This is a genomic window from Xenorhabdus stockiae, assembly GCF_002632825.1.
Classification (GTDB): domain Bacteria; phylum Pseudomonadota; class Gammaproteobacteria; order Enterobacterales; family Enterobacteriaceae; genus Xenorhabdus; species Xenorhabdus stockiae.
In genome coordinates, this window is record NZ_NJAJ01000005.1 from 1 (window position 1) to 115,343 (window position 115,343).

Consider the following 115,343-nt stretch of genomic DNA (forward strand, 5'->3'; position numbering starts at 1 on the left):
CAGTATTCCAAATTTGTAGCCTTCTTTTCGATCTGCTATCGGAGGACACATAATAATAGTTTCAGCTAATTCTTTTACAACATCTTCCTCCATATAACATCGGATAAACTCCCAGTAACCTGACAGTTCACGTCTGCTACCGTAATAACCTAAGCTAAATGTTTGTAATACAGTTTTTTTATCCTCTGCCAATATATGCCCATCAATACCCCACTATGGAAACGCTCCCTTTCCTTTAGCATAAGTAAAAAATAATTTATTCCAAGGGAATGATAATATATCACCGTTAACTTGGTAGACGTATATCACCTTTTTTTCCTATTAAAACGAATAGGATAGTGCGTCTTTTTGAACCATTCTTTTAATGTTAATTTCAGGAAAAATATAATACTGGAGAAAAAATTGCCGTGAGAATAATAACATCATATATTTTAGTAATATCCTCTTCTGAAAAAACATAACGTTCAAAAAAAATAAAATATCCATATAAAAGCAACCCTGAAATAGCCATAAAAATAATAAAAGTAACTAGGCTTGCATTGCCTTTATCAGCGTAATATCTATCCAACCGTTTCCAGATAGGTTGAATTCATTTTAATGACAGTATTCCCATCTCTGATAAATTTGCTCTCACAATGAGGTTTACCTTGATGAAACTGATCTATTTTTTCTTGTTGAGTTAACGGCCGATTAACTGAATAAGGAGTATATAATCCTGTTAAATGTGACATGATGATTTTACTAAATAACTCACTGACATTATTATGTACCAATTAGACATGTATTCAATACAGAAAATCCATCAAATACATGCCACGTGTTATTATTTTTATTGCTCCTTATGACGTCTTGCGACTTTTCTTCTTATCCGTTTTGAGGCTGTCATGCTCTGTTTATAATATTTAATACGATCTTTCATTTTTAAATTAGCGAATACATATCGCCATACATAGGGAATATTACCCTTATAACTTACATCTATAGGATCATCAGAATCAACCTGACACGCCATTTCAACCTCTTTCGGCCACTGTGGAATTCTGCTGGTCTGCATTCCAATATAACGCGAAAATGCTTCCACTAGATAATATGGAAAAAGCGGCAGAAGTAAAACCCAATCAATTTTGGTTCTCATTCGAATGCCATATTGAAGGCCAAATAGATAACCTTCTTTTCTTTCTGCTATTGGAGGACATAAGAAAATAGTTTTTGGTATCTCGTGTAAGACATCCTCTTCCATATAACAACGAATAAATTCCCAATAGTTTGGAAGGTTTGGTTTAGATTCTAAAATAGCCAAGTTGAATGTCTGTAAAACAGTTTGGTTATCATCGGCTAAAATATGTCCGTTAATTCCCCATTTATTTCCTCCATTGAGTGTAAAAAAAATATTGCCCCAAGGCGCAGATAAAACCGAACCATCAATTTGATAAACATATACCATTTGTTTTTTTCGGTTAAATCGAATTGGATAATGAGTTTTTCTGAACCATTCAATCAGGATGAGTTTCACGCAAATAAAAATAATAAGGCAAACTATACCATTAAGGAACAGTAAGGCATAAATAGCCTTAGAACTTAATGATTCATTTCTTAAACGATGAGCTTCGATAGTGCCTTGACATCCCCAAATCATAATGCAAAGAAATGTTATCGTAATACCAAAACATATCAAGCTAAGGAATCCTTTGTTATTATAACTTCTATCAACAGTTTCCAAGTAAGTAGAATTCATTTTGATAACAGTATCATGATCATTAATCAAAGGATTATCTGGGTGTGGCTGACCTTGATAAAGGCGCTCTCTTTTTTCTTGCTCAGTGAGTGTACGGCCACGTAGGTAGGACTTAGATATTCCCTGATGTTTTGATGACATTATTAGCTCCTAACTTGTCAATTGCATTAAATCTTTAAACCCTTTTTTTTCCTGCTCTGCTGTGGCCCATATCGGAGGAATACCTTCCTCTCCTTCTGGAATTTTTCTCCACATACAAGATAATAACCACTCCTTTACCTCCTGCCTTTTTTTGATACTGATATAAATTGCAGCACTGAAAAGGGCGACAGTATAAACCGCTATAGCAACTGGGCCTAACAGCATCCACGCGACAGAAGTAGCTACAAGTGTAGTAGTCGAAACACTTACAACCGCAGCAACTGTAAGTCCAAGAGTGGAAAGTCCGGAAACACCATATGCTATTATTAAACCCATATCCATATTTTCTTTCTGTGACTCTTCATATGCATGATAAATATCCCAAGCAGCACTAACAATCGCAGCGACAGCACAAACTCTTGCAGCAAATTTAAGCCCATTTGAAAAAACTTTTAATCTCCCTTCTCCTACTAATTTCACCACCAACCTCTGATTTTTTAATTGAGAAAGAAATCGATCAGTCCAGTCAGCTGCGGTTCCCACAGCCCCCACCAAATTAGCAAAAAATTTACTTCGATTTTCAAAATTTTTTGCTATCTCATCATATGTTGCAAACAAGGCATAAGTTTGAAAAGCTAATGAGGCAGAGCATCCTGTAAATTGCCAATTTTTTAATTTACTTTGGACACTTTCATTTTTATTATATTCCTGAATATCCTGAACCATTCCTCTATATTCCTCGTCTCTAGGTACTATTTGTTTTTTATATTGCTGTTCAAATAGCTCTTCTCTTATTTCTTTCTCTGATTTAAATACTTTGCTAAGTCGTTTCATTTTTTCGTCCATTGGCAATGGAGCCAGACTCTTAGCTATTTCTGGATCAAATAATGACAGTACTCTTATTTTACCAGTCTGCTCCATTTTTACATCGTCCAAATTCATCTTGCTAATTATTTTATCTGCATATGTATACAAGCGAGAACGATTACTTCTACTCTCCATGCCAAGATGCTTTGCAGATTGATTTACGAATGCGTGGACAAGATCTTTATATTTTCCCTTACATTCAAAAAAACCTACAGCTTGCCCACAACTTAATCCATAACCAATAACTGCTAGTTTTGGAACATCGTTGGCTCCTTTATTCAGTAACTTAGTAAAAGCTCCCACTATAGTATTTAGATAAACCTCTAAATTATCTATGGTGTCAAAATATTTACTTATAGTATCCGTTACTCCATCAAATATCTTATTCCACGGTAAACTGGCATAATCGAAAGCACCATTTACTGCTATATTTAATTTATTAATCACAACATCATCATTTCTAAATATGGCGCGAAGTATGAAATTATCTCTAGAAATTTTTTCTTTCTCCAGTTTATTTACAATATAGTCTATGGTTTCTTTTTTATCTGTCATACCATATACACAATCATTGACTGCCTGTACATATAGCAAAGAGCAAGCATTATTCTTCTTATCATAGTGATGAAGGAGTTTATTTCTTAGCACATCACTATCTAGCCATTTCAAATGCATATCTACCATAGGAGAAACAGTGTTTTCTATATATAATTTTAAATCATTATTATATTCATCAATAAATTCTTTTTCTTTTTTTCTGTCTATATATATTTCATACTCATCATTCCAAGCAGACTCAACCCTTTCATCCAAAGATTTAATATTTTCAGTCAATACTATTTTTTTCTGTTTTTTAAGAAAATCTTCTCGACCAGGGATATTAATTAATAACCTATTATTTCCAGCGTTATCAGTTATCATGTCTTCGAATGAACTATCTTTTTTTTCTATACGTTCCCTAATATCATTACATACATTTTTTTTTAACCCTGAAAGCATTGATGATAGTGCAAGGCCTCTGGCATATTTTTGATCACTTTTAAATTTATCGCCAACAAGATAATTACAAAGCAATGATATTTCTTTAACCATACCAACTGGGTCAGATAAAAATAGAATAATACCTTTTTTATTAAGCTCATTAGCCTCAACAATTATATTGCCTGCTTTTTCGTCTATTTTTGTTTTAAAATAAGCATAATCGCTATTTGGATTAGATGTCTCTTTAATAACTCTATCAAATGATTCCTGTGTTATAGGGCACTCCCTTTCAAGAATTGTTTTACTAAAATTATTATGATATTCCGCTACAGTATTTTTTAGTTCACTCAAAAAATCCACATTTTCATGTGTACCACTCGTTAACCATACATCAACATTAAAAGATTGCATGTTTTTAATACGATGTTCTTTATCTTCATGCTGTTTTTTCATCTCCTCTGACCAAGGTGCATCAGACCATGCAAACCAAACGATACCATTTTCTTTTTCTTCCGGCATAATATACAACGTAATAAAAGAAGCTCTGGCAATTTTACTTCCATTATTCATACAAACTGTTTTTTGCTCTGAGTTTAAACATTGTTGTGAACTACCTTCTTCAGGATGCAAATAATAGTGACCTTTAGAGCTAATAGTATAAGTTTCCCATTGGTTTGATTTTTCATAATAAACATACAAAAATCCCTCTCGTAGTATACGAGCTGTATAACGTGCTCCTCCTGCATCACCTACTGGAAAACTTGCATAATGACGGTAATGCAATCTAGGTAAACCATCTGATTTTTCCATAATAGCAGGCCTAGCTAAAAATACTGGCAACCCTTTATTACGCTGACAAAAACCACAACCAATTTCCGTATTCATAATTAACATTCCTTTTTATTTTAAAAAATAATTTTCATTTCAGTAAAAATTAACTTTTATGATAATACATTCACTTCAATAAGTTTTCTTTTACTTCTTTCAATTTAGGATCATTAACATTCAACATTACTCTGGAAAAATATTCTTCATACTCAGCGCTATCTATCAATAATGCTTTAAAATATTTATGTTCATAAAACGATAAACTCACCGTGACGCCATAAAATGCAAATGCAACCAAATCATTCCTATGAGTTAATTTAAATCTCTCGTTAGCCACCTGAAATAATTCTTCAATCTCTACACTGATTTTTTTACGTTCTTTAACATCAGAAATTGGTGGCATTTTTGCTAGAACCTGATTAATCATACCAATTCTATGAATTCGGCTAATCTGAATATGCGCAGGTAAAATTTGATAAGGTTCTTCCTGCGAAAATGAAAGTGTGTGCCATTTACCGGCCAAATAAAATGTCCAATGCTTAATAGCATCAACTGATAATTGTTGACGAAAGGTATTGATATCCCATATCCATGATAAATTAAATAAAACTCTGGGATCGTAATAGCGCAAGATAAATCCTTTTCTTGATTTATCCTGAATATATAACCCATGTACCAACCGTTTTTTCATTTCTTCCGGTGGTAATTCACTGTCAAAAAATAAGGAAACCATCGGTTGTCTCTGTTCTTCTATCGATTTATTGATAGCAGAAAATAGATTTACCCATTGCGTTGATGACAATTCATGCATAGAAATTAGCCATGGATATAATTCTGCCTGCGGAGCTAATAATGGAGAAACAACTTCGATAACCGGTAATTCATCATCAAGTTCAGGAAATAATGCCCTGTCAATCAGAGCATATCTGTGGTTTTCCAGAGGAAGGGATTCGGGTAGATAAGTCGCGTACATAGCGTAATACCTTAGCTTAAGGGAACAGTTGCATCACCACGGCCTGCTGCTTCTGAGGACAGGGTTTCACAGGCGGTAAAGTTAGGATGTGGCACACTGATTGTCGCTGGCCCTGCGTAGTCGAAGTTTGCACTCTGTACTTTGAAATCGCCTTCTGTACCACTTTCTATCTTGGTCGGGTCAATCGTGATATAAGAGCCACCGCACTCAAATGTGATTTTCTTTTTGGCTGAGATAACGATTTCATCATCGGTGCTCGTAATACTGATATTTTTTTTGGCTGTGATTTCCAGCGCATCAGTCTGAGCCTGAATCTGAAGTTTTCCTGCCACTGCGACTAATTTCATACCTAATTCATGGGCCAGAATAGAAACCGCTTTTTTTGCTGCTATTGCAATACGTTTCAGGGCAGAAATTTCGGTATTTCTGCCCGATGTCATCACAATGTTGTTGTTAGCACTGTGTTGAATGTGGTTAGGTGTTGATAATGCAATTCCCCCCGGCGCACTTGCGGCAATTACAGGCTCGTTAATGCCATCAATGTAACCTTCCAAAAAACGTTCCTGATTGCTGGTATCTAATGGCTCAATTTGCGCTGTTCGCATAATATTTGACAATGACTCAGCCATATCGAGAGCATCAGCTAACTGCTGTTTTATCTGGGTGAGATCCAGCTGTTCACCAAATGCGTGCTCCTGTTCGTCTGCACTGATAAACAATCCTTTCCCCGTCCGAATTGCGCCCCAGCTATCGGTACGTAGTTCGAAGCCTTCACCGCGTTTCTTCTCATTTGAGTCAACAAGATGCCCCAGATTAAGCTGGCTTTTACCGCCATACTCCGTACTCAGTTTGATATGCTCTTGCCCACGGCGGTCTTCCATTCGCAGTTTATTATTGGTCGGGGTACGAATGACGTTGCGTGTGCGGTTACGGGCGGTAATGTGATCCGGGTGGTAGGAATCATGCAGCGCATGAGCAATGTAAGGCCGATCAGGATCGCCTTCGTGGAAGGCTATTGCTACTTCCGTACCTTGAATCAACGGGAAGTGAAAACCGTATGTATCACCGCCATAAGGTTTCGCCAGCCGCACTGGCATACTTTCATAACCTTTCTTTTTCTCATCACCGTCTGCATCGAATTTAACCCAGTACAATCCATCCAGATTCTGGTGAGCATAGGGATCATTGGCTATAGGGCTGGTTACGCGAGCTGTCAATGTGCCACTGATAACAGGACGTGGTTTTAATGACGGACGCCAGCACAGGCCCTCGGTGTACGGTACTGCTGTTATTTTGACTAATAGCGCTTCTGCCCGGCTACCTGTGAAACGTAGTTGAGTCATTAAGATTTTGGATTGGAACGCTGCCGGCAAGGTAGATGGAAAGGTTCTGTCTTCAATTTCCAGAACTTGTCCCGCCATCAAAGTCGCATCAGTACTCTGCCCGTACAGCAGCGTCTGACGTGCCAGAAAACGCTCGTGGTCAAGCTGTGCCCAAAAATTAGCAGTTTCTGGTTCAGGTGAAAGTTTATCCCCTGTCGTCAGATGACGCAGTTTATAGTAACTGACATCACCATAAGTGATTTCTTCACCGTCACCACGGGTCATATCAGCCTGTGCCGAGTTCAGAATATGCTGTGCGGTACGAAAGTTATAATCTTTGGTCTGAACAGAATGTTCAACTACCTGATGACGCTGGGTCAGCCCCCAAATGGAAGCCTCACCGTTATCATTCATTCCTGACGGGCTGTTCAGCGGTAGTGTTTTACCGTATTCATAACACCGCTGTTTATCACCAAAATGCATAACTTCTGTTTGTGTATCCGGTTGTAAACGGAAGGTGTAGAAAATTCCCAGCTCCGATAGCAAACGTTCGATAAACTCCCGATCACTTTCATTGACCTGATTAATTTGCTCCCGTTTCGGATAGGTGTTTTTCAGGTTAAATTCAAACTCCCATCCCTTGAAATTGTGTTCCCGTAAAATTTCTTCGACAATTTCCGGTACGGATTTATTCAGGAAGAAACGGTAAGAACGTTTTTGATTGCGTAGCAGAGCAAATTTCGGCTCCAGAATAATCTGGTACTGTGCTTCATCACGGGAGCCTCCCAACCGTTTGAAGTCCGTTACAACACCATGCACTACACGCTGTGTCTGTGGTGGCGTGTTGATACCAAAAACAGTTTCGCCCAGTGTTCGCAGGGTGAATGTAGCACTGCGACGCAACATCTGTTGTGGTTGAATATCTTGCTCTGAGCTGGTGAAGGCTATACGGTAGCGATAGGTATCGCTCATGGCTTCACGTCCGGTAAAATCCTCCACATCCAGTACAGCATCACAGCCCTGAATCCCCAGAGTGTAACGGTTCAGGGTATTTGCCAGCACTGTTCCTACTTTTTTAGCGGTATCTAATAAATTCATGACCAATCCTCCCCTGATAAGATCTCTTTATCAAATGTCAGCGTGATACCTTCCTCGTCATAACCCAGCGTTAATGTATTAGCTGCCTGTTGAGTAGCCTGACGCATCAGCAGTTGTTGGCTCAGTACCGGCAGGATTTGCTGGTTCAGCAGGCTATCGATATTACGCGCGCCTGTATCTGGTAGCAGGCAGGCTTCCACCAGCGTGTTATACAGAGATTCTTCTACTACACAGTCCAGTCGGTAATGCAGTTTCAGACGTTTTGCTACCTGTGCCAGTTTCATTTCCACGATGGTACGCAGCGCTTGTGCTCCCAGCGGACGGTAAATTACAGTTTGAAAACGCGCCAATAATGCTGGCTGGAAGTGATCACGTAGTATCGGCCGCAACAATTCATGCAGTGTGCTATCCGTCGATTCTGGCTGTTCGTCCAGTAACTGCATCAAATGATCACTACCGAGATTAGAAGTCATGACGATAACGGTATTACGAAAATCAATTTCCCGACCTTCTCCGTCACGCATAAAACCGCGGTCAAACACTTGATAGAACAGGTTCATCACATCACGATGCGCTTTTTCTACTTCATCCAACAACACTACGCTGTAAGGTCGTTTGCGTACTGCCTCGGTCAGAATTCCTCCCTGACCATAACCCACATAACCCGGTGGTGAACCTTTAAGCTGGCTGACTGTATGCGGTTCCTGATATTCCGATAGGTTGATCGTTATCAGCGATTTTTCGCCACCGAACAGACTGTCTGCCAGCGCCAGTGCTGTCTCGGTTTTGCCAATTCCACTCGGCCCCACCAGCAAAAAGACACCCAACGGCCCGTTTTCCGATGCCAGCCCGGTTTTCGCAGCCCGCAAGCGTTGAGCCATACTTTCCAAGGCAGCAGATTGGCCAACAACCCGTTTTTCCAGATGCTGTTCCAGTGACAACAGATCGGCCTGTTCATCTTTCATCAGGCTGGATAATGGAACGCCCGTCCAGTCAGCAATAACAGTAGCAACCGTGCGCACATCTACATCCAGCCCCAGTAACGGTGCTCCGTTCTGAATTTCTGCCAGTTGTTGTTGCAGCTGGGCATTTTCTCCAGCGTTACTCCCTGACTGACGACAATCCAGTAACTGTTCAGTCAGCGCTTTTTCTTGCTGGTATTGTGCTTCAGTCAATTGAAGTTGGTTTTCAAGTGCTTCTCGTTGTTGGGTGATATCAATCAGACGACTGACTTCCACCGCATTACCGACAGAGTGATCTTCCTGCAATGCTTCCGCTTCTAAATCCAGTGCCGCCAGCGATGAGCGTAACCGCACCAGTTCATCTGGCTGGGTATCGAGGCTCATTCTGACTCTCGCACTAGCGGTATCCAACAAATCAACCGCTTTATCCGGTAACTGGCGACCGGTCAGGTAACGGCGGGATAAAGTCACTGCGGCTTTCACTGCATCATCGGTAATATGCACTCCATGATATTTGGCATAACGAGGTTTCAGGCCTCGCAGCATCAGGCTGGCTTTTTCATCATCCGGTTCATCTACTTTGACAATCTGGAATCGACGTTCCAGTGCGGCATCCCGCTCAAAGTACTGTTTATATTCCGACCATGTGGTTGCTGCGATAGTGCGTAGTTCACCGCGAGCTAAGGCTGGTTTCAGCAGGTTAGCAGCATCCGCCCCACCAGCTTGATTGCCTGCCCCGATAATAGTATGAGCTTCATCGATAAACAGCAGAATTGGCGTCGGGGATTGTTGAACAGCATCAATGATATTTTTCAGCCGTTGTTCAAATTCCCCTTTTACTCCCGCTCCTGCCTGTAATAATCCTAAATCCAGCGTACGTAGACTGACAGTTTTCAGGCTTTCCGGAACGTTTCCCTCAGTAATGCGCAAGGCTAACCCTTCCACCAGCGCTGTTTTACCGACTCCCGGCTCTCCCACCAGTATCGGGTTATTTTTACGGCGGCGGGATAGAATGTCGATCATCTGGCGGATTTCATCATCACGACCAAAAACGGGGTCAATATTACCGTCTTTAGCTTTCGCAGTTACATCTAAGGTGAATTTATCCAGTACAGCCAGTAGTGCATCGGATAACGGTTTGTCGGTCAGCGGAGTGGTTCTCGCGGGAGAAGTGGACGGGGAGTCCGGAGAGAATGTTGTGTTTTCATGGCCTAGCATTGCTTGTTGCTGTACTTCCGATCGCTCTTCAGACTGGGCATCCAGAACTGGACGCAGCCGTTGTAACTGAGAAGTTCCCACTGTCAGTAAAGGCCATGCACCTTCGCAACTCACTAATGAAGGCGTTTCCAGCAGAGCAGAAAGTAAATGGATGCTGCGGATATGCCCTTCTCCTTCTTCCAGTGAAGCAGATAACCAGGCATTTTTTATCAAAGTTAATAACGGAGAAGACAGTTGGGGACGGCTGTGAACTGTTCGGGGATAAGCATCGATATGATCTAACAGAGACTGCCACAACGCCCCCATATCCCACTCATAACGGCGAGCCAGCACTGTGATATCACTTTCACCCCGCTCAAGAATTTTGAGCAACCAGTGCTCGACGGTGATTTCAGCATGTGCCCGTGTCTGGCACAGGGAGGCTGCGGCTTCCAGTGCCTGTGCGCAGTATGGGTTTAACCGGCGCAATAACATTGCAGATGAATTTTCCATAGTTCTTTTCTCCTTGGCTTACTTGTCACGATGATTGGGCTTGTCGAATGCGCTTCCCGATATTCCGGCACGCTACCGCCATAACCGTTAACCGAGGCCCATAGGGTGACTAAGATTGATTGTTGCTCCCTTTGCCAAACCTCCGCGTCTGAAATTTTGCAAAAACAGAGGATTGGCAAAATAGCCGCTAAGAGAAACTGTGTTCTGATAAAAGTGTGATGATAAAAGTAAAAAAACAGGCGGTTTCCCGCCTGCTGAAGATGCCCCCGAAATTATTTCTCCATAATATGAGTAGATCCTTTATTCGCTTCCGGTGAAGGTACTGTTACTTCTGCCTGACTGGTATTCTCCGGCGGCACCAGACTGATTTCGACACGGCGGTTCGCTGCACGGCCAACTTCTGTTTCATTGGATGCAACAGGCTGATCTGCTCCATGCCCCTGCACCGCAAAACATGCAGCCGGAATATCACTATTTTGTAGCATCCAGTCACGTACAGCTTCAGCACGTTTAAGGGAGAGTTGTTGATTAAATTTAGGATTACCGGTGTTATCGGTATAACCTGAGATCACAATTTTCTGATTAGGTTTGCCCTTAATTTGTACAAGTGCATTTACCAATACTTTGGTGGCATCTGATTTCAGGGTGGATTTACCCACACCGAATAAGGCTAAGCTATCCAAACTGACGGTCTGAGCTTTAGGCATAACCGGTGGTGGTGTTAATTCGACAGGCCCTGACGGTATGGGTGGTGCCCAACTGGCAATTGCAGCTTGTACAATCAGGAATACTTTTTGTCCCTGATACAAACCAAGCGAATGAGAAAGAGGTTCTCCTCTGCGATGCCAGTCAGATAATAAAGTTGCATCTTCTTTCAGTTGATTCCAGACCTGCGTCTTCGGTTCAGAGGGTTCTTCCACCAAACGTTCAAATAACACCAGATCACCCTGTATCTGCGTCAATAGATTCCGGTTATTCCCATAACTTGCTAATAAAGCCAGAAGTAAGAAAACACCAGTCATTGCTCCCACAACACCGGTATAAATTTCCATATTCGTCAGGCGGCTATTTCGGGGTAATTGCGTCAGAAGTACATCCGGAAAAGGTAACTGAGTCGCAATATCTGCAACCTTAGGCACTGTTAAAGTCGTTGTATTTTTTAATTGTTGTAACCAGAGATTGTCAGCTACTACCTGTAATGGCGAAAAATTAAGTGCCATTGCACAAGGTGCCAAAACGGGTGTCCCCGTTTGAGGTAATTCCAACAAAGGTAAAAATTGTGTATTCAGCCATTGTACAAACTGGTCTAACCAAACCATTTGAGAACAATGCGTCAGATATTCACTCTGCTTAGGTACCGACCAAACTGACAAAGGCTGAGTTGTTTGGCTCGCACTTCTTACCTGAACCCCTGCCGTGGTGTCATGTAAGGTAAACCATGTTGCTTCTGCCTGAGATAACACTGCATCTGATGTGACTAACGGGTTAAGATAACCACATAACCAAAATGGCGGCAGATGACCAATCCACTCCCTGCTTTCATCCAGTGCTCGCCGCCATTCCAATACGGATTGCTGTAATTTATCCTGATTATTTAACTGCTCAGGAATAATACAAAACATAACGGAAAGGTTGGCTAAAAGCGCTGGAGAGTTTTCTGCAATATGTTGCACTGTATGAATAAATGATTTTGGATCTGGTGTCGCAAGATACCATCCCTGTAATGCTTCTCGATGGGTAGAGTCCTGACTGAACAGTCCCTGAGAATAGCCACATACCAGTACCAGTGAACCGCGAAAGTCCTCAGCAGGTAAAGAAAGATGATTAAAATCGCTACTCTGTTCCTGATACTGTTTCGCCTGATGACGCCAACGGAAGATTAAACAGCTCGCTACCGCTAATACCATTAACGATAAAAACAGACGTATACCGGTTCCTAATGACCAAAAACCCCAAATGAGCCAGAAAATCAGTAAGACAGCCAACAGACACAGCCCTTGTTTGAACAAGATTCGCATCGAGGGGTTATCCTTGGTTAAGCAATTGATGAACGAGTTGCTGTAATGATGCTGAGAGTCCCCACCATAATGCCCCTAACGCAATCACGCCTGTGAGCCACCCCATCCAATACATCCGCCGACGGCTGAAATAACGGGCTGGCTGGACAACTAGCGGTTGAGAAGCAACGAGAGCGTAAGGCGGAACTTGGCGTGTTAAGGCGGTCAAAACATCTTCCCTATGATCGTTTTCCGGCGTTTGATATTTACCGCTGAATCCCAGGGTCACTACACGGTGAAAACAAATCAAAACAGCCGGATCTGGGGCTGGCTCGTGTAATACCGTACGAATGCGATCCCAAAGTTTGTCCCCTGCTTCCAGCGTATTGAAATATTTGGTCTGAAGCGGTGATTGCAGCCACTGAGTATACCCTTCATCCTGCACACCACGATTCATTACGCTTTCATCCAATAGCGCACATTGTGCATACGACATATGCTCAACCGCTGATTTGGAATAACCAGCCTGCTCCAGAGATTCGCGTGTTTTATCTATTTGTTCACAGGCTCGGCGATAAAGTGCCTTACCGTTTTCAATCGATACCCCATTACGCAGTTGGCACACCATAAGCCAAGTATCAGCAAACAGAGTATCGATGGTTACAGCTATGTTCTGATTTTTGTCAGGTTGTATAAAGTTAGTCATGAGCGCAGCACAGCAAATAATTCAAGTTGAACATCACCCAAAGTTCCGGGTACGTAAAAAGCACAATGCCCCGAATCCAGCATGGATTTCGCGGAAATATTATTGAGTTCTAACGCGAAATACTGATTTTCAAGCCGCATCGGGATCGCTGCCGGAACGTGAGAAAGTGCCTTGAGTGGTACTCCGTTCAGGGCAACGTTAACCACATTTGCGACTTCATCCGGACTACCCACCTTACATAACAATGGAAACTGAGTTTGTAACAGGTGAGCTGACAGAGAAGAACGTACTGACAGATAAAAATCAGCCTCTTCACGCAGACGGCTATCATTGAGATCACCTTTCCAAAATTGACCATTTTTCGCCAATTCAATCGGAATAACCCGGGAAGGCAGACTCGCCTCTAACAGTTCATTTAGCAAAGCAAACAAAGGTGGGAAAACAGTTCCCGGAGAAAGATGCTGATAGGCAGGAATATCTTCAGGTTGATGCTCGAGTGAAAAAGTCAACAAACTACCCGCCAGACGAACCAGTTCACGATAAAGTAACTCTGGATGACGAGTCGGGCTTGCTAAGAGTTCAGCTAACACGGGTTCAGCACTATTCAGCGCATTCAGCAGCCAAAACAGTGAAACATCCGCCACGGCAAAATCAGCCATCCGTTCATTACTTTCCCGACGAATACTCATCAGACGACGACGTTTTGCTTTCAGGCGATGCATCAGGTCTGTCAGTGATCCCATAAGTCTTTGGCTGGCTGAGCACGCTAACATGGGTGGAATAAAATGACGGTCAAATGTCCACTGCCCTTGAGAATTACGAATAAGGCGAGCTACCGGACAGACCAGATAAGCCCCATTTTCCTCATGGGCATAACGCAAAGTGATGGCATGACGTTCAATCGCAATATCCGTCATTTCGTTACCAATTAAATCTTGTACAGGTACCCATTCCTGCTGGTAACGACGTGGCCGATCATGGTGCCCATCCTGAGCCAGATTACCGCCATTGGCCTGTAATAAAGGCAAGGCCAGTACGATATCAACGCTTTCTTTTCCTTCAATAGAAGAGAGATCAACCGCAGGAGGAAGATTATCGGCAATGGCGGTATCAATGACGGAACCATCAGGAAAACGAACGATCAATTTGATTGCATTCAAGCGAGAAATCGCCAATGCGCCTTCATCAAATTCTGCTTCCAATACGCCCCAGGGGTTAGCGATGGCTAATTGTGCAACAGTATCCGTCAGATACGATTCCCAACGAGCCTGCTGCTGAAATTGTTGTGGAGCTAAAAAGGCACCATCACTCCATAATGGGCGGTAAATTTTCATATTCGTTCCCGCTTACAATCATTTGTATATGGAAAATCACTCATTTTCACTTGCAGAACTTATTACACTTAAAACAATATAAGATAGTTAATTAAGTGATATTATCAATGAGATATTTAAAAAGGGCTGCTGTGGTGCTATATAACAAGGTAACAATAAACAACCTATCCAAAATCAATAGAAAATGATGTTCCTCCCTAACTATATTTAGTCAATCCATCTGATAAATTCACTTTTGGTAATTTCATGACCGTCCTGAATATACAAACAAGAGGGTATTAATGCAGATATTAAATACAGGTCACACATTCATTAATAGATTATTAAATTTGCAAAAACAGGCGATTTCCCGCCTGCTAAAATACAATTTAATTAGGCTGTAGTACGCTCATTCCATGCGTCGGAATGAATGATGTTACCATCTTTATAAGTCCAGGTGATTTTTTCATAACGCAACTCGATTTCTTCCAGATGGTTATGTTTTTCTTTCGCTGGATCTTTAATATCGTGCATCTTCGGTGCGACTTTCACGACTTTTACATTTTCCAGAGTAGTATTGAAGTATTCCACTTCCTGACCTGCATCATCAATGCGGTACCATTTGAATTCTGCGGTTTTCAGCGTCTGACCAGTGGTAACTGCTTTGTACAGATAAGGGCTGGAGGCATCTATTTCTTTAACAAAAATAAATGGGGTGTGGATACGAGTACCTGTCAGTTTGCCGGTATTATTGTCCGTTGGAATGTACAGATTATGATCCTGTGCAACAACTTCGATACTGCCTTCGCGGCTTTGCACATCAACAGAGCCTTTAATATCCGCGCCGCCATCATCTTTCAGCCATAGATAGACAGGAATTGCCATTTTTATTTCTCCATAATTTAAATAAATTCTTCACAAAGTTCCGGTGAAGATATTCATTTGTTATCTGACAGGACTAACCTGTAATAACAAATTAATTTTTAATACAGCAAGTTGATACAACAACTAACTTCCTGTCAGATGCCGTATCTTTAAATGCAACCGGACAACATCAAAACCATAATCCCGTATTGCAAAGTAAGTCAGTAAAGTTTCTACTGCTCTTTAATAATTTCAGCCAGTTCCATTCCTAAGAATGCAATGACTAAAATTATTGAGGCGCTCATCTATCCATGATAAGCATCCATTCTTCATAATATCCCTATCAGCTTTCAAACAGTGACTTTGCTAACCACACCTTGAAATCAACTGGGTACAATCTTTAATTACGCTTTGGCTTTTGGCATCTGAGAAACCAGTGACAAGTTAATGTCCATTCCCTCTACCTGGAAGTGAGGTACTGCATACAGTTTCACGCGGAAAAAACCCGGGTTATCGTCAATGTCCTCTACTACGACTTTCGCATCACGCAACGGATGCGATGCCTGCAAGTCATCACTCGGGTCAGTCATTTCTGTTACCAGTCCACGTACCCAATTATTCAGCTCCAACTCCAGCAGGCGTCGATCTTTTGTCGTGCCGATATTTTCACGCTGGATCAGTTTCAGGTAGTGCGCTATCCGTGATAACAGGAAGATATATGGCAGGCGCGAGTTAATGCGACTGTTGGCTGTTGCATCCGCCGTATCGTACAGTGCTGGTTTCTGGCTGGAGTTCGCAGAGAAGAAACATGCGTAATCGCGGTTTTTGTAATACGACAGCGGAATAAATCCCAGATTAGAAAATTCAAACTCGCGAGTTTCCGGGATCATCACTTCTGACGGAATTTTCACCTGACTGCCCGTACCTAAATCGTACAGATGGATTGGTAGATCTTTCACCGCTCCGCCCGCCTGTGGCCCACGAATTTGTACACACCAACCGTTATTGATAAAGCTTTTCACCATATTCGCTGCAAACGCAAATGTCGCGTTAGTCCACAAATATTTCTCGTGATCCGGCCCTTTTACTTGTTCAACATAGTTGAAATTGCGTACTGGAATTGTATCCGGCCCATATGGCAGACGGCCCAATACTCGTGGCATAGTCAGCCCGATATAACGTGCGTCGTCTGAATCCCGGAATGATTTCCATTTCAGATATTCTGCACGGTCAAAGTAGTTACCGATATCCTTGATGGCTGCCACTTCTTCCATCGTTTCCTTGCCAAAGAAGGCAGGCCCTACTGAGCCAATAAACGGCATATGCGCCGAAGCAGACACTTTGGCAATATTACGTAACAGAGCCACATCCTGCGGGCTACGATTAAACTCAAAGTCGGATATTATCGCTGCTATCGGTTCACCACCCGGAGTGTCATACTCCTGAATATAGGTGTGGTGATACAGGCCGCTTTGAATGATTTCAGGGCTATCTTCAAAGTCTTGACGCAGATCATCTTTCGCCACATCCAGCACTTCTATTTTCACGTTCTGACGAAAATCCGTCCGATCCACCAAAAATTTCAACCCGCGCCACGCTGATTCTACTTTCTGAAATTCCGGATGATGCATTACCACATCCAACTGGTGGCTAATTTGCTGATCCAGCTCCGCAATATGGTGATCCAGTAAAGTCTTATCCAGTCGTTCTACTTTCTGCCCCGCAGACTTCAAACGCTCCAGAAATACCTGCACCGCTGCCGTCACACGCTCATCCGCTGTCGCATCCGCCAGAGCTGCATTATCCTGATATACATTGATATCCCCCAGCGTTGAAACCGGGTTCAAGTTGATTTTCTCAAACAGCGCCGCATATACACCTTCCGGTACCGTTCCCTGAGCCAGCACCGTCTCTTGTGCCCCTTGCATAGTTTCAGTATTTACAGACATCAGCATAATCCTGTAGTCAAGGTATCCATTAAATTAGTCATGTTTCGGGGCCAGACCGGCCAATTCACTGCGTAATTCGTCACTCAGAGATGAGTCTTTCAAAATCGCTTCCAGTTCACGTCGGAATTCTACGTTATCCAGTAGATTGGATTTCAGATCTCGTAGCAGATTACGCATCGCTAACATAGCGCGCAGCTGTGGGATTTGACGGGCTACTTGTTCAGGCTCAAAATCCTTCATGTCCTTGAAGCTCAGGGCCACGTTTTCTTCGCTCCCATCTCCCGCCAGAGTGTTCTCAACAGTTAATTTAACGCCGGGCTGAAAGTCAGCAAGTACACTGTTAAAGTTGTTTTTGTTAATGTTGATTTTTTCACGCTCAGAAAGGGGGCGCTGTTCTTGGCCATTACTATAATCACCCATCACTAATAATTTCAGGGGTAATTCCACTTTCTTTTGTGCCCCGCCCGTGTGTAAATCGAGCTTAATATTGACGCGAGCCTTGGGAACTTCATTCTGGAAACTGTCTGACATGGTTTTTGTCCTTTAAAACACGTGGCTGTCCGCTGTCCAATAGCAATGACTTTCTTGTTCTCAATCATCTCCTGAACGCTCAGAAAACGTAGTTTTAAAACACAAGCAAGCCATAGCACCCTAAGTAACAGGAACCTTATGAGTCATCACTAATTTAAATATCAGAAAGAAATTAAAATCAATAATACATTAGTAAAATTTATTTTTTGAGAATTAAACTCATGAATAAACATGTTTAAATCGCACACATTATGACTTAACATAATACAAAATAATTATCTAAGTGATATTAACTCTTATTCCTTTATGGTATTACTCTCCGCCAATTCAGATAGAAACAGCCTGTAAATGAACACAATTTATAAAAAAAACGCAGTAATATAATACAACGAGTACATAACCTACTATCAGACCATGCTGATAAGGTTAAAATAATCTGTATTAGTTACCACACCTACAAAGATAATTCAGATCATCAAAACAGTTAAGATTAAAGCATATATTAAACATGTGTAATTAGTAGATTTAATTAAGTATATGCCTGTATTCTTTCCTATTGTTTTGTACAGAAACATGCGATAGGAATCATCATCAAACTCACTTAAATACAATAAGTAAGCAGATATTTTTTTAATTTAAAAGATGGCCTTCATTATCAAACCAACCCAAAATATTCATTTCTGATTCAGTGGATTTAGAAAGTACACAGATAATTAAAGAACCGCTCGCATGAATGCGAGCGGTATTATTTATCTATTTTTTGTGATCTTGGGTTCTAAAGCGGATCTACCTTCAAACAAGAAACGGCATGTTTAAAGCTACCTTCCAGCAATGGTCGGGTTTTCGCACATTCCGCATCAGCCATTGGGCATCGGGTACGGAATACACATCCAGATGGCGGATTGATTGGTGAAGGCAGTTCCCCTTCCAGTAATTCAATCTGTTTGTAACGCTCTTTATCAGGGTCAGGAATCGGTACTGCTGACATCAATGCTCGGGTATATGGGTGCAGAGGATTATGGTACACCTCGTCGTAAGTCCCTAGTTCGACTGCGTTCCCCAGATACATCACTAATACGCGATCTGAAATATGCTTCACTATCGAAAGATCGTGAGCGATAAAAATCAGGGAAAGCCCCATTTCTCGTTGCAAATCCTGCAACAAATTTACAACCTGAGCCTGAATAGAAACATCCAATGCGGAAACAGGTTCGTCACAGATAATCAGTTTAGGTTCCAATATCAGGGCGCGGGCAATTCCGATACGCTGGCACTGACCACCTGAAAATTCATGAGGATAACGGTTAATCAGGTTCGGTAATAACCCTACCTTCATCATCATTTTTTTGACTTTTTCTTTTATCTCCACATCTTTCATTTTGGGATAATAGGTTTTCAGTGGCTCGGCGATGATGTCACCGATAGTCATACGCGGATTAAGAGAAGCCAAAGGATCCTGAAAAATCATCTGGATATCATTGCGAATATCCCGCCACTGTTTGTCATTGAGATCAAATAGATTCTGGCCAAGCCAGGTCACTGAGCCACCAGAGGCTTTGACTAATCCAATAATTGCTCTGGCAAGTGTTGATTTACCACAACCTGATTCCCCTACTACGCCCAGTGTTTCCCCTTCGTATAATCGCAGGGTAACTCCATCTACGGCTTTCAACTCTTTAGAAGGCTGCCAAAACCACTGCTTACCATCTTTGATATCAAAGTAAACTTTCAGATCATCCACTTCCAGAAGGACTTTTTTTTCAGTAACTGTATTCATACTAATTCCTCCTGACGTCTGAAGCAGGCACGCAAGCGTCCGGGGTTAAATAGTTCCAGCGGGGGTTCTTCACTCACACAATGTTCAGTAGCAAACTGGCAACGAGGCTGAAATGGGCAACCTTTTGGTAAGCGCAGTAAGTTTGGTGGGTTACCCTGAATTGTAGCCAAGGACTCTTCATCGCCATCCAGCCGGGGAACTGCATTAAGCAAGCCAATCGAATAAGGGTGTGTCGGATGGTAAAATATGTCACGGGCAGTACCATATTCCATCGTCCTACCTGCGTACATAACCAACACTTTGTCACAAATACCCGCAACAACACCCAGATCATGAGTAATCATAATAATGGCTGTATTCAGTTCTTTTTTTAGTTCGTTCAGCAATGTCATGATCTGTGCCTGAACAGTAACGTCCAGTGCAGTCGTCGGCTCATCTGCAATCAATAGCTTAGGCTGGCACAATAATGCCATTGCTATCATGACACGCTGGCGCATTCCGCCAGAAAATTCATGCGGAAACATTTTCATCCGCTTACGCGCTTCAGGCATCTTAACAGCATCCAGCATTCGAACAGACTCTTCGAAAGCCTCACTTTTGCTCATATTTTTATGTAGCATCAGTACTTCGATAAGTTGCTCTCCTACACGCATATAAGGGTTAAGAGATGTCATCGGATCTTGGAAGATCATTGAGATTTCTTCCGCCCGCATTTTATTCAGCGCTTTTTCTTGTAGATTAAGAATTTCACGTCCGTTAAAAACAGCAGAACCACTGACAGTACCATTACTGGCCAGTAAACCCATCAAGGCAAAGGCTGTCTGAGATTTACCAGAACCGGATTCACCAACAATACCCAGAGTTTCCCCAGCCTGTAAGTCAAAATTTAGTTTATTTACTGCTGTTACGTTGCCATCAGGCGTACTGAATACCACATTTAAATCTTTCACCGTTAATAGTGATTCAGCGCTTTTAGCATGTTTTATCGTTTCTACGCTATTCATAGGCTCTCCTTAACGGTCTTTAGGGTCGAGGGCATCTCGCAGGCCGTCACCAATAAAGTTAAAACAGAACAGGGTTAACACCAGAAAGCCCGCAGGAAACAGGAGTAACCACGGAGCCACTTCCATTGAGTTGGCACCATCGCTTAATAATGCCCCCCAGCTACTGAGCGGCTCTTGTGTTCCCAAACCAAGAAAGCTCAGGAAAGATTCAAACAGGATCATACTTGGTACTAATAATGAAGCATAAACCACCACAACACCCAACACATTCGGCACAATATGACGCAGAACTATATTACGGCTGGATACACCACACACCAGTGCGGCTTCAATGAATTCCTTGCGTTTGAGGCTCAATGTCTGTCCCCGGACAATACGCGCCATGTCCAGCCATGACACCATGCCTATCGCAACAAAAATCAGCAGAATGTTTTGCCCAAAGAAAGTCACTAACAGGATGACGAAGAACATAAATGGGAAGGAGTTCAGAATTTCCAGCAGACGCATCATGACCATATCGACTTTGCCACCAAGATAGCCTGACATAGCACCATATAATGTGCCGAATATCACAGCAATCAAAGCCGCTGCTATCCCAACCATCAGTGAAATACGCCCACCAATAGCAACACGGACTAACAAATCACGGCCTGATGAATCTGTACCAAAATAGTGGTGTGATTCAAAATCAGGGGGCATGGTCATCATGTTCCAGTCAGTATCATCGTAAGTATACTGAGATAACATAGGCGCTAAAATGACAAACAATGTGATGACAAACAATATACACAAACTTGTAATTGCTGCTTTATTATGAATAAAACGACGACGTGCATCCTGCCACAAACTGCGGCCTTCAATTTCCAGCTGCTCAGAAAAATTTTCCAGAGCTTCGCTATTTTTCTTATTCAGTAACATTGCGTGCTCCAGTCTTAGTAACGGATTTTCGGATCGATGACGGCATACAACACATCAACGATAGCGTTAAACATAATGGTCAGCCCACCCACCAGAATCGTCAGGCTCAGCACCAGTGAGTAGTCACGGTTTAAAGCGCCATTAACAAACAATTGCCCCAGACCGGGCAAACCGAAGATAGTTTCAATAACCATCGAGCCAGTAATAATGCCGACAAAGGCGGGCCCCATATAGGAAATGACAGGTAGTAAGGCTGGTTTCAGTGCATGGCGGAAAATAATCTTGCGTAATGGCAGTCCCTTGGCTCTTGCTGTTCGGATAAAGTTGGAATGCAGAACTTCAATCATGGAGCCACGAGTGATACGGGAAATACTGGCAATATAAGAAAGGGATAACGCAACCATCGGCAAGAGCATATATTTAGGCGCCCCACCATTCCAGCCGCCTCCCGGCAACCATTTTAATGTAATTGCGAATATCAGAACCAATAAGGGAGCAACGACAAAACTGGGGATAACAACCCCTGTCATGGCAAACCCCATTACCGTGTAATCCCATTTTGTATTTTGATTCAGTGCCGCAATGACTCCCGCACTAACACCAAATATTACTGCCATAATAAAGGCAGCAGCACCTAATTTAGCAGAAACGGGCAACGCCTCTGCCACCAAATCATTTACACTGTAGTCCTTATATTTGAATGAAGGGCCAAAATCCCCTTTCGAAAGTTGAACCAAATAATTGAAATATTGTTTATAGATAGGGTCATTCAGATGATATTTCGCTTCGATATTCGCCATCACTTCAGGTGGGAGTTTTCTTTCTCCGGTAAATGGACTGCCCGGCGCAAGACGCATCATGAAAAACGAAATGGTAATAAGAATGAAAAGTGTCGGGATCGCCTCTAAACAACGGCGTAAAATAAATTTCAGCATTGCCCGTTCCTATTGTCTGACCAAACCGTGGTCATTAATTATCTGATACACAGGTGGTTTATGACTTAAACCACCTGCTGATTCCTAATGTTTGATAATATAAAGATTTTTGGTATGGAAGTTGTCCAGCGGATCTTTGCCGGTGTAACCACCTACGTAAGGTTTTAATAAACGCGAGTTCGTATAGTAGTAAATAGGTACAATTGCCGAATCTTTATCTAATTGCCCATTGGCTTTAGCATAAATTTCTGCTCGTTCTTCATCTGTCTTAGCTTGCAATGACTGCTTCATCAGCGCATCAAATTCTTTGCTCTTATAATGAGCAGTATTGTTGCTACTATTCGATAACATAGAATTCAGGAAGGTAGAGGCTTCGTTATAATCAGCACACCAGCCAGCACGAGCAACGTCATAGTTAGCCTGATGACGGGAGTCAAGGAAGGTTTTCCATTCCTGATTTACAAGAGAAACTTCAACCCCGATATTCTTTTTCCAGATGGAGGCGGCAGCAATCGCTAATTTTTTATGCAGATCGGAAGTATTATAAAGTAGCTTAACTTTTAACGGATTATCTTTGGTAAATCCGGCATCAGCCAGAAGTTTTTTCGCTTCTTCATTACGCTGTTGCTGATTTAGTTTGGTATACCAATCTGGTTTTACATCTTTAAAATCGGCAATATAAGGTGGTGTATAACCATAAGCAGTGACATCTCCCTGATTTTTCACCTTATGAGTTAACAGCTCACTGTCCATACCCAATTTCAGTGCTGTACGTACCCGAACATCATTAAATGGTGGCCTGTCATTATTAATTTCGTAGAAATAAGTACACAATTTCGGATTAACACGTAATTGTTCAGGGATCTCTTTTTTCAGTTTTTGAAACAATTCAACTGGCAAATTATCATAGGTCATATCAATTTCGCCAGCGCGATAACGATTGACATCAGTGATTTCAGAGGAAATAGGCAAAACAGTGACTTGATCAATGACGGTATTTTTATTATCCCAATACATCGGGTTACGTTCGAAAACAAGGCGCTCATTAATCACCCAGCTTTTCACTTTATACGCACCGTTGCCGACAAAATTTTGTGGTTGTGTCCATCTCTCTCCATATTTTTCAACAGTTGCACGATGGACAGGCGATGTTGATGTGTGAACCATTAATCGAACTAAATAAGGCACAGGCTCACTGAGTGTTAATTGGAATGTATGGTTATCTAACGCTTTCACACCCAGGGTTTCCGTTTTTTTCTTACCACGGATAATTTCATCGACATTCAGAATGTGTGCATACTGCATATAACTTGCATAAGGGGATGCCGTGTTTGGATCGACTGCGCGCTGCCAGCTATAAACAAAATCCTGTGCAGTGACAGGATCACCATTTGACCATTTTGCATCTTTACGGAAATGGAATGTCCACGTTTTAAAATCCGGGCTGTGTTCCCAGCTTTCCGCAACACCGGGAATAATGTTTCCATCAGGATCATTAATCACCAGTGTTTCAAACAAATCACGGGCAATATTTGATTCCGGCACGCCTTCTATTTTATGAGGGTCCAGTGATTGTGGTTCAGAGCCATTGTTTCGTACCAGCGTTTGTTTTTCTGCCAGCTGTACACCCGTAGGAACCTCTGCCGCAAATGCCTGTACTCCGATCATCATGCCCAATGCTACTGCAACGCCAGCAGCAATTTTCTTTCTTGTTATGTTTACCATCTTCTTATTACTCCTATTGATTCATCTGGCTTTCGTAAAAGCCATCCCATTCTCAGGGTTAATTATTTTCTGCATCCCAAAAGGAATCGTTTTATTTACAGCAATAGAATATTTGTAATAACAATTAGTTATCTAATTTCTTAATATATAAATTCTTAAGATCAACATAATCGAGAGGATCCTTTCCTGTCATACCACCGACAGTCGGACGAATCAGGCGTGTGGAAACCCGGTAATACACAGGAATTGTTCCTGAATCAGCATCAAGCTGAGCTTCCGCCTTTTGATAAAATTCTTTACGTGTTTTCTCATCTTTGGCTGTCAGAGCCTGATTGAGGTAGTTATCAAAGGCTTCACTGTTATAGAATGACGTATTATTACTGCTATCTGATAAGTAATAATTTAGGAAGGATGAAGGTTCATTATAATCGCCGCACCATGTTGCTCTTACTACGTCATAATTTCCCTGATGACGATTTTGCAATGAAGTTTTCCATTCCTGATTTTGTAACGTGACTTTTGCACCAATATTCTTCTGCCACATAGATGCGGCTGCAATAGCCTGCTGCTTGTTTTGTTCTGAAGTGTTATAAAGCAGGCTAAATTTGAGAGGGTTACTGGCATCAAAACCCGCTTCTTTTAATAATTCTCTTGCCCGTTGATTACGTTGCTCCTGTGTCCAGCTTGCCCACTCTGGATTAACAGTAAGGCCACCACCAATATAGGTAGGAGTGAAACCGTATGCCGGAATTTGTCCCTGCCCCATAATCTTTTCAGTGACAATATCTCTGTCAAGGCTAAGCTTAATGGCTTCACGCACTCGTTTATCTTTAAATAACGGATTTTTATGATTAATTTCGTAATAAAATGTACATAGATAAGGTACTGTTCGGAGTTGATCGGGAATATCTTGTTTCATTTTCTGGTAGAGTTCTGGCGGGATAGCATCATTAGTGATATCCACTTCCCCACTGCGATAACGGTTTACATCACTGACACCCGAAACAATAGGCAGTAAAATGCCTTTTTCTATAATGGATTCTTTATCATTCCAGTAGTGCGGGTTGCGTGTTAAAACCATTCGCTCATTAATAACCCACTCTTTTAATATATAAGATCCGTTGCCAATAAAATTTTCTGGGGAAGTCCATTTAATGCCAAATTTTTCTACAACATCCTGCCGCACAGGTTTCAGCGGAGTATGGCTTAACATGTTAATAAGATAAGGAACAGGGCGACTTAGTGTTACCTGAAAACGCTGATCATCCAGTGCCTTTACACCCAACTGTTCAGGCGATTTTGTTCCTTGTAAGATATTATCTGCGTTCAATATATAGGTATATTGTAAATAGCTGGCATAAGGGGAACCTACTTTTGGATCAGAAAGACGGCGCCAGCTATAGACAAAATCCTGTGCCGTGACTGGTTTGCCATCACTCCATTTAGCATCTTTACGTAGATAAAAAGTCCATACCTGATGGCCTTCATTTTCCCATTTTTCGGCTACTCCCGGCACAGTTTCGCCATTCAGATCAGTAGTCACCAACCCTTCAAATAAATTACGAATAACATTGGTTTCTGGACCACCTTCAACGACATGAGGGTCTAATGACACAACCTCAACACCATTATTAATGGTAACTTCCTGTTTTTCTGCCAACACTACCCCAGCGGGAACTTTCGCCGCCATCCCTTGTGCTATGGGAAACGATAATAAAACGATAGAAGAAATCAACTGACTCAACTTTGATGGTATTTTTCTCATTATTCTCTCCAAGTGATAAACAGCAAATTAATCGTTTTTTAATCTAACAATCCCGATAACCTATTTTATTAAATAAAGATAATTTATGTGTTTAAGATTCAACCCACACTAGGTTTGTTATACTATTTTTTATAATATGTTTATTAAATCATTAAAGTAATTGTTTGTTCTTAGATATAAGATGTAAACAGAGAAATCAATAACACTTTGATAAAAATAATTTTTCTCATTTTATTTTATCTATCGGATCACACTAAGATTCAAACAAAAAAAGAAAATAAACATTATTTTAACAAAATGCAATCATCACAGATTAAAAGACCATCTTCATCACAAAATATTGCAACAACATCCAGTAATAGACGGTTATGTCATGAATGTATGTGTCAAAAACAGTATTACTCAACTCGAAAAAACAAGCAGTTAAATAAATAATGGAAAGATTTTTAGTGAAAAATAGAAAAACTTTTATTAACTAACCATACTCTTTATTGGATGTCTGTTAATTATTTTTCACTTATTTTATCATAAAATATATTACCAAAATTTACTTAACAAATAATTTCGTAAAAGTTAAATAAATATTTAAAATATTCCCTAATACTTTTTTTGATAATCATTATCAAAAAACTAACAGCTGAATGGTATCAGCTTGCTGTTTTCATGATCTAAATCACTATTCAAAAATCCTCCGATGATAAGCTGTGTTCAAAAGCCATTCTCAGAAAAAACACATAAACCATTTTTAACAATATGAATTAATAAAGTTTTTTAAGGTAATTGGCACTATTTATGCAAGTATGTTAGTGACGAATTTCACGACATGACTTTCAGTCACAATAACCGAACAGCCAATTCCCTGAAAAAATTTAACTTTTATTAGGAGTAATCTTTATGGCTGTCACTCAGATTGCTGAACTGAACGAATTAGTTGCTCGCGTGAAAAAAGCTCAACGAGAATTCGCCAGCTTTTCACAGGAACAGGTTGACCAAATATTTCGTGCTGCTGCTTTTGCTGCTGCTGATGCTCGTATCCCGCTGGCGAAATTAGCTGTCTCTGAATCGGGAATGGGGGTTGTAGAAGATAAAGTAATCAAGAACCATTTTGCTTCTGAATACATTTATAACGCCTATAAAGATGATAAAACATGTGGAATTTTATCTGAGGATGATACTTTTGGTACAATCACTATAGCGGAACCTGTCGGTATTATTTGTGGTATTGTTCCGACAACCAACCCAACCTCAACCGCCATTTTCAAGGCGCTTATCAGCCTGAAAACCCGTAACGGTATTATTTTTTCTCCACACCCACGAGCTAAAAATGCCACAAATAAAGCAGCAGAAATCGTTTTACAAGCGGCTGTCGCTGCTGGTGCACCAAAAGACATTATCGGCTGGATAGACGAACCGTCTGTTGAGCTCTCAAATGCGTTGATGCATCACCCTGATATTAATCTCATTCTGGCAACTGGCGGCCCCGGAATGGTAAAAGCCGCCTACAGCTCAGGTAAACCCGCTATCGGCGTTGGGGCAGGTAATACCCCTGTTGTGATTGATGAATCAGCAGACATCAAGCGGGCTGTTGCATCGATTTTAATGTCCAAAACGTTCGATAACGGTGTGATATGTGCTTCTGAACAATCTGTTATTGTGGTTGATAGTGTTTATAAACAAGTCCGTGAACGCTTTTCCAGTCATGGAGGTTATATTCTACAGGGGAAAGAACTGAAGGCAGTTCAAACTATTATTTTGAAAAATGGCAGCCTGAATGCCGCAATTGTCGGTCAGCCAGCCATAAAAATAGCAGAAATGGCGGGTATCAGCGTTCCCGAAAATACAAAAATTCTTATTGGTGAAGTTACAATTGTGGATGAAAAAGAACCATTCGCCCATGAAAAATTATCACCTTTATTAGCCATGTATCGGGGGAAAGATTTTGGAGATGCCGTCGGAAAAGCAGAAAAATTAGTTGAAATGGGGGGAATTGGTCACACCTCTTCACTTTATATCGACCAAGACAATCAAGCTGCCCGTATTAAATATTTCGGCGATAAAATGAAAACGGCCCGTATCTTAATTAATACTCCTGCATCTCAGGGTGGTATTGGTGACCTTTACAACTTTAAACTCTCCCCTTCCCTGACGCTCGGATGCGGCTCTTGGGGCGGAAACTCTATTTCAGAGAACGTCGGGCCAAAACATTTGATCAATACCAAAACTGTCGCGAAAAGAGCTGAAAATATGCTGTGGCATAAAATCCCTAAATCTATCTATTTCCGTCGTGGCTCATTACCAATTGCTCTAGAAGAAGTGGCAACGGATGGTGCCAAACGAGCCTTTATCGTGACAGACGCTTTCCTATTTAATAATGGTTATGCCGATCAAGTCATCAGGGTCTTAAAATCTCATAATGTAGAAACAGAAGTATTTTTTGAAGTTGAAGCTGACCCTACTTTAAGTATTGTCCGAAAAGGTGCTGAACAGATGCGTTTGTTCAAACCAGATATCATTATTGCTCTCGGTGGTGGCTCACCTATGGATGCAGCTAAAATCATGTGGGTAATGTATGAGCATCCTGAAACTCATTTTGAAGAATTGGCATTACGCTTTATGGATATTCGGAAACGTATCTATAAATTCCCCAAAATGGGTATAAAAGCAAAAATGGTGGCTATTACAACCACCTCGGGTACTGGCTCAGAAGTCACACCTTTTGCTGTTGTTACTGATGATATCACTGGTCAGAAATATCCATTGGCAGATTATGCACTGACACCGGATATGGCTATCGTTGATGCTAATCTTGTCATGGATATACCCCAATCATTATGTGCTTTTGGTGGCTTAGATGCTGTCACCCATGCGTTGGAGGCTTATGTTTCTGTTTTAGCCAATGAATACTCTGATGGGCAGGCTTTACAGGCGTTAAAACTACTGAAAGATTTTCTCCCAGCCAGCTACCAGCAGGGAGCCCAGAACCCAGTGGCCCGTGAACGTGTCCATAATGCTGCAACTATCGCCGGGATCGCTTTTGCCAATGCCTTTTTAGGTGTCTGTCATTCTATGGCTCATAAACTTGGTTCTGAATTCCGTATTCCACACGGATTAGCAAACGCTTTGCTGATCTGTAATGTAATACGTTATAACGCCAATGATAATCCAACTAAACAAACTGCATTCAGTCAATATGACCGCCCTCAAGCAAGACGCCGTTACGCTGAAATTGCAGAACATTTAGGATTAAGTAAACCAGGTGACCGCACCGCTACTAAAATTGAAAAACTGCTGGCATGGTTAGAAGAATTAAAATCCCAACTTAATATTCCAGACTCAATCCGTGCGGCCGGAGTTCAGGAAAGTGATTTTCTGGCAAAAATTGATAAACTCGCAGAAGATTCTTTTGATGATCAATGTACCGGTGCGAACCCTCGTTACCCGCTAATTACTGAGTTAAAACAATTGTTGCTGGATTCTTTCTATGGACGTAAATTTATAGAATCGCCCATATCACAGGAAGGCGCTAAAATTGAAAAATAATAAGAAATAATAAACTAATGTAATCTAAAAGGCATCAGAGTATATCTGATGCCATTTTATTAATTCATTTTTCTAATTTAATCGTATTACCCATACAAACGGATTATATCTGTTCAGCTTTTTTGACTTTAGCTTCATGAATGACGTCATAATAGTGCCTACGGCACACTGAGACATATTTTTCGTTACCACCAATATCAACCTGTGCCCCATCATAAACAACATTCCCATCGCTGCCAAAACGCAGAACACGGCTTGCTTTTCTTCCACAATGACAGATTGTTTTCAGTTCAACTAATTTATCCGCCCAGGCAAGAAGATATTGGCTGCCTTTAAATAATTCGCCCTGAAAATCTGTTCTTAATCCATAACAGAGAACAGGAATATCATCGTAATCAACAATTTCACAAAGCTGCTCAACATGTTCTTTTGTTAAAAACTGACACTCATCAATCAAAATACAATGAATCTTTTCTGCACCATTTTCACGTCTGATAAGCTCAGCAATATTAATGTCTGGTGAAAACTGTAAGGCATCCGCAGATAGCCCAATACGGGAACTTACCTTCCCTTTTCCAAATCGTGTATCTATTTCTGCTGTAAAAATCAACGTCCTCATTCCTCTTTCGTTATAGTTATAGGAAGACTGTAATAATGAAGTTGATTTTCCTGCATTCATAGCAGAATAATAAAAATAAAGCTGAGCCATTGGCCCGTCCGTCCTCTTGTCAAATTTAATCAAGCAATATATGCCCGCAAGTTTACCACAAACTTAACTCAAGGTTATCCTTTGTTATTGACCCAATGGGATATGAAAGAAAAACGAAATGAAAGTAAAAGAAATATTTTTATGATAGTCATCACATTTGTGCATATAAAATCAGCACGATAAGCACTTACTGGATGACAAATGAACAAAATTAATATCAGAAGTAAATATCGATTTTATATTCCACAATTTGCATATTAATAATCAAAACGGTTTACTTTTACTCGACCCATATCGCTATAATCATAACCAGTGGATTACCCATAAAAAAAATTTCATCTCACACTTGAAAACCAATTTATTTTCAGATGAATAGTTAGCATATCTTACAGATTGACTATAAATTAGTTTTATATGTCTAAGTTAATCCTTGAGCAGCTTTGAGTAATCTACGTCTAACCGTTATCGAGAAATGATAAATCCAATAGTAGAATTAAAACACAATATATCGATTATCAAAAAAATTGCATTTTAAAAATGGATCTTTTAGCCTTAGAAAGTAAATTCACTATTGCAGAAAATAAAATAGCATTCTATTATTATCCATACATCAGCCATCATCATTATAATTTGAGACCAGGACAATGAGCGAAAATTTAAAATCCCTAAATAACATCCGTACTTTGCGCGCACAAGCAAGAGAATGTGAACTTGCTACTTTAGAAGAAATGCTGGAGAAACTGACGATTGTTGTTGAAGAACGTCGTGATGAAGAAAGCCAGGCTCGTGCTCAAATAGAAGAGCGCACACGTAAACTTCAAGAATACCGTGAAATGCTGGAAAAAGACGGTATCGAATTAAGCGATTTAGTAGACGCTTTAAGTGGTAAAGCTTCTGGTAAATCTAAGCGTGCTACTCGCCCAGCTAAATATTCATATATTGACGAAGGCGAAACTAAAACTTGGACCGGCCAAGGCCGTACTCCAGCAGTAATCAAAAAAGCAATTGAAGAAGAAGGCAAAAGTCTGGAAGATTTTCTGATCTAATCAGTTACTTTGTCATCTAATAACAAAAATACCCTATGAAGGGTATTTTTGTTTTATGGTTAATAAACCTGACTAAGTTAATTATGGGCTGATGTACGAACACAACCGATTATATGCTCCTTTGCATTCTCGGTGTGAAAAAAACAATTTAACATTAACTTAGTTTTTTATTAACATAGAATTAAAAAAGGAGCTAATAGCTCCTTTTCTTATTATTAAACTAATGTTAAGACATCTGATAAAAATTCAGATACCAATCAACAAATTGTTTCACACCCTCTCTTATTGGTGTATTAGGAGAAAAACCAATTTTCTCGTACAGCGCCCTAGAGTCCGCACAAGTAGACAGCACATCGCCATCCTGAATTTCCATAAAGTTTTTCGCTGCTTTTATCCCTAATGAAGCTTCAATAGCTTCAATAAAATCAACCAATTTTGTTGGCTGGCCATTACCAATATTATAAATACGATATGGCGCTGAGCTAGCAGAGACTTGACCAGTTTCAACTGACCAATCTTTATTAGGTTCGGGAATAATAGCCTGTAATCTGATTATAGACTCGACAATATCATCAATATATGTGAAATCCCTTACCATATCTCCATGGTTATAAACATCAATAGGCCGCTCCTCTAACATCGCTTTAGTAAACTTGAATAAAGCCATATCAGGGCGTCCCCACGGACCATATACCGTAAAGAAACGTAAACCTGTGGTTGGTAATTTATAAAGATGTGAATAACTGTGAGACATTAATTCATCAGCTTTTTTAGTCGCTGCGTATAAAGAGACCGGATGATCAACCGAATCATCAGTAGAAAATGGTTGTTTTTTATTTAACCCATATACTGAGCTTGAAGATGCATATAATAAATGTTCAATATTGTTGTGACGACACCCTTCAAGAATATTCATGTGACCAACAATATTGGCATCAATATATGCCATTGGGTTCTGTATTGAATAACGAACACCTGGTTGAGCCCCTAAATGGATAACTCTCTGAAATTGGTGCTTAGTAAACAATTCAGCGATCCCGACTCTATCAGCTAAATCTAGTTTTTCAAATTTAAAACCGGGATGAGGGAGTAATAAATTTAATCTTGCCTGCTTCAAATTAACATCATAATAATCATTGATGTTATCAATGCCGACAACGTCATATCCCATATTCAATAACCGCTGGCTTACATGAAAACCAATAAAACCAGCGGAACCTGTTACTAAAAATTTCATATCACAACTCAAATAACTGGATTGATAGAGTCACCACGGCCAATGCCATAATATGTGAACCCTCTGGCTTGCAAGCGCTCCGGATCATAAAGATTACGCCCATCAAAAATAACCGGAGTGTTAAGCGAGTCTTTTATAAGATCAAAATCAGGTGCTCTAAAGTTTTGCCACTCCGTGCAAATAATAAGAGCATCAGCACCTTTTAAGGCTGCTTCTTTTGTTCCCATCAGAGCAAGATCATCGCGCTGCCCATAAATACGCTGAGTTTCCTGCATTGCTTCCGGATCATAAGCCTGTATTTTAGCACCACTTTCCCATAAGGTTTCCATCAATACCCGGCTTGATGCTTCTCGCATATCATCGGTATTAGGTTTAAATGATAGTCCCCATATGGCAAATGTTTTACCAGATAAATCGGTCCCAAAATGATGTTTAACGAAAGAAGGAAGTTTTCTTTTTTGTTTTTCGTTAACCAACTCAACTGCCTGTAAAATCTTTGGTGTATAGCCAATCTGCTCCGAAGTACGAATTAGTGCCTGAACATCTTTTGGAAAACATGAACCACCGTATCCACAACCCGGATAAATAAAATGATATCCAATACGTGAATCAGAACCAATCCCCTGACGTACATGTTCAATATCAGCGCCCAGCATTTCTGCCAGATTAGCAATTTCATTCATAAAGCTAATTTTGGTAGCTAACATGCAATTAGCAGCATATTTTGTCAGCTCTGCACTGCGGATATCCATAACTATCATGCGGTCATGGTTACGATTGAACGGCTCATACAGCTCTCTCATAACTTCAACCACACCATCGTCATCACAGCCAATGATAATGCGCTCAGGACGCATGCAATCAGCAACTGCAGCCCCCTCTTTCAAAAACTCAGGATTGGATACGACATGATATGGAATACCCATCCCACGTTCAGCTAAAACTGCCTGCATCACAGCTTTGACTTTATCCGCAGTGCCTACAGGGACAGTAGATTTATCAACCACCACTTTATGACTATCCATATTTTCTGCGATGGTACGGGCTACGGCAGTGACATATTGCAGATCTGCCGAGCCATCTTCATCGGGAGGTGTTCCGACAGCGATAAACTGTAATTTGCCATGTGCTACACCAGCTTTGGCATCTGTCGTAAAACTCAGACGCCCTTGTGCATAGTTTTTCTTAACCAGAGGTTCCAACCCCGGCTCAAAAATAGGGATCTGCCCATTTTTCAGGTTTTCAACTTTTTTTGCATCAACATCAACACAAAGTACGTCGTGCCCTACCTCAGCAAACACAGTTGCCTGGACTAAGCCAACGTAGCCAATACCAAATACAGTTACTTTCATCTCACATCCTAAATTACCAATAGATTATTTTTCAATCTGATCCTGCAAAGTCATAATCCAGTCTTTAAATGATTCTCCCAATTGCTTATGCTTCATTCCATATTCAACAAACGCCTGCATATAACCCAGTTTATTACCACAATCATGGCTACGGCCTTTTAAGTGATATGCTTCAACCGGTTCTTTTTCCATCAACATAGCAATAGCATCAGTAAGCTGGATTTCATCCCCTGCACCCGGCGCAGTTTTTGCTAATAGCGGCCAGATTTTTTCAGATAGTACGTAACGACCTACAATAGAAAGATTCGATGGTGCCTCTTCAGGTTTAGGTTTTTCAACAACACGGGCAATCGGCTTACTGTCACCAGGTTGTAAATTTTCCCCAAAACAGTCAACAATACCATAGTCAGAAACGCTTTCATAAGGAACTGGCTCGACTAGTATCTGACTCGCACCATTCTCATTAAAACGTGACAACATTTCGCTCAGGTTGTATTTCGATAAATCTGTGCTGTACTCATCCAAAATAACATCAGGAAGAATAACGGCAAACGGTTCATCCCCAATCAGTGGCTTAGCGCATAACACTGCATGCCCCAACCCTTTTGCAATCCCCTGACGGGTTTGCATGATTGTCACGTGGTTTGGACAAATAGACTGAACTTCTTCTAATAACTGACGCTTAACCCTTCTTTCCAGAATCGCTTCCAATTCAAAACTGGTATCAAAATGATTTTCTATCGAATTTTTGGATGAGTGTGTAACCAGAATGATCTCGTTAATTCCTGCTTTAATACATTCATTAACAACATATTGAATCAGTGGCTTATCAACCAGAGGCAGCATTTCCTTAGGGATAGCTTTGGTAGCTGGTAACATCCTAGTCCCCAAGCCGGCAACAGGGATCACAGCTTTTTTTACTTTTTTATTTATGACTAACATTACATAATCTCCTGTGGCTACGTTATGACTGAAAAACTCCTTTTACAGCATAAACGATAGCCCAAACTCTTTAAAAAATCGTATGTGTGAAAAATTGAATATGTGAAAAGAATCACATACTAAAAAATGCGCGCAAGAGTATATCAGCTAACTTAACCAGATATACAGTTAATGGAAGTTTAATTATATTTTTTATATGGCAATACATAACATTACCGTAGCAAATATACATATAAGATACATATATCTAACAAGTGTCCGTTTTATTATAGCGAAAATGGGCATAAGAGATGCCTCGATAATATAGACAGCTATGGCTCGTTGCACTCTGGGCAAACATTGCGACCAAGCTCTGTATTCAGGTATTATCAGATAGATTATTACTAGTTATATTCCTACATACCCTTACAGTATTGTTCATGTAAACAACAAGTTTTTTAATTCACCGGAGTGATTTTGACAACAATATGCCCCTGCGGTAGCAGCTTATCTTTCGCACACTGCTGCAGCCCCTATCTTGATAACCATCGCCCTGCCCCAAATGCTGAATCTCTGATGCGTTCCAGATATAGCGCTTATGTAACAAAAAATATTGATTATCTTATTGCAACCTGGCATCCCGACTGTAAAGCCGAAACCTGGCGCTCAGAAATAGAACAAAGCTTTGTCGGTGTCGAGTGGATGGGGTTAAATGTGATCAGCGCAGATAAAGGTCTACATAATGACGAAGCCTATGTCGAATTTTCAGCTTGCTTTATTGAACAGGCAAAGCAAGATAGACAACTGATACATGAGCGCTCCCGTTTTTTGCGCATTGAACAACATTGGTTCTATATTGATGGTATTCGCCCTCAAACTGGACGCAATGACCCGTGCCCATGTGGTTCAGGAAAGAAATATAAAAAATGCTGTAGTTAAAAACTATAAATTTCAAACAAAATCATTCACACAGTAAAAAATTTGAGGTTACATTATTCATGCAAAACGCAATCATACAAAAAAAAATCTTGCGTACTATTTGTCCTGATTCCAAAGGATTAATCGCGAAAATCACCAATATTTGTTATAAGCATCAATTAAATATTGTTCAGAATAGTGAATTTGTTGACCACCTAACTGGCCGTTTTTTCATGCGTACAGAGCTGGAAGGTATCTTCAATGATGAAACATTTCTGACTGACCTAGATGATGCCCTTCCTGCCGGATCGAACCGTGAATTAAATACAGCAGGCCGACGCCGCATTGTTATCATGGTAACAAAAGAAGCTCACTGTATTGGTGATATATTAGTAAAAAGCGCTTACGAAGGTTTGGATGTGGAGATAGCCGCAGTTATCGGTAACCACACCACTCTGCAATCATTAGTTGAGCAGTTTGGTATTCCATTCCATCATATCAGTCATGAAGGTTTAAGCCGGGAACAACATGACGAAGCGCTAATGGCTCAGATTGATCAATATAATCCCGATTATGTTGTACTTGCTAAGTATATGCGCGTTTTAACACCTGCATTTGTTCAGCATTACCCGAATCAAATTATTAATATCCATCACTCATTCCTGCCTGCATTCATTGGAGCCCGTCCTTACCATCAAGCCTATGAACGTGGAGTTAAAATCATTGGCGCTACTGCACATTACGTCAATGATAATCTGGATGAAGGCCCTATCATCACTCAGGATGTAATTAATGTGGATCACGGTTATACGGCTGAGGACATGATGCGGGCAGGACGAGATGTTGAGAAAAATGTGCTGAGTAAAGCACTACACTCTGTTCTTTCTCAGCGAGTATTTGTCTATGGCAATCGCACTGTGATCTTATAATGGAATGAAATTTGTTCTCAGGGATTAAATAACCAGCACTTGATAGCTGATTTTTAAATATTTACTTTACAGCGGCGGTTCATTTGATATGATTCCGTCCGCTGACAACAACAGCGTACAATTCAAAATCTGGTGGGGTTCCCGAGCGGCCAAAGGGAGCAGACTGTAAATCTGCCGTCACAGACTTCGAAGGTTCGAATCCTTCCCCCACCACCATCTAATGATAGAATCTTAATTTACCAATAAATAGAAAGCCTAATTAATTCCCAGAGGGAAGGATGAGAATCTTCGACCAAGGTTCGAATTGAGCGTAGCGAAATAACAGCACTCAGCGCACTGATCCATAGAGTGAGGAAGCTCAGTCATAAATCATTCTTCCTCAACACCATCCAGATAATCCGTTTATTAGCTATCACATTACTCAAGTAAAATTGCTTCCTGCTTCAATAAAGAGCAATTTTCACGAGTTTCGTTAGGGAATATATTGAAATTATTTGGCTATATTCAGATAAGCGCAATGAAATCACGATATGTGCGACATTCTGAGCTGCGAGATAAAAAAATGTAAGGTGAGTATAAATCGTAGTAGCGCGTCATCCTTCCCCCACCATATTCAAAATTATATTCCATTATTTGCATTTACTGTCAAAGCTAACAGATATATTGCTTGGGGGAAGAACCATCTAATTTACTCAATGAGTAAATGAATATTGTAAAATTGGTGTGCTCACAGAACACCAATAGCGGAGCTCTGGAGGATCTGCAATTCGCTCCGCTTATGCAATCGGTTACTCCATATCACTAACAGAATCGATAAAACGATTCAACACGCTTGAGTGTGATTTAGATTTATAGACGTAACACTGATTAACTGCATCAGCTCGTGAAATTGGAATAAAACCCAAACTTTTTCCTTCCTCTAATGCACCAGAACGGGCATCTGTAATAAAAATATAATCTTTAGACTGAATAAAATTAAGACAACACTCCATATTGTCCATTTGTCTTATATTAGCCTTTTCTCCATTTTTCTGCATATCCTCTTCTAAATTCTTTATAAAATCACTTTTATAGAGAACTGGATCGCATAACCATGTTTTATTTTTCAATAGCTGAGTTAAATCACCATTGGATTCATCAATTAATTCCTGACGACAACAAACGCCTAAATTCTGGCCTTCAATTTTTCGCACCAGACTGAATCTATCACTGAGGATTTTTTCAGAACTTAGGATTATGGTATTTCCCTCATAATCAACTATTTCATCGATGTTATCATAACTGAATCGTAATATATTAACTTGAGCATTATTTCTATCTGCAGCTTTATACAGCGAAATCAGATGCCTATCTTTCCCCCAATCATAGTAGATATTAACACTATTACAAATAGTCCCACTAAAGTGTTTCTTTGTAATTTCTTTTTCTTTCAAATAAAGTTCTTTTAAGTCATTATATAGTTCCGCTCCGTCTTTAGTCAGTATCATCCCAAACTTCTCCCTTTTAAATAAGCGCTTTCCTAACGTCGCCTCAAAGTCTTTAATTGATTTAGCGACTGGGGGAGTCGTACGGTTCATCACTCTTGCCGCTTTGCTTAAAGAACCCATTTCCACCACCGCCATGAATGCTTCTAATTTACGAGAAAAAAACATAATTCACCGTTCCTATGTAACTTGTGGCTAAAATAATATCCTTGAAATGGCCTTCTCATCAGGTAACCGCTAAATCAAACTTGATATTGTGAAGGTATAATTTTGTACAATAAAAATAGCTATTTTTCAAATGGCATTTATATGAAATGCCAGCCCCTGATGCAAAAATGCGGTTCAGATGAACTATATTATTCACCTGTATCATGATGAATATTCCATCGTGAATGTAAACCATTAATAAATATAAACATGGCCTACAGGTTCAATTTTCTATCAGAGATTGATTAACTCTTCTACTTTTTCATTAATTATTTTTTGTAACGCGTGACATAGAATAAATTTCAAGAATAAAAAATCTCACCTAAAAACATAATATCGAATGTGAATATAACAGAGCATTACTAATTAAATAAGCATTTATTTATTAAATTTCCACTTATTAAGTATATGCTTTTCTATTATTTAACATGATTACATTCTTTGAATTTGAATAATAAGCGAATTATATTCAATATCACATTACATATATGAGTAAAATAGTGAAACATCTAGATAATCTGCCTAAAATTATTATTTAATAAATGGTTACATTCTTATTTATATCTGATAAGATTGAAAAGAAAAACATTATTTAGGTGATTATAACGATATGAAATTTGTATCATTCAATATTAATGGACTGCGGGCGCGTCCTCACCAACTTGCTGCGATTGTTGAACAACATCAACCTGATGTTATCGGATTACAGGAAACAAAAGTTCATGATGAAATGTTTCCTTTAGAAGAAGTCAGTCAACTTGGCTATCATATCTTCTATCACGGTCAAAAATCTCATTATGGAGTTGCCCTACTGACTCGCCAACAGCCGATAGCTGTCAGGAAAGGTTTTCCAACTGACGACGACGATGCTCAACGCCGCATTATCATGGCAGATATCGAAACTCCTTCCGGCTTACTGACTGTGATTAACGGTTATTTTCCACAAGGTGAAAGTCGTAATCATGAGATAAAATTCCCTGCAAAAGAGAAATTTTATCAGGATCTGCAAACCTATCTGGAAACAAATCAATCTCCGGGATCCAATATTCTCATTATGGGCGATATGAATATCAGCCCGACTGACCTAGATATTGGAATAGGAGAGAATAATCAGAAACGTTGGTTAAAAACCGGAAAATGTTCTTTCCTGCCTGAAGAAAGAGAATGGATGGAACGCCTAAAAAACTGGGGACTGGTTGATACATTCCGGGCTCATCATCCGGAAATCAGTAACCAATTCTCGTGGTTTGATTACCGCTCAAAAGGGTTTAACGATAACCGTGGACTTCGCATTGACTTGCTGCTTGCAAGCCAGCCATTAGCAGAAAAATGCCTCTCTGCTGGTATTGATTATGATATCCGTGCCATGGAAAAACCTTCCGATCACGCACCAGTCTGGGCTGAATTTAAGATTTAAAATAAAATACAGCATCGCACAATTTCGGTGCTGTATTTTTCTCTCTTTATTTCTTAAATTATTCAGCTTTATTTGTCTGCTTGGTTTTAGCTTGCTTACCTTTACCTTTTTTTCCTTTCACAGGAGCAGGAGGCAGATCCCTGAAAGCTTTCAAATTTCTATACTGCTTTGCCTGCCAAATCAACTGTTGCAATGTTTCATGAAGAGGCGACATAAAATCCTGATAACGGAATTGCTTCTCACTGATTTGAGTTAGTTTGGATTCCCAATGTGCGGTCATATCAGGCAAGACAGCCATATCAGGTAAAACATGAATTAACGCACGACCTGCTGGTGTTGCATGAATATATCGTCCCTTTTTATACAGAAATTCCCGCTTGAACAATAATTCAATAATTCCGGCTCTTGTTGCTTCCGTCCCCAAACCATCTGTTGCCCGTAAAACTTTTTTCAGCGCTTTATCCTGAACAAATCTGGCGATACCGGTCATAGCAGATAATAAAGTGGCATCAGTGAAATGGCGTGGTGGCTGAGTCTGCCTTTCCACGACTTCTCCTTTCTCACATAACAGTTCATCACCTTTAGCAACAATCGGCAGAGGTGTGCCCTCATTTTCCTCATCACGTTCTTTGTTGCCCAATAAAGTTCGCCAGCCGGCTTCTGCCAGAAAGCGAGCCTTGGCAATGAACTTTCCACCAGCAATATCCAGTTCAATTGTGCATTTCCGGAATATAGCATCCGGGAAAAACTGCATCAGATACTGTCTGGCTACCAATCCATAAATATGCTGCTCATTTTCTGTCAACTTAACCTGACTGCTTCGCGCTGTGGGAATAATTGCATGATGTGCATCAACTTTTTTATCATCCCAGCAACGATTCTTTTTTTCCGTATCAAGCGCATCCTGAGGCAACAAATGGCTGGCATGTACCGAAATAGCGTTTAAAACAGCCTGACGACCCGCAAAATGTTCTTCTGGTAGGTAACGACAATCTGAACGCGGGTATGTAATCAATTTATGGGTTTCATACAGCCGCTGACAAATATCCAGAACATCCTGAGCACTCAGTCCAAAACGTCTGGCTGCTTCGATCTGTAATGAAGAAAGAGAAAATGGCAAAGGCGCTGTTTCTGATTCCCGTTTGTCCTGATAGGCAGCAATATAGGCAGGCTGCCCGATAATGCGCATTACTACATGTTCTGCTAAAGGCCGGTGAATAACTCGCCCTTCTTCATCCTGAAAATCCACACAGGATTCACTGGGCTGCCATACCGCGGTGAACCGCTCTTCTTTCGGGGTAATAATATGAGCTTTAACCTCAAAGAAATCCTTTGGTACAAAATGTTCTATTTCTTCATCACGGCGAACAACCAAGCCCAGTACTGGAGTCTGCACTCGGCCAACTGATAGAACCCCTTGATAACCAGCATTCCGACCTAATAAGGTATAAGCTCGGGTCATATTGATCCCATAAAGCCAATCAGCCCTTGCTCTGGCTAAAGCTGAAACACACAGGGGAATAAATTCCCGGTTACTCCTCAGACGTTCGACAGCTTTAAGTACTGCCTGAGGATTTAAATCGTTGATCAGACAACGTTGGACATTCTGCTTTTTATTGTCTTCCAGTTGCAAAAAATCCAGCACTTCATCCACCAGCAACTGCCCTTCGCGATCCGGGTCTCCGGCATGAACAATTTCATCAGCCCTTGCCAGAAGAGATTTAATCGTATTGAGCTGTTTAGCAACCGCTTCTCGTGGTTTTAACTGCCATTTTTCAGGAATAATTGGCAAATCAGCCAAGACCCAGCGCGCATAACGGCTATCGTATACATCTGGCTCAGCTTGTTCTAACAAATGACCTACACACCAAGTAACAACCTGACTATCACCACACTCAATAAACCCATCTCCCCGACGATGAGGTTTCGGTAAAATATCGGCAATAGCACGTGCGAGGCTAGGTTTTTCAGCAATAAAAAGACGCATGGAATTTGTAACAACTTCAATCAATGCCCTGTCTGAGTGTGGTTAATTCAGTTCACCTAGGCAATAAATTAATGGGATAAGCTGATGTAGTGGTGTTTATCCTATCCACCACATCAGGTAATGATATATCTAGTAACTCTAACAGTAATTTTTAGAAATAACTGACAAAATCAGTTAAATCTGGTGAAGATACTTTCATTGGTGATTTAAGCTCTGGTGTACCCAGATAGAGGAACCCAACAATTTTGTCGTGCTCTTCACATCCCAGTCCGGCTCTGACTGTTGAATCTTCTGTCCAAGAACCAGAACGCCATATTCCACCAAACCCTTGAGCCACGGCAGCCATTTGCATGGCATGTACTGCACAGCCTGCTGCTACAACCTGTTCCCATTCTGGCACTTTTACATGCTCAACTACTTTAGCAATAACAGTGATAATCATCGGTGCGCGATAAGGGGCATTTTTTGCTTTTTCTGCCACATCTTCACCCATTTCACCATTAATTGCTGCCTGTTCGAGCAATTTACTGAATTTATCAATTCCTTCCCCTTGCATGACAATAAAATGCCAGGGACGTAATGCTCCATGGTCTGGTGCTCTCATCCCGGCAGCAAGGATATTCTGCAATTCATCCCCCGCAGGGACCGGAGTAGTTAAACGTGCAACAGAACGACGATTCAATAAGAGTTCCAAGGCTTTCATAGTTTCCTCCTGAATAAGATAATCTATCACGACCGGACATTCTCTGTTTATTCGTTACCGAATGAAAGTGTAAATATTATTTTTTCAGTCATTTTCGTGATTTCTGGCTGACATTTATCAGTTAGCTGATTAGGATAATCTTATTTGATCTCATCATCGGAGATAGTATGCATACTTTATGGAGGCTTATAGCAGGGCTACTTAAATGGAGTTGGAAACTGCTAAATTTCGCTCGCCAATTTATTTCCAATCTATTATTTATTGTATTTATTGTATTAGTTGCCAGTGGCGTTCTTATTTATAAAGAACAGTTCCCCGCAGATGATAGTGATTATGGTGGAGCATTATACGTCAATTTATCAGGTACTATCGTTGATCGGGTATCTGCTCGTAATCCGCTGGATCAACTGGGCTGGGATCTTGTCTCTCCTTCCAGCGGCCGCATTCAACAAACTTCGCTATTTGATATTGTTGATAGTATTCGACGGGCAAAAAATGACACCAAAATTACCGGTATGGTGTTGAAACTGGATGATTTTGCAGGGGCTGATCAGGCATCGATGCTTTATATCGGCAAAGTCATCAACGAATTTAAAAGCTCAGGTAAATCCGTTATAGCTATTGGGCAGAACTACAGCCAGCCACAATACTATTTAGCCAGCTATGCTGACAAAATACTCCTTACCCCTCAAGGCGGTGTCTCACTTAAAGGTTATTCAAATAATCATTTATTCTATAAATCATTATTAGAAAACCTGAAAATCTCTACCCATATTTTCCGTGTTGGTACATACAAATCAGCCGTAGAGCCAATGATGCGGAATGATATGTCGGATGCTGCTCGCACAGCGGATTCCCTTTGGCTGAATGAACTTTGGAATAATTACCGACAGGATATTGCTACCAATAGAAAAATCCCAATCAGTCAGGTACTTCCTGAACCTTCAGTATTTATTGAAAAACTCCGTAAAGCAGGTGGAAACAGTGCTCTCTATGCTCTCCAGAACGGTCTGGTAGATAAAATCGCACCTCTGAATGTCATTGAGCAGAAGCTGGAAAAAAAATTCGGCTGGGATAAGAAAAACCAGCATTTCAACTACATCACTATCAATGATTATATTGCTAAAAAACCCATCGAAGATGCTTATCAGAACGATGGTAATATTGCAGTGATTGTGGTTGAAGGGGAAATCATGGATGGCAAACAATCCGGCAGTATAGCTGGCAGTGATACCATCGCAGAACAACTACGCCAAGCACGCCTGAACCCTAATATTAAAGCCATTATCTTGCGAGTAAACAGCCCCGGTGGCAGTATCAGTGCATCTGAACTTATCCGCAGTGAACTGGTAGCCATTCGGGAAGGTACTGATGCAAATGGCAAAAAGATCAATCAAAAGCCGATTGTTGTTTCCATGGGAGGACTTGCTGCATCAGGTGGTTACTGGGTTTCCACACCAGCTAACTATATTATCGCCTCCCCGAATACTTTAACTGGCTCAATTGGTGTTTTTGGTGCTATCACTACTTTTGAGAAAAGTCTTGATTATCTTGGTGTAAATACAGACGGTGTTTCAACTTACCCACTGGCTGACATTTCTACAACAAAAGGGATAAATCCTCTGTTTTCTGAAGTCATACAAATGTCGATTGAAAACGGCTATAGCCAGTTTATCGGGCTGGTAGCAAATTCTCGCCACAAAACAACTGCTGAAATTGAAAAAATCGCTGAAGGCCGTGTCTGGAGTGGTAGTGATGCTAAAAAGAATGGTCTGGTTGATCAGCTAGGCGATTTCGATGACGCCGTTAAGAAAGCCGCTGAACTGGCAGGCCTTAAAACAGTATCGCTAAGCTGGATGCAGCCTGAACTTTCATTTACTGAGAAACTGATGCTGGAATTTTCTTCATCAGCACAGGCAATTATGCCAAATACTTTACAGTCAATGTTGCCAGCTCCATTTGCTCAGGCAGCACAGGATATGAAAAAGCAGGCGGTATTTTATAGCCGCATGAATGACCCGCAAAATATTTATGCTTATTGCCTGAACTGTAGTGATATCCGCTGAGAATTCATCACCAGAACGTGATAATCACAATTAAATATAAAGCCTGATTGCCATACACAATGGGTTTCAAGATGCGTCGCGGCGGCAAGGGAGTTCATCCTCAGGAGCATAGATAACCGTATGTTTATAAAAACGGTAACTAGGGTGAACGAGTGCAGCCAACAAAGAGGCAACTTGAAAGACGAAGTGTATATATACCAGTATCAGGCTTTTTTTATTCCTTATACCCCCTATAATCGGCAGAGAATTTTAAACTACCGCTACTGGGTTACGACCATGCAGAAGAAATCTATCTATGTTGTTTATACGGGTGGAACCATTGGGATGCAGCATTCCCCTAATGGTTATATTCCCGTTTCCGGTCATTTACAGCGGCAGCTGACAAAAATGCCCGAGTTTCACCGCCCAGAAATGCCAACATTCACGATCCGTGAACATCATCCCCTTATTGATTCTTCTGATATGAGTCCAGATGATTGGGGAATTATTGCCAGTGATATTTATCAGAATTACCATGATTACGATGGTTTTGTGATCCTGCATGGCACAGATACCATGGCTTTTACCTCTTCAGCCCTCTCTTTCATGTTTGAAAATCTTAACAAGCCAGTTATCGTGACAGGGTCACAAATTCCATTGGAAGCACTGCGTTCAGATGGTCAGACAAATTTGCTCAATGCCCTGTATCTGGCAGCCAACTATCCCGTCAATGAAGTCAGCCTGTTTTTCAACAATAAATTGTATCGAGGGAACAGAACTGTCAAAGCCCATGCTGACGGTTTTGATGCTTTCTCTTCTCCTAATTACCCTCCGCTTATCGAAGCCGGTATCAATATCCGGACATTTAACACCGCTCCACTGCCCGTTGGTCACGGCGATTTTGTTGTACATCAAATCAGCTCACAGCCAATTGGCGTAGTCACTATCTATCCGGGGCTGTCGAGCCAAGTAGTTGAAAATATCCTGATGCAGCCTGTCAAGGCATTGATTTTGCGTTCTTATGGTGTCGGCAATGCTCCTCAACGCCCTGATTTATTGAGAATCTTAAAAGAAGCAACTGAAAGAGGAATCATTGTAATCAACTTAACACAATGTATTTCCGGAAGGGTCAATATGGAAGGTTATGCTAACGGTCATGCACTGGCTGCATCAGGTGTGATCAGCGGCTACGATATGACATTTGAAGCAACCTTGACAAAACTTCACTACCTGTTAAGCCAGCACTATGCAACCGAAGAAATTCGCTCTCTGATGCAGCAAAATCTACGCGGAGAATTGAGTTACTCCGACAAATAATAAGCATATTCAAAATATTAACGGGCAGACTATAAGACGAAAGTATGAATTAAGGAATAGAATGAAAACCGCACTATTACTTATCGATCTACAAAATGACTTCTGTACAGGTGGCGCACTGGCGGTAAAAGGGAGTGAAGAAGTTATCACCGTAGCAAATGAAGCTATTCAATTGTGTCAGCAGTACAATGTCAGCATCATTGCAAGTCAGGACTGGCACCCGTCTAATCATATGAGTTTTGCAGTAAATTCAGGCCAGCCAGTTGGTGAATTAGGTGTGCTAAACGGTATCCCTCAAATATGGTGGCCTGTACATTGTGTACAGGGGCAATCAGGCGCAGCTTTCCATCCAGCCTTAAACCAAGCTGCTATCCAGGAGATTTTCCGTAAAGGTGAAAATCCACAGATAGACAGTTACAGCGCATTTTTCGATAACGATCGTAAAAATGCAACCCGATTACATGGCTGGCTATCAGAGCAACATATCAATCGCCTGCTTATTCTTGGTATCGCTACCGATTACTGCGTAAAATTCACCGTATTAGATGCCTTAGAACACGGGTATGAAACTTACGTTATTACGGAAGGCTGCCGGGGGGTTAATATTCACGCGGATGACAGCCAGCAGGCTATTGAGGAAATGGCAGCTAAAGGCGCCAAATTTACTTCATTGAAGGAGATAGCTGCCCTTTTTTAACGTACCAAGCATAAAAATATTTTTAAACCGCTGACCACTATAACTACATATCCTAAATCAGATTAGCCTCGTTCTTTATGCTCAATCAATAGGGAGAACGAGGCTACCGATTTAATCTACTGGCTCATTCTTCTGATTGCGGCTTCAATCTGGCAACCATCTCTGACTGAAACATTGCTTTCAGTTCTTGTTTACTTTTTACGGCAATTTGGCCATCGGTGCCAATCGTCATATGTTCCGGATCGTGATTATGTCTGGCTTGCCAAAGCATTACCATTTGCAGGCTATGCTCTTTTTGCTCTGGTGTTAATGGAACACCATCCTGCCATTTCCCTAATTCGACAGCCTGAACCAGTCGCTGGTAAATCTCAGGTGTCATGGCAGAAAGTAAATCATCTACATTCATCGGTATTTCCTTAAGGCTATTATTTCCTTAAAACTATATACTAACATCTCTGGCTGAATCGATTCTATATAACTTGCCAATTCGCATCATATTTGGTCAAAAAACGTCGCCACTTATCATATTAACCGGCGGTTTCTTCTCCTGAGTCTTCATCAATGAAGCGTAACGCAGCCGAATTAATGCAAAAACGCTCTCCTGTAGGTTTAGGGCCATCAGGAAAAACATGCCCCAAATGTGCCTGACAATGGCTGCAACGCACCTCGATCCGATGCATACCATAAGAATAATCATCAATATAATTAATGGATTTATCATTAATCGGCTGATAAAAACTTGGCCACCCACATCCGGAATCAAATTTTGTGTCGGAAACAAATAGTGGCTGAGAACAGCACAGGCAATGATAAATACCACTTTTCTTGTTGTGCAACAGTTTTCCTGAAAATGGCGGCTCTGTACCTGCTTCTTGCGTCACATAACGCTGCATTTCACTGAGCTGCTCAAGAGGAGAAGAGATATCTTTAGCCATGATAACCACCTTTTAAGGCCAGTATTTTCAACAAAAGGTACCGAAAACAACAAAAAGCAAATATTAAACTGTTAAATCGCATTTTAACCCATTCAACATGATGATTTACTTTACTAATTGTGATAAATCTCACATATCTCATTAATGGTAACTTTAAATATCTCCTTATACCCCGATAATAGTGAGCGTAAAGATTGTTACAGTTGTATAACGGATATCCAGATAGTGGTTTTTAAATTGATCTTTTTCAATTGTTGACACGATTCCGCTTGACGACTGGCAAGATTTTGGTAACTTTAGAAACAACTTTTAATTCACTAAAAAATAGCTGGTGGAATACTATGACTATCAAAGTAGGTATTAACGGTTTTGGTCGTATTGGCCGTATTGTTTTCCGTGCTGCACAAGAGCGTTCTGACATTGAAATCGTTGCAATCAATGACCTGTTAGATGCAGATTACATGGCTTACATGCTGAAATACGATTCAACCCATGGCCGCTTCAAAGGTACAGTTGAAGTTAAAGACGGTCATCTGGTTGTTAACGGCAAAACCATCCGCGTTACATCTGAAAGAGACCCAGCTAACCTGAAATGGAACGAGGTAGGTGTTGATGTTGTTGCTGAAGCAACCGGCATTTTCCTGACTGACGAAACTGCGCGTAAACACATCGCTGCCGGAGCGAAAAAAGTTGTCCTGACTGGTCCTTCAAAAGACGATACCCCAATGTTCGTTATGGGTGTTAACCACAGCGCTTACGCAGGTCAAGACATCGTTTCCAACGCATCTTGCACAACTAACTGCCTTGCTCCACTGGCTAAAGTTATCAACGATAAATTTGGCATCGTTGAAGGTTTGATGACAACTGTTCACGCAACAACAGCTACTCAGAAAACTGTTGATGGCCCTTCTGCAAAAGACTGGCGTGGTGGCCGTGGTGCGGCACAAAACATCATCCCATCTTCTACCGGTGCTGCAAAAGCAGTAGGTAAAGTTATTCCTGAACTGAACGGCAAACTGACTGGTATGTCTTTCCGTGTACCTACTCCTAACGTTTCTGTTGTTGACCTGACTGCCCGTCTGGAAAAACCAGCAACTTATAAAGAAATCTGTGAAGCAATCAAAGAAGCTGCTGAAGGCGAGTTGAAAGGCATTCTGGGTTACACTGAAGATGACGTTGTATCCACCGATTTCAACGGCGAAAAACTGACTTCTGTCTTCGACGCAAAAGCAGGTATCGCACTGAACGATAACTTTGTAAAACTGGTTTCTTGGTATGACAACGAAACAGGTTACTCAAACAAAGTTCTGGATCTGGTCGCACACATTTCTAAATAACTGAACCTGTCTACCTTATAAATTTCAGGTTGCAGACAACAAAATCTCAACCTGAAAGATAACAGGTATAATCATTGTTCAATAAGCCACCTTTTACGGTGGCTTTTATTTTACCACTCTTTCACAATAAGCTATTCTTGCCTTCATTAACCATCAATACAAGTTTATATAAGGTCATGATGATGCTTGATAAAATTTTCTCTTTGCCAATTGTAAAGCAGATATCTCCTCATATCAGTCAACGGGATATTGATGGATTTCCATTAATTGTGATTAGTCACCCGAAAGTCCGCAGCGCAATCAGTATTCAGGGTGCGCACCTTATGGCGTGGCAGCCCAGTGGTGAAAAGCCAGTATTATGGTTAAGCAATAATACAAAATTCCGTGCAGGAACAGCCATCCGTGGTGGTATCCCCATCTGTTGGCCGTGGTTTGGGCCTCAGGACACGCCGAGTCATGGGTTTGCCCGGATTTTACCATGGGAATTCAAAGGGCATCATGAACATGAAAATGGTGTCATTTTGATGTTCACACTACAAAACAGCGAATATACCAAACAACTATGGCCACATGAGTTTACACTTATTGCCCGCTTTAAATTAGGTGAAACCTGTGAAATAGAGCTGGAATCCTACGGAGATTATCAAACCACATGCGCTCTCCACTCTTATTTTAATATCAGCGATATAGAGAAAATTCAGGTCAGTGGATTAGGCAGTCACTTTATCGATTCGATAACCAACAAAAAACAGCAATCGACTAGTGAAAAACTCACGTTTCAAGGGCGAACCGATCGTATTTACACCAAGCCAGAAGATTTCAGCCTACTTAATGATAAACAATGGAAGCGTACCATCGAGATTCATCACTATCATCACAGTGATATCGTTTGCTGGAATCCCGGAGCAGAATTATCAGGCAGCATGCAAGATATGGAGAACGAAGGCTATAAAACTATGGTCTGTGTTGAAACTGCTCGTATCAGTAGCCCCTTGTATTCTAAAAACGGGAACCCCGGCAAGCTATCTGTCGTCCTTCGTTGCCGCCAGACAAGCTGAACATAACTTATTGGTCAGAATTAAAATGGGATGAACAGGCATTGATTCAAACTGCATGGAAGCGGTACGAAAAAATGCCTGAGAAAATAATAAACCCTTTATCATTAATCAACAACCACCGGAACACGTCTGGCTAAAGCGCACAACAGTTCATAACCTATCGTTCCAGCAAACTCTGCGACTTCATCCACGGGTAATTTTGCTCCCCATAGCTCAACAGAGCTACCGATTGTGGCTTCTGGGCATGGTGTCAGATCCACCGTCATCATATCCATTGATATCGCTCCCAGCACACGGGTGCGGATACCATCAACAACAACAGGTGTTCCTGTTGATGCATGACGAGGATAGCCATCAGCATAACCGCATGCAACAGTACCCACTCGGGTTGGAGACTGTGTGGTATAGCGGCTGCCGTAACCAATTTTTACCCCTTTAGCCAGTTCATGGACCGCGATAATTTCACTTTTCAGACTCATCGCAGGTCTCAATCCCGAATCTGCAATATCACGCCACTTTCCGCTGGGAGACGCCCCATATAGAATGATCCCCGGCCTGACCCAATCACGATGCGTTTGCGGGTGCCATAGAATGGCGCCAGAATTAGCCAAGCAATGCGAAAGATCGTCCATTCTGAGCTCTTTAACCACTGTAAATTGCTCACTAACACCCATTTCATTATCGGAATTCGCAAAATGGGTCATTAAAGTGACTGATCTGATATTCTGTATCCCATTTGCCATTGATACTATCTGTGGATATTCATCGGGAGTGAAACCCAGACGGTTCATGCCACTGTTAAGTTTTAAGTAGACATCTACAGGTTTATCGAATTCTGCCTCTTCTATTGCCTGAAGCTGCCAGCGACTATGTACTGCCGTTGTCAGATTATATTTATTGATTATCTGCAAATCTTCGGCTTTGAAGAAACCTTCCAACAACAGGATAGGCCCTTGCCACCCCTGTTCTCTCAAATAAATAGCTTCATTCATATCAAGCAGAGCAAAACCATCCGTCTGCGTGAGTGATTGCCATATTCTGTCCAACCCATGCCCATATGCATTCGCTTTCACTACCGACCAAATTTTACTGTGACCGACCTTCTGACGGATCATTGCCAGATTATGGCGGAATGCATCAAGGTGGATCGTCGCCAAAATAGGACGTGGCATATTGACCCCTTCTAATTTACTTTACGCAGTATGTAAGCGATGCTTCGCCCGAAGTACTTTGGTATTAAACCCATCGGTGTATCTGAATACAGAAAGATCATCCGCGGCAATATCAGTTTTTTTGCCTGAGATTAAGTCAGATAACAGCTTTCCTGAACCACAGGCCATCGTCCAGCCTAATGTGCCATGTCCGGTATTCAGATAAAGGTTAGCGTATTTCGTCGGGCCAACAATAGGTGTGCCATCCGGTGTCATCGGGCGTAACCCAGCCCAGAATGAAGCTTCAGCAATATTGCCACCGTCGTGGTAAAGATCATCAACGACCATTTTTAGTGTTTCACAACGGCTTTTTAGTACGTCCAAGTTAAAACCGACGACTTCTGCCATACCGCCAACCCGGATACGATTATCGAAACGCGTAATAGCAATTTTATAAGTTTCATCCAGTATCGTTGAAGTCGGTGAACGAGTTTCATCCATTACCGGCATTGTCAGCGAATAGCCTTTCATAGGGTAAACCGGAATTGTGACAAGACCTCTCAATAATTCGGTGGAATAAGCCCCCATCGCTATCACATACTGATCAGCGGTTATAACACCATCATCACACTGAATACCGCTAACCTTATCGCCATCCATCAGAATTTGTTTAACCTGCTTGTTAAATATAAATCTGACACCTGCTTTTTCTGCCATTTTGGCTAATTCTTTGGTAAAAATCTGGCAATCACCGGTTTCATCATTAGGAAGTTGCAATCCCCCCGTTAATTTATGGGAAGAGTGGACAAGAGCCGGCTCTACTGACGCTAATTGTTCTGCCGTCAATAATCGATAAGGAACACCCTCCTGCTCCAATACCGCAATATCCTTGGCTGCGCTATCAAACTGCTTAGCAGTTCTGAACAGTTGTAATGTTCCCCCTAGACGCTCCTCATACCGAATACCTGTATCCGCTCTCAACTGTTTAATACAGTCACGGCTATATTCAGCCAAACGCACCATCCTGCTTTTATTCATCGCATAATGGTCAGCATCGCAATTGCGTAGCATTTGCCACATCCAGCGCAACTGAAATAATGAACCATCAGGGCGAATAGCTAGCGGAGCATGGCGCTGAAACAGCCATTTGAACGCTTTTAACGGAATACCCGGAGCACCCCAGGGAGTTGAATACCCGGGTGAAATTTGCCCGGCATTGCCTGCACTCGTTTCTTCGGCAGCACTCTGCTGACGATCCACGACGATCACTTCATGACCTTCCTGAGCCAGATACCAGGCGCTGGTGACGCCAATAACACCACTGCCTAAAATAAGGACTTTCATTCTGCCACCTGCTGATAAGAAATATACGAAGACAAGCATAATATGCTAATTAGAAAAATCCAACACAGAATAATAGACCATGAAATGATTAATTGAATTTTAGGATTTAAATCACAATTCCATTACAAAATCATGATAAAAAACTTTCTTATTATCAGATGAAAAACAAAAAAACAATCTAAAATACAATCAAATAGTAAAGAATTAAATGCTGTTAATTGATTATATAAGTGTTCTGAAAAGTGATTTTTACGGTAAAAAAGCAACATTAAGTTCACAATATTCGAATTTATATTAATTCAAAAAAATGAAATAATTAAGAATTAAATCCCGAACCAATGTGAGCTGAACAGTATAATAATTTAAAAATTTGAATTTTACAGCTTGAGTGGGTTTTCACCATTTATGAGGAGATAAGAAAACACCTCTTCATAGGTATAATTATTAAAAAATGGGAAGCAGCGAACTACACAAAGCAGTTCGCCTTTAAAGAATAAGCTAGATTAGAAAATCAACTTGATAATTGGAAAAGATATAATTTGATTAATTCTGACGTGCTGCTGTTAAGTCATTGAACATAATGCCTTGCATTTCATGCCAAATGGTTCCGCTTTCTTTACCATAATTACGTACGCATTCCATGATTTTATCGTAGGCTTCTTCCCGGCACAGTACGCTTAATTGCTGATAGAAATTCAGCGCCAGTTTACGAGCCTCTGGGTTCGAAAAGTAATAACGACCCACACGAGTATAAAGCCCTTTTAATCCGTTAATGATCAACCCATAAATAGGATTTCCTGACGCAAATGCTAAGCCACGGAAAATATCATAATCCACAGAACTGAAAGACTCCGCAGTGTCTTCTGCTTTATCTTTTTCAGCCAGAACTTCCAGTGCTTTTTCCGGATTATGTCTGAATGCAGTACGGATAAAAATGGCCGCAATATTTGTGCGCACTGACAGTAAATTATCCACCAGCTGAGGCACACGATCATGATCTAAACGTGCCAGAGTTTCCAGAATATTAAGACCTGATGTTTCCCAGAAGTTATTGACCTTTGTTGGTTTTCCATGCTGAATAGTCAACCAGCCATCACGAGCAAGACGCTGCAATACTTCACGCAAAGTGGTACGAGTGACACCGATTAATTCAGATAATTCACGCTCTGCTGGCAGAATGGAGCCTGGTGGAAAACGATTATTCCATATACTTTCAATGATATACTCTTCCGCAAAACTCGCAGGACTCTGAGCCTTAATTACCATATTTAAACTATTCCAAAACTGTTTTCTTGGCTAATAATAGGTACTGATCATACCAGAATGCGCCAGATCGACATAGTTACATAATAAATAAACCATGAAAGAGTGAAAGAGGTCATAAAAAAATATAATTATTACCCAATTAATTATGAGATTATCCCCTTAAATTACCACCAGTTAGAGCGTACGATACCCAATGTATTTCGAGTTGCATCAAAACAGTCAGGAAGCGTCTCCCAGAGGCATAATCACTAGATGACTGGAATAAACGAGCGCAACCAACAGAGAGGTAACTGGAAAAACAGCGGGTATGTTGTGCTTTAGAAATGTCCCATGTATCCACAGAAGAGGAATATTAATAATAATGGAAATCAGTATCCGACGTGCAGTGGTGAAAAACTTTCTCGGCAATTCGCCGGATTGGTACAAATTGGCTATCGTTGTTTTTCTTATCATCAATCCACTGGTTTTTTTCTATGTCAGCCCCTTCGTTGCAGGCTGGATGCTCGTTGTGGAATTTATCTTCACACTGGCAATGGCGTTAAAATGCTATCCGTTGCAGCCGGGAGGTTTACTTGCTATTGAAGCTGTGCTTATCGGCATGACCTCACCAAAACAGATAGGGCATGAGATCAGCAATAATCTGGAAGTTATTCTGCTGCTGATTTTCATGGTTGCCGGTATTTACTTCATGAAGCAACTTCTGCTATTTGTTTTCACTAAACTACTCTTGAGCATTCGTTCCAAAAAAATGCTGGCTCTGGCCTTCTGTCTGGCAAGTGCATTTTTATCTGCTTTTCTTGATGCCCTGACAGTTATAGCCGTTGTTATCAGCGTATCTGTTGGCTTTTATTCTATTTATCATCGTTATCTTTCCAGCCAGAATAATGGCAGTACAGATCTTAACGATGATCAATTTATTGATAATGAAGATAAAAGACAGACACTGGATCAGTTCCGGGCATTTCTGCGCAGCCTGATGATGCATGCCGGTGTCGGTACAGCATTAGGCGGTGTGATGACGATGGTCGGTGAACCACAAAACCTGATCATCGCAAAACATGTTGGCTGGGATTTCGTGACATTCTTTATCCGTATGTCTCCTGTCACCGTGCCTGTTTTTATCTGTGGATTACTGGTTTGTCTGCTGGTTGAACATTTCAAACTGTTTGGTTACGGTGCCGAACTACCTGAGCGTGTCCGCTCTGTTTTGGAAGACTATGCGAAAAAAGCCGGTGAAAAACGTACCCGTCAGGAAAAAGCTCAGCTTGTTGTTCAGGCTTTAATCGGCATCTGGCTGATTGTTGCTTTGGCATTCCACCTAGCTGAAGTCGGTTTGATTGGCCTGTCAGTGATTATTATGGCTACTGCTTTTTGTGGTATCACGGAAGAACATGCTTTAGGTAAAGCCTTTGAGGAAGCCTTACCGTTTACTGCATTATTGACAGTCTTCTTTTCTGTGGTTGCGGTCATTATTGATCAACAACTATTTACCCCATTTATTCAGTTTGTACTGCAATCCTCACCAGCGTCACAACTTTCCCTGTTTTATCTGTTTAATGGTCTGCTTTCCGCAGTATCTGACAACGTATTTGTAGGTACTGTTTATATTAATGAAGCTCTGACTGCGCTTAAAAGTGGTCTTATTTCACAGCAGCAATATGAATTTTTAGCTGTAGCCATTAATACAGGAACCAACCTACCATCCGTAGCGACACCAAACGGACAGGCTGCTTTCCTGTTCCTGCTGACATCTGCGCTATCGCCACTGATTCGCTTGTCTTATGGGCGTATGGTACTAATGGCTCTACCTTACACAATTGTGATGACTCTTGTGGGTCTGCTGTGTGTTGAATTTTGGCTACTGCCTGCTACTGAATATCTTGTAAAACTTGGTTGGGTTATCCCACAATAATCCCTTATATTTATTATTAAGGAATTCTGCCGGATAGGGTGTAAAATCCCCCTATCCGGTTTTTTTATCCCTTCGAATATCCAGTCGATTTCATGCTGCCTCCGGCGGTACAGGAACGAATTTGCACCACCAACAAAAAGGCAATTTGAAAGAGGATGGGTATAATTTAAAAAAACAACATAATTGACCTTAAATTGATTCTTTTGTGATTTAAGAAACGGCAGAATAAACGGCTACCTATATATACGATACGGGAAGAAGAAGAATGTTACATTTTCTAAAATGGAGTTCCCAAGGGCGAAGCGCATGGTTGTTAATGGCGTTAACAGCTCTTTTACTGGAGTTTGTTGCTCTTTACTTTCAACACGTTATGCAGTTACAACCCTGTGTAATGTGCATTTATGAGCGTGTTGCTCTATTCGGTATTTTCGGGGCGGCCCTGCTGGGAGCTATCGCCCCCAAAACCCCGCTGCGCTGGCTGGCTATTTTACTCTGGCTTTATAGCTCATGGCACGGATTACAACTGGCATGGGATCATACCATGATGCAGTTATACCCCAGCCCTTTTAATACCTGTGAATTTTTTGTCAGATTTCCGTCATGGCTGCCGTTAAATGAATGGCTGCCTTCGGTGTTTCAGGCTTTTGGCGATTGTTCAATAAAACAATGGTCATTTCTGACACTGGATATGCCGCAATGGCTGATTGGTGTCTTTGCTGCTTATTTATTAGTGGGTGTTCTGGTTCTGATCAGCCAGTTTTTCCGGCTGAAATATAAGTATTAAGAACAAAAAGGCTGTCTTTCCTACGCGGGGAAAGCAGCCTTTTTCGCTAACTCTAATTGATAATCCCTTCCTATCCGCTATTATTGTTTCCTTTTCATGTTCTCCGCCATAAAATCATCGTAATTTTTTTAAGGGCCTTTAGTCGAACAGCCATCAGAAACAGTAAAGAACAACCAGAAATGAATACTCAAAAAGAACAGTATAATTTTAATAAATTACAAAAACGTCTGCGTCGTGATGTCGGGCAAGCCATTGCAGATTTTAATATGATTGAAGAAGGCGATCGCATTATGGTCTGCCTTTCTGGTGGCAAAGACAGCTACACCCTGCTGTCTATTTTGCAGAACCTGCAAAAAAGTGCCCCTATTAACTTTTCGCTTATTGCCGTCAATCTGGATCAAAAACAACCAGGTTTTCCTGAGCACATCCTTCCGGCTTATCTGGATGAACTGGGCGTCGAGTATAAGATTGTCGAAGAAAATACCTACGGTATTGTCAAAGAAAAAATCCCGGAAGGAAAAACAACCTGCTCTCTGTGCTCCCGACTACGTCGTGGTATTTTATACCGCACCGCTACTGAACTGGGCGCAACCAAAATCGCTCTGGGGCATCATCGTGATGATATCCTGCAAACTGTCTTTCTGAATATGTTTTATGGCGGCAAATTAAAAGGCATGCCACCTAAACTAATCAGTGATGATGGTAAACACATTGTTATACGCCCGCTGGCTTACTGCCGGGAAAAAGATATCGAACGCTACGCAGAAGCGAAAGCATTTCCCATTATTCCTTGTAATTTGTGTGGCTCACAGCCAAACCTACAACGTCAGGTTATCAAGGATATGCTGCGTGACTGGGACAAACGCTATCCCGGACGCATTGAAACTATGTTCCGAGCGGTACAGAACGTGGTTCCATCACATCTCAGCGATTTTAATCTGTTCGACTTCAAAAGCATTAATCACGACAGTGAAATTATTGCTGGAGGGGACCTGGCTTTTGATCGGGAGGAGTTACCCGTACAACCTGCTATTGACCCTGATGAACAAATTGATTTTCAGGCGGATCGGCTGGATGTTATCGAAATAAAGTAATAAAAAAATAGCCGATGCTAAGGATTTTAGTATCGGCATAATGTCAATTATAATCGGTATAAAATTCAATATGAGAAACACTACAATCATGGAGCACAACGTTCATCGCTCAACGTTGTATTCACCTGCAGGGTTATAGTGCCTCAACTTGAGATACTGATTATTGATATATCTCAAATCCGCATGAAATTAACCATCAGATTCAATGAACATTCGGTTCAGAACTCACGGCAATCGCAATTTTTCCTATAACCACTTACTTCGCTTTAACCACCATGCGAACCCCGCTATCAATAACGACAGCAGCAGGCTGAATAAACCAAAGCCAAATTCATCCTTATTTCCGGGGATCCCGCCAAGGTTAACACCAAATAAACCGGTTAAAAAAGTACTTGGTAAGAATATCATTGTTAACAATGACATCATGTAAATACGACGGTTCATCGCATCCGCCATAATGGAAGTAATCTCATCGGCAAGGACCGCTGTCCTTGCGATACAGCTATCCAAATCATCCAGCCCACGCCCGAGACGATCAGAGACTTCCTGAATCAGATGACGAGCCTCGTCACTCATCCACGGCAACTTCTCACTGGACAGTCGTGTCAAAACATCTCGCTGGGGTGCCATATACCGACGAAGAACAATCAATTGTTTGCGTAATAACACTAACTCACCTCGTCCTGGGATCTTCTGTTCCAGAATGTTATCCTCAAACTCAATCAGGTTGTCATGCAACTCTTCAATAAAATCGTTCACTTCGTCGGTGATAGCATCGGCGATTTCAACCAGCCAGTGCCCTGTATTTTTTGCTCCTACGCCATTATTTAAATCAGCCAGAACCTGATCAACCGAATAGACTTTTCTATGGCTGCTGGAAATAATTATCCTGTCATTAATGTAGATGCGAAACGATACCAAGTGATCAGAGCGGGCATTGTCATTGCGATTAATTGTCCGCAACATAATCATCGCCCCTTCACCGGTACGAATGAGTTTGGGCCGAATACTCTCACCCACCAGCCCTTCTTTTACCGGGACTGGTAGTTGGTTAGTTTTCATAATCCATTGATAACTAGCTTGATTTTTATAATCAAGATGCTGCCAGAATGGTTGCCCTACCGTCGCAGATACATTTTCGCTAAAACCTGTAGTCCCTCCCTTCCCATTCAATTGGCAGGCATACACAGCGTTTGAATCTTTAAATGCTGAGCCATAAATCGTTTCCACATCCTCTCCTGTTCAACATTTAATGTTTTTTAATGATATACATAGTATGGCTATACGCCACATCTTCAGGATTGGTGATCGGGTATCCTTTTAACCATTTTTTGATTAACCGACCATTAGTGTACTGATAAATAGGAACAATCGGAGCCTGTTCTTCAATCATTTTTTCAGCCTGATTATAATCCCTGTTTCTGGCGGCATCGTCTGTTTCCAGACTAGCCTCTTTTAACAAAGCGTCATAAGCTGGGTTATGAAATTTGGCCAAATTTCCGCTATGTGTTGATGTCAAAAGTGATAAGAAACTTGATGGCTCATTATAATCTCCGGTCCATGATGCCCGGACTACATCAAAATTACCGGTATTCCGGTTATCAACGTAAGTTTTCCATTCCTGATTGACTAACTTCACCTCAACGCCCAGTTTTTTCTTCCACTCTGAACTGACTGCAATGGCAATACGTTGATTATTCTCTAAATTGTTATAGAGCAAAGAAAGTTTTAGTGGATTATCAGGGCCATAACCTGCTTCTTTCAGCAGTAATCTTGCTCTTCTATCTCTTTCCTGCTGAGTTATAATCTGTTGCTGACTTTTTTCTGGATGAAAACCAGCCGTAACGTCAGGTGTAAAATGCCATGCAGGTTTTTCGCCTGTGCCTAATATCTTTTCTGCAACCAGATTCTTATTGATGGTCATGGCAAGCGCCTGCCGGACACGGATATCATTAGTCGGTGCACGCTGAGTATTAAATGCGTAGTAATACGTTCCCAATTGATCCGGAGTGAACACCTCTCCCGGAATATCATGCAGTAACTTGTGGTACATATTCTTAGGGAAAGATTCAGTAATATCCAAATCCCCTGCCAGATAGCGGTTAACCGCATGAGATTCCTGATTGATTGGTACAAACGTCACTTTTTTCAGTACTGTTTTCTTGTGATCCCAGTAATAAGGGTTAGGCGACAGAACAATTTTTTCATTTACTACACGCCCCGTCAGCATGAAAGCGCCGTTACCCACCAAATGGCCTACCTTGGTCCAATCATTACCGTATTTTTCAACGTTCTGTTTATTCACCGGATAAAGGCTAAAGTGAGTAGTCATATTAGGGAAATAAGGCACTGGGCGATCCAGCGTAACTTTTACTGTATAAGCATCAAGAGCCTCAACACCTAATTTTTCCGGGGGTAATTTACCATCTATAATTTTTTGGGCATTCTGAATTCCTGCCAGAGCAGCAAACCAAGAAAATGAAGAAGCATTTTTAGGATTAACCAGCCTCTGCCAGCTATATACAAAATCAGAGGCGGTGACTTTGTCACCATTAGACCAGCGGGCATCCTGTCGTAGCGTAAATATCCATGTTTTGTTATCTGTCGTCTTCCAGTTAATCGCAACTCCCGGAACGGGCTTACCATCGGCATCCTGATTAACGAGACCTTCCAGTAAATCACGCAACACCTGCGCTTCTATTAAGCCGAAGGATTTAATCGGGTCAAGTGATGCTGGTTCATCTTTCAAATGGCGAACCAGCTCCTGATGAGGGTCTAACTGAGTTCCTACAGGAACATCAGCAGCATAAACAGAAAGAGGTAAGGAAAGCCCTGTCATCAGTAATACAGAAGGGAACAAGGTAAAATTGTGCATAAATATTTACTCTTTTGGTCTAATAATTATCCTAAAATAAATTATAAGACACTGTTAATTAAACAATAGATGAGTATTTATAAATATTACAGCTATTTTTGTGGGCAAGATCGCACTATTCCATTACACTGGCACCGCAGTTTACTTATATAGAGGGATAAAACCATGACACAAACCGTCAAGTTCCAAGGTAGCGATATCACCGTAGCTGGGCATTTTCCACAAGCTGGTGAAACAGCAAAAGAATTTACGCTGGTAGCTAAAGATCTTACTGACGTGGCACTGAGCCAATATGTAGGGAAACGTAAGGTACTCAATATATTCCCAAGCATTGACACCGGCGTTTGTGCAACTTCTGTACGTAAATTCAACCAACATGCCGGTGAACTGAACAATACTGTCGTACTTTGCATTTCAGCAGACCTGCCTTTTGCACAATCCCGTTTTTGTGGCTCTGAAGGCCTTTCGAATGTTGTCACTCTATCAACACTGCGTGGTGGTGAGTTTCAGGAAAATTACGGTGTAGCCATTAGCCAGGGTCCATTAGGTGGATTGACTGCACGTGCTGTCATTGTTCTGGATGAAAACAATAATGTTATTTATAGCCAGCTCGTAGATGAAATTACTAACGAGCCTGATTATGACAGCGCATTAGCAGCACTGAAATAATTCGTTATAAAGAACCTCTGGCGGTAATTATTATGTTGTTACCGCCAATTTTATCTTTTTTTCCCCACCACTTCTCCTCTCTATTCTTATTTTAAAACATCTTAAATATAACCTAAACAGATAATAGCAGCCTATTCACTCATTGCCCTCGCCGCCCTCAATTTTATCACTTTGTTAACTTTATCTTTTTATTTATTAGATATAACACATTAATTTAAACGATAAATTAATTATTTAAACGATAAATGAATTATCAGTAATTTTTCTTTTTAAGGTTATCTTAAATATAGATACATTATCCTAATTTAATTAACCATGTTTTATGATATTAGAAAAAAGTTTACCCGACATAATTCATTAATTTAATATAATTACTTATAATCTCCTATCTAACTAATCTAAAATTATTTTATACAATAAAAACAAAGTAATACATTGGGTTATTTCTTTTTATAAAGACAAAATATAAACACAAGTTATATATTCCTTAAATAAAACATTCTCTGGTGATTACACATTCTGACTATTGTGCTTAACTCAATATCAGAAACCAACAGCTACATATTTATTATATATCCGAAATGCCTTATAACAGTAAGTTCCACCAGCTATCATATATTCCCGCATCCAGCCGGAATAGGCGGTAGCTTTGCATAAAAGCGAGTCCATATTATGGAAAGACAGTTTATCGCACATACTTCATCCGGCGAAGAGTTATACTTTAAATCACTTAAAGGAATAGAAAGATTATCGGAACCTTATGAATTTGAGGTCGAATTACTGAGTAAAAATAGATTATCTGATCCTATATCGCTTCATAATACTGTACTTACCGTAGAAATAAAAACCCCGTCAAAACAAACAAGATATTTAAGTGGCTATATAGAAAAAATCTCTTATTCGCCATTTTATAAATATGATGACAGGCTTTATTTATATACTGCTACAGTAAGGCCTAAGCTTTCGGAACTAAAAAAGAAATCCGGTTATAGCATCTGGCAGGAAAAAACCGTACCTGAGATTGTCACTACAGTATTACAGGGTGCCAATGTTAATTTTGAGGATAATCTCATAGAAAACTATCGCCCATGGGAATATTGCGTTAAATATAACGAAACTGATTTCGATTTTATTCATCGTCTAATGGCGCATGAAGGTATTTATTATTACTTTAAACATGAGAATGGCAACCACACTATGGTATTAGTCGATATGCCCCAAATGCATTATCCAATGCCGGGGTATGATACGATTAAATATTTCAGTGTCGGTAGCATCTTCAGGAAATTGGACCAAGAATATATCTATACTTGGAATATTAGCAGTTCGACTATCCCCAACAGTTTCAGTACTGATGACTACGATTTTCGTAAGCCCCGGGCTAAATTACAGTCTCTCACTCAAACATCGCTCAGTTCTGTTGATAGTACAGAGATATTTATGTGGCCGGGACGCTTTATAAAAGGTGATCAGGGGCAGTTTTATGTCCGTATACTTCAACAGGCTTCAGAAGCACAAAGTGAGCTGATTAATGGAACAGGCAATGTACTGGGAATGGCTCCGGGCCACACTTTCACACTCTCTCTGCCTAATAGTATCAAAGGGGATGATTACAATGATTATCTGATTACCGGAGCACAATATTCATTTTATGAATCCGATTATGGCTCAGTCTTTGAGTGTGATAGTGATGACGATGATAGTGATGATGATAAGCCTGACAAAAATATTGTTCAGTTTGAAGCTATCCCCTCCAATGTCCATTGGAAACCACAAGCCATCACGCTTTGGCCAAAAGCAACCGGTGTTGAAACTGCGGTCGTAACAGGTCCTAAAAATAAACCGATATGGACTGATAAGTATGGCCGGATAAAAGTGAAATTCCGTTGGGATAAAACAGATAAAAAAGACGATACCAGTTCCTGCTGGATACGTGTGGCAACGCGTTGGGCTGGCTGGCGATACGGCAGTATCAACGTTCCCCGTGTGGGAGAAGAAGTTGTTATCAGTTTTGTCAATGGCGACCCGGATAAACCTTTTGTTATCGGTAGTACTTATAACAATGAAAATATGCCGCCGTGGGAACTTCCCAAACATGAAACTCGCAGTGGTGTGATGTCAAATACCAAAAATGGTAAGCATGATCAGGCTAACTATCTTTTTATGGATGATGAACCGGATAAAGAGTTATTTGATCTGCACGCAGAGCGGGATATGAATATCTCCGTTGAAAAAGATAAGACAGTCAAAATTGATGGGAAGCGTACTACGGAAATTAAAAAAGAACAAACAGATACGGTGACAGGTAAAGCGAATTTCACCTACAAAGATAATCGGGATACGACTGTCAACGGCAAAGATACCTTAACGATTGATAAAGGGCAGCAACGAACCATTAAAAAAGGGCGAAACACCGAAATCGATGGTGGAGATACCTACAAACTCACAGGCAATTTAACTGCCAAAATTGATGGAAACTGGACTCAAAATATTACCGGAACAACGCTAATCAACAGCCCTAACCCCATTACAATCAAGAGTGATACTAATGTTATCGTGGATTGCCCAACGTCTATATTTTCTGCCAATATCGGCAACATAAGTGCCACCGGATTTAGTATTTCTGCCACGGGTTTTCATGCGTCCACCACTCACACTAGTGTTTCAGCCAATGAGCTTGTTACATCCGTCACAGGAATTTCCGTCGGTGTTACTGTCATCAATCTAAGTAAAACAGGAGTAAATATTACAAAAAATGATGTCAAAGTAGCCGCAAACGCACTTGCTGTTGCACAATCAAACATCCGACTCATTGCTTCCTCCCTACATTTATTTGTCTAATAATTTAACAGTTCAATATTTCAATGAAAATCATCAAACCACTACGCTTAAGTCTGCTTTATCGGCCTTATCGCTGGATGCAGAAAAATCATCTCGGCGTCACTGTGATGGCTCTGACTGATATGGGCACAACTCCCCGTCTGAGACCGGAGCCGGAGCTTTGGCAACTGGCAGAAAAAGAACTGAAAACCTGTAATGGTATTATTGATCTTGCCATGCCTAAATCCTGTGCTGAATTTCTGGCGACAGGTTATGCCTATACCCATCATCAGACTGATAAAACCGCCTGTAATGTGCGTATTAAAGTTGATCAATTGGAAAAAAAACTGGCTGTTTTTGGTGATCGTTACTGGGTGGGAGGTACTTCTTCAAAACCTCAAGCCTTTGAACAAATGCGACTGGACTGGAGTCGGGCTTTTGGAGGAGAAGGTTATGATGATAACCCACACGGTATTGGTTTCACGCCGGAAATATTAGAAAACGGCACTAAAATTCATCAGTTACCTAATATTGAAGCCTTCCAAAAACAATTGTTATCTCCGGAAGATACTCCCGAACCCTCTAGTTTTTGCCCTTTGGATTTTACATGGCCACGCCGGTTTGAACGCATCGGTAAGCAATATGATAAGGAGTGGCTAGAAAACGAATTTCCGGGATATGCCCATGATATTGACTGGCGGTTATTTAATGCCGCACCACAAGATCAGTGGTGGGAGCAACTGCCTGCCCTGCCGATTAAAGCTGCATGGCGGATTGAGAACATGCATCCGAAAAAACCGGTGCAGGAAGGCCGTCTGCCAGCATGGAATGTGCGCTGTTTTATCAGACGGCTACGTCTTAATGAAGAGATTGACGAAGAAATTGTCATGCGCCAGACAACCGTATGGTTCTTTCCTCATCTGGAGCAAATGCTCCTGATATGGCACGGAAGTACACGGATAAATGAAGATGATGCAGCCGATGTATTACAGATGATATCCGCGCTGGAACATCAGGATAGCCTACTACCCGCCAGTCATTATCTGGCGGTGGCCAAACAGCGCACGGACAAAGAAAAAGGGGTGTTGTACACGTTCAGGGAAAAAGATCTTATTCCTGAGGACATTATCGGCTCATGGATAGATACAGAGTCCTCAGTAGAAAGCAGCCCGATACAGGAATCGATACTTAGGCGTCAAAAGCTCCTCCATGAACAGCAAGCTGCACGTTTAGCTGAACAGGGTTATGATATCAATACAATGATCCCACCCACTTCTCCGGTCGCAGTACCTTCAACCAGTCCCCGACTGGATGAACTACCAGAATTCATGGAAAAAATCGAACAGGAGGCCGATCAAAAAAAAGCCGAAGCCGAGCTGAAACAAACAGAGATAACCGCCAAAGCAAAAGAACAGGGTATCGATACGTATTTATCTCTTCCAGAGAGTAATACCAAAGGACCGGAAGGAATTTATTCAACACGGGATATATTGCGTAAGCAACAGCAGCACACCGGATTGAACGATCAAGAACTGGCACAAATTGAACAGTCGCTACGTGATACCTATTTTTTGTCGGTGCAATCCCAGAGTCCTGCTTTGCGACTGAAGGGGGAATTATCAGAAATCATCCGCAAACGGGCACAAAAAATTATGGCACAAGGTGGTAATTTCAGTGGCATGGATTTTACTGGTGCAGATTTATCTAACATGGATCTACGTGGCGCAAACTTTTCCGGCGCATTATTGGAAAGTGCCTGTTTTAATCACAGCCAACTGGATAAAGTGGATTTCAGTGAAGCAATGCTGGCCAGAGCAGAATTCTGCCATACTTCCCTGTCTGGTGTGAAACTGGATAAAGCGAATCTGGTACTGGCTAAATGTGAGCGAAGTGACTTTTCCAATACCGATTTCAAAGAGGTCCAATTGCAGGAAGCCCTATTTGATCACTGTCAATTTAACCACTCCACATTCACCGATCTTTTACTGAGACAGGTTTTTATTACACATGGTGATTTTCACTCTTCACAATGGAATAACTGCACACTGACAGAACTGGAATTACCCGCTCTCAGCTTTAATCACGCAACGCTGAATAAAGTCACTTTTCTTAAGTGCAAACTGGAACAAGCCGTTTTTGATGAAGCACAATGTGAAAGTTGTTCATGGGTAGAAACGGAAGTCAATCACATCCGGTTCTGTTCGGCAAGTCTGTTGAATTGTGCTTTTGTGATGAACAGTACGCTTAATCAGGCTGATTTTACTCAGGCAATACTGACTGAGTGTAATTTGCGTCAGATGCCGTTGGTTCAGGCCCGATTTCATTCCGCTATACTGAATAACAGCGATTTGAGTGAAGCTGACTGTCGGTCAGCAGATATGCAACATCTGAATGCAACAAAAAGCATTTTCATCAGAACCGATTTTCGGGAGGCTCTGCTGAATAATGCCAACCTGATGGGTGCTCTGATGCAGAAATGTAGCCTGCATGGTACTGATTTACGCGGCGCGAATTTATTCCGGGCCGATATGTCTCAGTCTATCATTGATGATTCAACCCAGTTTGAAGGTGCCTATCTGCAAGGTATCAAAACCTTACCTAAACGCGATAAGGAAGTGATATGAATTCACTGTCAGCAGATGAACTGATCGCAAAAATCAAACAGGGTGACATCATTGAAAAAGTCAGTCTGGCACATATCTCACTGGCCCAGCGGGATTTAACCGACGGAATATTCAAAGAAGTCGATTTTTCCGGTACTGATTTTTCCCACGCTCAACTGAAAGATACCATTTTTTCCGCCTGTCAGTTCAAAGAGGCAACATTCGATTCCACCCTCTTCGAACATAGTGTTTTTGAACAGTGCAGTCTGGCAAGTGCCACCTTCGATAAAAGTCACATAAACAACAGCCTGTTTAATCAATGTGATTTAAAGAAAACCCGCTTTACAGAAACAATACAGAACGACTCTCAATTTACCTCAAGTATTCTGCAAGAAGCCGATTTCAATCACAGCGATCTTAAACGAATTGCCTTTATTGACTCATCGCTTGATCAGGCACGCATCACTTCCAGCGATCTTTTTCTGGTTACCTTTTTTCGCCAGAATTTACGGAAAACGCACTTTTCTGCCAGTAAATTCACGAAAGCGGTTTTTTTTGAATGTGACCTGCGTGGTCAGGACTATCAACAACAACAATTTCAGGAATGTCAATTTACCGGTTGTCAGCTTGAAGCCGTGAATTTCAGTCATGCCAGATTAACCAACTGTAACTTCAAAGGAGCGGGGTTACAGGGGGCAGTATTATCGAATGTTAACGCGACCCAATCCCTATTTATCGAAGCGGATTTGACTCGGGCACATTGCAGCAACAGCTTATTTATCCAGTCTATTTTTGTCAGTGCCTGTCTCGAATCCGCTGACTTCAGACAAAGCCAGCTAACACAGGCCATTATGCACAAAGTTCATGCCGTCAATGCCCAGTTTACCGGTGCTGACATGACCTATGCCGATCTTTCCTACGCCAATGTCAGCAACAGTGATTTTCGTACCACGCATTTTATGCGAACACTTTTTCATCGTGCTGAACAGGCTGGGGCATTGTTCTCCGATCGTAATGGCATTCTGGAAAATGATCCTGAACTGTTTGCCGCCGAAGAGTGGGAGCTACAACGCAAGATTTAATCAGGAGAACTAAAATGTCAGAACTTTCTTACGCGTCCTATACACTTTCTTCGCCTTTGCTTACGGATGAACCTTCACAACAGGTTGCCGGACAGGTTATCAACCGCCTTCAGGATGGTAGCTTGATGGTAGAAAGCCACAGCCGGGGATGGCATTGCCGACGGGCTGCCAGTTGTTTACTGACACCTGAACTGGGTGATACCGTCTTACTCACAAAAGTGGAGGGGAAACTCTGGGTGCTGGCTATATTAGAACGCCCTGAACAACAACAATCGGCAGAAATCAGCGTACCCGGTGATTTGACTATTGCACCTCATGGCAATTTACATTTAAACAGCGAAGGATTGCATATTGATGCCAACGATGGGCAATGCCATATCAAGAAAATGCAATACACGGGTGAATCTCTCTCTGCCTGGGTGTCAGTGACCCAATTGGTTGGCAATAAACTTGAATCAGTCTGGCAGACCGTTACACAACTCAGTCACCGCCTGTTTCGTCATACCACACAGACAGAGCAAGTACGGGCGGGTCAGTTAGATATGCAGGCTGAAAACTACCTGCGTCTGCATGCCCAAAATACCATGATGTCAGCAAAAGCCATTACCAAAATAGATGCTGAACAAATTCATATTGGTTAAGGAGATATTATGTTTGCCAATACTCAAAGCGGGGGGATGGATCTGGCTACCCCTGATGTCTGTATGACTCCCCCTTTTTCAACACCTATACCGTATCCCAATATGGCTCAGGGACCTACCGGTATTACGAATGCCATGAACATTTTATTTGCAGGAGCACCAGCCCATAATCTGATGACAATCTATCCCATGACTATGGGCGATAACGCCGGCGTTAATACTGGTGTGGCTTCCGGTACGGTGATGGGACCGGCACGGCATACATTAGGGGCGAATACTCTGTTAATCAAAGGCGCTCCCGTGACGCGACTAACCAGCATGTCAATGCAGAACTCGACCAACTCTGTCGGCTGTCGTATTACACCAAGCCAAACCAAGGTGCTGATTTTATCAGCCTGATACCCAACTTTTCTTTTATTCCATACTGGCTATACTAAAATTATTAATAATTCATGAAATTTATTACCTTATATTTTGTACTGCAAAAAACGAAATATTTTAATAAATACCTTGTATTCAATTAGTTGTATTTAATTAACTGTTGGGTGATAACTGCTGGATGACGAAAAGAATTTTATTAACGTTTCTATTAATCATGGCAGGCTGCTCATCACAGCAGCCAGAAAAATTACCTCCTTACCAATTAGTTTTTAATATTGCACCAAATGTTAATGATTCAGCTCCACTGAAGATTGACGTTATGCTATTGAAATCAAAAGAAGAGTTTATGTCGGCAGACTTTTTTTCACTTCAGGGCAACGCGAAAGCAGCACTGGGGGATAAATTAGTCAATGAGGATCGGTTTTTTATCCTCCCTACCGAACATGTCCGTCATCTACTGGAACAGAATCAGCCAGAAATTCATTACATTGGAATTGTTGCCGAATACAGGCAATTAGATGGAAAGAAATGGCGTATTGCTCTTCCGGTATCGGTACCAGCAAAGCCTCCGTTTTACAAATTCTGGCGTTCTGCACCTGACAAACTACAGGTGTGCATTAAAGTTACTGGCTCTGGTTTAACTCCTGACTTAACTTGTGCTGCATGAACTGAAGAAAATCATGAATAAATCTGAAAAAGTCATTTGGACAGAAGGGATGTTCTTACGCCCTCATCACTTCCAGCAAGCTGAAAGCTATCTGGAAGCCTATGTCCGTGATTGGGGGAAAGCCCAACTGCCTTATTATTGGGGTTTTCTGACTCTCGAACTGAATCAGGAATTTCTCAATCAGGGGAAAATTATGCTTTCCTCTGCGAGCGGTATTTTTCCGGATGGAACTCCATTCAGTTTTGATGGCGCTGACGCACCAGAACCTTTACAACTCTCTGAAAATCAGACCGATATTAATGTCATGCTGGCGCTTCCCCACTTTCGGCGGGGCAGAGAAGAAGTCATTTTCAGTGAGCAGAAAAATTCGCTGGCGCGTTTTATCAGCTTTGAAACCGAAGTCAATGACTTTAATGCCATGTCAGTGGGCAGTGCTGCTTTACAATTCGGCAAAATGCGCCTGCGCCTGATGGCGGAATCTGATTTAACACCAGAATGGACTGCATTGAAGATTGTTCACGTAGTGAATAGAACCAGTGATAATAAAATATATCTTGATCAACAGTTCATTCCTCCCCTGCTCAACTGTTATGCCAGCCCGCAAGTAGCCGGGTTTGTAACCGATATTCAGGGGTTACTGGAACAGCGCCGCCAGCAGATAAGCCAGCGTTTATTACAACTGGGGCGACATAATGACTCTGAAATCATGGATTTTCTCTTACTGTCCCTTGTAAATCGCTATAGTGGTCAGGTAAACCACGCACACAATTTATCACTATTGCATCCGGAAAGATTATTCAGCGAATGGCTGCAATTTGCCACTGAGCTGGCGACATTCTCCCAAAGCCGTGTTCCTGATGAAAATCTTCCTCTCTATGATCATGATAATCTGACCCTGAGTTTTAATCAGCTTATGTTCCATCTGCGTCAGGGGCTGTCCATCATTCTGGAAGAACACGCTATTCAGTTACCACTCACCGAATACTCTCATGGTCTGAATATCGCCACACTACCTAATGCCAATATGGTGAATACATTCAGCTTTATTCTGGCGGTCCATGCTGAGACCACTAATGAAACCTTGATGAGCCACTTCCCGGCTCAGATGAAAATTGCCCCTGTCGGACGTATCCGTGAATTAGTGCAGTTGCAGCTACCCGGTATTGCAATACGAGCCTTACCATCCGTGCCGAGGCAAATTCCCTGGCATTCAGGATATGTCTATTTCGAACTAGAAAAAGAGGGTGATTTGTGGAAACAAATGGATAAAGCCGGTGGCTTTGCATTACACCTGGCGGGTGAGTTTCCCGGTTTAAATATGGAGTTTTGGGCTGTCCGTAACCAGCCTAAACAAAGGTAACGACACCTATGATGAGACAAGAAGCTCTTCATACTGATCAGATATGGCTTGCTGATGACACCAGTGAAAATCCGTTGGTGGCTGCGGCCAATCCTCTGCTGAATACGATCCCAAAAATCCGGCATACCACCTCCCACCCGGATCCCGCAAATTTACGGCAGCATCTGATCGATGAAATACGACGCTTTGAAGTCGCATGTCAACAGGCAAACCAGCCCTATGAAGTTATTATCGGGGCGCGTTACTGTTTGTGCACCGCCTTAGATGAAGCGGCCGCACTGACTCCATGGGGAAGCCGTAGTGTCTGGTCAGGTAGTGGGTTACTGGTCACGTTTCATAATGAAACCTGGGGAGGTGAAAAATTCTTTCAGCTTCTGGCTAAACTATCACAAAGCCCCAAAGAAAACTTATTTCTGCTGGAATTGATTAATTTTTGTCTCCAGCTCGGGTTTGAAGGGCGCTACCGCATCATGGATAACGGTCGTTCTCAGCTGGAAACACTAAAACAACGTCTGTACCAGTTGATCCATTCAATCCGGGGCAATTATCCGGCCGAGCTGTCAACTAATTTGCAGTTACTCAAAAAACCTAATAAAGCCTGGAAACCTTTTTTACCTATGTGGGTTTGTCTGCTATTTCTGTGTTTTTTGGGTTGTATCCTGTATATCAGCCTGAACTGGCGACTGGGTAATATCACTACCCCGGTTTTATCCTCTATCTACCAGACCAGTCTGCCCAATGTGCCCGACAGAAAAATATCACCGCTGCCACCTCCTGCGCCAGTGAAAGAGGAAAAACTGAATCTAAGAAGCCGATTGCAAGCTGAAATATCTGCCGGACTGTTAACCGTCTCCGTGAATGATAAGAGTGTGATTACACTGGAGGGTGATGGTGTATTCAGGTCTGGTTCATCTCGCATCAAGAAAAACTATTTATATGTTATCAAACGTATTGCAGAAGAGATGAATCATTACAAAGGTGAAATTCTGGTGGTCGGATATACCGACAATGTGCCCATTTATTCATCATCTTTTGCCTCTAATTACGCGTTATCACTGGCCAGAGCCAAATCTGTCCAAAAAGAACTCCAGCGCTATCTGGATCAGCCGGGACGCGTCAAAACAGAGGGAAAAGGTGCAAGCGATCCTCTGGTACCCAATAACACCCCCGCTAACCGGGCTAAAAACAGACGAGTAGAAATCACGCTGTTAGTTTCTCCTGATGCTCAAATAAAGTGAGGAAACTAAGATGTTGAATGTGCTCCTTTCCATTATCACCAGCCGACTGACATGGAGTTTTATCGGAATAACGATACTTGCTTGCATTATCGGTTTCTGGGGGCCCATTATTTCTGTTGGTGATGTTGTACCATTTAAATCATTTACAATACGGGTAGCCACCATTATCGCTCTTTACTTTTTTTGGGTTTTTAGTTTACTCGTCCCTCACTTATACCGGACTTGGCTGAATAAAAAACTGGCTAATCAGCTGAATATTATCAAAGGCAGCGAATCCGAAAAAGCGCAGGAAAAACAACAAAATGAACAACACCTGTCCCTGTCAGAACGTTTTTCTGATGCTGTAAAATTATTAAGAAAGGCTTATTTTTCCGGCCTGAATGGTAAAAATAAACCCACCCTGAGAGGTTTTTTCAGCCGCCAGTATCTGTACCAATTACCCTGGTATTTGGTCATCGGGGCGCCGGGTTCAGGTAAAACAACTGCGCTATCGAATTCCGGTCTGAATTTTCCACTATTAGATTATTTCGGCAGAGCTGCTCTGCACAGCATGCAGGACAGTAATAGCTGTAACTGGTGGTTCACGACTAATGCCGTTCTGCTGGATACCGCCGGGCGCTATACGATTCAGGATAACACTGTCCAAAAATCCAATTTCAGGGAATGGAAAACATTTATCAAGCTGTTGAAGAAATACCGCACACGTCAGCCTATTAATGGAGTTATCCTGACCCTCAGTGTGGAGGATCTGCTGAATCCATCGACAGAAGCCCGTGATAACCACGCCTATATGCTTCGCAGGCGCTTATCGGAATTACATGAAAAATTTAAGATCCAATTTCCTGTCTATCTTTTTATTACTAAAACCGACTTGTTAAAAGGCTTCACTGCCTATTTTACGCACCTTGATAAAGCATCACGCGAGCAAATTTGGGGACTGACCTTTCCACAGAACGAAAAAATGGATTGGAACATCAATGCTACCTTTGACGAACAATTCCATCAGTTACAACGGCGACTGGATGCTGAATTACCCTATATTCTGCTGAATGAATCCAATCCACAACAATCTGCTGAAAGTTATCTGTTTCCCCAAGAGTTTGCTGCCCTGCATCCGTATATTGCCCAGTATCTTGAGATAATTTTCGCCCGATCCGGATTTGAAGCTCCCAGTTATCCCAGAGGGCTTTATTTCACCAGCGGTAAACAGGAAGGAATTCCGTTTGATTCTGTGATGGAAAAATTTAATCAAAATGTCCAGTTACCGACTGATAACAACAGTATTTCGATGTCATGGGGCAATGGTGAAGATAAAGGAATGCACTATCCCTCTCAGGCCCAGCAGCCGTACTTTCTGAAAAACTTACTGGAAGGCATTTTTCAGGAAGCCGGGCTTGCCAGTTATAACCGTTGGTGGATATACAAGAATCGTCTGGTTAACTGGTTAGGTTATATGACACTGATAGCGATCCTGATCGCGGTAACCACCTTATTTCTGACCAGTTATCACAATAATGAAAATTATCTTGCTGAAATTCAGGCAAAAATGCCGTCGATTACGAAACTGGGCGATGAACTAAAGCAAAACACGAATAATGCTAATGAAGCAAATAATATCTATAACTTATTACCGATGTTGAACACGCTGGCCAATCTGGCCCAAAGTCAGCATTTTTCGCTGGACGATCCACCGATATCTTATCGCATGGGCTTGTACACAGGTGAACTGGTCAACGATGCCGGACATGACCTGTATACGAAAGCACTACAATCATTACTGCTGCCACATGTAGCAAGGCTTATCACCGATCAACTAAAACAGGTCAGTAATAATGATATCGATAAAACATATAGTGCATTAAAGGCCTATCAGATGTTATATCAACCCAACCATTATGACGGTAAATTTCTGCGTAACTGGGTAATGCAGTATCTGGAGGCACAATTAGCACCCGATACTCCTGAGATACAATTCAAACAGCTGGACTGGCACCTCGGCCAGTTACTGGATAATCAACCGGTTACATCACCCTATGTCTTTGATAGCTCGCTGGTTGAAAGCAGGCAGGCATTCATCAGCAGTACACCTCTTGCAGTACGAGCCTACGCCAGACTACAAAGCACTCTGCTGAACAATCCCGATTTAGAACCGGTCAATTTAGTTACCCTTGCCGGTCCACAGGCTGATCTGGCTTTTTCTCATATCAGTAATGAACCAATAACCAGTGGAGTTCCTGGGCTGTTTACGCCAGCGGGTTATCATAAAATCATCAAAGATATGGAACCGTTGATTGCCAATTCCTATATACAAGACAGTTGGGTGCTGGGTTCTTACGCCAAAAAACAGCCAGTTAAACTAGTTGAACAATCTGTCCGGCAAATTTATGTTAATGACTATATTTATCAATGGGATAAATTTCTGGGTGATATTCGTTTAAACCATATCGATGATTTAACGCAGCGGGCTAACACTGCGCGCTTACTTTCATCTTCAGTTTCACCCTTGCGTCTTCTTCTGATCAATATCAGTAAAAATCTAACCTTGAATGATCCGCTCAATAGCCTGATGAATAAAGGCAAGAATATTGCAAAACTGGGTAGCCTAAGCAGTAAGACCAGTAATTTAGCTAATAAAGCCAATAGGTTGGCTAACCTGGCTCCCCAACAGATGATTTTGCAAAATAACGGGCAACCCTCACCGGAAAATATGTTAGAAGCACATTTTGCGCAAATTACCGATTTAGCGAAAAATCCGGATGGAAAAAACCCGCAAATACCTTTCGATGATATTTTGAAAAAAATCGGTGACTTATACCAATACCTGACTTCAGTACAAAATGCCGTGAATACCGGTTCAACTTTTCCTCCCAATAATATTATCACTCAACTACAGACCGCATCAGAGCGACTGCCTATGCCGTTCAGGGATATGATCACCTCACTGGCAATCGGTGCCAGCAGTGATGCACAAATCAGCGATATGAGAAGTGTCGGTAAACAGCTCAGCTCTGAAATCGGCGGGTTTTGCAACCAAGCCATCACAAACCGTTATCCGCTGGTCGCTACGGCACATGTCGATATTAAACCAGATGATATGGCTCGCATGTTTGCCCCCGAAAAAGGGATGATGGACAGTTTTTACAAAAAGAACTTAGAGGGAAAAGTCGATACATCCCAGCCCCAATGGCGCTTTATGCCGGGTGTGGATGGCAAACCTCTGCCGGGAGGAACAAGATTACTCCGGCCTTTCCAACAGGCTAAGATCATCAGTGATACGTTCTTTGGGAACGGTACTCCTACCCCGTCATTTACTGTCATGGTTCAGCCGATCAGTATGGGTAACCAAATATTGAGCATGGTTCTGAATGTCGGAGGGCAACAATTGCAGTACAGCCACGGCCCTCAGGTTTCACAACTCATCAACTGGCCGGGGTCTACCGGGGTTAATCAGGCCAGTATTCAACTAAACCTAGTTGATGGCACAACCGCCACCTTATCCGCTTCCGGCCCCTGGGCACTGAACCGATTGCTGGATAAAGCAAAACAAGTCTCACATAGCAGCTCTGCCCATCATGATGATTCGGCTCTACAGGCCACGTTTAATATCCAAGGCCATACTGTTGTACTGGCATTTACACCAAGCAGTATTTTCAGTCCGTTTAAACTGCCTGCATTCTCCTGCCCGAATATGAAGAGCATATAAACGCCATGAGCCATGAAAACAGTACGAATATCGATGCATTACTTGCGCCAATAAGCAGCGAGTCTCCTTGCGGAGAGAATCTCGAATACGATGATGATTTTCTGCTATTAGAGCAAAGTCTAGTTGGCAAAACAGAACAGCAGTTCGGTGATTTCCTGATCCCGGCTGAACCCCCTAATTGGCTGGAAGTAGAAAAACAGGCCACAAACCTACTGCTGTCCCGGACTAAAGATCTGCGTATTATTATCGCTCTGATGCATGCATGGGTAGAAGCTCGGGGATTATCCGGATATGCCGATGGTCTGTATCTCCTTAGACAAACACTGGAACGCTATTGGGATGAGGTATGGCCAAAACTGGAGTTTGATGGTGAATACGATCCTTTATTCCGTCTCAATACGCTGGCAGATATTGAGGACGGCTCTCCTCTGACCCTGAAAGTACAGAATTCCATTCTGCTGAAAAACGTTTTGCAGGAGTTATCATTCCGCGATGTCTACTCACTGCTCGACGGGTCAATAACCGAAATTAGTGGCTATACAGGAGGGCGTACACGTTTATTAAAGGAGTTAAAACAGCAATCGAGTAGCCCGGAACTATCTATATTGGTGATTATTCATGATCACGTCATAGCTCTGTCTGAACTGATTAACCGGCATTTATCCGCCAGCCATTCACCTGAATTTTCTCTGCTGTTAAAACACCTGAATACGGTGATTGAGTTCAGTCTGTTAAAACCACCAGCCTCAGCAGAAGCGCCTGTGACTGATAGTGATAAAGCCGCTCCTGAATCTGAATCAGTGAGTAAACCGGCACCTACTTCAGTAAAAAATACGCTAATCCCCGTACCATCAGCTGACTTATCCTCATTCGACTGGTATGAAGTGGAAGCTCACAATCGCGAAGAAGTACGTATGCTGTTGGAAAAAGTGAAACTTTATTTCATCACACATGAACCGAGCCACCCCGCTCCGATGATGATTGACCGCATTCAGCAGCTGATTGATCGTAACTTTATCGACATTATTTCTAATCTTGCACCAGAAGGGTTACATCAGCTCGCCATCATTTTTGGCTATGCTGATAATCCCAGTACAGATACAGACCAAAATGATACCTACTAACCGCTTATAACCTCTATTCAGAGACTCAACGAATTATTCACTCACCCCTTAATCTATCTAGCCAGTATTGGAGAATTTGTCATGAAATCCAGCGGACAAAAATTTATAGCTCGAAATCGCGCTCCCCGTGTCCAGATTGAATACGATGTCGAGCTTTATGGCTCAGAAAAAGTGGTTCAATTGCCGTTTGTCATGGGGGTTATGGCTGATTTGGCAGGGAAATCCACAGAAGCCCAGCCAGAAATTACTGACCGGAAATTTCTGGAAATCGATGTTGATAACTTTGACGAACGCATGAAGTCAATCAAACCCCGGGCTGCCTTTCAGGTTGATAACACCCTGACAGGTGATGGCAAACTGAATGTTGAACTGGTTTTTGAAAGAATGGAGGATTTTCAGCCAGATGCTATCGCTAAAAAGGTAGAGCCTTTGGCTAATCTGTTGGAAGCACGTACCCAACTGGCGAACCTGCTGTCTTATATGGATGGTAAAACTGGTGCAGAACAACTGATTGCCGAAATACTGCAAAACCCGGCCCTGTTGAAATCACTGGCGGAAGCGCCAAAACCTGAAGACAGCATTTCATCTGAAGACAACACGCCAGGATCAGATGAAAACACTGAAAATAAGGAGTAATTGATGAGCACGACCGAACAAGAAACCTTGTCTCAACAAGAGCAGACGCTAAAAGAGTACACGGCTGATGAGTTAAGTGTATTGCTCGGTAAGGAATTCCGCCCGCAAAGTGATCAGACCCGTAGTGCCGTTGAAAATGCGGTCAAAACACTGGCGCAGCAGGCACTGGAAAATACCGTGACGCTCTCTGGTGATACCTATCGTACCATCCAGTCACTGATTGCCGAAATTGATACCAAAATCTCACAGCAAATGAACCATATCCTGCACCATGATGAGTTTCAGACACTCGAAGGCGCATGGCGGGGTCTGCATTATCTGATTAATAACACGGAAACGGATGAAATGCTGAAAATCCGTGTGATGTGTCTGTCCAAAAAAGAACTCCGTAACACCTTAAAACGCTTTAAGGGTATCAGCTGGGATCAAAGCCCACTGTTTAAGAAAATCTATGAAGCGGAATATGGCCAGTTTGGTGGTGAACCTTTCGGCTGTCTGGTGGGAGATTACTATTTTGACCACACGGCACCGGACGTTGAACTATTGCGCCAAATATCGCAAATCAGCGCCTCAGCACACTGCCCGTTTATTGCCGGAGCCGCACCCAGTGTGATGCAGATGAACTCCTGGCAGGAGCTGGCTAATCCACGGGATCTCACCAAAATCTTCCAGAATACGGAATACGCCCCCTGGCGGAGTTTACGTGAATCAGAAGACGTCCGTTACATCGGATTAGCATTACCGCGTTTTCTGTCCCGTTTACCTTATGGTGCTCTGACAAATCCCGTTGATAACTTCAATTTTGAAGAGAATACCGATGGGCCTACCCACGAAAATTATACCTGGGCGAATGCAGCTTATGCGATGGCCGTTAATATCAACCGTTCATTTAAACTGTATGGCTGGTGTACCTCTATCCGTGGCGTAGAATCCGGCGGCATTGTGGAAAACCTGCCTTGTTATACTTTCCCCTCTGATGACGGCGGCGTGGATATGAAATGCCCCACCGAAATTGCCATCAGTGACCGCCGTGAGGCTGAATTAGCCAAAAATGGCTTTATTCCGCTCCTGCACCGCAAAAACACCGATATGGCCGCCTTTATTGGGGCGCAATCACTACAAAAACCCTCGGAATATTATGATCCTGATGCAACTGCGAATGCCAACCTTTCGGCTCGTCTGCCCTATTTGTTTGCTTGCTGCCGCTTTGCCCATTATCTGAAATGTATCGTCCGTGACAAGATCGGGACATTTCAGGAGCGCAGTGATATGGAACGCTGGCTGAATGAGTGGATCACAAATTATGTCGATGGTGACCCAGTCAATTCAACACCGTTCACTAAAGCCAAGAAACCACTGGCAGCCGCAGAAGTTCAGGTCGAAGAGATTGAGAGCAACCCAGGATACTATCAGGCTAAATTTTTCCTGCGGCCTCACTATCAATTAGAAGGCCTGACAGTTTCTCTACGCCTGGTTTCAAAATTACCCTCACTAAAAGGAGCATGATACTAATCAATTATTTTTCAACACAAAACCCAATATCACTACTTTAGTTATCTTTATGTAGCAGTACCCTTCCCTCTATATGTGTATCCCAATAAACATCAATGGGATGCCAATGTTACATACAATTCCTTCATTAAACTTTAATTAAGATTAAGGCGAAAAATTATGTCTACTCTTCCAACGCCCGATGCGTATATTTTCTTCACTGATATTAAAGGTGAATCAGGTGATGAAAAACATAAAGACTGGACAGCCGTCCATTCCTTTAAAATAGATCTGATGAACGATGTCACTAAATCTAATCAAGGGACTGGTTTGGGTGCAGGCATCGTTCAAGTTAGCCAACTCCATTTAAATCTTCTGTTTGATAAATCATCCATAACCTTGCGCAAATACGTTGCTTCAGGGAAACATATTAAGGAAGTTAAACTCAATGTTCGTCGGCAAGGCGGAACACAAGAGTCCTGGTATGAACTGACCCTGACACAAGCTGTGGTCGCAGACGCCAGACTTGTATACGGAGATGGTAATTTCTATTGTGACGTTCAGCTTGCCTTCCAAAAACATAAAGAAAGCTACTTCCCACAAGACTTCCAGGGTAAAAAAGGTGCTGAAATTACCTACACCTGGGATTCCTACACTAATAAACTGGAATAATACACCGTGGATTTTACTGATAACCTCCTTGAAACAAGGAGGTTATCCTCATCCACATTATCCTTATCAACAATAAGGATCCACGCTTATGCGATTCACCATTGTTAAAAACAACAGTACAAGCCAGCCAACACAACTGAGTTATGAATTCTCTCCTCCGGGAGGAACTATCGGCCACTGTAAAGATAATAGTTGGGTTTTACCTGATGCTGAGCAGGGCATTGCCCGTCAGGCTATTGTATCCATCAATACAGATGGCAAATGTCGGATCACCAATCTGGGTTCTGCAACTGAGCTTTTGCTGAATACAATCCCTGTGGCTCCGAATCGTCAGGTTGAAATCCGCGATGGTGACGTACTGAATATTGGCAGTTATCAGATTCAGGTCATTGATCCCTACCAAAATGCACAATTACAAACTGATATTTCCGCTACCAGTGTATCCTCTGAATCGGATACGCAGGGTATTCCCAGTGAAGTCTGGGATGGCCTTGAAAAAATTTTTACGATCCCTGATACCCCGACATCCTCTGACAAGCATCAGGTATCATCAGATGGAAATGACCATAACCCGCTGTTTCCCTCCAGCCAACAAGAAAATGATGAACGTAATCCCATTGATCCATTAGCAAAAATCAAAACAACCGCTGATTTAGATACCCTACAGCTACGGGCGAAAGATCCCGTGACTATGTTCAATTCAGATCCCCTCTTCCGGCAGGAAGATATTCTTAATGATAATACGCCGACAACCTTACTCCAGAATGATAAAGAATATGATCTTGAGCACAATGATAAGGAAGGTGAAGTTGATCCACTGGCGTTATTTTCTGACCAGAATGTTAAACAAAAACAAAATATTAAAAATGAAGACCCTCTGGATTTGATGTTAGGCACTGCCGCGCCACTAACATCTCCTGATCATCCCAAAATTGCCGAACCTAAATCGGTTTCTGTCACACAATCTGCATCTGATCATAATACACAATCAGAAGCTCAATTCTCTCCTTTACCTCCGCTCTTCACAACAGAAGAGCTATCCAGAGAAATAAACCAAGATTTAGTCACAAACCAGTTCGGCACAGAAACAGAAGAAACAATGGGAGAAGATACCTTCTTTAACCCACCTAATAAGCAGACTGACCAGAGTCATCAGACTTATATTAATCAGCAGATTAAGCAACTTAACACACCACCACATATCAGTAATGATGACCCTATTTATGAACGGCTGAATATCGATCCCATCAGCTATAAATCCGATGAACATGTCACAGAAGGTGTCAAACTGGAAGGAAAATTACTGGCGGCCCTACTAGAAGGTATGGGACTCAAAAATCTTCGCCAGCCACAGTTTGATGAACACCGTATGTATCAGTTAGGCCAGCTTATCAGCCAGTTATCTCAGGGGCTTGTTGCATTAAATACTTCACGTACCCTACTGAAACGGGAAGCCGAAGCCGGAATAACCCAAATGTTATCAGATACCAATAATCCCTTTAAATTATTACCTTCTGGTCAATCAGTACTGGTTCAGATGTTTGGTGATCATATGCCGGGATTTATGTCTATTGAGCAGGCAACCCGCGATATTTTAATCGAATTACAAGCGCACCAACTGGGAATGATTGCCGGGATGCGAGCCATTACGGTAGATATCCTGCAACTCTTTCACCCCACTATTCTTGAACAAAAAGCACGGGACGAAGGCGGCATGCCACGTTTGTCATTATCATCAACCTATAAAGCATCTTTATGGGAGTTTCTTACTAAGCATTATCAAAAAACAGCCAGTGAATTTGAGCACAATTCCGGCCTGTTTGGTAAGAACTTCCTGTTGGCCTATGAAAACGAAGTAAATAATTATAAAAATTCCCAGAAAAAAATAAAAAAACAGACCGGATAAAACTATCAACTCCTCAGATACAAATATCCCATGAATTTCAGCTTATAACCTGAAAGACAATGGGAACAAACCTTTCAGCATATCAATCCTATTGCCCATAGTTATCTATATATCACGACTAACTATCATCACTGCTAATAATTAATAGGCTCCCCATGAATAACGATACGACTTTGATACATAGTGGCTATCATCGTCCGGGTAATACCAGACACATCACTGCCAGAGACAAAATGCGGCCTTCCCTGCTGGACAGGCTCACCGATAATGAACCGGATAAGAAAAAAGAGGCAACCAGTAATCACCTGATATCACATAATATATTACGCCAGAATCTTCTGCGGGATTTACAGTGGTTACTCAATAGTATCAACGGCGAATCCGAACAGAACCTTTCCCCTTTCCCAGAAATCCGTCGCTCCGTCTATAACTTTGGCCTGGAGCCTCTGGCCGGTAAGCTCATGTCTGAAATCGAATGGGAGGATATCCAGCATAAGATCACTAAAGCGATACATATCTTTGAACCCCGCATTCTTCCCGACGGTCTTGAAGTTAATTGTGTTTCAGATACCCACTCACTGACTTTATACAACAGATTATCCATCGAGATCAGAGGGTTTTTATGGTGTGTTCCCTGGCCACTGGAATTCCTGTTTCACAGTGATATTGATTTAGAAAACGGCTATTTCACTATTAAAGAAGCTGGGTAAACCGGCAAAAAACGGGAGAATACATTTTGGATAGCAAACTGCTTGAATACTACAATCGTGAACTGATCTATTTACGTGAGATGGGCAAAGAATTTGCCGAGCGTTATCCGAAAGTCGCCAACCGGTTGGGGATGCATGGCATTGATGTGACCGACCCTTACGTTGAACGGCTGATGGAGGGTTTCGCTTTTCTGACCTCCCGTATTCAGTTGAAAATGGATGCGGAGTTTCCGAACTTTTCCCAACAATTACTGGAGATGTTGTGCCCCAATTATCTGGCCCCCACACCGTCAATGTCTATTGCCGAACTTCAGCCCGATACCAGTAAAGGGGATATCAGCCACGGATTTTTAGTACCACGCGGGACTATCATGCATTGTCAGTCACTGAAAAAAGACGGTATTACGCTTCAGTACAGCACGGCACAGGATGTTATTCTGCAACCCCTGCACTTGCAAAAAGTTGAATTGGGAAAAATTCCGGCCAATATTCCGCTGGCTTCTTTAAATCTTCATCAGTGCGGTGCAGTGAGTGCGTTACGTATTCATCTCACCTGCAAAGGTAAATTCTTCCTCAGTGAGCTGGAACTCAATAAACTGATCTTTTTTCTTTCCGGGCCAGATATTCAGGCTCAGCAATTGCAGGAACTGCTGATGGAACATTGCGTCGGAATGATCTGTCAGACTCTCGGTGATACCCCCCAGTATCAGGTATTACCTGATATCTCCCCGCATCACGAAGGGTTTGATGATGAACAGTCATTATTACCCAATGATCCACGCACGTTCAGCGGTTATCGACAGCTGCATGAGTATTTTGCTTTTCCGGCTCGTTTTCAGTTCTTCAGCATTAGCGGTATGCAATCTTTGCTGGAAGAGACTAAAAAAGAGAGTGAGTTTGAACTGATCCTACTTTTGGACAAAATTGATGAGGATTTAGAGCATCTGGTTGATGCCTCTTACTTAGCCCTGAACAGTACTCCTGTCATTAACCTGTTTCCTAAACTGACTGAACGGGTCACGCTAAAAGAGAGCACTAATGAGTACCATTTAGTGGTTGATAATACCCGACCACTGGATTATGAAATTTTTTCAGTACAACGCCTGCACGGTGCAGATATCAAGCGACGGGAAACTCAGATCTTCCGACCTTTTTGGTCAACTTTCAGTGATGATAAAGGAAATTATGGCGCCTATTTTTCCCTTCGTCGTGACCCCCGTATTCTGTCTGAACACTCCCTGCATTATGGAACCCGAACCAGTTACCTTGGTACGGAATCATTTGTTTCCATTGTTGATGAACAACACTCACCCTGGCCGAATGAACTCAAATTTCTGACTGCGGATGTGATGTGCACCAACCGTGATTTATCTGCAATGTTGCGGCAACAGGATATCGATAGTTTTGTCATGCTTGATTCCATTCCAATCAACCAGATTGTATTTCTTAAAAGGCCGACCATACCACATCCGGCTCTGGCACAGGGTTCAGCTTCCTGGAAATTAATCAGTCAGCTACAGCTCAATTACCTGAATTTCATGGATAAGGATGATGAGCAAGGTACTCAGGCATTACGGCAATTGCTTAGTCTTTATGCCAATCTTTCAGAGCCGGCCACCGCCCGTCAGATTAATGGTATTCGCCATTGTTCACTGAAAACAATTCATCGCAGAGTACCAGAACCCGGCCCAATCGTTTTTGCCCGTGGTGTCGGAATTGAACTGGAAGTCGATGAGCAGGAGTTTGCCGGAACCAGCCCTTGGTTACTGGGTAGTGTTCTGGAACGACTCTTCTCCCATTTGGTTACCATGAACTCCTTCACTGAAATGACACTCTATAGCCAGCAACGAGGCAAAATCGGTTACTGGCCGGCCCGAATGGGAAAAAAACAACTGTTATAATGGGGGGAAATGACGATGAGTGAAACAGGTGCTGTCGCCATTCACAGCATAAGCCGTCTACCTGATAATTTCTGGCAAGAACTCACCCAGACGCCGTGGCAGTTCGATCTGTTCCAGACCCTGCGGCGGATAGATGCGCAATCCGGGGAATATTATATGCTGGGTTCATCCCCATTACCGCGATACGACCTACTGCGGTTAGGGCAAAAGGCATCAATGATATTCGCCCCTTCTACTATCTCCGAAGCAAAACAACGGAAAAACTCAAAACAGTATGATGTACTGATTTACAGTTTTGGTTTATTCGGGCCAAACGGCCCCCTACCGACTCACATTACCGAATATATCTATGCCCGACAGTATAATTATCAGGATCCGACGCTGACGGCGTTCGCTAATTTATTTCACAATAGGTTAATCCAATTATTTTATCGGGCCTGGGCGAATGCCCAGTCTACAGTATCGCTCGATCGTCAGGATAATCAGCGTTTCTGCCATTATCTCGCTTGTCTGGTTGGTATGGGTTTACCTGCCCAGAAAAACTCAGATTCTATTCATGAACATGCCCGCTATTTATTATCAGGGCATTTATCTCGTCAGGGGCATGGTGCAGAAGGTCTGAAAAAAATACTGTTCACCTACTTCAATATTCCGTTAAAGATTAAACAAAATATTCCGCAATGGCTGGAAGTTGAGGTTCAGGATCAGGCCCGGTTAAAAGCCGGGCGCAACATGCCACGTTTAGGACAGTCAGCCTTTTTGGGGACTGCATTATATGATGTTCAGTATAAATTCCGCATCAAACTTGGCCCACTGACAATATCAGAGTATGAAGACTTCCTGCCAAACCAACCGAAGTCACAACAATTACGTGACTGGGTACGTCAATATCTTGGGATTGAGTATGCATGGGATATCCAACTGGTACTTCATCGTACAGATATACAGAGTATCCATCTGTCAGATCCGGTAAAACTAGGACTAAGCAGTTGGCTTGGGAAGATGGAGCAGAAAATCCATCGTGATGATTTAATCTACAACCCCTAGTTTTGCCTGCACGTTCCCGACCAACATACCTCTTCTTGCCTTTTACTCTCTAATAACTGGTTGTTATTTAAGCGCTCGTTATTACTTACGTACCTAAACATTATCAACGACAACATCACGGATTATATGCTATGTCAGAAATCAGCCGTTCCGTACTTTTTGGTAAGCTCAACCCGACCCTGTTCACATCATTAGAAGGTGCCACTGCTTTCTGTAAGTTACGTGGTAACCCTTATGTTGAACTGGTCCATTGGCTACACCAAATCATGCAACAACAAAACAGTGATTTACAGAAACTTATCCACCATTTAGGGCTGGATGAATCTGCATTGACCAAAGATATTGTTGCTGCGCTGGATCGCCTGCCTCGTGGTGCCAGTGCCATTTCTGATCTCTCAGAACATATTGACAATGCCGTAGAGCGAGCCTGGGTTTACGGTTCGCTGAAATTTGGTGTTGCTCAGATCCGTAGTTCGCATTTACTGATAGGCATATTAAAAACTTTCAATCTTCGCAATGCACTGAAAGCAATTTCTCCTCTGTTTGATCATATCAATGCCGATACCCTGATCGATAATTTTAACAAGATATTTGATGGCAGTGATGAGGCTCAGGAAAGCATAATATCATCAACCGAAACTCAGGGAGCACCACCACAGGCTGCAACAGGCTCAGCTTTGCAACAATATGGACAGGAGTTAACAGCACGGGCACGTAATGGTGAAATTGACCCTGTATCAGGACGCGATGAAGAAATCCGCCAGATTATTGATATTCTGATGCGCCGCAGACAAAACAATCCATTACTGACAGGTGAGGCTGGCGTTGGTAAAACTGCGGTCATTGAAGGTCTGGCTTTGAGAATTGTGGCTGGCGAAGTTCCTCCCCCGCTGAAGAACGTTCAGCTTTGGCTACTGGATATCGGTATGTTACAGGCCGGTGCGGGTATTAAAGGAGAGTTTGAATCCCGTCTACGGAAAGTCATTGAAGAAGTCCAATCCAGCCCGACACCCATCATTTTGTTTATCGATGAAATTCACACTCTGATTGGAGCCGGAGGACAACAAGGTACAGGCGATGCCGCTAACTTATTAAAACCAGCACTAGCACGGGGTCAGCTGCGGACACTGGGCGCTACAACTTGGTCAGAATATAAAAAATATATCGAAAAAGATCCGGCCCTGACCCGCCGTTTTCAGGTTGTTCAGGTACATGAGCCTGATGAAACCAAGGCTCTGATAATGCTGCGTAGTCTGGTCAATACGCTGGAAAAACACCATCGTATTCTTTTACTGGATGAAGCGGTTGATGCAGCAGTACATCTCTCCCATCGTTATATTCCTGCCCGCCAGTTACCGGACAAAGCCATCGCATTACTGGACACCGCCTGTGCCAGAGTGGCAGTCAGCCAGCATGCAGAACCCCCGCAGCTGGAAAACTGCCGCCATAAGATAGATTCGTTGAATGTTGAACTGGGAATAGTGGAACGGGAATCCAAAGTTGGTTTGGGCGATCCTCAGCGGGCAGAAAATATCCTCAGCCAATTAGCAACGCTGGCAGAGCAACAAGAGCAACTAGAAGCACGCTGGCAACAGGAACTGTTACTGACAGATAAAATTATCCAACTACGTCTTCAGTTACATGAAGAACAAGACGATGAAGAACAAAGCAATAATGATAAAATTACTCTTCATACGGAGCTGGCTGAGCTGCAACAACAACTGGAAATGTTACAGGGTGAAGAGCCTCTTATCTTTGCCGCAGTAGACAGTAATGTTGTTTCCGCTGTTGTCTCAGACTGGACTGGCATTCCTTTAAGCCGCATGATGAAAGATGAGATTGAAGCTGTATTGCAATTAGCCGATACCCTTAACCAGCGTGTTATTGGTCAGTATCATGCGTTAGAAACCATCGCAAACCGAGTACGCACTTCACGGGCAAAACTGGACGATCCTAATAAACCGGTAGGGGTCTTTATGCTGTGCGGGCCTTCTGGCGTCGGTAAAACTGAAACCGCACTCGCTCTGGCGGAAACGCTGTATGGTGGTGAACAAAACCTGATCACTATCAATATGAGTGAATTTCAGGAAGCACATACTGTATCAACATTAAAAGGTGCTCCTCCCGGTTACGTCGGATATGGTGAAGGGGGTGTCCTGACCGAAGCAGTTCGCCGTCGTCCATACAGTGTCGTATTACTGGATGAAATTGAAAAAGCGCATCCTGATGTCCATGAAATTTTCTTTCAGGTATTCGATAAGGGATGGATGGAAGATGGTGAAGGCCGCCATATTGACTTCCGTAATACGATTATTATTCTGACATCGAATGTCGGCGCTGATTTAGTCAACTCAATGTGCTACCAGCATTACCAACAGAGTAATACACTACCTGAGCCGGAGCAGCTCAGTTCAGCACTACGCAAACCGCTATTAAACACATTCCCTGCCGCTTTACTGGGGCGTTTATTAGTCATTCCATACTATCCATTAGATGATGAAGTCATGACCAGTATCGTTTATTTACAGCTGGGACGCATACAAAAACGATTGCTGGAAAATCATGGTATTACTGCCACTTTCGATGAAGCCATGGTTGAAAATATTGTCAGTCGTTGTACCGAAGTTGAGTCGGGCGGTCGTACGGTAGATGCTATTTTAACCAATACTCTATTGCCTCAGATAAGCCAGCAGCTGCTATCTGCCTGCGCCCATGGTGAACAATATAACCAATTACAGGTGTCGCTCGAACAGGGAGAACTTAAATTCCAGTTTTCTAATGATATATAGATCCTGCATGATATCCGTGTGTAATTTGTCATGCGTAGTTTATAAACATTTCCTCAAGAGTATAAATAATTTCATACCAACCATGTCACACTCCCACATAATTTAACAGGAGGACTAAATGTTCGGAGTAAATAAACACAGCCAATAAAGAGGCAACTTGAAAATTCGACAAAAAATAGAACATGAGGTTCAAGAGGCCATCTATTATGCAGAATTCTTACAATAACTCTCTTAAGACCAAGCATCCATTATTACAGGCATTACCCATTGGATACTGTTTCAATGAGTTTGAAATTGAAAAAGTTGTGGGTAAAGGAGGATTTGGTATCGTATACCGAGCCTGGGATCACAGCAAACAGTGTGCAGTTGCCATAAAAGAATATCTGCCATCCATGATTGTGGTTCGCCGTAATGATTTGAAACTAAAATTACGCCACCCAAATTTACAGGAAAGATTCAGAGTCGGGCTTCACAGTTTTATGCGTGAAGCCCATATCATGACTTGCTTTAACCATCCGTGCCTACCCCGCTTCATACGTTTCTGGCAACAGAACAGCACCGCTTATATCGCCACTCCCTTTTACCATGGCATAACCCTGAAAGTATTACAGGCCAAGTATGCAAAGATAGTGACACAGAATTGGCTGTGCCATATTTTGTCTCCTTTGCTTGATGCCATCAACACCCTCCACCAAGCTGGCTATCTACACTGTGATATTTCGCTGGATAATATTTTACTTCAGAATGACCGATTACCTGTTTTGCTGGATTTAGGGTCTGCCCGGAAAATAGCAGAACGTTTATCTGACGAAGAAGAAATAACGGTCAGGCCGGGGTTCACACCCTGTGAACAATACACGGCCAATGAAGAGGGGCAACAAGGCCCCTGGAGTGATATTTATGCGCTGGGGGCAGTATTACATACTTTGATTGTCGGGAGACCACCACCGGTAAGCATAGTACGCAATATTGAAGATCGTTATCAGCCTTTAACGGAACGGCGTCTTACCGGTTATTCTTTATCATTTCTACATACCATAGATTGTATGTTGGCAATAAAAATAGCAGAACGGCCATCCTCTATTTCTAAATTAATCCCGATGATAAAATCCCCTATCATCCAAACCTGTTTCCCTCCTAACTTCTCCTCATCTCTACAAAATATCCTTACCACCTGCCCACCTTCAGAAGATTCAGAGCAAGAATAAAAGGGGAAATTTATGCCACAAGAAATCTGTATATTTCATTACCAAAAAATTATTCATCACCCGATTCAGCATGTTTTTTTCCACTCAACCCATATTCACGCAATTTATTCGCAATTGCAGTATGAGAAACCCCAAGCCGTTTCGCCAGCTTACGAGTACTGGGATAGTGACGATAAAGGCGCGTCAGGACAGAGCGTTCAAAACGTTTGCTGATTTCATCCAAAGAACCAACCAGAATATCCTCGCTGATAAATGAAGTTTCTGCTTCTAAATGCGGTAACTGAATATCCTGTGAGCTTAACTGGTTATCTTCAAGCTGCGTCAATGCCCGATAGATGGCATTGCGCAGCTGCCTCACGTTTCCGGGCCAGTAATAGCTGCATAGGAACTGTTCCAGATCAGGAGCAAATTTTGGTTTTTCTACACCCTGTTCTTTGGCAAAACGGGTCACGAAATAATCCGTCAGTGGCATAATATCCGCCTGACGTTCCCGTAAAGGCGGTAATGTGATAGTTAATACATTAAGCCGATAGTAGAGATCTTCCCTGAACTCCCCTTTCCGTACCAACTCAACCAGATTCTTCTGAGTGGCGCAGATGATCCTGACGTCCACTTTCACTTCATTATCTTCCCCCACCCGACGAAATGTTCCATCGTTAAGGAAGCGCAATAATTTAATCTGCATCTGGGGTGACATTTCACCAATTTCATCCAGCAGAACCGTACCGCCATTTGCTTGCTCAAAAAAGCCTTTTTTACTTTCCGTTGCGTTAGGATAGGCACCTGCTGCATAACCAAACAATTCACTTTCGACTACGTCATCCGGCATAGAGGCACAATTTAAGCCAAGAAAAGGCTGTTTTCCTCTTGAACTGCGCAAATGACAGGCTTTGGCAAATTCATCTTTCCCCGTCCCCGTATCACCAATCAGCAACAACGGCACATCCAGCATAGCCATTTTACGGGCCTGCTCAACGACATGAACCATCTTCGGGCTGACAGCAACAATATTTTCAAAAGCCTGATCATCATTGACGATGCGTTTTTTCTGGGCTGGCTCTGCCTGCGTGGAGACACGCAGCATAATGACCGCTCCGACACATTTAACTTCCTGGTTTTCATCAGCCAGCGGCATCGGGATCACATCCATCAAATAGGTTTTCTCTTTGATGGTTAACGTGACTGAATGAGGTTCGGGATGTTCACTTTCCAGCCAACGGAGAAAATTATAATTACTGATAAGCTGGCTGATATTTTTCTGGCTGATTTTTTCTTTACTGATGCCAAACAATGACTGTGATGCCAGATTGGCTAAATCAATATTTCCTTTCATATCAACGGACAAAATCGGGTCCGGTACAGACTCCAGTAATGTACGCATCGCCCGATGTTCTTTCTCTGATGGCATAAACGCCACCGTCCTGACATCCATCACGCCATTAATACGACGGATTTCCGCCATTAACAAGCGGAAGGTATTGAAATCAATTTGAGTAAAATTAAGGTAAATACGACGAGCAGGAGAAATCTCAATTCCTTTCAGGTCAATATTTCTTAAAACCAATAAATCAAGTAACTCGCGAGTCAGTCCGATTCGATCCTGACAAGTAACTTCCAATCGCATTTATTCCGACCTTATTTACACAATGTTCATAACCGCCTGAAATATTACTCGTTACTGTGCGATAGATGAAGCCCCCTGTCAGTTAAAGTTGACAGTAAGACAGAGTGTCAAGCTTAAATGACAGTATCATCTGAGTTATGAGCCTGACTTTTTGGCTTCATTTCTAGTTTTCGGCTTAGTCGCCAGTGTACTTTTTAGCTGGCTAATTAACTGATACCGGAAATCACCTAATTTAGGTTTATCGCCATCAATCCAGGGTAAAGGGCGGCACAGCTCCATAGCCTTAATTCCCAGCCGGGCAGTAAGCAACCCAGCGCCAATGCCTTGTGCAGCACGGGCTGAAAGCCGGGCGGCAATATCCTGTGACAGCCAGTCCATACCCACTTCCCTGACCAACTCTGATGCCCCAGCAAAAGCAATATTCAACAATACCAACCGAAATAAACGAATTCGGCTGAAATAACCCAATTCAATCCCATATATTGCCGCAATTCGATTAATAAGACGAATATTTCTCCATGCAATAAAAGCCATATCGACCACGGCAAGTGGGCTGACTGCGATCATCAGCGCAGATTCTGCCGCTGAACGGCGGATCTCTTTTTTAGCCTGCTCATCCAGCACAGGCTGAACCAGTTTGCTGTATAATATGACCATTTCCCGATCATTGTGCGTTTCATGTATCGCACTCTGCCAACGCTGTAACGCCGGATGCTGCTGGCCTATACCTGCCTGATCAGCCATTTTTTCGCAAAACTGTCGTCCTTTGCCAATGCCGTGGCTCTGCAATAATGTTTTTGCGATATCACGCTCTTCTGTCCGCTGACGCAAACGATAAAGACGACGCCATTCACCGATAACAGCACCTATTCCGGCAAAAACAATCATACTGCCTGCGGCTGCTACACCCAGTGCAATCCAGTCCTGATTCTGCCATGACTGATATATCCATTGAATAAACTGAGCGATAACACTGAAACCCAATAACAGTAAAGCTCCCGAAAATATTTTCCGCCACGGGCCGCGTTTAGGTTTCAGGGCCGCATTCACTGCACCTTCAAGCTCACTCTCCTGCTCTTCCGTATTTAATTCTGGCAGAGCCGGATAGAATTCACTTTCCTGTTCATTAAATTCTTGCTGGGATTTCAGGGAAGGTTCTGAAGATACTGATAACATGTCATCAAAATCCACTCTTGGTTTTAAAGAAGCAGAATCTTTATCCTCTGTTTTTAAAGAGTCTGTCATGTCAGTTTGTCTCCCAATAAAAACTCCATCGCGCTGTCCATACGGATATGGGGTAATGATGCATCAATACTGATCTGACGTGGCCGGAATGATTCAAAATTAAAGCCCTGTTTCTGCCAGAAATCATTACTGGGCAAACGCTGTGGCACCTCACCCGGAAAGAATGTCAGTAGTTTGTCATCTGACAGGCGATTTCCTTTGATAGCCGGGAGCTGTTCTCCCTCGTGCATCACAATACCACTTTCAGTTGCCTGAACAGACGCCAGACCAACACAATCCATGCTGATCCCTTCAAATGCTGCATTCTGCCACGCTTCCTGCACAAGCTGTTGAAGCAACGACACAAGATTAACGTGCTGATCTGCTGTGACATGATCTGCTTTACTCGCCGCAAACATCAACTTATCAATGCAAGGGGAAAATAAACGGCGGAATAACGTCCGTTTACCATAATGAAAGCTTTGCATCAGTTGGGTCAGTGCCAGCCGCATATCATTAAAAGCGTGCGGGCCGCTGTTTAATGGCTGTAGGCAATCAACCAGAACGATTTGCCGATCAAAACGCAGGAAATGCTCTTTATAAAAGCCCTTTACGATGTGATCACAATAATAATTAAATCGTTCACGTAACATACCGATATTAGTTTGTTTATCCGCTTTCAGTAATTGAGGTTCTCCAATTCCGTCAATATCCGGCCACGGAAAAAATTGCAGGGCAGGCGCTCCCGTCAGATCTCCCGGCAGAATAAAACGCCCCGGCTGAATGAAATGCAAACCTTCTGTTTTACATTGGTGTAAATAATCTGTGTAGGCCTGTGCAATTCTGCTCAGCAGATTTTCATCCGCTGGTGCCAATGGATCACACTGTTTACATAATTTCAGCCACGGCTTCGCCCACTCAGCCCTGTTTCCTTTCAGTAAGCCATTCATTTGCCGTGACCATGCCAAATAACTCTGTTCCAGCATAGGTAAATCCAGCAGCCACTCTCCGGGATAATCGACAATTTCCAGATAAAGTGTTGAGGTGTCTTTGAGATAGCGGAGTAAAGAATCTTCTGAACGATAACGCAGCGCAAGGCGGATTTCGCTCACGCCTCTGGTCGGTATCGGCCAATACGGCGGGGTATTGTGCAAAGCAGCAATGTTTTCATCATAGGCAAAACGAGGGACACCCAAATCCCGCTGTGGTACACGTTTCACACCTAATAAACGACCGTCACGGACGGTAGAAAACAGTGGTAATCTGGCACCAGTATGAACATTCAGTAACTGATTGACCAAAGAAGTAATAAATGCTGTTTTCCCGCTACGGCTTAACCCTGTTACTGCCAGCCGTAAATGACGATCTATTCCACGATTAACAAGTGACGTCAGCTCATTTTGCAACCGTTTCATATTTCTCCTGAGTCGGACACTATAATGTTGTAATTTCAAACCGGTCTCCCCTCACCCAACCGGGCAAGGGGCCAGCAGTTTCTGTGGTATTCCGCCGTTCTTATTTAAATCTGTTCTGGCTTAGAGCTGGCGAAAACGACTGCGTACATTATAGGTGTCAGAAGTAATATAGCGTTCCATTTGACGCAGGCGCTCTTCTCCTGCTCTCAATTGGTAATCAACTTCATCCAGTATTTTCCGGGTTGATGGTGCTCTTGTTTCCTCTGGCTGATATCCCACAGGTGCAGGATCCATCACAAAGGACAAGATAATGTAGGCCACTACCGTTATGGCAGATAACCCAAAGAATATCGACAGTATGGCAATGGTACGGATAAGGGCAACAGGGACATCAAAATAGTTCGCTAACCCGGCACAAACACCTTTGATCACGCCCTGTTCCGGTAAACGATAAAGTTTTCCCCGGTAAGAACTGCTCATTATGACTGCCTCCAGTTTGGATGCTCAGCATCAAGAATATCTTCCAGCGTTTTGATACGTTCCTGCATACGCCGGGCGTTTTCTGACAACTGCTCCAAACGTTGAATTTCATTGCTCTCCAGTTTCCCTCTGTTCTGGTTGTTATAGTGCAGCCATAACCAGACAGGTAACACGAAGAGTACAAATAGGATCAGCGGGATCCCCAGAAATATATAAGCCATTACCTTTCCTTAGTTGCGAACGGATATACGAATAGTCTTCTCTATCATTGTGGATCTTTAGCACTCATTTTAGCTTTGAGAGCAGCAAGTTGTGCACTAATTTCATCATCCGCTTTCAGTTCTGCAAACTGCTGTTCCAGAGATTTCTTTTTCCCAAGGCCAACTGATTCCGCTTCTGCTTCCATATGGTCAATACGGCGCTCAAACTGTTCAAAGCGAGCCATCGCCTCATCGATTTTACCGCTGTCCAGCTGACGACGGACTTCACGGGAAGAAGCCGCAGCCTGATGACGCAGCGTCAGAGACTGCTGTCGTGCACGCGCTTCTATCAGTTTATTTTCCAGCTCAGTCACTTCCCCTTTAATGCGATCAAGGGTTTCATCCAGAATCGATAGCTCATTTTTCAGTGTTTCAACTAACTGGCTGACTTTCTGTTTTTCAATCAGAGCTGCCCGCGCAAGATCTTCTTTATCTTTGCTCAATGCCAGTTCAGCTTTTTCCTGCCAGCCTTCAATCTGGCTTTCTCCGGTGCTGATACGGCGAAGAAGCTGTTTTTTCTCAGCCAGCGTACGCGCAGATGTTGAGCGTATTTCCACCAGCGTATCTTCCATCTCCTGAATCATCAAGCGGATCATTTTCTGCGGATCTTCTGCTTTATCCAGCAGAGAAGAAATATTAGCGTTAACGATATCAGCAAAACGAGAAAAAATACCCATAGTCATAAACCTCTTTCATTAGAATGTATGTATGTTATGCCTGTGTACTGTTAAATAATGTATAAGATACAAGGTAAGGCATTCAATTAAATACAAGATACATGCCAACTTTTTATTTCTTATTATCACATTGAAATATATAAATTAATTTTTATTTGCTTTTTTATTACAATATCTTAATGTAGTTAAATCAACCAATAATTGGCGAAAAATACGATTTGTTAGTGGAGAAATCATGAATCAGTTCACTGATAACCTATTAGGGGAAGCAAACAATTTTATTGAGGTTCTGGAACAGGTTTCTGCACTGGCAAAATTAAATAAACCTGTTTTAGTGTTAGGGGAACGGGGAACAGGTAAGGAGTTAATTGCCCACCGTTTGCATTATCTTTCTCCCAGATGGCAAGGCCCTTTCATTTCCCTGAACTGCGCTGCTCTCAACGAAAATTTGCTTGATTCAGAGCTATTTGGCCATGAAGCAGGCGCATTTACCGGAGCACGTTCAAAACATCAGGGGCGTTTTGAGCGAGCGGATGGCGGAACTCTGTTTCTTGATGAGCTGGCGACCGCGCCAATGCAGGTACAAGAGAAACTCTTAAGAGTCATTGAATATGGATACCTTGAACGTGTAGGAGGTAACCAGTCTTTACAGATTGATGTCCGGCTGATTTGTGCCACCAATGAAGATTTACCGGCTATGGCCGCCAACGGGAAATTCCGGGCAGACCTACTGGACAGGCTGGCATTTGATGTTGTTCAGATACCCCCACTACGCCAGAGACAGCAGGATATTATGGTACTGGCTCAACACTTTGCCGTTCAGATGTGTCAGGAACTGAATCTTCCTTTTTTCCCCGGATTGACTGAAAAAGCAAAGCGACAGTTACTTGCTTACTCTTGGCCCGGCAATGTCCGTGAACTGAAAAATGTGATAGAGCGCTCCATCTACCGTCATGGGGATAATCAAAATGCCTTAGACACCATCATTATTAATCCCTTTGCCGTATCTTCAGAAACTCATGCACAAAAGTCAGCCAACGATTCACCTATCAAACATAAGACTGATAATCGCACTCTACCTGATTTACCACTCGATTTAAGGCAATGGCAGAATGACTGTGAAAAGCAATTAATTATACAGGCAATAGCAGAAAGCCAGTTCAATCAGAAAAAAGCAGCAGCAAAACTCAGCCTGACATACCATCAATTACGCGGGTTAGTAAAAAAACACAGCATCAGTGTGGCAGATTAAAAAATTCAATAAATGATATACCCAATAGTTTTCGAGCTGGAGCACTGCTGCAAGGGAATAACAGATAAAAAAATAGCCAGCACCCGAGCTGGCTAATAAAAAATACTGGAAGCAATGTGAGCAATGTCATGCGTATTGAGATCTCAGACTGGGGTCATAAAATACATATCTCAACAGCACGATGAGAATGATAATGCTTATCACTTATGTTTGTAAAGCGTTTTATTGAGAATTTTTCTCACCCGCGTGATCTGGTTGTTGTTTTTGAGCAGAAAGGGCTAATTAAGTTACAATAGCCAGACTTTTCCCATAATTGATGTTTTATATGCGCTATTTGATTTACTGGATCATATTATTGCTTTCAACTCCCGCTCTGGCTATTGAGAAAGCAATTCCAGAAACGACTAAAGCCACAGCCAAAGTTGCTTACAGACAGTCGTCGGAAAGCCTATCCTATGCTCCGGCAACTATACGGCAGCATGGCTTTATTTATTGCGTCAACGGCAATCTGAGTACGTTTAACCCGCAGATGGCTATCAGCGGCCTGACCGTGGATACTCTGGCTGCCCAGATTTATGACCGCCTGTTGGGAGTAGATCCCCTGACCTATCGGCTAATTCCTGAATTAGCTTCTCGTTGGGAAGTTCGGGATAACGGAGCAACATATCGCTTCTATTTGCGCCATAATGTCGCGTTCCAGTCAACAACGTGGTTTACTCCGACCCGCACCATGAACGCCGATGATGTTGTTTTCAGCTTCCGCCGGTTATTCGATAAAAAACATGACTATCACTATGTTAATGGTGGGCATTATCCCTATTTTGATAGTTTACAATTTGGTGATTCCATTCAGGACATCCGAAAAATTGATAAATACACTGTCGAGTTCCGCCTGAACGCCCCTGATGCCTCCTTTCTCTGGCATCTGGCGACGCATTATTCGCCTATACTGTCTGAAGAATACGGACAAAAACTGCATAGCATAAATAAAGAGGAACAAATTGACTGGGATCCGGTAGGAACCGGGCCATTCATGCTGGAAGATTATCAAATGGGGCAATTTGTCCGTCTTATCCGACATGATAACTACTGGAAAGGCAAGCCACTGATGGAACAAGTTGTTGTAGATATCGGGGCAGGTGGTACTGGCAGAATCTCCAAACTGCTCACAGGTGAGTGTGATGTATTAGCCTATCCTACAGCCAACCAATGGGACATACTCCACAATGACCCCAATCTGCGTCTGACCCTGCGTTCAGGAATGAATATTGCCTATCTTGCTTTCAATACCAGTAAGCCACCTCTGGATAAACTGGAAGTTCGTCAGGCCATTGCCTATGCCATTAATAATCAAAGACTGATGCGAGCCATCTATTATGGTACGGCTGAAACTGCCGCCTCTATTTTACCAAGGGCATCATGGGCTTATGATAACCGGGCAGAAATTACCGAATATAATCCTGAAAAATCCCGCCAGATACTGAATAAACTGGGGTTAGATGGTCTGGAACTGACACTGTGGGTTCCCACCACGTCGAAACCCTATAACCCAAGCCCTTTGAAAATGGCAGAGCTGATTCAGGCAGATTTAGCGCATGTTGGGATTAAAATGACTATCCGCCCCCTTGAAGGCCGTTTTCAGGAAAGCCAGCTCATGGATAAATCTCATGACATGACATTAGCAGGCTGGTCTACTGACAGTAATGATCCCGATAGTTTTTTCCGCCCGCTATTTAGCTGCGCAGCTATCGCATCTCAGACAAATCTGAGCCGTTGGTGTGACGCAACTTTTGATAATGCAATCCATCAAGCGCTGTTAGATCAACAGTTAGCAGCTCGCATAAAAAGTTATCATATTGCTCAGCAGATCCTTGCTCAACAATTACCTGTACTGCCACTGGCATACCCAATGCGATCACAGATATTTCGTTATAACATTAAAGGATTAGTTCTGAGTCCGTTTGGAAATAGCTCATTCGCCGGTGTCCATCGGGAACAGGAACACTCTACTTCTTCTGAAAAGACATCCACCGGAAATACACCTGCTGAAAATAAAAAAGGAAGCAAATGATTATTTATATATTGCGCCGTTTGCTACTGCTGATTGTGACACTGTTTTTTCTCTCACTGATCAGCTTCAGTCTGATGTATTTTACGCCTCACGGCCCTTTAAGCGGCGCATCTTTGCTTGATGCTTACCTCTTCTATTTTCATGGATTACTGCAATGGGACTTTGGCATTTCCAGCATCAATGGTGAGAGAATTGTTGACCAACTCTATGAGGTATTTCCGGCAACGCTTGAGCTCTGTCTACTCTCATTCACTCTGGCACTATTAATTGGCATTCCATTAGGGATTGTTGCCGGCGTATGGCGTAATAAAAAAGCAGATAAAATTATCAGCACACTTGCTCTGTTTGGTTTTTCCATTCCGGTATTCTGGTTAGCCCTGTTACTTACACTCTTGTTTTCACTGCATCTGGGCTGGTTACCGATATCAGGGCGGATTGATTTACTGTACCGAATGGAGCCTGTAACAGGCTCTGCCCTGATTGATGCATGGTTGTCAAAAAGCCCTTATCGTAACGAGATGATCATGAATGTAATACTACATATGATATTACCTGTCATCACGTTGTCTGTCGCGCCAATGACTGATGTTATTCGTTTAATGCGTAATAGCGCAGAAGAGATTTCAGCATCAAACTACATAAGATCAGCAGCGACTCGCGGGCTATCAAAATTAACCATTATACGTCGCCACTTATTGCATAACGCCCTGCCCCCTATTATTCCCAAGCTGGGGCTACAGTTTTCAACCATGCTGACCTTAGCTATGGTGACAGAACAGGTGTTTAACTGGCCGGGGCTGGGGCAATGGCTTATCAGTGCCATCCGCCAGCAGGATTACTCCGCAATTTCAGCAGGTGTAATGGTAGTAGGTACTTTAGTTATTTCGGTCAACGTGCTGACTAATATTATTGGCGCGATGGCTAATCCTTTAAAACATAAGGAATGGTATGCCATTAGATAATTTTTACCGTGAAAAGAAAGCGCCATCGCCTCTGAGGGTCATTTGGCGTTTTTTCTATGCCGATGCACTGGCAATGACCGGTTTTTACGGCGTACTGATTTTAATTATATTAAGTCTTTTTGGTAGCCATCTTGCACCCTATCAGCTTGACCAACAATTTATTGACCAGCTGATGCCCCCTTCGTGGTCACACTACGGTAATGTTGCCTTCTTTCTCGGGACAGATGATCTGGGGCGGGATATATTCAGTCGGTTACTGATTGGTACTTCCTCCACTTTTGGTGCTGCGCTGGTTGTGACTAGCGCGGCGGCAATTGTCGGGTTAGTTATCGGCAGTCTTGCCGGCATCACACACGGGCTGAAATCTGCGATCCTGAATCACATTCTTGACACCCTACTTTCCATACCTTCACTGTTATTAGCCATCATTGTCGTTGCTTTTATGGGAGCCAGCCTGCAACATGCAATGATCGCTATCGGGCTGGCATTACTGCCAAGAATTGTGCGGGCAGCCTATACCGCTGTGCATGATGAACTGGATAAAGAATATATTATCTCTGCTCGTCTGGATGGCGCTTCAAATTATCATATTTTACGTTACGCTGCTTTTCCGAATATTACCGCTGTGATAGTAAACGAGTTAACCCGTACTTTCTCGATTGCCATCCTTGATATTGCTGCTCTGGGTTTTCTCAATCTTGGCGCACAATTACCCTCACCTGAGTGGGGCGCTATGCTCGGCGGATCACTGGAGCTTATCTACACAGCCCCCTGGACTGTAATGTTACCGGGAGCAGCTATCATGCTGAGCGTTCTGCTGGTTAATTTACTGGGCGATGGCCTGCACCGTGCCATTAATGCAGGAGTCGAATAATGCCGCTACTTGATATTCGTAACCTCACCATTGAATTTATGACGTCAGAAGGCCCCGTTAAAGCCGTTGACCGATTAAGTATTTCATTAACAGAAGGTGAAATTCTCGGGCTGGCTGGTGAATCCGGTTCTGGTAAAAGCCTTATCGCCAAGGCAATTTGTGGGGTTGCAAAAGATAATATTACCGTTACCGCAGACCGCTTCCGGTTCAACGATATTGATTTATTACGCCTGACGCCGCGACAGCGCCGTAAAGTCATTGGTCACAATATTTCAATGATATTTCAGGAACCTCAGTTATGTCTCGACCCGTCAGAAAGTATTGGTAAGCAACTCATTCAGTCTATCCCCGGCTGGACATTTAAAGGCCGCTGGTGGCAACGTCTCAACTGGCGAAAACGTCGGGCTATTGAACTGCTCCACCGGGTGGGTATTAAGGATCATCACGACATCATGAACTCTTATCCTTATGAGTTAACTGACGGAGAGTGTCAAAAAGTGATGATTGCCATTGCGCTTGCCAATCAGCCAAGACTGCTGATCGCGGATGAGCCGACCAATGCGATGGAACCAACAACGCAGGCCCAGATATTCCGCCTGCTGTCGAGCCTGAATCAGAATAACAATATGACTATTTTGCTGATTAGCCATGACCTGCAAATGATGAGTAAATTAGTGAAACGTATCAACGTGTTATATTGCGGACAAACCGTAGAAAGCTCTACACCGGATGAACTGCTGGTCACTCCTCACCATCCTTATACACAGGCACTGATTCGGTCTATTCCTGATTTCGGCAGCTCTCTACCCCATAAAAGCCGCCTTAATACACTGCCGGGCGTCATTCCGTCACTGGAACATTTGCCTATCGGGTGCCGTCTCGGGCCTCGTTGCCCTTATGCCCAGAAAACCTGTATTGAAGCACCGCGGTTACGCGGCAGCAAAAGCCATACCTTCGCCTGTCACTTCCCCCTGAACATGGAGGAACAATAAATGGTCGAGACATTACTGGAAGTTAAAAACCTGACAAAAACTTTCCGTTACCGTACAGGCTTGTTCCGGCGCAATCATCTTGATGCAGTGAAGCCAGTCAGTTTTACCTTGCAACCACGAAAAACATTGGCAATTATTGGTGCAAACGGTTCTGGCAAATCCACACTGGCCAGAATGCTGTCAGGTGTAATAGAACCGACATCAGGTGAAATATTAATTAATCATCACAAGCTGATTTATGGCGATTATAGTTATCGCAGCCAGCTCATTCGCATGATTTTTCAGGATCCGAGCACATCATTAAATCCCCGCCAACGTATTGGTCAGATTCTGGATATGCCCTTAATTCTGAATACAGAGCTGCCACCTTCTGAACGGGAAAAACGCATCAATCAGACACTACGTCAGGTTGGTCTCCTGCCAGATCATACCAACTATTACCCACATATGCTGGCATCTGGTCAGAAACAACGGGTAGCACTGGCACGGGCACTGATATTACAACCTCAGGTTATTGTTGCTGATGAAGCCCTCGCTTCTCTTGATATGTCGATGCGTTCCCAGATTATTAATCTGATGCTGGAATTACAGGAGAAACATGGTATTGCTTATATTTATGTCACTCAACATCTTGGTATGGTGAAACACATCAGTGATCAAGTGTTGGTTATGCATCAGGGGGAAGTCGTAGAGCGCGGTAATACTGCTGAAGTGCTGGCTTCTCCGTTACACGATATCACCCGCAAGTTGATATCCAGCCATTTTGGTGAACCTCTGTCTACCGAAGCCTGGAGACAGGATATCACTTGATTTTTACTGAGCAGATTTTATTCACTCATCGGAACAGCAGTGGAAACTCAACACATTTTTCTCCGGCGTGGTAGAATCTCCTCCGTTTACTAACAACGAATACCCGATTTATGTAGGTTATATTTTTAATACACTACACTATTAACTCTGGTATTTTGAACATTAAGAACAATAAGGAACTGATATGGGTTTCATGACCGGCAAGCGCATTCTAATTACTGGCGTCGCCAGCAAACTGTCTATTGCTTATGGAATTGCGAAAGCAATGCACGAACAAGGTGCAGAACTGGCTTTTACCTACCAGAATGACAAATTGAAACCTCGTGTCGAAGAATTCGCAGCATCTCTGAATTCAAACATCGTTCTGCCATGCGACGTGGCTCAAGATGAAAGTATCGACACATTGTTCGTTGAACTGGGTAAGGTATGGCCGAAATTCGATGGTTTTGTTCACTCTATCGGTTATGCCCCTGCCGAACAACTTGATGGCGATTACGTTAATGCCGTCAGCCGTGAAGGTTTCAAAATTGCACATGATATCAGCGCATACAGCTTCGTCGCATTGGCAAAAGCATGTCGTAGTATGCTGAATCCTGACTCAGCGCTGCTAACTTTAAGCTATTTAGGTGCAGAGCGTGCAATCCCTAACTACAACGTGATGGGATTAGCAAAAGCTTCTCTGGAAGCAAACGTGCGTTACATGGCGAATGCTATGGGTGCTGAAGGTATTCGTGTTAATGGCATTTCCGCAGGCCCAATCCGTACTCTGGCAGCATCCGGTATCAAAGATTTCCGTAAGATGCTGGCACACTGTGAATCAGTCACACCTATCCGCCGTACCGTCACTACAGAAGACGTAGGTAATGCGGCTGCATTCCTGTGTTCTAACCTGTCTGGTGGTATTACCGGTGAAATCCTGCATGTTGATGGCGGCTTCAGCATCGCTGCCATGAACGAACTGGAATTGAAATAATTTCAATAATCATTTGATATAATGAAATAAGCCCAGAGGTAGTTTTATCTTTGGGCTTATTTTTCGCTACGCCGTTTACTTATAGGAAACGGCTTCCGGTATAAATTTGCCGGAAGCATAAAGATATTAACTGCTTTTATACTTAATCGATTTGCATGGCTTTGAATTTATGGGCTGGAGTCACCATCTTATCCTGGGCAGCAACAAGCTGTAATTCAAATTCTCCGCTTTTTTGCGTTTCCAGCATAACTTCGTAAACACCTGCTGTCGTATGCTCCAACGCTGCCTGTAATACCGAATTTGTCAGCGATGTGCTTTTCAACAAATTAGCAAGGAATAAGCCACTGGTTAAATCACCAATTCCAACGGGCTGACGCTCACCGGTATCAATCAATGGACGGCTGATATGCCAGCTATTTTCTTTAGTCACCAGCAACATTTCGAAATTATCTTTCTGATAACCTGCTCGGCTGAGGTGTTTGACTAAAACAATTTTTGGGCCTTTTTGGCATAGCTGACGGGCTGCTGATACCGCCTGCTCCACATTTTTGATTTCCATTGCCGCCAATGTTTCAAGCTCCAATAAATTAGGCGCAATGATATCACTGATAGGCAATGCCTTTTCACTGAGGAATTCAGAAACTCCCGGAGCCACAATACATCCTTTCTCTGGGTGGCCCATAACAGGATCACAAAAATACCATGCTTCAGGGTTAGCCTGTTTCACCTGCTTTACAATATCAAGGATATAGTTTCCCTGCTCCGCAGAACCAATATACCCACTGAGAACAGCATCACAGGATGCCAATTTATCAATTTCACCAATTCCCTGCACGATTTCAGCCAGATGTTCTGGTGGCATCACACAACCACGCCATTGTGGATATTGAGTATGATTAGAAAATTGGACTGTATTTAATGGCCATACGTTCACTCCCATACGACACATCGGAAAAACAGATGCGCTATTTCCTGCATGGCCAAAAACGACATGAGACTGAATTGAAAGAATGTTTTTCATGATTAGGCCTGATTTGTTATTTTAAGAACCGTAAATGAGTTATAAAACAGCCAGATACTTTAAGGGCAACAATGATGTTGCCCTTAGTAATACTTTTATGAATTATTTCCAATCAATTAGGCAATAATGTTTTTTACCACGACGTAATAAAGTATAACGCCCGAACAGACGATCTTCGTCCGCAAATACATACATCGCTTCAGACTGTTTTTCACCATTGACAGAAACAGCATTAGAACTAATCATGGTACGAGCCTGCCCACGGGAAGGTACAAACTCAGCAGTGATCAGTGCCTGCTGTAAATCAGCACCATTCTCAAGCTCAATCGCTGGCATACCATCCTGTGCCAACTGTGCAAAGTCATCTTCGGTTAAATCAGCGACTGCTCCAGAGAACAAACTCGCTGTGATACGCTTCGCCGCCGTTAAACCTGCTTCTCCATGAACCAGTTTAGTGACTTCTTCTGCCAGAACATACTGCGCACGCGGAGCTTTACCACTGTTTTTATCTTCTTCTTCCAATGCATTAATTTCTTCAATGTCCATGAAAGTGAAGAATTTAAGGAAACGGTAAACATCTGCATCAGCTGTGTTAATCCAGAACTGATAAAATTTGTATGGACTGGTTTTCTTCGGATCCAGCCAGACTGCTCCACCTTCTGTTTTACCAAATTTAGTACCATCGGATTTAGTAATCAGAGGTACTGTCAGACCAAATACCTGTTTCTGATGTAAACGACGAGTCAAATCGATACCTGATGTAATGTTGCCCCACTGATCAGAACCACCAATCTGCAATTCAACACCATATTTTCCATTCAGATTAGCAAAGTCATAAGACTGCAACAGGTTATAAGAAAACTCAGTGTACGAAATACCAACATCATCACGATTCAGGCGTTGTTTAACCGCTTCTTTATTGATCATCTGGTTAACGGAAAAGTGCTTACCGATATCACGCAGGAAAGAAAGGACATCCATTTGACCAAACCAGTCATAGTTATTGGCTAATTCTGCACCATTTTCACCCTCAAAGCTCAGGAACGGAGAAACTTGGTTACGAATTTTCTCAACCCACTCTTTAACCGTGTCTTCTGTGTTTAATTTGCGCTCCGTCGCTTTAAAACTAGGATCACCAATCAAACCTGTCGCACCACCTACCAAAGCTACCGGTTTATGTCCATTCAGTTGGAATCTTTTTAAACACAGCAAGGGAACCAGATGGCCCAAATGCAAGCTGTCAGCGGTAGGATCGAAGCCGCAATAGAGAGAGACCGGACCTTGCGCCAGTCTTTCCGCTAACGCTTCTTCATCCGTTACCTGGGCAATAAGGCCCCGCTCTTGCAGTTGTTTAATCAGGTTATTGCTAGACATCAATGACTCCATTGGTTTGTATTCTTTACTTATATCCTTCATCTTCCAAGTTGCAGCTTTATCGGGTGTATCATTTGTTCTTAATACTACCGGACTGCAACTTGCAATCTATCAGGCATATATCATTGTCTAATTGTCGCGATTCGCTGTAAATCGCGTGCTATAGCATAAAACGCCAGTACTATAAGTGCCAGTATTAAAAACGGTAATTAATGCAGTTAAGGCGCCAGACGATCAATATGCCACTCATCTCCTTCACGCAGGTATAGAAAACGATCATGCAGACGGCTTGCTCCCCCCTGCCAGAACTCTACTGAATCAAATTCAACCCGGAACCCACCCCAAAAACTGGGCAATGGCACTTCGCCATTCTGGAACTTCTGCTTCAGCTCTAAAAACTTCCCTTCTAAAATACTTCGGGCAGAAATACGGGAAGATTGTTGTGAAGCCCAGGCTGCAATCTGACTGTCTCTCGGGCGGCTATGGAAATATTTCACTACTTCGAGAGGTGATAAACGTTCGGCTTTGCCCAGAAAGCTGACCTGACGTTCAAGCTGATACCAGGGGAAATGGAGGCTGATACGGTTATTCTGGGCTAAATGTTTCGCTTTGCGGCTACCAAGATTGGTATAAAAAACCAGACTGCGGTTATCAAAATGCTTCAATAGAACGATACGCTGATAAGGCTGCCCATGCTCATCGACTGTTGCTACGCACATCGCTGTTGGGTCGCTAAGCCCAGCATCACAGGCCTGTTTCAGCCAAAGCTCAAAAAGAACCATCGGCTCTTCAGTAAGATCCTTTCGCCGTAACCCACCACGCATATATTCACGGCGCAGCTCTGCTATATGAGTATCATTATGTTCTGACATGTCTAATTCTCTATTTCTAAGTGAGTTTCAGCATAACATTGTTATCAGCCAGCAACAGGATAAATTGCACCTAAAATTGTTTCCCTATCAGCACCAGTCACCGATGGCAAGTTACCCGACAACCCAGACATGGTACGGAATGCCAGCCAAGCAAATGCTAGCGCTTCCATATCATCACCACTTAATCCATATTTGTCTGTTGTTGCAACTTCAGTATCAGGCAACAAAGCAGATAACCGACGCATTATAAGTGGGTTTCTGGCTCCACCGCCACAAACCAGTAAGCGCTCACAACCGTTATTTAACAGTACTTGTTCAGCAATGCTAACAGCTGTCAGTTCAGCAAGAGTGGCCTGTACATCGACCGGACTGACATCAGGGAAATCAGCCAGCTGTTTTTCCAGCCATGCCATATTGAAATATTCCCGCCCGGTGCTTTTTGGTGCAGTACGTGCAAAATAGGGGTCTGAAAGCATCTTCTGGAGCAAGGCTTTGTTTACATTACCCTCTCCTGCCCATTGTGCATCTTTATCATAAGACTGCTGTTTATGACGCCATGTCCAGGCATCCATCAACATATTACCCGGCCCGGTATCATATCCCTTAACCGCAGAATTTGGCAGAAGAGCGGAAATATTCGCAATTCCGCCAATATTCAAGATCACACGCCTTTCCGTTGGATCACCCAATACCGCCATATGGAAAGCAGGAACTAAAGGTGCACCTTGACCGCCATAAGCCATATCACGGCGACGAAAATCACCTACTGTTGTAATATCGGTTAATGCCGTTACACGGTTATTGTCACCAATTTGCATCGTAAATGGCTTTTCACCATCCGGTTCATGCCATACAGTCTGACCATGACACCCAATTGCAGTGATATCATTCGCAGTTAATCCGGTTTTCTTTAATAACCCTTTGACTGATTCAGCAAAAAGCGTTCCCAATTCATAATCGAGTTGCCCAACTATTGATAATGTGGTTTGCTGGCCCTGACAAATAGCCAGTAATTTTTGCTTAAGCTCCTGAGGAAACGGATGGCTGTAATTTTCCTTTTGTATAACAGCTTTATCACTGATTTCTGCTAAAACGACATCAACTCCATCCATACTGGTGCCAGACATCACACCAATATAACGTCCTGACTTCATAAATATTCCCCTATTTAAAGAATGGATTACATCTGTAAATAAACCTGTGTAACTATAAAACACATTGATTTGGACTATATATGTTTCACTCAGAATATAAGAGATAAAATCCGAGTTTTGGAGAGCTCTTCACAAAACATGCTAAACTTTTGGTCAGGAATTATTCCTATTGGCGTTCAATGTAGAAATTTATTATATATTTATAGGGCGGCTATTAATGTATAGAATAAGTAACTCGTAAAATTATTATACTTGTTACTGATCATTGTAGCCGAATGCTTGATTGTAGGATTATTACCAGATTTCTCTTGAGGCATTAAAATTAGGAGTAACTATGTTCAAACGTTTCCTGGTTGGTGCAGTTGTAGTAACAACATTATCTGGATGTGCTGACATGGGAGCACTGTCTAGTGATACTTACTCAATTGATCAGGCCAAACAAGTTCAAAACGTAACCTACGGGACTATTTTGTCCGTCCGTCCGGTCACTATAAAAGGCTCTCAGGCTGGCAACCAAAACATGCTAGGAGCGATTGGCGGAGCAGTATTGGGGGGATTGTTAGGTGATTCGGTTGGCGGCGGTAGAGGACAGAGGCTTGCAACAGCTGCTGGGGCTATTGTCGGTGGAATGGCAGGTCAAGGAATTGAAGGTGCTATCGATCAAACAAAAGGTGTCGAATTGGAAATCCGTACTGACAGCGGAAGAAATATTGTTGTGGTGCAAAAACAGGATCAAGTTATATTCAGTAAAGGGCAACGTATCAAAATTGCCGATAGTGGCGACTCAACAACGGTCTCTCCTATCTAATAGGGTTAAAGTATATTTAAACAAAAAAATCGCGGATCACCAAAATATGGCCCGCGATTTTCTTTTTATCGATTAATTTTTATATTACCTGTTTATGTAATTGGCTAATATTTTTTTCGATTTTTTTTATTACAGAAGCAAGTAGAATTAACTCGTCATGAGTAATTCCCTCCAAGATGTCTTTCCTCGTCGAACCAATAACACTATCCACTTCTCTGATAAAATTTTCTGACTCTTCTGTTAATTTGATTCTTTTAGCGCGCCTATCATTAGCACATGTGTGCCTTGTAATGAGTTTCTTTTCTTCTAATTGATCTAAAGTTCTTACCAGGGATGGTTGTTCAATACCAATTGCTTTTGCAAGTTGTATCTGTGACTGCTCCGGTGGTAACAAACTAATATTGTAAAGAGTAACCCAATGTGTCTGAGTTAATTTCAACGGCTTCAAACGATGATCAATTAAAGCGCGCCAAACACGAACTAAACGTGCCAGGTCTGATCCCAATGTCAATTCCAATTACCCCTCCTTATAATTAGAGACTCATATAACATCAATGAATTATCCAATCAGTTTATTCATATGAATAATGGATACGCATCCTATATCTTGCTCACATTAGTAGAGTCAGATATTTCGCTAATTACTTAATTAGTATCGCGTTGGCTTGTTACTTAAAGTTGACATCTTCGTCGCCCTAAAGAGCGAAGTTTTACGGCGCACCGAACAAAATCGCGCATTAATCCACCAACGATATAAACTGTATAAAATAATCCTCCAACTTAACTATTAAGATTTTAAATATCAACGAAACAGATACAAACTCCAAAAAATAGACACAATACCGCTCGGTTAAAGTTCTATAAGAATAACCGCCATCCAAATACTAATCTATATATTTTTACATTAATATCATTTTTATCTTACAGTTAGCGTTAAGTGGACAATAAAGTTCATTAAAAACAAATAGATAACCAATTAGCGCGATTATTGTTCAATAATTAATTATTTGATAAGAAACCTTTACCTTAAGGGTTTAATTAGTCAATCTCTGTAATATTTTTAAATGACCTATATCAAATAAAAAATAGGTAATATGAATAAAATATCACTTTATCATGGCAAAAGTTCTTAACCATAATGAAAATATGAAATATTATTCATATAAGAAAGTTTTATTAACAGTTAAAAATGTGAATTAAAATAACCCAAGCTGTTTTGATGGAACAACTTCATCATGACCGTTATTTTTCAGTGTCCGCAGATATCTGGCATGGCATAGCCGCAATATTTCTCTTTTTTGCCCATCAGATAATTTCATCCACATAAAGCGCTCTTCTCTATTACGATAGCAACCTCGACAGAAACCACGGGGACCAGATTCACAAATCCCCTTGCAAGGATTAGGAATAACAAAAAACTCTAGTTGCTCAACCATGTCATCCTCCTGTATACAAAATTACCTAAACGATTATCTCTGAGAGAATTGCAACACTATCTAGATCCAGCTCACATCAAATAATGGATTACAAAATAGTAGCGAGTAAAACTAAAGGTGAAAGGACGCATTGAATTACCTTATGTTTACCATATATAGTTAAAAAACAATGGGGTCAGAGCACGAAATTTTGCTCTTTTGCTATTTCGTAAAATTAATATTTTGATATAAAACCATAAACATAAGAGGTAATCATGCGTCTACTTCATACAATGATCCGTGTTGGCAACATGCAACGTTCGATTGATTTTTATACTAAAGTAATGGGCATGCGTCTACTTCGTACGAGTGAAAATCCAGAGTATAAATATTCCCTCGCCTTTGTAGGTTACTCTGATGAAAGCCAAGGTGCGGTCATCGAATTAACGTATAACTGGGATGTTGAGAGATACGAAATGGGTACAGCATTCGGCCATATTGCTTTAGGTGTTGATGATGTTGCGGCAACGTGTGAGCGTATCAAACTTGCCGGGGGAAATGTCATTCGTGAAGCTGGGCCAGTGAAAGGCGGAACAACTGTTATCGCTTTTGTTGAAGATCCTGACGGTTATAAAATCGAACTTATTGAAAATAAAAGCGCCAGTAGTGCATTAGGCCATTAACTATTTTCCATATGCAAGTCTCCATATACAAGGGCATCTTTAACATGCCCTTCGTTTCCACTAGGTAGATATTACTTCTGCAATGCTTAATAAATTTTGTCATAATATCCGCTATCCTGAAGTTAAGAATAAAATCAGATGTCTAATATAAAAGATCAAAACATGCTCAGTGGGCGCTTTCGTGGCTATTATCCCGTTGTTATTGATGTAGAAACCGCTGGGTTTAATGCGCGGACAGATGCTTTACTTGAAATAGCTGCAACGACGTTAAAAATGGATGAAGAAGGTTGGCTGGCTCCGGCTGATACGCTGCATTTCCATATTGAGCCCTTTGAAGGAGCCAATCTTGATCCCGCCGCGCTGGCATTTACAGGTATTGACCCGACTAATCCATTACGGGGTGCCGTCAGCGAATATACTGCGCTGCATGCCATTTTTAAGATGGTCCGTAAAGGTATGAAAGGGAGTAATTGCAATCGCGCCATTATAGTTGCTCATAATGCTAGTTTTGATCACAATTTTGTTATGGCAGCGGCTGAACGCTCTGGTTTAAAACGTAATCCATTCCATCCTTTTGCCACGTTTGATACGGCTGCACTGAGTGGTTTGGTGCTTGGTCAGACTATTCTGGCAAAAGCCTGCATTACAGCAGAAATCCCCTTTGACAGTAATCAGGCACACAGTGCTCTCTATGATACAGATCGGACAAGTCTGCTTTTCTGCGAATTGGTTAATCGCTGGAAGCGACTAGGTGGTTGGCCTATGGCCACTCCGGACGGTGAAGTCTGATAAACTAAGAGCCTATTTTATTAGGCTCTTAGTCCAATAATGATTATCAAATATTACTGGCTGTCTTCTTGCTCACGGTATTTATCTGCGGTCTCTTTAATCAATGTTTGCAATTCACCGCGTTGATACATCTCCATCAGGATGTCACATCCCCCGACTAACTCACCATCAACCCAAAGCTGAGGGAATGTCGGCCAGTTAGCATACTTAGGTAATTCAGCACGGATATCCGGGTTTTGCAAAATATCCACGTAAGCAAAACGTTCACCACAAGCAGATAAAGCCTGAACAGCCTGAGCAGAGAAACCACAGCTTGGCAGTTTCGGTGAGCCTTTCATGTACAGCAAAATCGGGTTTTCATTAATTTGGCGTTCGATTTTCTCAATTGTCGTCATTTTTACTTCCTTAAACCGCAGGTGCTGTTTATCAGCATCAGAAAAGATTGATTCAGAATACCACTTTCTGGTGCTGATTTTCTACAGCGAACGTGCTGCTACAAATTTTTATCATGAACAACATTTTGTAATCGCTGAGATTTCCATCCCCTATAAATATTTAATCCATTAAAACTGAACAGTTCTACATCAGCTCATCATTAAATCGCATCTTTTTCCCTGTTATTTAGCAGAAAAGTTGTTAAGATAATCACTAAAATAGCAACATGATAATAAGCTTAAATTTGCTCTATCCATGATTAATACTTTACGAATCATGGTTTATAAAGCCAAAAACCCGATATTAAAAGGAGTATGCAATGTCTTTTGAATTACCAGCATTACCTTATGCTAAAGATGCCTTAGAACCTCATATCTCAGCAGAAACTCTGGAATATCATTACGGCAAACATCACAATGCTTATGTTGTGAACCTGAACAACCTGATTAAAGGTACAGAATTTGCCGGAAAAACACTGGAAGAAATCATCGAAACTTCTGATGGCGGTATTTTCAATAATGCTGCGCAAGTATGGAACCATACTTTCTACTGGCACAGCCTGTCACCAAACGGTGGTGGTGAACCTACCGGCAAAGTTGCAGAAGCAATAAACAAAGCTTTCGGCTCTTTTGCTGAATTCAAACAGCAATTTACTGATGCAGCCCTGAAAAACTTCGGCTCCGGCTGGACATGGCTGGTCAAGAAAACTGATGGTAGCCTGGCTATCGTTAATACTTCCAATGCAGCAACTCCGCTGACTGGTGAAGATAAGCCTGTTCTGACTGTTGATGTTTGGGAACATGCTTATTACATCGATTACCGCAATGCACGTCCTCAATATCTGGAGCATTTTTGGGCTCTGGTTAACTGGCAGTTTGTGGAAGAAAATCTGGCTTAATTAGCCTATCAGTTAAATACAAGGGTAAGTTTTTCCGGTTCTTCACACATGTTCCATTTATGGGTACCTTCTGAATCGTGAAAAACTTCCCCTTGAAAAAATAGATGGCGTTTCACCACAATATTATTTCTGGGTTTAAAATTATTTCCGGACTCAAGCGATCAAACAGAGACTCGCCAGAAAAACAATCATGACTAACGCACTACAGGCAGTCAATAATCCCAATTTCAGGTCTGTATCCATAAACCATCCTCATCGTGAAAATTAAGACTCAGCAACATCATAAATTTTAAGTGGTTATTTATCTCAAAGATTAAAAATCGCACTGTGATATTTAATACATATACTTTATAGCATCGATTACTGCTTTCACTTTTGAGCTAGATCAGACAAAATCCACGGTTTCTCGCTAAATTATTGCCAGTTATCTTCCTATATACAAATATAATACTGGCAAATGATTAACAAAGTTCTATATCCAGATAAAGGGTATACAAATTTAGACCAAAAGGTCAGGAGTCCTTTTTATCATGGCAACGATTAAAGATGTGGCTAAACGCGCTGGTGTTTCAACCACAACCGTATCCCATGTTATTAATAAAACCCGTTTCGTCGCCGAAGATACGAAGGCCGCAGTATGGGCTGCCATTAAGGAACTGAATTATTCTCCCAGTGCCGTTGCCCGAAGCTTAAAAGTCAACCACACAAAATCTATCGGGTTATTGGCAACCTCAAGTGAAGCACCCTATTTTGCTGAGATAATTGAGTCTGTCGAAAATAGCTGTTATAGCAAAGGCTATACATTGATTTTATGTAATTCCCATAACAACCTCGACAAACAAAAAGCTTATCTCGCGATGCTGGCGCAAAAGCGCGTAGATGGTTTATTAGTTATGTGTTCAGAATATCCTCAACAGTTGCTGGGGATGCTGGAAGATTATCGCAATATTCCTATGGTTGTCATGGATTGGGGAGAATCCAGAGGGGACTTTACGGATGCCATTATTGATAATGCCTTCCACGGTGGTTATTTAGCTGGCCGGTATTTGATTGAACGTGGGCATCGTGATATTGCCTCCATTCCCGGCCCATTAGCCAGAAATACAGGGGGTGGACGTCATCAGGGTTTTCTCAAGGCATTGAAAGAAGCCAATATCACTATTCGGGATGAATGGGTTGTTCAGGGGGATTTTGAGCCTGAATCAGGTTATCAGGCAATGTGTAAGATCTTAAACCAGAAACATCGCCCTACTGCTGTGTTCTGTGGCGGGGATGTAATGGCAATGGGGGCTATTTGTGCTGCCGATGAAATGGGTTTACGCGTTCCTCAGGATATTTCCATCATTGGTTATGACAATATCCGTAATGCACGCTATTTCACACCAGCACTGACGACCATTCATCAACCTAAAGAACGGCTGGGACAAATGGCTTTCTCCACGCTACTTGATAGAATTATCAATAAACGTGAAGATGCCCAAACCATCGAGGTCCATCCACGTCTTGTAGAGCGTCGCTCTGTTGCCGATGGTCCTTTTATTGATTATCGTCGCTAACAGTTAGTCTTCTTGTAGCCATTCAGCATTAAGCGTTGTGTTATCACCAAGATATTCAAGCAACCAGCTTAATGCAGGTGAATGGCTTTTTTGTGACCATGTCAGACAGCACGGACTATCAGGTAACGGCTGCTCAAGCTCAAGCACACTCAATTTTCCCTGACGAATAAGCGGTAATGCCCGGTGTTTAGGCACCATTCCCACACACAATCCCTCCATTAAACAGGATAACCCCGCTTCCCAGTCAGGAACAACCAGACGCCGCTGATTATCTAAAGCCCATGTATCACGTTTAGGCAGGCTTCGTGATGTATCCTCAAGACATAAACTGGCATAAGGCCGCAATTGGTCATCATTTAATTTTTCCGTTACGAGCGCCAACTCATGCTCAGGGCTGGCAACACACAGCCATGGCATAAAACCCATATCCCTGAAACTGTATCGCTCACCAACCGGAGAAGCGCGTGTTGCTCCAATAGCAACGTCAACACGCCCATCCACCAGCGCATCCCATACACCATTAAAAACTTCGGGATAGATAAATAACTCAATATCCGGAAAATGACGATAGAAATCCAGAATAAGCTGACGTGTCCGTTCTGGTTTAACAACCTGATCAACAGCGATACTGAGTTGTCCTCGCCATCCGTTTGCTACCTGCTGACATTGGTGCCGGGTATGATTCATTTTTTTGATAACAGAACGGGCTTCCTTGACAAAAATGGCTCCTGCTTCAGTTAACTCTACGTCACGGTGACGGCGTTCGAACAAAGAAACTGCTAGCCATTCCTCAAGTTGCTTTATCGTATAACTGACAGCAGAAGGCACACGGTGAAGTTCTGATGCAGCCGCACTGAAACTTCCTGTTCTTGCCACCGCATCAACAACTTCCAGAGAATATTCAGACCACATGTTTCTTCCTTTTAATTTTTTTCATAGCATGGTACAAATAATACCGTTTCACAATCAAAAATCACGCCATATAAAATAAGCTCCATATTTCTTTATCAATTACCACACCGATTGACTAACGCGATTTATTAACACAATGACAACAAATAAAAACTCTCTTCCATTTATGTTTTATCTTGCTGGTCTGAGTATGCTCGGCTACTTAGCCATTGATATGTATCTGCCCGCCTTTGATGCTATGAGTAAAGATTTAAACACATCAAAAGGTGCCATCAGTGCAAGTCTTAGCATTTTTCTCGGCGGTTTTGCCGTTGCTCAGCTTTTATGGGGATTACTTTCCGACCGTCTGGGAAGAAAGCCTGTTCTGATTATCGGTTTGTCCCTGTTTTGCCTCAGCTGTCTGGGCATACTTTGGATAACAGATGCGACTCAATTACTTGTCCTGAGATTTATTCAGGCTGTTGGGGTCTGCTCTGCTGCCGTTTCCTGGCAGGCTCTGGTTGTCGACAGATATGATGCTGAGCGCACGAAACGTGTTTTCGCTATGATTATGCCATTAGTTGCGCTTTCCCCTGCCCTTGCACCATTATTAGGCGCATGGTTACTGTCACACACAAGCTGGAGGGTTATCTTTCTTGTCTTGATGGTGGTAACGCTGTTACTACTGATACCTACACTTTTTCTGACGAACAAACGTGTTCCCATTGATACCAGCGCAGATAATCATAGTGCTTCTTTCTTCACCTTATTGAAGTCATCAGTTTTTAGCGGCAATGTTTTGATTTATGCTTCCTGTAG

92 protein-coding genes, 1 tRNA gene and 1 other RNA gene (1 of these 94 running past the window's edge) are annotated in these 115,343 nt (G+C 42.1%); 48 read left to right on the top strand and 46 right to left on the bottom strand.

The features are described 5' to 3' along the window. The 18 genes from Xsto_RS21840 to Xsto_RS03050 form a co-directional block, all read right to left on the bottom strand. Positions 1-192: hypothetical protein (locus Xsto_RS21840; protein ID WP_422646213.1), on the bottom strand; the 192-nt coding region annotated here is incomplete at its 3' end. A gap of 637 nt (positions 193-829) precedes the next feature. Then, positions 830-1,876, bottom strand: coding sequence for a DUF6708 domain-containing protein (locus tag Xsto_RS02970; RefSeq protein ID WP_099124056.1), 1,047 nt, complete (start codon positions 1,874-1,876; stop codon positions 830-832). 9 nt (positions 1,877-1,885) lie between these two features. After that, positions 1,886-4,609 (bottom strand): T6SS effector BTH_I2691 family protein, encoded by a 2,724-nt coding sequence (locus tag Xsto_RS02975; RefSeq protein WP_099124057.1) that lies wholly within the window; start codon positions 4,607-4,609, stop codon positions 1,886-1,888. Between the two features lie 70 nt (positions 4,610-4,679). Further along, positions 4,680-5,525: a DUF4123 domain-containing protein gene (locus Xsto_RS02980; RefSeq protein WP_099124058.1), complete on the bottom strand. Its 846-nt coding sequence runs from the start codon at positions 5,523-5,525 to the stop codon at positions 4,680-4,682. Positions 5,526-5,536: 11 nt separating this feature from the next. Continuing rightward, positions 5,537-7,945, bottom strand: a complete 2,409-nt coding sequence (locus tag Xsto_RS02985; RefSeq protein ID WP_099124059.1) for a type VI secretion system Vgr family protein — start codon at positions 7,943-7,945, stop codon at positions 5,537-5,539. Beyond that, positions 7,942-10,617: a type VI secretion system ATPase TssH gene (tssH, locus tag Xsto_RS02990; RefSeq protein ID WP_099124060.1), complete on the bottom strand. Its 2,676-nt coding sequence runs from the start codon at positions 10,615-10,617 to the stop codon at positions 7,942-7,944. The genes Xsto_RS02985 and tssH (Xsto_RS02990) overlap by 4 nt, the downstream gene beginning before the upstream one ends. A 272-nt stretch (positions 10,618-10,889) precedes the next feature. Then, complete coding sequence (locus Xsto_RS02995) at positions 10,890-12,635, bottom strand: OmpA family protein (protein ID WP_099124061.1); 1,746 nt, start codon at positions 12,633-12,635, stop codon at positions 10,890-10,892. Between the two features lie 7 nt (positions 12,636-12,642). Next, complete coding sequence (gene tssL, locus Xsto_RS03000) at positions 12,643-13,320, bottom strand: type VI secretion system protein TssL, short form (protein ID WP_099124062.1); 678 nt, start codon at positions 13,318-13,320, stop codon at positions 12,643-12,645. Beyond that, entirely contained in the window at positions 13,317-14,654 is a 1,338-nt protein-coding gene (gene tssK / locus Xsto_RS03005; RefSeq protein ID WP_099124063.1) for a type VI secretion system baseplate subunit TssK, read from the bottom strand. Before tssK (Xsto_RS03005) ends, tssL begins: the two co-directional genes overlap by 4 nt. Positions 14,655-15,026: 372 nt before the next feature. Beyond that, the gene (locus Xsto_RS03010) at positions 15,027-15,518 is read right to left on the bottom strand and encodes an Hcp family type VI secretion system effector (RefSeq protein WP_099124064.1); all 492 of its coding nucleotides are present in this window, start codon (positions 15,516-15,518) and stop codon (positions 15,027-15,029) included. 383 nt (positions 15,519-15,901) lie between these two features. Then, entirely contained in the window at positions 15,902-17,452 is a 1,551-nt protein-coding gene (tssC, locus tag Xsto_RS03015) for a type VI secretion system contractile sheath large subunit (protein ID WP_211284282.1), read from the bottom strand. Positions 17,453-17,479: 27 nt separating this feature from the next. Continuing rightward, positions 17,480-17,977, bottom strand: a complete 498-nt coding sequence (tssB, locus tag Xsto_RS03020; RefSeq protein WP_099124066.1) for a type VI secretion system contractile sheath small subunit — start codon at positions 17,975-17,977, stop codon at positions 17,480-17,482. Positions 17,978-18,752: 775 nt separating this feature from the next. Then, a complete protein-coding gene (gene oppF / locus Xsto_RS03025) occupies positions 18,753-19,754 on the bottom strand; it encodes a murein tripeptide/oligopeptide ABC transporter ATP binding protein OppF (RefSeq protein WP_099108080.1) in 1,002 nt (333 codons plus the stop codon). Then, positions 19,751-20,758: an ABC transporter ATP-binding protein gene (oppD, locus tag Xsto_RS03030; protein ID WP_099108081.1), complete on the bottom strand. Its 1,008-nt coding sequence runs from the start codon at positions 20,756-20,758 to the stop codon at positions 19,751-19,753. Before oppD ends, oppF begins: the two co-directional genes overlap by 4 nt. 9 nt (positions 20,759-20,767) lie before the next feature. Then, entirely contained in the window at positions 20,768-21,676 is a 909-nt protein-coding gene (oppC, locus tag Xsto_RS03035) for an oligopeptide ABC transporter permease OppC (RefSeq protein WP_099108082.1), read from the bottom strand. A gap of 14 nt (positions 21,677-21,690) precedes the next feature. After that, positions 21,691-22,611 carry an oligopeptide ABC transporter permease OppB gene (gene oppB, locus Xsto_RS03040; protein ID WP_099108083.1) on the bottom strand — a complete coding sequence of 307 codons (921 nt, stop codon included), beginning with the start codon at positions 22,609-22,611 and terminating at the stop codon, positions 21,691-21,693. A gap of 84 nt (positions 22,612-22,695) precedes the next feature. Beyond that, positions 22,696-24,336: an oligopeptide ABC transporter substrate-binding protein OppA gene (gene oppA, locus Xsto_RS03045; protein ID WP_099124067.1), complete on the bottom strand. Its 1,641-nt coding sequence runs from the start codon at positions 24,334-24,336 to the stop codon at positions 22,696-22,698. 124 nt (positions 24,337-24,460) lie between these two features. After that, positions 24,461-26,101 (bottom strand): ABC transporter substrate-binding protein, encoded by a 1,641-nt coding sequence (locus Xsto_RS03050; RefSeq protein ID WP_099124068.1) that lies wholly within the window; start codon positions 26,099-26,101, stop codon positions 24,461-24,463. 894 nt (positions 26,102-26,995) lie between these two features. Between Xsto_RS03050 and adhE the strand changes: the two genes are divergently transcribed. Further along, positions 26,996-29,641 (top strand): bifunctional acetaldehyde-CoA/alcohol dehydrogenase, encoded by a 2,646-nt coding sequence (gene adhE / locus Xsto_RS03055; protein ID WP_099124069.1) that lies wholly within the window; start codon positions 26,996-26,998, stop codon positions 29,639-29,641. A 103-nt stretch (positions 29,642-29,744) separates the two neighbouring features. On the opposite strand, the gene Xsto_RS03060 is transcribed toward adhE, so the two are convergent. Further along, positions 29,745-30,350 carry a thymidine kinase gene (locus Xsto_RS03060; protein WP_099124070.1) on the bottom strand — a complete coding sequence of 202 codons (606 nt, stop codon included), beginning with the start codon at positions 30,348-30,350 and terminating at the stop codon, positions 29,745-29,747. 644 nt (positions 30,351-30,994) lie between these two features. Here Xsto_RS03060 and hns point away from each other — a divergent pair. Next, positions 30,995-31,396 (top strand): histone-like nucleoid-structuring protein H-NS, encoded by a 402-nt coding sequence (gene hns / locus Xsto_RS03065; protein WP_099108088.1) that lies wholly within the window; start codon positions 30,995-30,997, stop codon positions 31,394-31,396. A 226-nt stretch (positions 31,397-31,622) separates the two neighbouring features. Here hns and Xsto_RS03070 read toward each other — a convergent pair whose 3' ends face one another. The 3 genes from Xsto_RS03070 to galU are packed head-to-tail and all read right to left on the bottom strand — an operon-like array spanning position 31,623 to position 34,927. Beyond that, on the bottom strand, positions 31,623-32,633 hold the full coding sequence (locus Xsto_RS03070) for an NAD-dependent epimerase (protein WP_099124071.1): 1,011 nt from the start codon (positions 32,631-32,633) through the stop codon (positions 31,623-31,625). 8 nt (positions 32,634-32,641) lie between these two features. Continuing rightward, a complete protein-coding gene (locus tag Xsto_RS03075; RefSeq protein WP_099124072.1) occupies positions 32,642-33,985 on the bottom strand; it encodes a UDP-glucose dehydrogenase family protein in 1,344 nt (447 codons plus the stop codon). Positions 33,986-34,009: 24 nt separating this feature from the next. Continuing rightward, positions 34,010-34,927 (bottom strand): UTP--glucose-1-phosphate uridylyltransferase GalU, encoded by a 918-nt coding sequence (gene galU / locus Xsto_RS03080; RefSeq protein ID WP_099124073.1) that lies wholly within the window; start codon positions 34,925-34,927, stop codon positions 34,010-34,012. A 456-nt stretch (positions 34,928-35,383) separates the two neighbouring features. On the opposite strand from galU, the gene Xsto_RS03085 reads away from it, so the two are divergent. The 4 genes from Xsto_RS03085 to Xsto_RS03100 all read left to right on the top strand — a co-directional run bounded on the left by Xsto_RS03085 (position 35,384) and on the right by Xsto_RS03100 (position 37,141). After that, entirely contained in the window at positions 35,384-35,845 is a 462-nt protein-coding gene (locus tag Xsto_RS03085; protein WP_099124074.1) for a YchJ family protein, read from the top strand. A gap of 59 nt (positions 35,846-35,904) precedes the next feature. Beyond that, the gene (purU, locus tag Xsto_RS03090; RefSeq protein ID WP_099124075.1) at positions 35,905-36,753 is read left to right on the top strand and encodes a formyltetrahydrofolate deformylase; all 849 of its coding nucleotides are present in this window, start codon (positions 35,905-35,907) and stop codon (positions 36,751-36,753) included. Between the two features lie 131 nt (positions 36,754-36,884). Further along, positions 36,885-36,969 (top strand) — tRNA-Tyr (locus Xsto_RS03095). 41 nt (positions 36,970-37,010) lie between these two features. Then, positions 37,011-37,141, top strand: a non-coding RNA gene (locus Xsto_RS03100) — RtT sRNA. 400 nt (positions 37,142-37,541) lie between these two features. Here the strand turns inward: Xsto_RS03100 and Xsto_RS03105 are convergent. Continuing rightward, a complete protein-coding gene (locus Xsto_RS03105) occupies positions 37,542-38,405 on the bottom strand; it encodes a LysR family transcriptional regulator (RefSeq protein WP_099108094.1) in 864 nt (287 codons plus the stop codon). A gap of 649 nt (positions 38,406-39,054) precedes the next feature. Between Xsto_RS03105 and xthA the strand changes: the two genes are divergently transcribed. After that, positions 39,055-39,861, top strand: coding sequence for an exodeoxyribonuclease III (xthA, locus tag Xsto_RS03110; RefSeq protein ID WP_099124076.1), 807 nt, complete (start codon positions 39,055-39,057; stop codon positions 39,859-39,861). A gap of 58 nt (positions 39,862-39,919) precedes the next feature. On the opposite strand, the gene Xsto_RS03115 is transcribed toward xthA, so the two are convergent. Both Xsto_RS03115 and Xsto_RS03120 read right to left on the bottom strand, forming a co-directional pair. After that, positions 39,920-41,848 carry a DNA topoisomerase III gene (locus Xsto_RS03115; RefSeq protein ID WP_099124131.1) on the bottom strand — a complete coding sequence of 643 codons (1,929 nt, stop codon included), beginning with the start codon at positions 41,846-41,848 and terminating at the stop codon, positions 39,920-39,922. 151 nt (positions 41,849-41,999) lie between these two features. After that, the gene (locus Xsto_RS03120; protein ID WP_099124077.1) at positions 42,000-42,551 is read right to left on the bottom strand and encodes an NAD(P)H nitroreductase; all 552 of its coding nucleotides are present in this window, start codon (positions 42,549-42,551) and stop codon (positions 42,000-42,002) included. A 167-nt stretch (positions 42,552-42,718) separates the two neighbouring features. Between Xsto_RS03120 and sppA the strand changes: the two genes are divergently transcribed. The 3 genes from sppA to pncA all read left to right on the top strand — a co-directional run bounded on the left by sppA (position 42,719) and on the right by pncA (position 46,610). Continuing rightward, complete coding sequence (sppA, locus tag Xsto_RS03125) at positions 42,719-44,617, top strand: signal peptide peptidase SppA (RefSeq protein ID WP_099124078.1); 1,899 nt, start codon at positions 42,719-42,721, stop codon at positions 44,615-44,617. 276 nt (positions 44,618-44,893) lie between these two features. Beyond that, complete coding sequence (ansA, locus tag Xsto_RS03130) at positions 44,894-45,913, top strand: asparaginase (RefSeq protein ID WP_099108303.1); 1,020 nt, start codon at positions 44,894-44,896, stop codon at positions 45,911-45,913. 61 nt (positions 45,914-45,974) lie between these two features. Then, positions 45,975-46,610 carry a bifunctional nicotinamidase/pyrazinamidase gene (gene pncA, locus Xsto_RS03135; protein ID WP_099124079.1) on the top strand — a complete coding sequence of 212 codons (636 nt, stop codon included), beginning with the start codon at positions 45,975-45,977 and terminating at the stop codon, positions 46,608-46,610. A 124-nt stretch (positions 46,611-46,734) separates the two neighbouring features. Here the strand turns inward: pncA and Xsto_RS03140 are convergent, their stop codons facing one another. Both Xsto_RS03140 and msrB read right to left on the bottom strand, forming a co-directional pair. Beyond that, on the bottom strand, positions 46,735-47,016 hold the full coding sequence (locus Xsto_RS03140; protein WP_099108099.1) for a YeaC family protein: 282 nt from the start codon (positions 47,014-47,016) through the stop codon (positions 46,735-46,737). A gap of 121 nt (positions 47,017-47,137) precedes the next feature. Continuing rightward, positions 47,138-47,545 (bottom strand): peptide-methionine (R)-S-oxide reductase MsrB, encoded by a 408-nt coding sequence (gene msrB / locus Xsto_RS03145; protein ID WP_099108100.1) that lies wholly within the window; start codon positions 47,543-47,545, stop codon positions 47,138-47,140. Positions 47,546-47,886: 341 nt separating this feature from the next. Here msrB and gapA point away from each other — a divergent pair, with 341 nt between their 5' ends. Together gapA and Xsto_RS03155 are read left to right on the top strand one after the other, a co-directional pair. Beyond that, complete coding sequence (gapA, locus tag Xsto_RS03150; RefSeq protein WP_099108101.1) at positions 47,887-48,882, top strand: glyceraldehyde-3-phosphate dehydrogenase; 996 nt, start codon at positions 47,887-47,889, stop codon at positions 48,880-48,882. A 182-nt stretch (positions 48,883-49,064) separates the two neighbouring features. Beyond that, on the top strand, positions 49,065-49,940 hold the full coding sequence (locus Xsto_RS03155; RefSeq protein WP_099108102.1) for a D-hexose-6-phosphate mutarotase: 876 nt from the start codon (positions 49,065-49,067) through the stop codon (positions 49,938-49,940). Positions 49,941-50,044: 104 nt separating this feature from the next. Here the strand turns inward: Xsto_RS03155 and dadX are convergent, their stop codons facing one another. From dadX to fadR, 3 genes are all read right to left on the bottom strand, one after another. Further along, a complete protein-coding gene (gene dadX, locus Xsto_RS03160; protein WP_099108103.1) occupies positions 50,045-51,112 on the bottom strand; it encodes a catabolic alanine racemase DadX in 1,068 nt (355 codons plus the stop codon). 21 nt (positions 51,113-51,133) lie between these two features. Further along, positions 51,134-52,435, bottom strand: a complete 1,302-nt coding sequence (locus Xsto_RS03165) for a D-amino acid dehydrogenase (protein WP_099108104.1) — start codon at positions 52,433-52,435, stop codon at positions 51,134-51,136. A gap of 543 nt (positions 52,436-52,978) precedes the next feature. Continuing rightward, positions 52,979-53,701, bottom strand: coding sequence for a fatty acid metabolism transcriptional regulator FadR (fadR, locus tag Xsto_RS03170; RefSeq protein ID WP_099108105.1), 723 nt, complete (start codon positions 53,699-53,701; stop codon positions 52,979-52,981). A 361-nt stretch (positions 53,702-54,062) separates the two neighbouring features. Here fadR and nhaB point away from each other — a divergent pair, with 361 nt between their 5' ends. The 3 genes from nhaB (at position 54,063) to ttcA (ending at position 57,491) form a co-directional block, all read left to right on the top strand. Continuing rightward, entirely contained in the window at positions 54,063-55,613 is a 1,551-nt protein-coding gene (nhaB, locus tag Xsto_RS03175) for a sodium/proton antiporter NhaB (protein ID WP_099108106.1), read from the top strand. 265 nt (positions 55,614-55,878) lie between these two features. Further along, positions 55,879-56,397, top strand: a complete 519-nt coding sequence (gene dsbB / locus Xsto_RS03180; RefSeq protein ID WP_099108107.1) for a disulfide bond formation protein DsbB — start codon at positions 55,879-55,881, stop codon at positions 56,395-56,397. 152 nt (positions 56,398-56,549) lie between these two features. Further along, the gene (gene ttcA, locus Xsto_RS03185) at positions 56,550-57,491 is read left to right on the top strand and encodes a tRNA 2-thiocytidine(32) synthetase TtcA (RefSeq protein WP_255398356.1); all 942 of its coding nucleotides are present in this window, start codon (positions 56,550-56,552) and stop codon (positions 57,489-57,491) included. A 246-nt stretch (positions 57,492-57,737) separates the two neighbouring features. Here the strand turns inward: ttcA and zntB are convergent, their stop codons facing one another. Next, entirely contained in the window at positions 57,738-58,721 is a 984-nt protein-coding gene (gene zntB / locus Xsto_RS03190) for a zinc transporter ZntB (protein WP_099124080.1), read from the bottom strand. 19 nt (positions 58,722-58,740) lie between these two features. Then, positions 58,741-60,366 carry a peptide ABC transporter substrate-binding protein gene (locus Xsto_RS03195; RefSeq protein ID WP_099124081.1) on the bottom strand — a complete coding sequence of 542 codons (1,626 nt, stop codon included), beginning with the start codon at positions 60,364-60,366 and terminating at the stop codon, positions 58,741-58,743. Positions 60,367-60,531: 165 nt separating this feature from the next. Here Xsto_RS03195 and tpx point away from each other — a divergent pair, with 165 nt between their 5' ends. From tpx to Xsto_RS03295, 20 genes are all read left to right on the top strand, one after another. Continuing rightward, positions 60,532-61,035, top strand: a complete 504-nt coding sequence (gene tpx, locus Xsto_RS03200; protein WP_099108111.1) for a thiol peroxidase — start codon at positions 60,532-60,534, stop codon at positions 61,033-61,035. 672 nt (positions 61,036-61,707) lie between these two features. Next, complete coding sequence (locus tag Xsto_RS03205) at positions 61,708-63,876, top strand: type VI secretion system Vgr family protein (protein ID WP_099124082.1); 2,169 nt, start codon at positions 61,708-61,710, stop codon at positions 63,874-63,876. Positions 63,877-63,899: 23 nt separating this feature from the next. Next, positions 63,900-66,479, top strand: a complete 2,580-nt coding sequence (locus Xsto_RS03210) for a DUF2169 family type VI secretion system accessory protein (protein WP_099124083.1) — start codon at positions 63,900-63,902, stop codon at positions 66,477-66,479. Continuing rightward, entirely contained in the window at positions 66,476-67,540 is a 1,065-nt protein-coding gene (locus tag Xsto_RS03215) for a pentapeptide repeat-containing protein (RefSeq protein ID WP_099124084.1), read from the top strand. The genes Xsto_RS03210 and Xsto_RS03215 overlap by 4 nt, the downstream gene beginning before the upstream one ends. A gap of 14 nt (positions 67,541-67,554) precedes the next feature. Next, positions 67,555-68,181: a DUF3540 domain-containing protein gene (locus Xsto_RS03220; RefSeq protein ID WP_099108115.1), complete on the top strand. Its 627-nt coding sequence runs from the start codon at positions 67,555-67,557 to the stop codon at positions 68,179-68,181. 9 nt (positions 68,182-68,190) lie between these two features. Then, positions 68,191-68,580, top strand: a complete 390-nt coding sequence (locus Xsto_RS03225; RefSeq protein ID WP_099108116.1) for a DUF4150 domain-containing protein — start codon at positions 68,191-68,193, stop codon at positions 68,578-68,580. A 160-nt stretch (positions 68,581-68,740) separates the two neighbouring features. Further along, the gene (gene tssJ / locus Xsto_RS03230; RefSeq protein ID WP_099108117.1) at positions 68,741-69,229 is read left to right on the top strand and encodes a type VI secretion system lipoprotein TssJ; all 489 of its coding nucleotides are present in this window, start codon (positions 68,741-68,743) and stop codon (positions 69,227-69,229) included. Between the two features lie 13 nt (positions 69,230-69,242). Further along, positions 69,243-70,589 (top strand): type VI secretion system baseplate subunit TssK, encoded by a 1,347-nt coding sequence (gene tssK / locus Xsto_RS03235; RefSeq protein ID WP_099124085.1) that lies wholly within the window; start codon positions 69,243-69,245, stop codon positions 70,587-70,589. A gap of 11 nt (positions 70,590-70,600) precedes the next feature. Then, positions 70,601-71,827: a DotU family type VI secretion system protein gene (locus tag Xsto_RS03240; RefSeq protein ID WP_099108304.1), complete on the top strand. Its 1,227-nt coding sequence runs from the start codon at positions 70,601-70,603 to the stop codon at positions 71,825-71,827. A gap of 10 nt (positions 71,828-71,837) precedes the next feature. Continuing rightward, positions 71,838-75,530: a type VI secretion system membrane subunit TssM gene (gene tssM, locus Xsto_RS03245; protein WP_099124086.1), complete on the top strand. Its 3,693-nt coding sequence runs from the start codon at positions 71,838-71,840 to the stop codon at positions 75,528-75,530. A 5-nt stretch (positions 75,531-75,535) separates the two neighbouring features. Further along, positions 75,536-76,654 carry a type VI secretion system protein TssA gene (gene tssA / locus Xsto_RS03250; protein ID WP_099124087.1) on the top strand — a complete coding sequence of 373 codons (1,119 nt, stop codon included), beginning with the start codon at positions 75,536-75,538 and terminating at the stop codon, positions 76,652-76,654. 81 nt (positions 76,655-76,735) lie between these two features. Then, entirely contained in the window at positions 76,736-77,290 is a 555-nt protein-coding gene (gene tssB / locus Xsto_RS03255; RefSeq protein WP_099124088.1) for a type VI secretion system contractile sheath small subunit, read from the top strand. A 3-nt stretch (positions 77,291-77,293) separates the two neighbouring features. Continuing rightward, complete coding sequence (tssC, locus tag Xsto_RS03260) at positions 77,294-78,796, top strand: type VI secretion system contractile sheath large subunit (protein WP_099108122.1); 1,503 nt, start codon at positions 77,294-77,296, stop codon at positions 78,794-78,796. A gap of 165 nt (positions 78,797-78,961) precedes the next feature. Continuing rightward, positions 78,962-79,453 carry an Hcp family type VI secretion system effector gene (locus Xsto_RS03265; protein ID WP_099108123.1) on the top strand — a complete coding sequence of 164 codons (492 nt, stop codon included), beginning with the start codon at positions 78,962-78,964 and terminating at the stop codon, positions 79,451-79,453. Between the two features lie 88 nt (positions 79,454-79,541). Next, positions 79,542-81,359 carry a type VI secretion system-associated FHA domain protein gene (locus Xsto_RS03270; RefSeq protein ID WP_099124089.1) on the top strand — a complete coding sequence of 606 codons (1,818 nt, stop codon included), beginning with the start codon at positions 79,542-79,544 and terminating at the stop codon, positions 81,357-81,359. Between the two features lie 155 nt (positions 81,360-81,514). Further along, the gene (gene tssE / locus Xsto_RS03275) at positions 81,515-82,069 is read left to right on the top strand and encodes a type VI secretion system baseplate subunit TssE (protein ID WP_099108125.1); all 555 of its coding nucleotides are present in this window, start codon (positions 81,515-81,517) and stop codon (positions 82,067-82,069) included. A gap of 26 nt (positions 82,070-82,095) precedes the next feature. Continuing rightward, entirely contained in the window at positions 82,096-83,970 is a 1,875-nt protein-coding gene (tssF, locus tag Xsto_RS03280; protein ID WP_099121525.1) for a type VI secretion system baseplate subunit TssF, read from the top strand. Between the two features lie 15 nt (positions 83,971-83,985). Then, positions 83,986-85,017: a type VI secretion system baseplate subunit TssG gene (gene tssG, locus Xsto_RS03285; RefSeq protein WP_099124090.1), complete on the top strand. Its 1,032-nt coding sequence runs from the start codon at positions 83,986-83,988 to the stop codon at positions 85,015-85,017. A 131-nt stretch (positions 85,018-85,148) separates the two neighbouring features. Beyond that, positions 85,149-87,806 (top strand): type VI secretion system ATPase TssH, encoded by a 2,658-nt coding sequence (gene tssH / locus Xsto_RS03290; protein ID WP_099124091.1) that lies wholly within the window; start codon positions 85,149-85,151, stop codon positions 87,804-87,806. Positions 87,807-88,012: 206 nt separating this feature from the next. Continuing rightward, positions 88,013-89,014 (top strand): serine/threonine protein kinase, encoded by a 1,002-nt coding sequence (locus Xsto_RS03295; protein WP_169926582.1) that lies wholly within the window; start codon positions 88,013-88,015, stop codon positions 89,012-89,014. Positions 89,015-89,063: 49 nt separating this feature from the next. Here the strand turns inward: Xsto_RS03295 and tyrR are convergent, their stop codons facing one another. The 6 genes from tyrR to pspA all read right to left on the bottom strand — a co-directional run bounded on the left by tyrR (position 89,064) and on the right by pspA (position 94,694). Beyond that, positions 89,064-90,638 carry a transcriptional regulator TyrR gene (gene tyrR, locus Xsto_RS03300; protein ID WP_099124092.1) on the bottom strand — a complete coding sequence of 525 codons (1,575 nt, stop codon included), beginning with the start codon at positions 90,636-90,638 and terminating at the stop codon, positions 89,064-89,066. A gap of 135 nt (positions 90,639-90,773) precedes the next feature. Then, positions 90,774-91,883 carry a YcjF family protein gene (locus Xsto_RS03305; RefSeq protein WP_099124093.1) on the bottom strand — a complete coding sequence of 370 codons (1,110 nt, stop codon included), beginning with the start codon at positions 91,881-91,883 and terminating at the stop codon, positions 90,774-90,776. Further along, on the bottom strand, positions 91,880-93,277 hold the full coding sequence (locus Xsto_RS03310) for a YcjX family GTP-binding protein (protein WP_099124094.1): 1,398 nt from the start codon (positions 93,275-93,277) through the stop codon (positions 91,880-91,882). The genes Xsto_RS03305 and Xsto_RS03310 overlap by 4 nt, the downstream gene beginning before the upstream one ends. Positions 93,278-93,397: 120 nt before the next feature. Beyond that, on the bottom strand, positions 93,398-93,757 hold the full coding sequence (gene pspC, locus Xsto_RS03315) for an envelope stress response membrane protein PspC (RefSeq protein ID WP_099108133.1): 360 nt from the start codon (positions 93,755-93,757) through the stop codon (positions 93,398-93,400). Further along, complete coding sequence (pspB, locus tag Xsto_RS03320) at positions 93,757-93,978, bottom strand: envelope stress response membrane protein PspB (protein WP_099108134.1); 222 nt, start codon at positions 93,976-93,978, stop codon at positions 93,757-93,759. Before pspB ends, pspC begins: the two co-directional genes overlap by 1 nt. Before the next feature lie 44 nt (positions 93,979-94,022). Further along, a complete protein-coding gene (pspA, locus tag Xsto_RS03325) occupies positions 94,023-94,694 on the bottom strand; it encodes a phage shock protein PspA (RefSeq protein ID WP_099108135.1) in 672 nt (223 codons plus the stop codon). 235 nt (positions 94,695-94,929) lie between these two features. Here pspA and pspF point away from each other — a divergent pair, with 235 nt between their 5' ends. The 7 genes from pspF to fabI all read left to right on the top strand — a co-directional run bounded on the left by pspF (position 94,930) and on the right by fabI (position 102,628). After that, positions 94,930-95,946 (top strand): phage shock protein operon transcriptional activator, encoded by a 1,017-nt coding sequence (gene pspF, locus Xsto_RS03330; RefSeq protein WP_099124095.1) that lies wholly within the window; start codon positions 94,930-94,932, stop codon positions 95,944-95,946. A 325-nt stretch (positions 95,947-96,271) separates the two neighbouring features. Continuing rightward, positions 96,272-98,017 (top strand): ABC transporter substrate-binding protein SapA, encoded by a 1,746-nt coding sequence (sapA, locus tag Xsto_RS03335; RefSeq protein WP_099124096.1) that lies wholly within the window; start codon positions 96,272-96,274, stop codon positions 98,015-98,017. Continuing rightward, positions 98,014-98,979, top strand: a complete 966-nt coding sequence (gene sapB / locus Xsto_RS03340) for a putrescine export ABC transporter permease SapB (RefSeq protein ID WP_099124097.1) — start codon at positions 98,014-98,016, stop codon at positions 98,977-98,979. The genes sapA and sapB overlap by 4 nt, the downstream gene beginning before the upstream one ends. Next, complete coding sequence (sapC, locus tag Xsto_RS03345) at positions 98,966-99,853, top strand: putrescine export ABC transporter permease SapC (protein ID WP_099124098.1); 888 nt, start codon at positions 98,966-98,968, stop codon at positions 99,851-99,853. Before sapB ends, sapC begins: the two co-directional genes overlap by 14 nt. Continuing rightward, complete coding sequence (sapD, locus tag Xsto_RS03350; protein WP_099108140.1) at positions 99,853-100,845, top strand: putrescine export ABC transporter ATP-binding protein SapD; 993 nt, start codon at positions 99,853-99,855, stop codon at positions 100,843-100,845. The genes sapC and sapD overlap by 1 nt, the downstream gene beginning before the upstream one ends. After that, positions 100,846-101,655, top strand: a complete 810-nt coding sequence (gene sapF / locus Xsto_RS03355; protein ID WP_099124099.1) for a putrescine export ABC transporter ATP-binding protein SapF — start codon at positions 100,846-100,848, stop codon at positions 101,653-101,655. 184 nt (positions 101,656-101,839) lie between these two features. Then, positions 101,840-102,628, top strand: a complete 789-nt coding sequence (fabI, locus tag Xsto_RS03360; RefSeq protein ID WP_099108142.1) for an enoyl-ACP reductase FabI — start codon at positions 101,840-101,842, stop codon at positions 102,626-102,628. A 142-nt stretch (positions 102,629-102,770) separates the two neighbouring features. On the opposite strand, the gene pdxY is transcribed toward fabI, so the two are convergent. The 4 genes from pdxY to anmK all read right to left on the bottom strand — a co-directional run bounded on the left by pdxY (position 102,771) and on the right by anmK (position 107,049). Then, entirely contained in the window at positions 102,771-103,649 is an 879-nt protein-coding gene (gene pdxY / locus Xsto_RS03365; protein WP_099108143.1) for a pyridoxal kinase PdxY, read from the bottom strand. Between the two features lie 102 nt (positions 103,650-103,751). Continuing rightward, entirely contained in the window at positions 103,752-105,023 is a 1,272-nt protein-coding gene (tyrS, locus tag Xsto_RS03370; RefSeq protein WP_099124100.1) for a tyrosine--tRNA ligase, read from the bottom strand. A gap of 218 nt (positions 105,024-105,241) precedes the next feature. Continuing rightward, entirely contained in the window at positions 105,242-105,895 is a 654-nt protein-coding gene (gene pdxH, locus Xsto_RS03375; protein WP_099108145.1) for a pyridoxamine 5'-phosphate oxidase, read from the bottom strand. A gap of 44 nt (positions 105,896-105,939) precedes the next feature. Continuing rightward, positions 105,940-107,049: an anhydro-N-acetylmuramic acid kinase gene (gene anmK, locus Xsto_RS03380; RefSeq protein WP_099108146.1), complete on the bottom strand. Its 1,110-nt coding sequence runs from the start codon at positions 107,047-107,049 to the stop codon at positions 105,940-105,942. Between the two features lie 334 nt (positions 107,050-107,383). Here anmK and Xsto_RS03385 point away from each other — a divergent pair, with 334 nt between their 5' ends. Further along, a complete protein-coding gene (locus Xsto_RS03385; RefSeq protein ID WP_099108147.1) occupies positions 107,384-107,857 on the top strand; it encodes an outer membrane lipoprotein in 474 nt (157 codons plus the stop codon). Between the two features lie 79 nt (positions 107,858-107,936). Here Xsto_RS03385 and slyA read toward each other — a convergent pair whose 3' ends face one another. Further along, complete coding sequence (gene slyA / locus Xsto_RS03390) at positions 107,937-108,374, bottom strand: transcriptional regulator SlyA (RefSeq protein WP_099108148.1); 438 nt, start codon at positions 108,372-108,374, stop codon at positions 107,937-107,939. A 679-nt stretch (positions 108,375-109,053) separates the two neighbouring features. Next, entirely contained in the window at positions 109,054-109,293 is a 240-nt protein-coding gene (locus Xsto_RS03395) for a DUF1289 domain-containing protein (RefSeq protein WP_099124101.1), read from the bottom strand. 254 nt (positions 109,294-109,547) lie between these two features. Here Xsto_RS03395 and gloA point away from each other — a divergent pair, with 254 nt between their 5' ends. Next, entirely contained in the window at positions 109,548-109,955 is a 408-nt protein-coding gene (gene gloA, locus Xsto_RS03400) for a lactoylglutathione lyase (RefSeq protein WP_099124102.1), read from the top strand. A gap of 138 nt (positions 109,956-110,093) precedes the next feature. Continuing rightward, entirely contained in the window at positions 110,094-110,744 is a 651-nt protein-coding gene (gene rnt, locus Xsto_RS03405; protein ID WP_099108151.1) for a ribonuclease T, read from the top strand. Positions 110,745-110,797: 53 nt separating this feature from the next. On the opposite strand, the gene Xsto_RS03410 is transcribed toward rnt, so the two are convergent. Further along, positions 110,798-111,139, bottom strand: a complete 342-nt coding sequence (locus Xsto_RS03410) for a Grx4 family monothiol glutaredoxin (protein ID WP_099108152.1) — start codon at positions 111,137-111,139, stop codon at positions 110,798-110,800. 359 nt (positions 111,140-111,498) lie between these two features. Between Xsto_RS03410 and sodB the strand changes: the two genes are divergently transcribed. Further along, complete coding sequence (gene sodB, locus Xsto_RS03415; RefSeq protein ID WP_099124103.1) at positions 111,499-112,077, top strand: superoxide dismutase [Fe]; 579 nt, start codon at positions 111,499-111,501, stop codon at positions 112,075-112,077. Positions 112,078-112,607: 530 nt separating this feature from the next. Beyond that, positions 112,608-113,633: an HTH-type transcriptional repressor PurR gene (gene purR, locus Xsto_RS03420; RefSeq protein WP_099108154.1), complete on the top strand. Its 1,026-nt coding sequence runs from the start codon at positions 112,608-112,610 to the stop codon at positions 113,631-113,633. Between the two features lie 3 nt (positions 113,634-113,636). Here purR and punR read toward each other — a convergent pair whose 3' ends face one another. Further along, positions 113,637-114,545: a DNA-binding transcriptional activator PunR gene (gene punR, locus Xsto_RS03425; protein WP_099124104.1), complete on the bottom strand. Its 909-nt coding sequence runs from the start codon at positions 114,543-114,545 to the stop codon at positions 113,637-113,639. Positions 114,546-114,681: 136 nt separating this feature from the next. Between punR and punC the strand changes: the two genes are divergently transcribed. After that, positions 114,682-115,343, top strand: partial view of a purine nucleoside transporter PunC gene (punC, locus tag Xsto_RS03430; RefSeq protein ID WP_099124105.1) — the 5' portion only. The gene runs 517 nt beyond the window's last position; the window shows 662 of its 1,179 coding nt (coding positions 1-662); it begins with the start codon at positions 114,682-114,684; the stop codon falls past the right edge of the window.

Bases quoted from the DNA above. Each gene is read 5' to 3' on its own strand.
- Xsto_RS02970 (WP_099124056.1), bottom strand. From the start codon at position 1,876: ATGTCATCAAAACATCAGGGAATATCTAAGTCCTACCTACGTGGCCGT.
- Xsto_RS02975 (WP_099124057.1), bottom strand. From the start codon at position 4,609: ATGAATACGGAAATTGGTTGTGGTTTTTGTCAGCGTAATAAAGGGTTG.
- Xsto_RS02980 (WP_099124058.1), bottom strand. From the start codon at position 5,525: ATGTACGCGACTTATCTACCCGAATCCCTTCCTCTGGAAAACCACAGA.
- Xsto_RS02985 (WP_099124059.1), bottom strand. From the start codon at position 7,945: ATGAATTTATTAGATACCGCTAAAAAAGTAGGAACAGTGCTGGCAAAT.
- tssH (WP_099124060.1), bottom strand. From the start codon at position 10,617: ATGGAAAATTCATCTGCAATGTTATTGCGCCGGTTAAACCCATACTGC.
- Xsto_RS02995 (WP_099124061.1), bottom strand. From the start codon at position 12,635: ATGCGAATCTTGTTCAAACAAGGGCTGTGTCTGTTGGCTGTCTTACTG.
- tssL (WP_099124062.1), bottom strand. From the start codon at position 13,320: ATGACTAACTTTATACAACCTGACAAAAATCAGAACATAGCTGTAACC.
- tssK (WP_099124063.1), bottom strand. From the start codon at position 14,654: ATGAAAATTTACCGCCCATTATGGAGTGATGGTGCCTTTTTAGCTCCA.
- Xsto_RS03010 (WP_099124064.1), bottom strand. From the start codon at position 15,518: ATGGCAATTCCTGTCTATCTATGGCTGAAAGATGATGGCGGCGCGGAT.
- tssC (WP_211284282.1), bottom strand. From the start codon at position 17,452: ATGCTGATGTCTGTAAATACTGAAACTATGCAAGGGGCACAAGAGACG.
- tssB (WP_099124066.1), bottom strand. From the start codon at position 17,977: ATGTCAGACAGTTTCCAGAATGAAGTTCCCAAGGCTCGCGTCAATATT.
- oppF (WP_099108080.1), bottom strand. From the start codon at position 19,754: ATGAATACAGTTACTGAAAAAAAAGTCCTTCTGGAAGTGGATGATCTG.
- oppD (WP_099108081.1), bottom strand. From the start codon at position 20,758: ATGAATAGCGTAGAAACGATAAAACATGCTAAAAGCGCTGAATCACTA.
- oppC (WP_099108082.1), bottom strand. From the start codon at position 21,676: ATGTTACTGAATAAGAAAAATAGCGAAGCTCTGGAAAATTTTTCTGAG.
- oppB (WP_099108083.1), bottom strand. From the start codon at position 22,611: ATGCTGAAATTTATTTTACGCCGTTGTTTAGAGGCGATCCCGACACTT.
- oppA (WP_099124067.1), bottom strand. From the start codon at position 24,336: ATGGTAAACATAACAAGAAAGAAAATTGCTGCTGGCGTTGCAGTAGCA.
- Xsto_RS03050 (WP_099124068.1), bottom strand. From the start codon at position 26,101: ATGAGAAAAATACCATCAAAGTTGAGTCAGTTGATTTCTTCTATCGTT.
- adhE (WP_099124069.1), top strand. From the start codon at position 26,996: ATGGCTGTCACTCAGATTGCTGAACTGAACGAATTAGTTGCTCGCGTG.
- Xsto_RS03060 (WP_099124070.1), bottom strand. From the start codon at position 30,350: ATGGCTCAGCTTTATTTTTATTATTCTGCTATGAATGCAGGAAAATCA.
- hns (WP_099108088.1), top strand. From the start codon at position 30,995: ATGAGCGAAAATTTAAAATCCCTAAATAACATCCGTACTTTGCGCGCA.
- Xsto_RS03070 (WP_099124071.1), bottom strand. From the start codon at position 32,633: ATGAAATTTTTAGTAACAGGTTCCGCTGGTTTTATTGGTTTTCATGTA.
- Xsto_RS03075 (WP_099124072.1), bottom strand. From the start codon at position 33,985: ATGAAAGTAACTGTATTTGGTATTGGCTACGTTGGCTTAGTCCAGGCA.
- galU (WP_099124073.1), bottom strand. From the start codon at position 34,927: ATGTTAGTCATAAATAAAAAAGTAAAAAAAGCTGTGATCCCTGTTGCC.
- purU (WP_099124075.1), top strand. From the start codon at position 35,905: ATGCAAAACGCAATCATACAAAAAAAAATCTTGCGTACTATTTGTCCT.
- Xsto_RS03105 (WP_099108094.1), bottom strand. From the start codon at position 38,405: ATGTTTTTTTCTCGTAAATTAGAAGCATTCATGGCGGTGGTGGAAATG.
- xthA (WP_099124076.1), top strand. From the start codon at position 39,055: ATGAAATTTGTATCATTCAATATTAATGGACTGCGGGCGCGTCCTCAC.
- Xsto_RS03115 (WP_099124131.1), bottom strand. From the start codon at position 41,848: ATGCGTCTTTTTATTGCTGAAAAACCTAGCCTCGCACGTGCTATTGCC.
- Xsto_RS03120 (WP_099124077.1), bottom strand. From the start codon at position 42,551: ATGAAAGCCTTGGAACTCTTATTGAATCGTCGTTCTGTTGCACGTTTA.
- sppA (WP_099124078.1), top strand. From the start codon at position 42,719: ATGCATACTTTATGGAGGCTTATAGCAGGGCTACTTAAATGGAGTTGG.
- ansA (WP_099108303.1), top strand. From the start codon at position 44,894: ATGCAGAAGAAATCTATCTATGTTGTTTATACGGGTGGAACCATTGGG.
- pncA (WP_099124079.1), top strand. From the start codon at position 45,975: ATGAAAACCGCACTATTACTTATCGATCTACAAAATGACTTCTGTACA.
- Xsto_RS03140 (WP_099108099.1), bottom strand. From the start codon at position 47,016: ATGAATGTAGATGATTTACTTTCTGCCATGACACCTGAGATTTACCAG.
- msrB (WP_099108100.1), bottom strand. From the start codon at position 47,545: ATGGCTAAAGATATCTCTTCTCCTCTTGAGCAGCTCAGTGAAATGCAG.
- gapA (WP_099108101.1), top strand. From the start codon at position 47,887: ATGACTATCAAAGTAGGTATTAACGGTTTTGGTCGTATTGGCCGTATT.
- Xsto_RS03155 (WP_099108102.1), top strand. From the start codon at position 49,065: ATGCTTGATAAAATTTTCTCTTTGCCAATTGTAAAGCAGATATCTCCT.
- dadX (WP_099108103.1), bottom strand. From the start codon at position 51,112: ATGCCACGTCCTATTTTGGCGACGATCCACCTTGATGCATTCCGCCAT.
- Xsto_RS03165 (WP_099108104.1), bottom strand. From the start codon at position 52,435: ATGAAAGTCCTTATTTTAGGCAGTGGTGTTATTGGCGTCACCAGCGCC.
- fadR (WP_099108105.1), bottom strand. From the start codon at position 53,701: ATGGTAATTAAGGCTCAGAGTCCTGCGAGTTTTGCGGAAGAGTATATC.
- nhaB (WP_099108106.1), top strand. From the start codon at position 54,063: ATGGAAATCAGTATCCGACGTGCAGTGGTGAAAAACTTTCTCGGCAAT.
- dsbB (WP_099108107.1), top strand. From the start codon at position 55,879: ATGTTACATTTTCTAAAATGGAGTTCCCAAGGGCGAAGCGCATGGTTG.
- Xsto_RS03195 (WP_099124081.1), bottom strand. From the start codon at position 60,366: ATGCACAATTTTACCTTGTTCCCTTCTGTATTACTGATGACAGGGCTT.
- tpx (WP_099108111.1), top strand. From the start codon at position 60,532: ATGACACAAACCGTCAAGTTCCAAGGTAGCGATATCACCGTAGCTGGG.
- Xsto_RS03205 (WP_099124082.1), top strand. From the start codon at position 61,708: ATGGAAAGACAGTTTATCGCACATACTTCATCCGGCGAAGAGTTATAC.
- Xsto_RS03210 (WP_099124083.1), top strand. From the start codon at position 63,900: ATGAAAATCATCAAACCACTACGCTTAAGTCTGCTTTATCGGCCTTAT.
- Xsto_RS03215 (WP_099124084.1), top strand. From the start codon at position 66,476: ATGAATTCACTGTCAGCAGATGAACTGATCGCAAAAATCAAACAGGGT.
- Xsto_RS03220 (WP_099108115.1), top strand. From the start codon at position 67,555: ATGTCAGAACTTTCTTACGCGTCCTATACACTTTCTTCGCCTTTGCTT.
- Xsto_RS03225 (WP_099108116.1), top strand. From the start codon at position 68,191: ATGTTTGCCAATACTCAAAGCGGGGGGATGGATCTGGCTACCCCTGAT.
- tssJ (WP_099108117.1), top strand. From the start codon at position 68,741: ATGACGAAAAGAATTTTATTAACGTTTCTATTAATCATGGCAGGCTGC.
- tssK (WP_099124085.1), top strand. From the start codon at position 69,243: ATGAATAAATCTGAAAAAGTCATTTGGACAGAAGGGATGTTCTTACGC.
- Xsto_RS03240 (WP_099108304.1), top strand. From the start codon at position 70,601: ATGAGACAAGAAGCTCTTCATACTGATCAGATATGGCTTGCTGATGAC.
- tssM (WP_099124086.1), top strand. From the start codon at position 71,838: ATGTTGAATGTGCTCCTTTCCATTATCACCAGCCGACTGACATGGAGT.
- tssA (WP_099124087.1), top strand. From the start codon at position 75,536: ATGAGCCATGAAAACAGTACGAATATCGATGCATTACTTGCGCCAATA.
- tssB (WP_099124088.1), top strand. From the start codon at position 76,736: ATGAAATCCAGCGGACAAAAATTTATAGCTCGAAATCGCGCTCCCCGT.
- tssC (WP_099108122.1), top strand. From the start codon at position 77,294: ATGAGCACGACCGAACAAGAAACCTTGTCTCAACAAGAGCAGACGCTA.
- Xsto_RS03265 (WP_099108123.1), top strand. From the start codon at position 78,962: ATGTCTACTCTTCCAACGCCCGATGCGTATATTTTCTTCACTGATATT.
- Xsto_RS03270 (WP_099124089.1), top strand. From the start codon at position 79,542: ATGCGATTCACCATTGTTAAAAACAACAGTACAAGCCAGCCAACACAA.
- tssE (WP_099108125.1), top strand. From the start codon at position 81,515: ATGAATAACGATACGACTTTGATACATAGTGGCTATCATCGTCCGGGT.
- tssG (WP_099124090.1), top strand. From the start codon at position 83,986: ATGAGTGAAACAGGTGCTGTCGCCATTCACAGCATAAGCCGTCTACCT.
- tssH (WP_099124091.1), top strand. From the start codon at position 85,149: ATGTCAGAAATCAGCCGTTCCGTACTTTTTGGTAAGCTCAACCCGACC.
- Xsto_RS03295 (WP_169926582.1), top strand. From the start codon at position 88,013: ATGCAGAATTCTTACAATAACTCTCTTAAGACCAAGCATCCATTATTA.
- tyrR (WP_099124092.1), bottom strand. From the start codon at position 90,638: ATGCGATTGGAAGTTACTTGTCAGGATCGAATCGGACTGACTCGCGAG.
- Xsto_RS03305 (WP_099124093.1), bottom strand. From the start codon at position 91,883: ATGACAGACTCTTTAAAAACAGAGGATAAAGATTCTGCTTCTTTAAAA.
- Xsto_RS03310 (WP_099124094.1), bottom strand. From the start codon at position 93,277: ATGAAACGGTTGCAAAATGAGCTGACGTCACTTGTTAATCGTGGAATA.
- pspC (WP_099108133.1), bottom strand. From the start codon at position 93,757: ATGAGCAGTTCTTACCGGGGAAAACTTTATCGTTTACCGGAACAGGGC.
- pspB (WP_099108134.1), bottom strand. From the start codon at position 93,978: ATGGCTTATATATTTCTGGGGATCCCGCTGATCCTATTTGTACTCTTC.
- pspA (WP_099108135.1), bottom strand. From the start codon at position 94,694: ATGGGTATTTTTTCTCGTTTTGCTGATATCGTTAACGCTAATATTTCT.
- pspF (WP_099124095.1), top strand. From the start codon at position 94,930: ATGAATCAGTTCACTGATAACCTATTAGGGGAAGCAAACAATTTTATT.
- sapA (WP_099124096.1), top strand. From the start codon at position 96,272: ATGCGCTATTTGATTTACTGGATCATATTATTGCTTTCAACTCCCGCT.
- sapB (WP_099124097.1), top strand. From the start codon at position 98,014: ATGATTATTTATATATTGCGCCGTTTGCTACTGCTGATTGTGACACTG.
- sapC (WP_099124098.1), top strand. From the start codon at position 98,966: ATGCCATTAGATAATTTTTACCGTGAAAAGAAAGCGCCATCGCCTCTG.
- sapD (WP_099108140.1), top strand. From the start codon at position 99,853: ATGCCGCTACTTGATATTCGTAACCTCACCATTGAATTTATGACGTCA.
- sapF (WP_099124099.1), top strand. From the start codon at position 100,846: ATGGTCGAGACATTACTGGAAGTTAAAAACCTGACAAAAACTTTCCGT.
- fabI (WP_099108142.1), top strand. From the start codon at position 101,840: ATGGGTTTCATGACCGGCAAGCGCATTCTAATTACTGGCGTCGCCAGC.
- pdxY (WP_099108143.1), bottom strand. From the start codon at position 103,649: ATGAAAAACATTCTTTCAATTCAGTCTCATGTCGTTTTTGGCCATGCA.
- tyrS (WP_099124100.1), bottom strand. From the start codon at position 105,023: ATGTCTAGCAATAACCTGATTAAACAACTGCAAGAGCGGGGCCTTATT.
- pdxH (WP_099108145.1), bottom strand. From the start codon at position 105,895: ATGTCAGAACATAATGATACTCATATAGCAGAGCTGCGCCGTGAATAT.
- anmK (WP_099108146.1), bottom strand. From the start codon at position 107,049: ATGAAGTCAGGACGTTATATTGGTGTGATGTCTGGCACCAGTATGGAT.
- Xsto_RS03385 (WP_099108147.1), top strand. From the start codon at position 107,384: ATGTTCAAACGTTTCCTGGTTGGTGCAGTTGTAGTAACAACATTATCT.
- Xsto_RS03395 (WP_099124101.1), bottom strand. From the start codon at position 109,293: ATGGTTGAGCAACTAGAGTTTTTTGTTATTCCTAATCCTTGCAAGGGG.
- gloA (WP_099124102.1), top strand. From the start codon at position 109,548: ATGCGTCTACTTCATACAATGATCCGTGTTGGCAACATGCAACGTTCG.
- rnt (WP_099108151.1), top strand. From the start codon at position 110,094: ATGTCTAATATAAAAGATCAAAACATGCTCAGTGGGCGCTTTCGTGGC.
- Xsto_RS03410 (WP_099108152.1), bottom strand. From the start codon at position 111,139: ATGACGACAATTGAGAAAATCGAACGCCAAATTAATGAAAACCCGATT.
- sodB (WP_099124103.1), top strand. From the start codon at position 111,499: ATGTCTTTTGAATTACCAGCATTACCTTATGCTAAAGATGCCTTAGAA.
- purR (WP_099108154.1), top strand. From the start codon at position 112,608: ATGGCAACGATTAAAGATGTGGCTAAACGCGCTGGTGTTTCAACCACA.
- punR (WP_099124104.1), bottom strand. From the start codon at position 114,545: ATGTGGTCTGAATATTCTCTGGAAGTTGTTGATGCGGTGGCAAGAACA.